Source organism: Shewanella sp. 6_MG-2023, from assembly GCF_030547195.1.
In the GTDB taxonomy this organism is placed as follows: Bacteria; Pseudomonadota; Gammaproteobacteria; order Enterobacterales; family Shewanellaceae; genus Shewanella.
Window position 1 is genome coordinate 1 of the sequence record NZ_JAUOQU010000015.1, and the last position, 108,073, is coordinate 108,073.

88 protein-coding genes and 2 pseudogenes are annotated in these 108,073 nt (G+C 41.3%); 26 read left to right on the forward strand and 64 right to left on the reverse strand.

Annotated elements, in window-relative coordinates; translation table 11 throughout:
* Positions 1 to 184: 184 nt before the first annotated feature.
* The 11 genes and pseudogenes from recR to Q4533_RS10405 form a co-directional block, all read right to left on the reverse strand.
* Positions 185 to 784 (reverse strand): recombination mediator RecR, encoded by a 600-nt coding sequence (gene recR, locus Q4533_RS10355; protein WP_076542258.1) that lies wholly within the window; start codon positions 782 to 784, stop codon positions 185 to 187.
* 219 nt (positions 785 to 1,003) lie between these two features.
* Positions 1,004 to 1,234, reverse strand: coding sequence for a helix-turn-helix transcriptional regulator (locus Q4533_RS10360; protein WP_102436328.1), 231 nt, complete (start codon positions 1,232 to 1,234; stop codon positions 1,004 to 1,006).
* Positions 1,227 to 1,724 (reverse strand): hypothetical protein, encoded by a 498-nt coding sequence (locus tag Q4533_RS10365; RefSeq protein ID WP_102476095.1) that lies wholly within the window; start codon positions 1,722 to 1,724, stop codon positions 1,227 to 1,229. The genes Q4533_RS10360 and Q4533_RS10365 overlap by 8 nt, the downstream gene beginning before the upstream one ends.
* A gap of 114 nt (positions 1,725 to 1,838) precedes the next feature.
* A pseudogene (locus Q4533_RS10370) lies at positions 1,839 to 2,233 on the reverse strand (GFA family protein).
* 121 nt (positions 2,234 to 2,354) lie between these two features.
* Positions 2,355 to 2,684 carry a YbaB/EbfC family nucleoid-associated protein gene (locus Q4533_RS10375; protein WP_076542292.1) on the reverse strand — a complete coding sequence of 110 codons (330 nt, stop codon included), beginning with the start codon at positions 2,682 to 2,684 and terminating at the stop codon, positions 2,355 to 2,357.
* A 130-nt stretch (positions 2,685 to 2,814) separates the two neighbouring features.
* Positions 2,815 to 5,529, reverse strand: coding sequence for a DNA polymerase III subunit gamma/tau (gene dnaX, locus Q4533_RS10380; protein WP_303502704.1), 2,715 nt, complete (start codon positions 5,527 to 5,529; stop codon positions 2,815 to 2,817).
* Positions 5,530 to 5,748: 219 nt separating this feature from the next.
* A complete protein-coding gene (gene apt / locus Q4533_RS10385; protein WP_198589273.1) occupies positions 5,749 to 6,300 on the reverse strand; it encodes an adenine phosphoribosyltransferase in 552 nt (183 codons plus the stop codon).
* 158 nt (positions 6,301 to 6,458) lie between these two features.
* Positions 6,459 to 6,824, reverse strand: coding sequence for a YbaN family protein (locus tag Q4533_RS10390; RefSeq protein ID WP_102436336.1), 366 nt, complete (start codon positions 6,822 to 6,824; stop codon positions 6,459 to 6,461).
* 349 nt (positions 6,825 to 7,173) lie between these two features.
* Entirely contained in the window at positions 7,174 to 7,923 is a 750-nt protein-coding gene (locus tag Q4533_RS10395; RefSeq protein WP_102436340.1) for a DUF2063 domain-containing protein, read from the reverse strand.
* On the reverse strand, positions 7,923 to 8,756 hold the full coding sequence (locus tag Q4533_RS10400) for a DUF692 domain-containing protein (protein WP_303502705.1): 834 nt from the start codon (positions 8,754 to 8,756) through the stop codon (positions 7,923 to 7,925). Before Q4533_RS10400 ends, Q4533_RS10395 begins: the two co-directional genes overlap by 1 nt.
* 155 nt (positions 8,757 to 8,911) lie before the next feature.
* A complete protein-coding gene (locus Q4533_RS10405) occupies positions 8,912 to 9,346 on the reverse strand; it encodes a hypothetical protein (protein WP_303502706.1) in 435 nt (144 codons plus the stop codon).
* Between the two features lie 314 nt (positions 9,347 to 9,660).
* Here Q4533_RS10405 and Q4533_RS10410 point away from each other — a divergent pair, with 314 nt between their 5' ends.
* Positions 9,661 to 10,617: a tRNA-dihydrouridine synthase gene (locus Q4533_RS10410; RefSeq protein WP_102519480.1), complete on the forward strand. Its 957-nt coding sequence runs from the start codon at positions 9,661 to 9,663 to the stop codon at positions 10,615 to 10,617.
* A gap of 333 nt (positions 10,618 to 10,950) precedes the next feature.
* Entirely contained in the window at positions 10,951 to 11,313 is a 363-nt protein-coding gene (locus Q4533_RS10415; RefSeq protein ID WP_076542304.1) for a TraR/DksA C4-type zinc finger protein, read from the forward strand.
* Positions 11,314 to 11,507: 194 nt separating this feature from the next.
* Here Q4533_RS10415 and Q4533_RS10420 read toward each other — a convergent pair whose 3' ends face one another.
* The 15 genes from Q4533_RS10420 to trmJ all read right to left on the reverse strand — a co-directional run bounded on the left by Q4533_RS10420 (position 11,508) and on the right by trmJ (position 26,270).
* Complete coding sequence (locus tag Q4533_RS10420; RefSeq protein ID WP_303502707.1) at positions 11,508 to 14,138, reverse strand: TonB-dependent siderophore receptor; 2,631 nt, start codon at positions 14,136 to 14,138, stop codon at positions 11,508 to 11,510.
* A 796-nt stretch (positions 14,139 to 14,934) separates the two neighbouring features.
* Entirely contained in the window at positions 14,935 to 15,366 is a 432-nt protein-coding gene (gene ndk, locus Q4533_RS10425; protein ID WP_102440383.1) for a nucleoside-diphosphate kinase, read from the reverse strand.
* A gap of 146 nt (positions 15,367 to 15,512) precedes the next feature.
* Positions 15,513 to 16,160 (reverse strand): TetR/AcrR family transcriptional regulator, encoded by a 648-nt coding sequence (locus Q4533_RS10430; protein ID WP_102519477.1) that lies wholly within the window; start codon positions 16,158 to 16,160, stop codon positions 15,513 to 15,515.
* A 126-nt stretch (positions 16,161 to 16,286) separates the two neighbouring features.
* Entirely contained in the window at positions 16,287 to 17,690 is a 1,404-nt protein-coding gene (locus Q4533_RS10435) for an amidohydrolase family protein (RefSeq protein WP_102440385.1), read from the reverse strand.
* A 92-nt stretch (positions 17,691 to 17,782) separates the two neighbouring features.
* The gene (locus Q4533_RS10440; RefSeq protein WP_102532190.1) at positions 17,783 to 18,265 is read right to left on the reverse strand and encodes a Rid family detoxifying hydrolase; all 483 of its coding nucleotides are present in this window, start codon (positions 18,263 to 18,265) and stop codon (positions 17,783 to 17,785) included.
* A gap of 15 nt (positions 18,266 to 18,280) precedes the next feature.
* On the reverse strand, positions 18,281 to 18,688 hold the full coding sequence (locus Q4533_RS10445) for a GFA family protein (RefSeq protein WP_102440387.1): 408 nt from the start codon (positions 18,686 to 18,688) through the stop codon (positions 18,281 to 18,283).
* 287 nt (positions 18,689 to 18,975) lie between these two features.
* The gene (fdx, locus tag Q4533_RS10450; protein WP_303502708.1) at positions 18,976 to 19,311 is read right to left on the reverse strand and encodes an ISC system 2Fe-2S type ferredoxin; all 336 of its coding nucleotides are present in this window, start codon (positions 19,309 to 19,311) and stop codon (positions 18,976 to 18,978) included.
* An 8-nt stretch (positions 19,312 to 19,319) separates the two neighbouring features.
* The gene (gene hscA / locus Q4533_RS10455) at positions 19,320 to 21,182 is read right to left on the reverse strand and encodes a Fe-S protein assembly chaperone HscA (protein WP_102440389.1); all 1,863 of its coding nucleotides are present in this window, start codon (positions 21,180 to 21,182) and stop codon (positions 19,320 to 19,322) included.
* 89 nt (positions 21,183 to 21,271) lie between these two features.
* A complete protein-coding gene (gene hscB, locus Q4533_RS10460) occupies positions 21,272 to 21,796 on the reverse strand; it encodes a co-chaperone HscB (RefSeq protein ID WP_102440390.1) in 525 nt (174 codons plus the stop codon).
* Between the two features lie 60 nt (positions 21,797 to 21,856).
* Positions 21,857 to 22,180, reverse strand: a complete 324-nt coding sequence (gene iscA / locus Q4533_RS10465) for an iron-sulfur cluster assembly protein IscA (RefSeq protein ID WP_102440391.1) — start codon at positions 22,178 to 22,180, stop codon at positions 21,857 to 21,859.
* Positions 22,181 to 22,194: 14 nt separating this feature from the next.
* Entirely contained in the window at positions 22,195 to 22,578 is a 384-nt protein-coding gene (gene iscU, locus Q4533_RS10470; protein WP_076542320.1) for a Fe-S cluster assembly scaffold IscU, read from the reverse strand.
* A 39-nt stretch (positions 22,579 to 22,617) separates the two neighbouring features.
* Positions 22,618 to 23,832 carry an IscS subfamily cysteine desulfurase gene (locus Q4533_RS10475; protein WP_102440392.1) on the reverse strand — a complete coding sequence of 405 codons (1,215 nt, stop codon included), beginning with the start codon at positions 23,830 to 23,832 and terminating at the stop codon, positions 22,618 to 22,620.
* 79 nt (positions 23,833 to 23,911) lie between these two features.
* Positions 23,912 to 24,373: a Fe-S cluster assembly transcriptional regulator IscR gene (gene iscR / locus Q4533_RS10480; RefSeq protein WP_076542338.1), complete on the reverse strand. Its 462-nt coding sequence runs from the start codon at positions 24,371 to 24,373 to the stop codon at positions 23,912 to 23,914.
* Positions 24,374 to 24,686: 313 nt separating this feature from the next.
* A complete protein-coding gene (gene cysE, locus Q4533_RS10485) occupies positions 24,687 to 25,508 on the reverse strand; it encodes a serine O-acetyltransferase (RefSeq protein WP_102476087.1) in 822 nt (273 codons plus the stop codon).
* A 24-nt stretch (positions 25,509 to 25,532) separates the two neighbouring features.
* Positions 25,533 to 26,270 (reverse strand): tRNA (cytosine(32)/uridine(32)-2'-O)-methyltransferase TrmJ, encoded by a 738-nt coding sequence (gene trmJ, locus Q4533_RS10490; RefSeq protein WP_102440394.1) that lies wholly within the window; start codon positions 26,268 to 26,270, stop codon positions 25,533 to 25,535.
* 149 nt (positions 26,271 to 26,419) lie between these two features.
* On the opposite strand from trmJ, the gene suhB reads away from it, so the two are divergent.
* The 5 genes from suhB to Q4533_RS10515 all read left to right on the forward strand — a co-directional run bounded on the left by suhB (position 26,420) and on the right by Q4533_RS10515 (position 29,448).
* A complete protein-coding gene (suhB, locus tag Q4533_RS10495; RefSeq protein ID WP_076542340.1) occupies positions 26,420 to 27,223 on the forward strand; it encodes an inositol-1-monophosphatase in 804 nt (267 codons plus the stop codon).
* A 194-nt stretch (positions 27,224 to 27,417) separates the two neighbouring features.
* Complete coding sequence (locus Q4533_RS10500; protein WP_076540074.1) at positions 27,418 to 27,825, forward strand: phosphate-starvation-inducible protein PsiE; 408 nt, start codon at positions 27,418 to 27,420, stop codon at positions 27,823 to 27,825.
* Positions 27,826 to 27,972: 147 nt separating this feature from the next.
* On the forward strand, positions 27,973 to 28,275 hold the full coding sequence (locus Q4533_RS10505; RefSeq protein WP_102440396.1) for a PilZ domain-containing protein: 303 nt from the start codon (positions 27,973 to 27,975) through the stop codon (positions 28,273 to 28,275).
* Positions 28,276 to 28,317: 42 nt separating this feature from the next.
* Positions 28,318 to 28,983: an AAA family ATPase gene (locus Q4533_RS10510; protein ID WP_102440397.1), complete on the forward strand. Its 666-nt coding sequence runs from the start codon at positions 28,318 to 28,320 to the stop codon at positions 28,981 to 28,983.
* Positions 28,984 to 29,097: 114 nt separating this feature from the next.
* Positions 29,098 to 29,448, forward strand: a complete 351-nt coding sequence (locus Q4533_RS10515; RefSeq protein ID WP_102476086.1) for a VF530 family DNA-binding protein — start codon at positions 29,098 to 29,100, stop codon at positions 29,446 to 29,448.
* 118 nt (positions 29,449 to 29,566) lie between these two features.
* Here the strand turns inward: Q4533_RS10515 and Q4533_RS10520 are convergent, their stop codons facing one another.
* The 6 genes from Q4533_RS10520 to rssA all read right to left on the reverse strand — a co-directional run bounded on the left by Q4533_RS10520 (position 29,567) and on the right by rssA (position 35,780).
* Positions 29,567 to 30,433 carry a hypothetical protein gene (locus Q4533_RS10520; protein ID WP_102476085.1) on the reverse strand — a complete coding sequence of 289 codons (867 nt, stop codon included), beginning with the start codon at positions 30,431 to 30,433 and terminating at the stop codon, positions 29,567 to 29,569.
* A 28-nt stretch (positions 30,434 to 30,461) separates the two neighbouring features.
* Complete coding sequence (ribA, locus tag Q4533_RS10525; RefSeq protein WP_076540064.1) at positions 30,462 to 31,076, reverse strand: GTP cyclohydrolase II; 615 nt, start codon at positions 31,074 to 31,076, stop codon at positions 30,462 to 30,464.
* Positions 31,077 to 31,162: 86 nt separating this feature from the next.
* Positions 31,163 to 31,519 carry a YibL family ribosome-associated protein gene (locus Q4533_RS10530; protein WP_076540062.1) on the reverse strand — a complete coding sequence of 119 codons (357 nt, stop codon included), beginning with the start codon at positions 31,517 to 31,519 and terminating at the stop codon, positions 31,163 to 31,165.
* A gap of 139 nt (positions 31,520 to 31,658) precedes the next feature.
* Entirely contained in the window at positions 31,659 to 32,132 is a 474-nt protein-coding gene (nrdG, locus tag Q4533_RS10535; protein ID WP_102440400.1) for an anaerobic ribonucleoside-triphosphate reductase-activating protein, read from the reverse strand.
* A gap of 146 nt (positions 32,133 to 32,278) precedes the next feature.
* Positions 32,279 to 34,399, reverse strand: a complete 2,121-nt coding sequence (nrdD, locus tag Q4533_RS10540; RefSeq protein WP_102440401.1) for an anaerobic ribonucleoside-triphosphate reductase — start codon at positions 34,397 to 34,399, stop codon at positions 32,279 to 32,281.
* A 406-nt stretch (positions 34,400 to 34,805) separates the two neighbouring features.
* Positions 34,806 to 35,780, reverse strand: coding sequence for a patatin-like phospholipase RssA (gene rssA / locus Q4533_RS10545; RefSeq protein ID WP_102476082.1), 975 nt, complete (start codon positions 35,778 to 35,780; stop codon positions 34,806 to 34,808).
* Between the two features lie 118 nt (positions 35,781 to 35,898).
* Here rssA and Q4533_RS10550 point away from each other — a divergent pair, with 118 nt between their 5' ends.
* The 4 genes from Q4533_RS10550 (at position 35,899) to Q4533_RS10565 (ending at position 39,044) form a co-directional block, all read left to right on the forward strand.
* On the forward strand, positions 35,899 to 37,266 hold the full coding sequence (locus Q4533_RS10550; protein WP_102532118.1) for a DEAD/DEAH box helicase: 1,368 nt from the start codon (positions 35,899 to 35,901) through the stop codon (positions 37,264 to 37,266).
* 79 nt (positions 37,267 to 37,345) lie between these two features.
* On the forward strand, positions 37,346 to 37,783 hold the full coding sequence (locus Q4533_RS10555; RefSeq protein ID WP_102440404.1) for a DUF3010 family protein: 438 nt from the start codon (positions 37,346 to 37,348) through the stop codon (positions 37,781 to 37,783).
* 101 nt (positions 37,784 to 37,884) lie between these two features.
* Positions 37,885 to 38,568, forward strand: coding sequence for a M48 family metallopeptidase (locus tag Q4533_RS10560; protein WP_368389878.1), 684 nt, complete (start codon positions 37,885 to 37,887; stop codon positions 38,566 to 38,568).
* A 41-nt stretch (positions 38,569 to 38,609) separates the two neighbouring features.
* Entirely contained in the window at positions 38,610 to 39,044 is a 435-nt protein-coding gene (locus Q4533_RS10565) for an HNH endonuclease (protein WP_102440406.1), read from the forward strand.
* 60 nt (positions 39,045 to 39,104) lie between these two features.
* Here the strand turns inward: Q4533_RS10565 and Q4533_RS10570 are convergent, their stop codons facing one another.
* The 16 genes and pseudogenes from Q4533_RS10570 to Q4533_RS10645 form a co-directional block, all read right to left on the reverse strand.
* Positions 39,105 to 40,379 carry a peptidoglycan DD-metalloendopeptidase family protein gene (locus tag Q4533_RS10570; protein ID WP_303502726.1) on the reverse strand — a complete coding sequence of 425 codons (1,275 nt, stop codon included), beginning with the start codon at positions 40,377 to 40,379 and terminating at the stop codon, positions 39,105 to 39,107.
* Between the two features lie 437 nt (positions 40,380 to 40,816).
* On the reverse strand, positions 40,817 to 44,614 hold the full coding sequence (locus Q4533_RS10575) for an AAA family ATPase (RefSeq protein WP_303502709.1): 3,798 nt from the start codon (positions 44,612 to 44,614) through the stop codon (positions 40,817 to 40,819).
* Positions 44,614 to 45,873 carry an exonuclease subunit SbcD gene (gene sbcD, locus Q4533_RS10580; protein ID WP_303502710.1) on the reverse strand — a complete coding sequence of 420 codons (1,260 nt, stop codon included), beginning with the start codon at positions 45,871 to 45,873 and terminating at the stop codon, positions 44,614 to 44,616. Before sbcD ends, Q4533_RS10575 begins: the two co-directional genes overlap by 1 nt.
* A gap of 76 nt (positions 45,874 to 45,949) precedes the next feature.
* The gene (locus tag Q4533_RS10585) at positions 45,950 to 46,711 is read right to left on the reverse strand and encodes a TSUP family transporter (protein WP_102440410.1); all 762 of its coding nucleotides are present in this window, start codon (positions 46,709 to 46,711) and stop codon (positions 45,950 to 45,952) included.
* A gap of 249 nt (positions 46,712 to 46,960) precedes the next feature.
* Positions 46,961 to 48,340: a DASS family sodium-coupled anion symporter gene (locus tag Q4533_RS10590; protein ID WP_102440411.1), complete on the reverse strand. Its 1,380-nt coding sequence runs from the start codon at positions 48,338 to 48,340 to the stop codon at positions 46,961 to 46,963.
* A gap of 544 nt (positions 48,341 to 48,884) precedes the next feature.
* A complete protein-coding gene (locus Q4533_RS10595) occupies positions 48,885 to 49,238 on the reverse strand; it encodes a hypothetical protein (protein ID WP_102440412.1) in 354 nt (117 codons plus the stop codon).
* 277 nt (positions 49,239 to 49,515) lie between these two features.
* Positions 49,516 to 49,983 (reverse strand): N-acetyltransferase, encoded by a 468-nt coding sequence (locus Q4533_RS10600; RefSeq protein ID WP_102532116.1) that lies wholly within the window; start codon positions 49,981 to 49,983, stop codon positions 49,516 to 49,518.
* 107 nt (positions 49,984 to 50,090) lie between these two features.
* A complete protein-coding gene (locus Q4533_RS10605; protein WP_102476078.1) occupies positions 50,091 to 52,076 on the reverse strand; it encodes an NERD domain-containing protein kinase family protein in 1,986 nt (661 codons plus the stop codon).
* A 131-nt stretch (positions 52,077 to 52,207) separates the two neighbouring features.
* On the reverse strand, positions 52,208 to 52,600 hold the full coding sequence (locus Q4533_RS10610; RefSeq protein WP_102440415.1) for a ribonuclease E inhibitor RraB: 393 nt from the start codon (positions 52,598 to 52,600) through the stop codon (positions 52,208 to 52,210).
* 10 nt (positions 52,601 to 52,610) lie between these two features.
* A complete protein-coding gene (locus Q4533_RS10615) occupies positions 52,611 to 52,844 on the reverse strand; it encodes an RNA-binding S4 domain-containing protein (protein WP_102440416.1) in 234 nt (77 codons plus the stop codon).
* An 88-nt stretch (positions 52,845 to 52,932) separates the two neighbouring features.
* Positions 52,933 to 53,754 (reverse strand): SDR family oxidoreductase, encoded by an 822-nt coding sequence (locus tag Q4533_RS10620; protein ID WP_303445933.1) that lies wholly within the window; start codon positions 53,752 to 53,754, stop codon positions 52,933 to 52,935.
* A gap of 30 nt (positions 53,755 to 53,784) precedes the next feature.
* Entirely contained in the window at positions 53,785 to 54,990 is a 1,206-nt protein-coding gene (locus Q4533_RS10625) for an HD-GYP domain-containing protein (RefSeq protein ID WP_198589271.1), read from the reverse strand.
* Between the two features lie 282 nt (positions 54,991 to 55,272).
* Positions 55,273 to 55,725: pseudogene (locus Q4533_RS10630) on the reverse strand (DUF2919 domain-containing protein); the annotation flags it as partial.
* Between the two features lie 149 nt (positions 55,726 to 55,874).
* Positions 55,875 to 57,881, reverse strand: coding sequence for an NAD-dependent DNA ligase LigA (ligA, locus tag Q4533_RS10635; protein WP_303502711.1), 2,007 nt, complete (start codon positions 57,879 to 57,881; stop codon positions 55,875 to 55,877).
* Between the two features lie 65 nt (positions 57,882 to 57,946).
* Complete coding sequence (zipA, locus tag Q4533_RS10640) at positions 57,947 to 59,011, reverse strand: cell division protein ZipA (protein ID WP_303502712.1); 1,065 nt, start codon at positions 59,009 to 59,011, stop codon at positions 57,947 to 57,949.
* Positions 59,012 to 59,040: 29 nt separating this feature from the next.
* Positions 59,041 to 62,466, reverse strand: a complete 3,426-nt coding sequence (locus Q4533_RS10645) for a chromosome segregation protein SMC (RefSeq protein ID WP_303502713.1) — start codon at positions 62,464 to 62,466, stop codon at positions 59,041 to 59,043.
* A gap of 204 nt (positions 62,467 to 62,670) precedes the next feature.
* On the opposite strand from Q4533_RS10645, the gene cysZ reads away from it, so the two are divergent.
* On the forward strand, positions 62,671 to 63,435 hold the full coding sequence (gene cysZ, locus Q4533_RS10650; protein WP_076540003.1) for a sulfate transporter CysZ: 765 nt from the start codon (positions 62,671 to 62,673) through the stop codon (positions 63,433 to 63,435).
* Positions 63,436 to 63,777: 342 nt separating this feature from the next.
* A complete protein-coding gene (locus Q4533_RS10655; RefSeq protein ID WP_102532111.1) occupies positions 63,778 to 66,174 on the forward strand; it encodes a carbohydrate binding family 9 domain-containing protein in 2,397 nt (798 codons plus the stop codon).
* Between the two features lie 97 nt (positions 66,175 to 66,271).
* Here Q4533_RS10655 and Q4533_RS10660 read toward each other — a convergent pair whose 3' ends face one another.
* Positions 66,272 to 67,393: a beta-ketoacyl-ACP synthase III gene (locus tag Q4533_RS10660; protein WP_303502714.1), complete on the reverse strand. Its 1,122-nt coding sequence runs from the start codon at positions 67,391 to 67,393 to the stop codon at positions 66,272 to 66,274.
* Between the two features lie 357 nt (positions 67,394 to 67,750).
* On the opposite strand from Q4533_RS10660, the gene cysK reads away from it, so the two are divergent.
* Positions 67,751 to 68,716 carry a cysteine synthase A gene (gene cysK, locus Q4533_RS10665; protein ID WP_303502715.1) on the forward strand — a complete coding sequence of 322 codons (966 nt, stop codon included), beginning with the start codon at positions 67,751 to 67,753 and terminating at the stop codon, positions 68,714 to 68,716.
* 277 nt (positions 68,717 to 68,993) lie between these two features.
* The gene (locus tag Q4533_RS10670) at positions 68,994 to 70,070 is read left to right on the forward strand and encodes a methyltransferase (protein ID WP_102519461.1); all 1,077 of its coding nucleotides are present in this window, start codon (positions 68,994 to 68,996) and stop codon (positions 70,068 to 70,070) included.
* Positions 70,071 to 70,184: 114 nt separating this feature from the next.
* Here the strand turns inward: Q4533_RS10670 and yfcC are convergent, their stop codons facing one another.
* Together yfcC and focA are read right to left on the reverse strand one after the other, a co-directional pair.
* Positions 70,185 to 71,711, reverse strand: a complete 1,527-nt coding sequence (yfcC, locus tag Q4533_RS10675) for a putative basic amino acid antiporter YfcC (protein ID WP_102439871.1) — start codon at positions 71,709 to 71,711, stop codon at positions 70,185 to 70,187.
* Between the two features lie 352 nt (positions 71,712 to 72,063).
* Complete coding sequence (focA, locus tag Q4533_RS10680) at positions 72,064 to 72,978, reverse strand: formate transporter FocA (protein WP_102439872.1); 915 nt, start codon at positions 72,976 to 72,978, stop codon at positions 72,064 to 72,066.
* A 531-nt stretch (positions 72,979 to 73,509) separates the two neighbouring features.
* On the opposite strand from focA, the gene pflB reads away from it, so the two are divergent.
* Together pflB and pflA are read left to right on the forward strand one after the other, a co-directional pair.
* Entirely contained in the window at positions 73,510 to 75,792 is a 2,283-nt protein-coding gene (gene pflB, locus Q4533_RS10685; protein ID WP_303502716.1) for a formate C-acetyltransferase, read from the forward strand.
* Positions 75,793 to 75,880: 88 nt separating this feature from the next.
* Positions 75,881 to 76,612: a pyruvate formate lyase 1-activating protein gene (pflA, locus tag Q4533_RS10690; protein ID WP_102519459.1), complete on the forward strand. Its 732-nt coding sequence runs from the start codon at positions 75,881 to 75,883 to the stop codon at positions 76,610 to 76,612.
* 55 nt (positions 76,613 to 76,667) lie between these two features.
* Here pflA and yfbV read toward each other — a convergent pair whose 3' ends face one another.
* Positions 76,668 to 77,111: a terminus macrodomain insulation protein YfbV gene (gene yfbV / locus Q4533_RS10695; RefSeq protein ID WP_102439875.1), complete on the reverse strand. Its 444-nt coding sequence runs from the start codon at positions 77,109 to 77,111 to the stop codon at positions 76,668 to 76,670.
* A gap of 177 nt (positions 77,112 to 77,288) precedes the next feature.
* On the opposite strand from yfbV, the gene ackA reads away from it, so the two are divergent.
* The 3 genes from ackA (at position 77,289) to Q4533_RS10710 (ending at position 81,970) form a co-directional block, all read left to right on the forward strand.
* Positions 77,289 to 78,488 (forward strand): acetate kinase, encoded by a 1,200-nt coding sequence (gene ackA, locus Q4533_RS10700; RefSeq protein WP_102439876.1) that lies wholly within the window; start codon positions 77,289 to 77,291, stop codon positions 78,486 to 78,488.
* Positions 78,489 to 78,559: 71 nt separating this feature from the next.
* Positions 78,560 to 80,707 carry a phosphate acetyltransferase gene (gene pta, locus Q4533_RS10705; protein ID WP_102439877.1) on the forward strand — a complete coding sequence of 716 codons (2,148 nt, stop codon included), beginning with the start codon at positions 78,560 to 78,562 and terminating at the stop codon, positions 80,705 to 80,707.
* Positions 80,708 to 81,520: 813 nt separating this feature from the next.
* Positions 81,521 to 81,970 carry a hypothetical protein gene (locus Q4533_RS10710; protein ID WP_303502717.1) on the forward strand — a complete coding sequence of 150 codons (450 nt, stop codon included), beginning with the start codon at positions 81,521 to 81,523 and terminating at the stop codon, positions 81,968 to 81,970.
* A gap of 607 nt (positions 81,971 to 82,577) precedes the next feature.
* Here Q4533_RS10710 and hrpA read toward each other — a convergent pair.
* The 9 genes from hrpA to Q4533_RS10755 form a co-directional block, all read right to left on the reverse strand.
* Complete coding sequence (gene hrpA, locus Q4533_RS10715; RefSeq protein ID WP_102476070.1) at positions 82,578 to 86,453, reverse strand: ATP-dependent RNA helicase HrpA; 3,876 nt, start codon at positions 86,451 to 86,453, stop codon at positions 82,578 to 82,580.
* 82 nt (positions 86,454 to 86,535) lie between these two features.
* Positions 86,536 to 86,952, reverse strand: a complete 417-nt coding sequence (locus Q4533_RS10720) for a CBS domain-containing protein (protein WP_303502718.1) — start codon at positions 86,950 to 86,952, stop codon at positions 86,536 to 86,538.
* A 455-nt stretch (positions 86,953 to 87,407) separates the two neighbouring features.
* Complete coding sequence (locus tag Q4533_RS10725; RefSeq protein WP_303502719.1) at positions 87,408 to 89,738, reverse strand: bifunctional diguanylate cyclase/phosphodiesterase; 2,331 nt, start codon at positions 89,736 to 89,738, stop codon at positions 87,408 to 87,410.
* A gap of 6 nt (positions 89,739 to 89,744) precedes the next feature.
* On the reverse strand, positions 89,745 to 90,668 hold the full coding sequence (locus tag Q4533_RS10730; protein ID WP_102439883.1) for a transporter substrate-binding domain-containing protein: 924 nt from the start codon (positions 90,666 to 90,668) through the stop codon (positions 89,745 to 89,747).
* Between the two features lie 598 nt (positions 90,669 to 91,266).
* On the reverse strand, positions 91,267 to 92,511 hold the full coding sequence (locus Q4533_RS10735; RefSeq protein WP_303502720.1) for an NADH:flavin oxidoreductase/NADH oxidase family protein: 1,245 nt from the start codon (positions 92,509 to 92,511) through the stop codon (positions 91,267 to 91,269).
* Positions 92,512 to 92,799: 288 nt separating this feature from the next.
* Positions 92,800 to 93,195: an ACT domain-containing protein gene (locus tag Q4533_RS10740; RefSeq protein ID WP_303502721.1), complete on the reverse strand. Its 396-nt coding sequence runs from the start codon at positions 93,193 to 93,195 to the stop codon at positions 92,800 to 92,802.
* 80 nt (positions 93,196 to 93,275) lie between these two features.
* A complete protein-coding gene (locus Q4533_RS10745; RefSeq protein ID WP_102439886.1) occupies positions 93,276 to 93,869 on the reverse strand; it encodes a hypothetical protein in 594 nt (197 codons plus the stop codon).
* Positions 93,870 to 94,632: 763 nt separating this feature from the next.
* Positions 94,633 to 95,673, reverse strand: coding sequence for an isoaspartyl peptidase/L-asparaginase family protein (locus tag Q4533_RS10750; protein ID WP_303502722.1), 1,041 nt, complete (start codon positions 95,671 to 95,673; stop codon positions 94,633 to 94,635).
* 232 nt (positions 95,674 to 95,905) lie between these two features.
* Positions 95,906 to 96,052 (reverse strand): hypothetical protein, encoded by a 147-nt coding sequence (locus tag Q4533_RS10755; RefSeq protein WP_157936132.1) that lies wholly within the window; start codon positions 96,050 to 96,052, stop codon positions 95,906 to 95,908.
* On the opposite strand from Q4533_RS10755, the gene Q4533_RS10760 reads away from it, so the two are divergent.
* From Q4533_RS10760 to Q4533_RS10770, 4 genes are all read left to right on the forward strand, one after another.
* On the forward strand, positions 96,051 to 96,269 hold the full coding sequence (locus tag Q4533_RS10760; RefSeq protein WP_303502723.1) for a hypothetical protein: 219 nt from the start codon (positions 96,051 to 96,053) through the stop codon (positions 96,267 to 96,269). The genes Q4533_RS10755 and Q4533_RS10760 overlap by 2 nt on opposite strands.
* Before the next feature lie 11 nt (positions 96,270 to 96,280).
* Positions 96,281 to 96,400, forward strand: a complete 120-nt coding sequence (locus Q4533_RS19690) for a hypothetical protein (RefSeq protein ID WP_368389880.1) — start codon at positions 96,281 to 96,283, stop codon at positions 96,398 to 96,400.
* 352 nt (positions 96,401 to 96,752) lie between these two features.
* Positions 96,753 to 98,549 (forward strand): autotransporter assembly complex family protein, encoded by a 1,797-nt coding sequence (locus Q4533_RS10765; RefSeq protein WP_102476113.1) that lies wholly within the window; start codon positions 96,753 to 96,755, stop codon positions 98,547 to 98,549.
* Positions 98,549 to 102,493: a translocation/assembly module TamB domain-containing protein gene (locus Q4533_RS10770; protein ID WP_303502724.1), complete on the forward strand. Its 3,945-nt coding sequence runs from the start codon at positions 98,549 to 98,551 to the stop codon at positions 102,491 to 102,493. Before Q4533_RS10765 ends, Q4533_RS10770 begins: the two co-directional genes overlap by 1 nt.
* Before the next feature lie 67 nt (positions 102,494 to 102,560).
* Here Q4533_RS10770 and rplY read toward each other — a convergent pair whose 3' ends face one another.
* From rplY to Q4533_RS10785, 3 genes are all read right to left on the reverse strand, one after another.
* The gene (rplY, locus tag Q4533_RS10775; RefSeq protein ID WP_076539958.1) at positions 102,561 to 102,848 is read right to left on the reverse strand and encodes a 50S ribosomal protein L25; all 288 of its coding nucleotides are present in this window, start codon (positions 102,846 to 102,848) and stop codon (positions 102,561 to 102,563) included.
* A 187-nt stretch (positions 102,849 to 103,035) separates the two neighbouring features.
* Positions 103,036 to 103,584 carry a DUF882 domain-containing protein gene (locus tag Q4533_RS10780; RefSeq protein ID WP_102439896.1) on the reverse strand — a complete coding sequence of 183 codons (549 nt, stop codon included), beginning with the start codon at positions 103,582 to 103,584 and terminating at the stop codon, positions 103,036 to 103,038.
* Positions 103,585 to 103,734: 150 nt separating this feature from the next.
* Positions 103,735 to 105,162, reverse strand: coding sequence for a murein L,D-transpeptidase (locus Q4533_RS10785; RefSeq protein WP_102532103.1), 1,428 nt, complete (start codon positions 105,160 to 105,162; stop codon positions 103,735 to 103,737).
* A gap of 239 nt (positions 105,163 to 105,401) precedes the next feature.
* Here Q4533_RS10785 and Q4533_RS10790 point away from each other — a divergent pair, with 239 nt between their 5' ends.
* Together Q4533_RS10790 and Q4533_RS10795 are read left to right on the forward strand one after the other, a co-directional pair.
* Positions 105,402 to 105,677, forward strand: a complete 276-nt coding sequence (locus Q4533_RS10790; protein WP_076539954.1) for an HU family DNA-binding protein — start codon at positions 105,402 to 105,404, stop codon at positions 105,675 to 105,677.
* A gap of 129 nt (positions 105,678 to 105,806) precedes the next feature.
* Positions 105,807 to 107,690 (forward strand): metallophosphoesterase, encoded by a 1,884-nt coding sequence (locus Q4533_RS10795; protein ID WP_303502725.1) that lies wholly within the window; start codon positions 105,807 to 105,809, stop codon positions 107,688 to 107,690.
* Positions 107,691 to 108,073 lie beyond the last annotated feature (383 nt).

Genomic DNA, 108,073 nt, shown 5'->3' on the forward strand with positions numbered 1-108,073 from the left:
AACTATCATTTATAACTACAGTTCGTAACTATCATTTATAACTACAGTTCGTAACTATCATTTATAACTACAGTTCGTAACTATCATTTATAACTACAGTTCGTAACTATCATTTATAACTACAGTTCGCAACTATCATTTATAACTGCAGTTCGTAACTATCATTTATAACTACAGTTCGCAACTACAGCGGAATACGACCATTGAATGACAACGCTAACGTGGTGCTATCAACATACTCAAGCTCACCACCAACAGGGACTCCGTGGGCGATTCGGCTGATCACTACATTATGTCTACGGGCCATATCAGCAATAAAATGCGCCGTGGCATCACCTTCTACTGTGGGGTTGGTTGCTAAAATCAACTCTGTGACATCATCTGATGCAAGGTGTTGCTCTAATAACGCTAAGCCAAGCTCTTCAGGGCCCACACCATCAAGGGGTGATAAATGCCCAAGTAACACAAAATAGCGGCCGCTAAAATGGCCACCCGCTTCAATGGCTAACACATCAGCTGGGGTTTCAACCACACAAATTACTTCTGAATTACCCCGTTTAGGGCTACTACAGATCGGACATAGCTGCTCTTCTGTAAAGGTACGGCAGGCTTGGCAATGCCCCACTTCACTCATTGAACGTTCTAACGCACTGGCTAATTTATGGCCCTGTTTGCGGTTACGCTCTAATAATTGAAACGCCATGCGTTGGGCTGATTTTGGTCCGACACCCGGTAAGCAGCGCAAAGATTCGATAAGCTCATCAACCAGTGGACTAAATTTCATAAATACTTCATTGCCTTATTTTATTAATTAAGCGTGCTGATTTAAGTTAATAAACCATTCAATCAGCATCAATGTGCGTATGGTACTGTAATTATGATTGCGACAAAAGAATGATGTTATTGCTAATGCTACTCACAACACAGAACTCGTCAGTTCGGTTAGCGTTTCTTTGTCAGTATTAACTGTTGCCAAGGCTAGCTAGCTTGCTAACTATTAGTGCTAGGACTTAGTATCACTTTCGGGGTGATAACTGAATACCTGATCTAGCGGCAGTTCAAACACTTCAGCAATTTTAAAAGCCACTTCAAGAGTGGGTGAATACTTATTAGACTCAATGGCCATCACGGTTTGCCTAGTGACACCTATTAATTCAGCAAGCTGCTTTTGTGTCATTTCACCATTTAAAAAACGCAAGGTGCGAATAGCGTTAGAAATCGCCGGTTTACTCATAAATATCACCTGTACGCCCCTTGTATAGCTGCACCACATAAAATGCCAGCTCAGCACACAAAAAAGACACCACTAAAATATGCAGCGGCGCATGAGCAAAGCCCAATTGTGATAGACCAAGGTCATTGGCTTCAACACTGTATTGCACTATGGCCAGTATCACGCCTACATTCAAAATAATCGCTGAATACTTATAGCCAATGAGATTAATTTGTTTTTCGCGTACATCCATAGGTTGTGACAGTTCATCGTCTGTGATTAATGCCAGAGCAATGTAGCTCACCACCATTAGCACTACTGAATAAATTATAATTTCTAAAAAGATACCTGAAATCCACTGTATTGAAGCTAATTCTTCAGGGCTAGCATGAAATAAGCTGCTACCATAAAAATAGAAAATATAGCCCGTTACCAGTAAATCAACGGATAAAGTGACTTCTCGAAAGCTCGTTTCTTGCAGCCATTGCAGTAATTTATTTGCATTACTCATGTTAATTAAACCTCACTTGGTGTTAACTATTTTTGACACGCTTTTAGTTTAGGCTAACAATCAACCATGTCAAATATTTTTAACCTTGGGTTAACAAATTAATGCTTTTATCGCTTAGCTGTCTGCGGGGTGATTTATACCATCGTTAAGCACAACATCATCAATATCAAAAGGATTAACACCTTCTAAGCAGCCAATGTTATAGCCATATTCTGTAGGATTAGAGCGACGTTGATGCTGGGTATAAATACCGCAATGGCGACAAAAGTAGTGCTTAGCAGTGTGGGTATTAAATTGATATAACTTGAGAGCATCCGCGCCTTTTACGATTTGAATGCAGCTAATTCTACCGAGCCCACAATGGCGCCTTTTCTGCGACAAATTGAGCAATCACAGCGTCTTGGCTTTTCAATGCCATTGGGTAATGAAAGTGATAATACAACCGCGCCGCAATGACAACTGGCTAAGTGTTTCGACTTTATAACGGTTTCACCGACCTTGGTTAGCATCATATATCCTTATAAGACTCTGACATGGCGGTACAATTTAGCAGAAAATTTAATCTGAACGAAACGCGATCAAAAAAGCCCAAGATAAACTTGGGCTTTTGAATCTTAAAACCTTTAAGATTTAGAATGGCATTTTCATTCCTGGAGGTAATTGCATACCGCCAGTGACTTCAGCCATCTTAGTCTTTTGGTTTTCTTCGATGCGACGTGCTGCGTCATTGAATGCTGCAGCAATAAGATCTTCCAACATTTCTTTGTCGTCTTCCATCAAACTAGGGTCGATGTCAACTTTACGAATGTTGTGTGAACCCGTCATGGTCACTTTAACTAAACCTGCACCCGCTTCACCGGTCATTTCAGTGCGTGCGATTTCTTCCTGCATTTTAGCCATTTTGTCTTGCATCATTTGGGCTTGTTTCATTAAGTTGCCCATACCGCCTTTTCCAAACATAGTCTTTTCTCTTAATTAGGTTATTAGCAAGCAGCCAAAGTGGGGCTAATCTTACTGAAAAAAAATAAATTGGCAATAAATCCTCGGCTATTGCTATCAAAGTTTTGACGCCTATAACGCTTTAGCTGTTTTATTGAACAGTCAATGCTGGAATTTGTTGCCCTATCGCCTGTAGCTTTTCAACCGGATACACTAAAGTATCTGGATTTAGCTGAGCCGCTAAACGAGTAAACATCCATTGTACTTTGTCATCGTTAATTAAAGCGTAATTTGCATTAGCTAATAACTCTCGATGAAATCTTTTACGCAATTCAAGTGGGGTTTCATGTTGTGGATCAAGCCCAACCTGAATTTGCACCTTTGTGTCTTCGCCCAAAAGCTCCGATAAGGCAATTTGTAATTGCTCAATCGCCACTTCGGCGGATAAATGTTTTTGATCCGGTTTAAGTAATAACGGGATCGGATTGTCCAGTCGTTGGCATACCGAGTTAACGGCGAGCTGTCTTACCCTGCCGCCTATGCTTAACTGCGACATAATTTTGTACCAGTGCAAATCTAGGCTATCACCTGAGATTTTATGGTGACCGTTTAATGCCACTTCAGTCGATACGTGAGCGACTGCTGTCTCAGCCACTGGGGCATTATTCTCAGCTGGCACTATGGCAGTGTGTGCATGCTGACGACTTCCCGGCTCCTCATTAACAGCGCTTGTTGGCACTTCAACGGCGGCGATAGTAGTTTGTGCATTGTCAACTGCCATGTTAGTTGCTGCACTATGGCTCACCTCAGGCTCAGTTGTTGCTATTGCAGTTAAAACTGAAGCTGCAGGTAATTCAGTGGGCTTTTCCCATGGCGGTCTATCTGCTGCATCATTTGCTGCACTTGTGTTTACTTGCGTGGTTACATCAATAGTAGCATCAACTGTGGCGGTATTTTCAATCGACTGCATTTTCGCTTTGGGTGCAGGAATTTTAATACTTGGATTGGCTACCGCCTGTTGCTTTTTTGCTTGTTCACCTTCTTCGGCTAGCGAATTTAATTCCGCCTTTAATGAATCATTGGTAGCGAGCACAGCATCAAGTAAAGCATCCATGTCGCTTAAGTCAGCTTCTGTAGTATCAACGGTTGTTTGCTCAAGCTTAGCTTGCGCGGCACTAGTTTGCTGAACATTAGCTTGCGGAGTACTTGCTTCTGCCTGCTGATATTGATTGTGATCGTCGTTATCAAATTCAGCATAAGATTCGTCACTTGCCTGAGCAAACTGCTCGTAGGCATCAATGGGCATCTCATTTGACGATGTTGTTGATGTGACAGGCTGAGTTTCAATTGCTGGCGTTTCTACTCTAGGTGTTTCTACTGCAGCGGCTTTAACTGCTGGCGCTGCAATAACGCCTGAGTCAACTGCTTGCGTTTCAGTCGCTGCTTGCTGATTGAAACCTAAACTGTCAGCTTGACTAAGGATAATAGCTTGCTCTGCGGCTATCTCGGGAGCAGCATTTAGATTATCGTCCTCAGCTGCGATACTTGCAGTTTGTGGCAGCGTTATTGCCGCAGACACAGAACTGCTATCAACTGCAGTATTGCTTACTTGGGCTGGCTTAGTAGCCGTTATTGCTTCATTGTCTGCAACTGAAGCGCCTGCATTATTTGTAGCAGTGTCAGCCTTCGAGCTAACCGGCGCCGATTTAACCGTTTCTGGGGTCACGGGGTCTGGCGTCAATGAAATCGTTACTGGCTCATCGGTGTGCCAACGTTTAACGGGCTTTTCAGGTACAAATGCCACGGCTCTAAGTAACGCCATTTCAAGACCTGATTTAGGATCAGGAGCAAAGCCTAATTCTTTGCGACCCGTTAACAATAACTGATAGTAAAGCTGCACTTGCTCAAGGGTTAATTGCTGAGCAAAGGCTAAAATTTGTTCGCTGTATAACGACTGCTGCGCCGCGGCTGGCGCAAACTGCGTTAAGGTAATTTGGTGGAGTAATTCCAATAAACTGCGCAGCACCTCATCGGCATCTGCGCCAAAACTCAGCACTTGCTGAATAGTTTGCATTAAGTTAGCAATATCGGCATCACATAAGGCTTTTAGCAGCACTAAGACTTGCTGGGCATCAATACTGCCAAGCATGGTTTGCACCTGTTGGTGCATCACTTGGCCGCTACCAAAGGCAATCGCTTGATCGGTTAAGCTCAGGGCATCACGCATACTGCCGTTAGCCGCTTTTGCCAATAGTGTTAATGCTTGGGGCTCAAAGGTTAATTGCTCTTGAGTTAAGATAAAATCTAGCTGCTTAGTTATTTCATCTTGAGACAGACTTTTTAAATTAAATTGTAAACAGCGAGACAACACAGTCACCGGCAATTTTTGCGGATCTGTGGTGGCCAGTAGAAATTTCACATGCTCAGGCGGCTCTTCAAGGGTTTTCAGTAAGGCATTAAAACTACTTCGAGACAGCATATGTACTTCATCGATTAAGTAGACTTTGTAACGGCCTCTTGAAGGCTTATATTGCACGTTATCAAGTAGCTCACGGGTATCATCGACCTTAGTTCTTGAGGCCGCATCCACTTCAATAAGATCAACAAACCTGCCTTGGGCAATTTCAACACAACTTGAACACACGCCACAAGGTGTCGAAGTGACCCCTTGCTCACAGTTAAGCCCCTTAGCAAATAGGCGCGCTAAACTGGTTTTACCCACACCTCGAGTGCCAGTAAATAAATACGCATGATGTAATCGTTGCTGTGTGAGTGCATTTGTAAGTGCCAGTAGAACATGTGACTGCCCTACCATTTCTTCAAATTTGGCAGGGCGCCATTTACGGGCTAACACCTGATAAGACATGGAATTCCCCAAGCTTTAATGAAACGGGATGATCTAAATAATACCAATGGTAATTAATTGTACCCGAAAATAAAAATAACAATAGCATGCTCATCAATCACAGGCTATTGCTACTCTAAAAGGCTGGATAATTTGCTGAAGATTCAATCGATGCAGAGCAAAAATCAGGCTTTATTGAGTTAAGCTCAACAAAGCCGCTAACATATTATGCGTGCTTGGCTATTCGCCTTCAAACTCACATAAGGTCAATAACTCAACCCCTAAACCTTCAAGACGTTTTTCGCCGCCGATATCTGGCAGAGAAATAACAAATGCAGCGTGCTTAACTTCGCCGCCTAATTCACGGATTAATTTTACCGTTGCTTCAATGGTGCCGCCTGTAGCAAGTAAGTCATCAACGACCAATACTTTATCTTCAGGGGTGATCGCATCTACGTGAATTTCTAAGGTGTCTTTACCGTATTCAAGATCGTATGTTTGCGCAATCGTCTTTCTCGGCAATTTTCCCGGCTTACGTACGGGTACAAAACCAATACCAAGCTCTAATGCTAATGGCGCACCGAATAAAAATCCACGCGCTTCAGTACCGACAACTTTAGTGAAACCTTGATCTTTATAATGCTCTACAAATAAAGCGATAGTGGCTTTATAAGCTTCAGAGTCTTCTAAAAGGCTGGTGACATCGCGAAACATAATGCCTGGGATTGGGTAATCAGGAATAGCTTTAATACTGTTTTTGATAAGCGCTAAACGTTCTGAGTTCATAGTCATATTAGATAATCTATTGTAAAAGGAATGGTTTAATAGCCATCATTTTCAATATCATTAGCTTGAAATTGAAAATATAGTTTCTGGCATATCACTCAATGGCAGTGATACTAAGCATGTTTTAAGATAGTTGCAACTAACGAGCAAATTAAAGGTAACTTTTAATCTAACTCTGGGATCTGCCACAGATAAACCAGTAGGCAACATAACATGCAAGCGAGCATCACTTTCACCCAAACTAATGGCACAATTAAAATGCTCACAACAAAGCTTAAGGTGGTCATTATCATGGCTTTTTTCTTCAGCCGTTTGTTGATTGCTCGTTTATCTTGCCAATCATTTAACCCTTGAGCAAACCAAGGATGAGTCATCAACCAGTGATGCATCCGCGTACTTGAGCGGGCAAAACAATAAGCAGCCAGCAAGATAAAAGGCACTGTTGGTAATAAGGGCACCACAATACCAATGGTGCCAAGCGTTAAGCTCGTTAAACCAGTAATGAGGAACAAGCCTCGTTTTAACGCCATATGACTCCAAGCCCAAATCAAAAAAAACCATTCAATAGAATGGTTTTTGGATAACCGACTCTATGACTTAACTGAGCGGTATAATAACTGAGATTGGCAGTTAAATTAAGCCTGCAAGTCGCAAGGCAGATAGAGACGCTGGTAGCGTTGGTAACAATAAAACAAGAATAAAACCAATAAAATACATAATGTTAAATGGGTCTTTAAACGGCTGACTCATAGTTTTTACTTCCTAACAGTAATGTTGGCCGCCTTACAGCAGCGTGAACTGGATCACAAAATTTGCGCTATTGTATGTAAAAAGACTTTTAATATAAACCACAAATTAAGTAGGAGTTTTATCCACTGTTTAAGCCTGTGTTAACGAACAGATAACCCTTTTGTCGGCCAATTGTTGCAACATTTGCAAGCAGCCATTAGATAAGGTTTCCGGCGTCATCTGTGGGTAGGTCTCGCTAAGCCATGTCAATACATCATTAAAGTAACATTGCTCGGCTTGAGCAATATAGGCTAACACTTGGGCTGTTAATGGGTTTAACTTTAAAAAGTTAACTTCATCATGTTCATCGCGATAAACACAAAAGCTTTGCCCCTGCTCACTGGGCTCTGTGGGTTGGTAATCGACACTGATGTGTTGCACATCATATTGATATTGCGCCACAGTGGCTGTCACTGACAGCTTTAGCGGTAGCTCGGTAATCAAGTCTTTGGCAATTGGCTGCTCATTAACATCATCGAAAACAGTGGCAATATATAACTCTAGCCATTCGTAATGTGCTAGCTCCAACATAAAGGCAGGGTCGTAATCCGCAGGCTGATATTGAGTTTGCAAAAAACAGATAAACTCTTGGGATATTTCAATAAATATGGGGGTTTTACAGTCAAAACTTACAAAAAACTGTTGAATGAGTTTGGTCCATGCATCATCAGTATAAAGACTTTTCAGTACCGGAAACGCGCCTGACACAAAGCCATTGATGTTATTGAAAAATAGCTCACGGTAAACATTCATTCGCTCAAATGTCATGCCTTGTGGCAGTGGCTTGCTGGGATCGCGAATATAATCCATAAAGGCTTGTTGAGTGTTAATAAAATCCATTAAGCACTCCTTTTGATCGCTTTTGCGGCTTGTTGATAGCGATGAATTTGATTGATCTCTTGCAGTAATTCAGCGGTTTTGGGGATATTAAAGTCACGCTCTAATAATGTCGGAAACACCCCATGTTGCTGATAACTCTGTTGCAATAATTGCCAAACAGGATCAATCACATCAGCGCCGTGGGTATCGACCATTAACTGGGATGATTCTTCATAATGACCCGCGATATGCATATATTCAATCCGCTTGGTCGGCATTGAGCTGAGAAATTCAGCCGCATCATATTGGTGGTTTATTGAGTTTACATAAATATTATTAACATCGAGCAGCAGTTTACAATCTGCCTCATCCAGCACAGCATTAACAAATTGCTGCTCAGTCATTTTCGCGCCGGGCGCAGCGTAGAAAGACACATTTTCTAAAATAAACGGCCGCTCTAAAATATCTTCAACTTGGTTAATACGCTTTGCAACATAAGTTACCGCTTCTTCGGTAAAGGGGATCGGCATTAAGTCATACATTTGGCCGCTACCAGAGCAATAACTTAAGTGCTCAGAGTAGATATTGATTTGATGGCTATCTAAAAAGCGTTTTACTTGCTTAACGAACTCAGTATCTAACGCATGTGGGCTGCCGATAGATAAAGATAAACCATGGCAAAAAAATTCATGTTGCTCTGTAAGTTGCCTAAACTGCTTACCAAACTTACCGCCTAGGGTCATCCAGTTTTCAGGCGCCACTTCGAAAAAGTTTATTTCATCAGGCACATGCTGACAAAACTCATCAAGCATTTCTCGGCGCAAACCCAGTCCCACTGTTGCTTGTTTTGCCATTTATCACCTCAAACACACAATTAATCAGTTAAATTAATGAAAGTTACCAACTAAAAAGGCCTGTATAACAGGCCTTATATTGGCGTAGATTTAATCGGCATGAAAGCTATAAATCGATTTCTGCTGCTAAATCAGCCTGCTAATCATCAGATTGATTATTTAGCACCACCACACTTACCTTCACCACATTTGCCTTCTTTGGCTTTACCTTCAGCCGCTTTTTTCATATCGCCGCCGCATTTACCTTCACCGCATTTGCCTTCTTTGGCTTTTTTCATGTCACCGCCACACTTGCCTTCGCCACATTTGCCTTCTGCGGCTTTACCTGCAGCATTTTTCATATCACCGCCGCATTTACCTTCACCACATTTACCTTCAGCGGCTTTACCTGCAGCTTTTTTCATATCGCCGCCGCATTTACCTTCACCACACTTGCCTTCTTTAGCTTTTTTATCGCCGCCATCTAACTGATAACCTGAATTCATTTGCTCAAAACCAAATGGATTAGCCTCTACAGACGTAGATACGCCAGCGGTTAATACGACTGCACCTAATGCCAATGCGACTGTTGTTTGCTTTACTGAGTTCATAATAATTTCCTTAAATTCAAACTTAATAATGATGACCAACAACAAACAGTGCTGGCTTACAGATGAATAGACCTACAACCTGCTACTTTTATTTCACATTAATTGATCTAAATCATCATTTTTTATTAAAAATATTGCTAGAGAAGTTCTCTAATGATTAAGGATAGGACAAAATATTCATCTATCAACTTGATATAAAAGATTAAATATTCAGTTGCAGCAGATAACAGTGAATTCAAATACTTGAAATGAATTTGTATAAAAAATTAAACTCGCTAGAATAGCGCTCCTTTTATAGTTAACCAGGTAGTACTGTGCACGTAGTCTTAGCTCCGATGGAAGGCGTCATTGATGATTTGATGCGAGAAATTTTATCTGAAATCAACCCTTATGATTTGGTGGTAACCGAATTTGTGCGGGTGATTAATCAGTTACTTCCTGAGAAGGTTTATCATAAATTATGCCCTGAGCTGCGTAATGGCGGCTTGACCGCATCAGGCACCCCGGTAAGAATTCAATTATTAGGGCAACATCCGCAAGTGATGGCAGAAAACGCCCAGCGCGCCGTCGAGCTAGGCTCACGCGGTGTTGATGCTAACTTTGGCTGCCCTGCTAAAATGGTTAACCGCAGTAATGGCGGCGCAGTATTACTGCAATACCCGGATAAAATTCACGATATAGTCAAAGCAATGCGTGATGCAGTACCAGCAGATCAACCTGTTACTGCTAAAATCCGTCTCGGTTACGAAGATAAATCATTATTTATGGAAAACGCTATCGCTGTGTATGAAGCGGGTGCTACCGAGCTTGCTATTCATGCTCGCAGTAAAACTGACGGCTATAAACCGCCAGCTTATTGGGAATACATAACCGAGGTGCGTGAGCGTTTACCTATCCCTATTATTGCTAACGGTGAGATTTGGAATAGTGATGATGCTAAGCGCTGTATGGCAGTTACAGGCTGTGACAGCATAATGCTGGGGCGCGGGGCAATGTCTCTGCCAAACCTTGCTGCCACCATAAAAGGCGTTGAAGCGCCTTACACTTGGTCACAAACGCTAAATTTGTTACTGAACTACACCCAAAAGCAGTTGGTTAACAAGAAAATTGATTATTACCCTGCCCGAGTAAAGCAATGGTTTACTTATTTGAATAAACAGTACCCTGAAGCTGATGTGTTATTCAGAGAGCTCAGAGTGCTTAAAACGGCTGAAGGTATCATTGCCATTTTAGAAAAAGCCCATGAACAACAGTTAGCGACTAACGGCTAACTTAAGCAGTCTTTTTAGCATTAACAGCTTTCATTAACTGAGAACTCATTTCTGTGATGGGTTTTCGGTTAAACAAACTGCATTATTCTTTTTGAGTCAGCAATTTGCCCCGATACAGACCATCATTGAGCTATCCCCTTCGCTATCTTGCTTAATTTACAACACAAAATATAAGATTTTGCGCGTTTAGTTACCTACTTAGTTCACACTATATAAATAAAGCCTAATACTGAAATCCCAAATTAACTCTCAATTGATCTCCATCATAGTAAGCATATTGATTAACGGTAGACTGGATAACCAGTGAAATGAACAAACTAATTAGGTGATCTTGTGAACACTCAAGACGTACAACAAATATTATTGCAACGAGAAGCACAGTTAAAATATGAACTTGTACATCAATTAAACCAACAAACTCAGCCTTCTGCTCAAGTTCAATTTAATATGAGTTTGACCGAGTTGATTGAACTCATGAGTGAGCAGCGATTAACTGACACCCCTCTATTTGGACAACTAACCCGTCTTGATGCCGCTCTTTGCCAGCTTGAACTTGGCCTCTATGGTTTATGTTCTGACTGCGAGTCTGACATTGAAGCTGAGCGTTTGGCCGCCGATCCCACTGAGCAGCGCTGTGCTCACTGCGCTGAAAAGTACAACCAACAACATCGTCATGAGCTTAAGCTAAGTCATTAAAGCTTGATTAATGGTTTAAAGTGCTTTCTATTCTTGATAGCAATTCATCGTCATTTATGGTCCGACCCAGATTTATAGTCTAATCCAGCCACAAAGTTGTTATTCGCAAATAAAAAAAACCTCCGCAAGCGGAGGTTTTTTGGTTTCTTATACAATCCCCTCAATAATATTGAAGGCCAAAATTCTAAGTTTTTTTAGAATTTTTGCGTATAACTTGCTGTATATGTACGACCGTATAAATTATAAAGTGCTGAGTCATAAGCAAGATTTGAATCTAAAACTGGATCTTCATTGGTGATATTACGAACACCTAATCCGAACTTACCATTCCACGATGTAGAGTAACTATAACTTGCATCGAAAGTAGTTTGCGAATTCAGTTTACCAACTTGAGCATATGTTTCTGGATCTATTGTTTCAGCCTGCCCATCAATATATTGAGTTAATAATGATGCTGCGTGATCGCCGTATGACCAATCGATTACCCAAGTAAATCTGTATTCAGGTAAACCATTACGACCAATTTGATCATTTACAGGGCCATCGAAATATTCTTCATCGTTGTATGCAAGAACCCAAGTCAAGTCAAAGGTAGTCCCAAAGTCACCAACTGCAGTTTCAAGACCTGTATAAGTTATATTAAAATCAATACCAGATGTATCAAATCCATTACCATTTACTTGAGGAGTTGTTGCTTCTAAGATTTTACCGTCAGCATTATCGCCCGCTCGTATAATTTCACCGCGAGACAAGTTACCGTATCCTACACTCGCTTCTTCTTTTAACAATGAGTCTAATGAAACGAATTGAATAACATTATCAACAGATAAATGGTAGTACTCAGCTTTAGCACTTAAATCATCCGTTAGATTCCAAATTAAACCCATGTTATAGAAGTCAGATGTTTCAGCTTCTAATTCTGAGTTAGCCGTTCGAGTAACATCGTATTGAGCGGAAGGACAATCAACAGGTGCTGTGCCCGCTAATTCACAAACATGATAATCCGTCGCGTAGTCTGCACTGTATGAATCTGCGGCATATAAATCTGTTAATGCAGGAGCTCTAAAACCTTGTCCCCAAGAAGCTCTAAGTACTAAATCATCTACAATGTTATATCTTAAAGCAACTTTTGGTGTTGTCGCATTACCAAAATCAGAATAATCATCAAAACGAAGAGCAACGTTAAACTCTAAGTCATCAGTAACGGGTATAATTGACTCACCAAACACAGCAAATACATCTCTATCGCCGCCAGAACCGTTACCCGAAGAACCAATTACTTCCCCTGCCGCAGACTCAGCATCAACTTTAGAAGTATATTTATACTGAGCGAACTCTGTTCCAAAATAGAATCCAACTGTACCAGCTGGTAATTCAAATGCCTCAAAGTTTATACCGGCATTAACACTTTGAAACTCCATAATATCTTGAGCTAGAACATCGTGGCTAATTGAAGCGACAACAGCAGCGTTATTACCTTCTGGGCCAAAGTTAAAATCGCCAGACTTAACAAGCGCTTCTACTGTAGGGCGATGAACATAACCTGAACCGTAGTTACTATTTTCAGCTAAGTTATAGTGATATGTGAAATCCCAGCCAAAGTCATCGTGTGAACCTTCTAAACCAATTTGGATATCGGTACTATAGTCGATTGTGGTCGAATCACGAGTACCTACATCTGTAAAACGATAATACGTACGACCAGCATTTTCGTTCTTCGAGGTGCCTAGATAGTTCCCATTTTCGTCATAGTTTTGAATATCAATCTGTCCAGCATCGACATTAAACCAACCAGCAGCAGGAGCAAAACGACCAAAAGTTTCATTGCGAGAAAATAAACCCTGACCAATAAATGTTATTTCATCAGAAATTTCATAATCAGCATTTACATAGCCAGCAGTATAGCCTCTTGAGGCATGGTTTGCAGCTTCTGAAGTGTAGTCATAACCACAGATAAAATCGCCACCACCGTAATCATAAACATGACCACCACCTACCATTTTATCATTGTTACAAGCATCCATTGGGCTAAACTGGAAAGTTGTCATATCTAAGAAGTTTCGAGCGTAGGCTGAAACACCTGTAGTATCGCCATAGTTTGGAGCTAATACATTAGTAGAGCTTGTGAACCAACGATCTCTTTGATAAATAATATCTCGATTTTGATGCTCGAAAGAGAAAGTCATACTACCTTTATCACTATTGACACCACCAACTACGTGAGTTTTCCACTCTTCGCCGCCAGCCTGTTGAGGGTTAGTCATAGTTGCAGAAACCTCTACACCTTCATAACCTTTCTTAGTGATAATATTAACAACACCTGCAACAGCATCTGAACCATATACAGCTGATGCTCCGTCAGTTAAAACTTCAATACGCGCAATAGCTGCTGTTGGGATTGTATTTAAGTTTACTGCCGTTCCACCCATAGTTGGTGAACCTGGCATACGTTTACCATTTAATAGAACTAAAGTTCTATCAGCACCGGCACCACGTAAATTAATATTTGATTGACTCTGCCAAGTACTACCTGAAGATTCAGAAAAAGAACCAAAAGTATTTAGGTTTGAGCGACGCAATACATCGGCTACTGACATTTCACCAGTTTTTTCGATTGCGGCAGCATCAATGGTAGTAATTGGTGATGAACCTTCCATATCGGTACGTTTAATGCGAGAACCAGTAACCTCAATTCTTTCTACTTTATCAACTTGAGCTTCTTCTGCAGCGCTAACAGAAAAAGTTGAAGTTGTTGCAACTGCTGTTGCAGCTACAGTTAATAAACCACGGCGAATAGCCTTAGCTGTCAAAGATAATGAACTCATTATTATACTCCCTTCGTTATGTTCTAAATAAAGCCACAACGTTATATTTTTATTTTTTAGGTTAATAGATCCTATTAACTAAGGTCAATACTGTTAAATAAAGATGAATTAGTCAACATCTTTCACAAATAAATAACTAGCCACTTAAACATCTATATACAAAATAAGTAAGTAATAATTACATAATAAGTAAACCTTTCACTTACAACGTCTTACGATTAGAAAAACAAACAATGTTACCGCCAACCGATACTAATGTTACCAAACTGTAACCAATAACATTAAAACAGATCGATAAACAATCAACTCAACTTAAATAAATGGATTGATCACCAACCAAATGTAACATTGAGACCATATAAACCAACACTTATAACAAACTATTAACCCAAGTAACCTTTATTTATTATAATTTAATTTTATCTCATTATTAAATCGCTCTTTAAAATTAACATTTAGATAGCATTTTAGTTAAATCTCTTCAGTCAAAAGTGCGTTTGGTTTCAATTTTGTATTACTTTCATTTGGCGTTAGTTAAATATATCTAGCTTAATCTTGATAGTTCGAACTGGACTTTGGACTTGGAACTTCGGGCCTGGGGCTTGAGACGATGAAGTAAAAGTTAGAGTGGGGTTTTATAGAAGAGTAATTTTTTACTGAGTTGTTATGGCTGGGGTGATAATTACGAAGTAAGCAACAAGCTTGGGTAAGTCAGAAATAAGGGCATCTCTACGTTGCTGGATAGACAGGCATAAAAAAGGAGCCATAAGGCTCCTTTTTAAAATCAATGTAGAATTTAGCGTGTGCGTGCACACAACTCTTCTGCACTGAAGAAGTAAGCAACTTCACGTTCAGCAGATGCTACAGAATCAGAACCGTGAGCAGCGTTCTCATCGATGCTTTCTGCGAAATCAGCACGGATAGTGCCTTCAGCAGCTTCAGCTGGGTTAGTCGCACCTAAGATTTCACGGTGAGCTAGAACAGCGTTTTCACCTTCAAGCGTTTGAACCATGATAGGACCAGAAGTCATGAATGCAACTAAAGCACCGAAAAAAGGACGCTCGCTATGTTCAGCGTAGAAACCTTCTGCTTGCTCTTTAGTAAGGTGCACCATTTTAGAAGCGATGATCTTAAGACCAGCAGTTTCAAAACGGTTGTAGATAGCACCGATGTGGTTTTTAGCAACTGCATCTGGTTTAATAATTGAAAAAGTGCGTTCGATCGCCATTAGAAGCTTCCTTTAGATAACAAGTATTTTTAAATTCGCGCGGATTATACGTAATTTACCCCGTAATGCATAGCGTTATTGATGTCACATAACCAAATTGTAATCATGTGAGCTAGGTTATACAAAAATTGTGATTAAACTCATACTTACAACGAATGCTGTTGGAAAGATTGATTAAGATAGCCCAATAGCATTTTAGGTAACTGCTCCACAAATTTAGCACTAGACATCGAACATGCAATTGCTGGGGTCAATGTAGGATATAAGATCTTATCCAGCAAACTATTTATCAGCATATAAATAACCATATCGGCTGCTTGTTGCTCAACGTTTGATGGCGCTATGGTCACAGTGAACTTCAACAACAGCTTAGAAAGTCGATTATAGGTTTCATTCCTGCTTAAGGTAGGATTAGAAAAAATAGTGTCCGGATGCAATCGCGCATTAAGATGAATAGTTCTAAAAACACTGCGTCTGCTATCAAGAAAATCAAATGTTTGCTGACACATCAACAAAACTTGCTGTTCTAAGGTTTCACACTCTATCAATTCTAATTCATCAACCCATTGAGATAATTCGCGCCCAAAGTCATCGTATAACAAAGGCAACAAGGCTTCTTTGTTCTCAAATCGACGATAAAACGTCCCTACAGACACCCCTGCACCTTCAGCTAATTCTTTAATACTGATATGTTCAAAGTACTTAACCTTTAATGCATCTTGTAAAGACTGCAGAAATTTATCATGAGTCACTTGGCTACGTTTTTGTTTTGGGCGTAAATCTATGGCTGACATGCATTTTTCCAGTTCGAAATCAGGGAGGAAACCAAGGTAACAATCCCAGTGTATTGTTACCTTAAGCATCATACAATTTCTACTGGCTAAACTCTAATTCAACAGGTCATTTACTGCGCTGTTAAGTTAATGTAACCCTACTATCGCTTTATTATCAGCAACGATTTTTTTAGTGTCATAGCCAATGCCATTTTTAAATACTACTGGCATGTCTTGAATACGACTAATATCAACACTCAAATCGCCATTTATTAATACTAGATCAGCATTTTTACCGACCTCAACTGAGCCAATAGTTTGCTGCTTATTAAGATAGTTTGCTGCATTCAAGGTGGCGATTTTAATCACTTCTTCGACACTAAAGCCTGCTTCATAAAGTAGCTCAATCATACGTTGATTTGAAAATCCAGCGACGACCCCGCCATAACCGGTAGGATCCGTTCCGGCCATCAACAAGCCGCCAGCTGCAACAAACTTCTTTTCTAATTGCATCATTTTATTAAACACGACAGGCCAAGTAGCATCTTCTTGCTGAGAGATAGTGAGCCAACGATTTTGATACTGCTCCCTAACTTGTGGAATAAGCGCTTCTAATGCTAATGGGTAGGCTTGTGGTCGCCCTTTTGTGAACGTTTCATAAATAGTTAGCGTAGAAGTAATAGCGACTTTCTTTTCGACTAAATAGGCAATGAGATCATTGACCTCAGGTGAATCAATATCTAAATCAACTAATGACTGATGTGCCCCTTCTGGGCACATATCTTTCTGTTTGTCTTTAACAAAATCAGTTGCGGCAAAGAAACCATGTTCAAGGTTATCAATTCCCATCTCAGCGGCTTCTCGGTAAGTAATAGAGCAAAGATGTGCTGTCACTTTATGATCCCGCAAATGCGCTTGCTCTATGACTGTTTCAAGCTCTTTTGTACGAATATTAATATAGGCTTTATATGACGTTACCCCTTCAGAAACCCAGTAATCTATCATTGCCTTAGCATTTTCTGCATCCCGCAGCGCTTTGAGTTTTAGAATTGGCAGCCCAGGACCATTTAAATACGGCGCAGTAACATCCATAGCAGGCCCAATAGTGTCACCTGAGTTAATGGCATCTCTTACATTTAAATCCCCGTAAGGTGAAGTGGTGCCAGCAGTCCTTACCGTGGTTGCACCGCCAGCTAGGTAAAGTTTGGGAAAGCTGTGGAGCATTTCGGTGTAATGGGCATTTCCGGTGGGATAAAACATATGCTCATGCATCATGATCAGGCCAGGAATTAAGGTTTTTCCCTTACCATCGATGATAGTGACGTCCTCTGCAATCGTTGTCGAAGCAGAAGCCATTATCGTTTTAATTTTCCCAGCCTCAATAACAACAGTTTGCGCTTCCTTAATTTTACTGCCAGTGCCATCGATGATATTGACATTGGTAATTGCAATTTTAGGTTGATCATATGATACATAACCACTCGCCACAGCACTTAAAGAAATACTGTAAAGCAGCATACCTAATGTGCAAAACAATTTAGATTGATTCATCCTTAACCTTATTCAAATTTATTTTGAACAAGATGATATCGTGCAAACAGATTTATGTAAATCTAGATTCACATTAGGCGCGGTTTTTATTGTTATTTTGCAGCAATACATTCAATTTCAATGCTGGCACCAAGAGCGAGACCTTTGACTGCCATAGTACTTCTTGCGGGATATGGGGAACTAAAATGCTGCTTATATACCTGATTAAATGCTGAGAAATCTTCAATATCCGTAAGCATCACAGTGCACTTAACCACATCTTTCATTTCATAACCCATTCGACCTAAAGACCCTTTAATGCCTAATAATGTCGATTGAGCTTCCGCAACGATGCCACCTTTAACTAAGGTCTTAGTCTCAGGGTTAAATCCTATTTGACCAGATAAATAGACAGTCCCGCCGACTTTCACCCCTTCAGAAAATGGCAAGGTCATGTCACCTTGCTGGGTATTTAAAAAACTAACTTCACCCTCTGAATAGCTACCAAGATTTACTGGCAGCACTTTCTGTTCAGAACTCTGCACAGCATTAACATAAAAACTCGCTAAAATAGATAAACTGACGATCAATTTCATTGTCATCCCTTAATATTATGGTGTTGTTGAAAATGTGCTTATGTCATTTAAAGTATTCAACCAAGGTTGTGCTGAACGATGCCAGATTTGCATAACCGGCGTTAATTCATTTCTTTGATCCACAACCCCTAAACGAATTCCATACACCCTAGACTTATCACCAACGGAAGTGGCGTACATTGCTGAGCCACATTGCTGACAAAAACCTTGGGCTCGTTGATTACCACTTTCGGCAACTTTGATGTATTCCTTTGGCGTGCCTTTGATAAAATTCATACCGTCAACTTCTGACATCACTACCGTCCTAAAGGCGCTAGCCGATAGTAATTGGCAATCAGTGCAATGACAGATGACAACTTTTTCTGGTAAAACCTTGGCAGTAAAAACTAACTCACCACAATGGCAATGTCCGGTGATGTTCATATAGTCCTCTAGATAAAATGATGCCAACTTAGTTTGCGAATGCAAATTCACAAACAAGATAGTTACATTAATTCAACATTGCAACTTAAAATCGTGTCAATGAGTAAAGAAGTAAATTGCTTTAGAGATAATTAGCATAACGAACATAAAGAATATCGAGCGAAGGGGGATATGAATAATGACGCAAAGAAAAGTTAACTGTTTCTAAAAATTGTCCAAAAAAAAGCAACCTCTATAGATATAGACGTTGCTCAATTTATTACACCCGTTAACTGTATTTGAAGATTCTAGCCTTCACTGACCATATTAACGGTATACTTTGGTATCTCGATAACCATATCAGTATCAACAACTTTAGCTTGGCAAGATAGGCGGCTCTCAGGCTCAAGCCCCCAAGCTTTATCTAACATGTCATCTTCTAACTCATCACTTTCCTCAAGGGCATCGAAGCCTTCACGTACGATACAATGACAAGTTGTACATGCATTGGATTTTTCACAAGCATGTTCAATATGAATACCATTTTTTAATGCAACATCTAAAATGGTCTCACCGATTTCAGCTTCAACAACTGCGCCGTCTGGACACAGTTCTTCATGTGGTAAAAAAACTAACTGTGGCATGTTATCACCTATATATTATCGACAGACTGACCTTTCAGCGCTGTTCGAATTGAATTATCCATACGACGATTAGCAAACTCTTGGGTTTGTGCATCTAACGCTTCAATCGCTTTTTCAATCGCGTCAGTATCATCGCTTTGAGCGGTCACTTGTAACTGTTCAATGGCGCTATAAATAGCACTGCGCTCTTGCTCATTTAATAAGTCCGCATCTTTTGCTAATGCTGCGGTTAGTGTTTCCACTACTCGAGACGCTTCAACTTGCTGCTCAGCTAGCATACGACGGCTAATGTCATCTTTAGCATGCTTCATTGAATCTTTCAGCATAGTCGCTATTTCAGAGTCAGATAAACCAAATGAAGGTTTAACCTGAATCGTGGTCTTCACTTCGGTTGATTTTTCCATAGCGGTTACGCTAAGTAAACCATCTGCATCCACTTGGAAGGTCACGCGAATATGCGCAGCGCCGGCTGCAAGTGCTGGAATACCATTTAAGGTAAAGCGCGCTAATGAGCGACAATCGTCAACCATTTCACGCTCGCCCTGCACCACATGAAATGCCATCGCCGTTTGACCATCTTTAAAGGTGGTAAACTCTTGAGCTCGCGCCACTGGAATGGTGGTGTTACGGGTGACGACTTTTTCAATCAGCCCACCCATAGTTTCGATACCCAAAGACAATGGAATAACATCAAGTAATAATAAGTCAGATTCTGGTTTGTTACCCACCAAAATGTCAGCCTGGATCGCAGCGCCAATGGCAACCACGCGATCAGGATCGATTGAGGTTAACGGGGTTTTCTTAAAGAAATTTTCAACTTGTTCACGTACTAAAGGCACGCGAGTTGAACCACCAACCATTACAGTTTCGATAATCTCATCAGTACTGACATCGGCATCACGTAACGTGCGGCGACAACTGGCAATGGTTTTTTTCACCAGTGAACTGATCAATGTTTCAAAATCAGCTTTAGTCACTTGTGTTTCTACGCGCTCAGCATTATCTAACGTAATCGATGCTATGCAGCTCTCAGATGTGGTTAAGTGCTCTTTAACTCTTCTCGATTCAATCAATAATTGACGTGAAAGCGTGGCAGACAAATCAGTTAAACCAAAAGCTTGCTGTAGATGTGCTTGCAATAAATGGTCAAAGTCATCACCACCTAACGCAGAGTCACCACCAGTGGCTAATACTTCAAACACGCCGCGATTTAGGCGCAGTATTGAAATATCAAATGTGCCGCCCCCTAAGTCGTAAATGGCAATCACACCTTCTTGTTTTGAATCTAAACCATAGGCAATTGCTGCTGCCGTTGGCTCATTGAGTAAACGTAATACTTTAACACCTAATAGCTCTGCTGCATCTTTAGTGCCTTGACGCTGGGCATCATCAAAATAAGCCGGTACGGTAATCACCACACCTTCAAGATTGCCACCTAATGTCAACTCGGCGCGAGCAATAAGAGGCTTTAAAATTTCAGCCGAGACTTGCACGGGGTTAACAGCACCAAAAGCAGTATTAAAAATCGGTAAGCCATTGTCACTTGAGCTAAAGTCGTAGGGTAACTGTTGCTCTTTTGCTTGAATATCAGCAAGGCTTCTACCCATAAAACGTTTTACTGAAACAATGGTATTTTTAGGATCTTGGGCAGATTGTGCTTGCGCATTAACACCAACATCAATAGATTCGGCATTATAATGGACCACAGAAGGAAGAGAATGCTGTCCGTTATCATCAACTAATGTTGATGCTTCGCCACTTCTAACAGCCGCTACTAAAGAGTTTGTGGTACCTAAGTCGATACCAACAGCGAGACGATGCTGATGGGGCGCGGCGCTTTGACCGGGCTCAGCGATTTGAAAAAGGGCCATAGTAATCCAATAGTTTATTAGTGAACATTCATCGATTAAGTCAAAACAAAATGCTCTGTTAAAAACAGAGCATTAAGTTTACCAATCCATTAGTCTAGTAATGAATCTTCAATTTTAGCGAGTTCATCTTGCAATTTTGCCATAAATTTTAGCTTTCTGATCTGATCTGCCGCTAATAAATTATCATTATCGGTGTCTTTAACCAGTAAAATAGCAAGGCTTTGCGAGAGTGACTTTTCAAAATCAGCAAAAGAGTCAAATAAGTCACTGATTAAGTCGTCGGGTTGCTGGCTGTGCTCGATATCTTCTAATGCTTCACGCCATTCCATCTGCTGCATTAAAAATGCAGTGTCTTTAACTGTGGTGGTTTCATGGCTTATATCAATACCACGAAGGCTCAATATGTGTTCGGCACGTCTGAGCGGATTCTTGAGAGTCTGATAACCATCATTAACTTGTGCAGTACGCTGCACGGATAATAATTTTTGTTGCTCAGATCCATTAGCGAATTTATCGGGATGAACCGCCCGTTGCAGTTCGCGGTAGCGTTCTGCAAGTTGGGCGATATCGATATCAAAGGAAGGTGAAAATTGAAATAACTCAAAATAATTCATTGGCAGATATCATGCTCTTTGATTGGTGATTTGCGATACAAGCTTCATAGTATAGATTAACTAAACAGTGAAACTTTCACCACAACCACATTCACCTTTGGCATTAGGGTTGTTAAATTGAAAACCTTCGTTTAGGCCTTCTTTAACAAAATCTAACTCTATACCTTGCAGATAAATAAAGCTTTTGGCATCTATGATGATATTTACGCCTTCGATGTCATAAACTTCATCGTCGTCATTAATTTCATCGACAAACTCGATGACATAAGCCATACCTGAACAACCAGATGTTCTTAACCCAAGGCGTAAACCTAAACCTTTCCCACGATTTACTAGAAAAGATTTAACTCTATCAGCCGCAGCTGGGGTCATTGTAATTGCCATCTTAACTCCAGGTATTACTTATCTTGCTTTGATTTGTACTCATCCAACGCTGCTTTAATAGCATCTTCAGCTAAAATTGAGCAATGGATTTTAACTGGTGGAAGCGCTAACTCTTCTGCAATGTCTGCATTTTTAATCGTAGCGGCTTCTTCAACAGTTTTGCCTTTAACCCATTCTGTTACTAATGAGCTTGATGCAATGGCACTACCACAACCATAAGTTTTGAATTTAGCATCTTCAATGATGCCATTCTCGCCTATTTTAAGTTGTAATTTCATTACATCACCACATGCGGGTGCACCTACCATTCCGGTTACCACTGATGGATCATTTTTATCAAATGAACCAACGTTACGTGGATTTTCATAATGTTCGATTACTTTTTCGCTGTAAGCCATAACAATTCTGCTCCGTTTATCGCTATCGATAATAATGTATTAGTGATGTGCCCATTGAACTTGATCAAGGTCGATACCATCTTTGAACATCTCCCATAATGGAGACATTTCACGTAATTTACCGATAGATTCATCAATTACTTTAATTGCATGCTCGATTTCTTCATCAGTGGTAAAACGACCGATTGAGAAGCGAATTGAGCTATGTGCCATTTCATCATTTAAGCCTAGTGCACGTAATACGTAACTTGGTTCTAGGCTTGCTGAAGTACATGCAGACCCTGATGAAACCGCTAAATCTTTAAGCGCCATCATTAATGACTCGCCTTCAACAAAGTTGAAGCTGACGTTGAAAATGCCGCAATAACGTTGCTGCATGTCACCATTAATATAAGTTTCTTCAATATGTTTAATGCCATTCCATAACTTGTCACGTAGACGAAGGATACGGGCACTGTCTTCAATCATATCTTGCTTAGCAATCGCGGCTGCTTCGCCTAAACCAACAAGTTGATGTGTCGCTAATGTACCACTACGCATACCACGTTCATGTCCGCCACCATGCATTTGTGACTCTAAACGGATACGAGGCTTACGGCGCACATATAATGCACCTACGCCTTTAGGCCCATACATTTTATGGCCAGAAATTGAAATCAAATCAACTTTAATTGCTTGTACATCAATCGGTAATTTACCAGCACTTTGTGCTGCATCCATATGGAAGAAAATACCTTTTGAGCGACATAATTCGCCAATGGCTTCGATGTCTTGAATCACACCAATTTCATTGTTTACATGCATGATGCTCACTAAAATAGTGTCTTCACGCATGGCAGCTTCAATCACTGACAATGCAATTAAACCGTTTGCACTTGGTTCAAGGTAAGTGACCTCAAAGCCTTCACGTTCAAGCTGACGACATACATCTAACGTTGCTTTATGTTCTGTCTTGCTAGTGATGATGTGCTTGCCTTTCTTGTGATAGAAATGCGCAATACCTTTAATGGCAAGGTTACTTGATTCAGTCGCACCAGATGTAAATACAATTTCACGGTGATCAGCGTTGATTAAATCTGCTACTTGGTTACGAGCAATATCAACTGCTTCTTCGGCTTGCCAACCATAACGATGAGAACGAGATGCTGGGTTACCAAACACACCGTCCATTGTCATAAATTGCACCATCTTGTCGGCAACGCGTTTGTCGACAGGGGTTGTTGCGGCATAGTCTAAATAGATAGGAAGCTTCATCATACACTCCGTACTGAGTAGCCCAAAGGAGGCTACTAACAACGTACATATAAATAGTTATCAATATATGAACAGGAAATTATAAACTAACTCTATGTTCATTCTGCATTTCATCTTGCTTTAGTGAGATAAATTGAACATCTCGTTTGTGCATCAATCCAGCAAGTGTAATGCCATCTAAGAAATCTGAAATTTGTTTACTTAAGTCACCCCATAGCGAATGGGTTAGACAGCGGGTGCCACTTTGGCAGTTCCCTTTTCCCTGACAACGAGTCGCATCGACAGACTCGTCAACAGCATGGACAACCATGCCTACAGAGATATCATTGGCTTCTTGGCCTAGGCGATAACCGCCACCAGGACCACGCACGCTTGATACAAGACCATGTTTACGAAGCTTGGCGAAAAGTTGCTCAAGATAGGAAAGCGATATCCCCTGTCTCTCAGAAATATCCGCTAAGGGAACTGGCCCGGTAGCTGAGTGAATTGCAACGTCCAGCATAGCTGTCACTGCGTAGCGACCTTTTGATGTCAGTTTCATAACGTTATTTGCTCCCATAAACCATAGAGCAATTTCACCATACCCGAGTATTTTAGTCAAGTATTTAACCAAGTAATTTACTCAAGTATTATCTCTCGTTCACATCTAACAATTTAGGTCTTAAAATTTGCAGGGCTATTTAACCTTTTTATAGTGCAAGATTCAATGCCAGCGAGCCATTAAAAGCCCTAATTTGTGATAAATTCGTCCTACTTTTACAAAAATGCTTCAGTTGTTAAAATTTGCAGTACAGAAATAAAAAATCGACACCCAGATAAGTGGGTGTCGATTGTGTCATTTTCAAGTCTACTGATTATATAATCGGGTCAAACTTATCAATTTCTTGAGTACGTTTTTCAGCCGCTTCTTGTTCAGCTTCAGTAAAGTCGTCAACATTCAACTCTGGTAGCTTTTCAGTACAGACTTCACCGCCCATGGTTTGCACCGCTTGGCAAATCTCTTGTACTTTAGAGTCCATTAAATGCATATGATCAAGCATTTGCCCAATGGCACTGGCAACAGGATCTGGGTTGTCTGGCGACACTGCATAGGCATCAAAGCCGTATTTTTTCGCCATGGCGCTTCTACGCTCAGTTTGTTCTTTCGATTGCGCTGAAGGACTTGATACCACACGGCCAGGTATACCCACTACAGTAGTGTCTTTAGCAACATCTTTAACCACTACTGAATTTGAGCCAACTCTTGCGCCATCATGCATCGTAATAGGCCCCAGAATTTGTGCCCCAGCACCAACCACCACATTATTTTGCAGTGTTGGGTGACGTTTTCCCGCTTGCCATGTTGTGCCACCTAAGGTAACGCCATGATAAAGCGTACAATCATCACCAATTTCGGCTGTTTCACCAATCACAACGCCCATACCATGATCGATAAAGAATCGACGGCCAATAGTCGCACCAGGATGAATTTCGACCCCTGTTAACCAACGCGAAAAAGTAGACAAACATCGAGATAGCAGACGCCAATTTGCATTCCAAAGCTTGTTACTGATGCGATGGATCCAAATTGCCTGCATACCAGGGTAGTTCATTAATATTTCGAAACTACTGTTCGCCGCGGGATCGCGGTGATATATAGATTCAATATCTTCTTTTAGTCGCGCAATCACGCCCATATAACAATCCTTAATACGTTAACGTTATGAATCTTTGTTCTCGTCTGATTTCGCGACTTTTTTATCGATTGAAGTCAATATACCGCGCAGAATATTCATCTCCGCAGTTTCAACCCTTGCACGGGCGAATAAACGTTTAAGTTTGGTCATAATCTGCCCTGGATGATTCTTAATAATGAAGTTAGTTTTTGTTAGTGTTGACTCAAGGTGTACATAAAAACGCTGTAAGTCTTCTGCTAACGGGTATTCTTCTTCAACCGTTGCTTTTTCATCTAACGCAAGGTGGGCCATGCGGGTTTCATAACAAATGATTTGTACCGCTTGCGCCAAGTTCAATGAGCTATATTCTGGATTTGCAGGTATGGCTACATGATAATGACACTCTTGTAATTCCTCATTGCTTAACCCGTGGTTCTCACGACCAAAGACAATCGCTACAGGCCCTTTTATCCCTTCAAGAGCAAGTTTTTCACCTGCTTCTTTTGGCACTAGCATTGGCCAATCTAAAGTACGACTTCTGGCACTGGTTGCAATGACTAAGCTACAGTCTTTGATTGCATCTGTTAAAGAATCAACAATAGTGATATCTCGGATTAAATCTGCTGCGCCAGCAGCAAGTGCAATAGATTGCCCATCAGGCTCAACTCTTGGTTCAGCCAAATATAAATTTGATAACCCCATGGTTTTCATGGCTCTTGCTGTAGAACCAATATTACCAGGGTGTGATGTACCCACTAAAACAACGCGTATATTACTCAGCATGAAACTACTTTATTCTTTAAAAAACTATTTTGGAATAGTAACACAAGCAGCAATTAATTCGTTATATGAAAATCTGCATTTGATATAACTGTCAAAAAGCGTATAATATGCCGCTGATTTATTCGTTCTTTAACATCCAGGGGATTGCTATGCATCCGATGCTGACTATTGCCACGCGCGCTGCACGCGCTGCGGGCCAAACTATTATGCGCGCCTACACTGAACTCGACAATGTTGAGATTGATTCAAAAGGTCTAAATGACTTTGTTACGAGTGTAGACAAGGAAGCTGAATCTACCATTACATACCAAATTCGTAAATCTTACCCAGATCATACGATTGTTGGCGAAGAAAACGGTGAAAACCGTGGCACCAATAAAGATTATGTGTGGATAGTTGATCCTTTGGATGGTACCAACAACTTCGTTCGTGGTATCCCTCATTTCGCAGTTTCTATCGCTGTTCAATACAAAGGCAAAATTGAAGTTGCCGTTGTTTACGATCCTGTACGCGAAGAACTGTTCTCTGCCGTTCGTGGTAAAGGCGCTAAAGTTAATGACTTCCGTCTACGTGTAACTAATGTTAAAACACTTGATGGCACCATTATTGGTACTGGTTTCCCGTTCAAAGCTCGCCAACACACTGAATCTTACCTAAACATCTTAGGTGAAGTATTCCCTGTATGTGCAGACATTCGTCGCACCGGTTCAGCAGCACTTGATTTAGCCTATGTTGCCGCGGGTCGTTTTGACGGTTTCTTTGAAATCGGTCTTAAGCCTTGGGACATCGCAGCAGGCGACTTAATCTGTCGTGAAGCTGGCGGTACTGTAGCTGACTTTACCGGAAACCATAACTATATGACTTCAGGTAATATTGTTGCAGGTTCTCCTAAAGTGACTTCCGAGTTAGTTAAAATTATGCGTCCTTTATTAAATGAAGGCTTAAAACGCTAATTTCAATTAACGCCAAAAGCCGCCTTTTATGGCGGCTTTTTTGTATCTGCAGTTCTTTAGCCTTCAATGGCACTGCTAAATAGTGATGATATTGGGATAAATTTATATTATTTGAACTAGATCACTCAGTATTATTCCATTTAGCAGAATATACTGAATTATCAATCAAATTTATAATAAGAGATGTAATAATCATGCCACTCCCTATACTCCGCCAAATAGGTGTTAAAAGCCTTAAAGGCGTCGAACATATCGTTCTTTTCATTATTTCTCTTGCGACCGTCTTTGCCATTGGCGAAGAGGTGATGCATATGTTCGATATTAGAACCGTAGAACTTGCCGATTTGCTACTACTCTTCATTTATCTTGAAGTCTTAGCCATGGTGGTCAATTACCTCGAGTCAGGTAAGCTACCTATCCGCATGCCACTATATATTGCTATTGTGGCACTGGCCCGTTACTTAATTCTTGATATGAAAGATATGGATGACTGGCGCATACTGGCGATTTCTGTTTCAACGATTGTGCTAGCAGCCACGGTCATTGTCATTCGCTGGGGACAACTGAAACTGCCCTACCCTAAAAGCAAAGATTTCGACTAAGCTCACAGAGTAGACACCTTTGTTAATTTATATCAACAAATAAAGCGATAAGTGACTTACTTATCGCTTTTTTTAACGATGTTGATTACTATCACTAATAATGACTAATACTTATGATGGATTAAGCAAACAGGGAGCGATAAGGTTATGTCAAATGAGCCTATAGGGTTTGAAGAAAAAAGAGCTTCTTTAAGAGTCGATATGGAAGCCGAGCGAGTTTTATTGCATTGGATTGACGCTAATGGCCAGCCCCAGGAAGATGCTGGCATTTGTATCGATTTAGCCCGTAAAGGAATTTTAATCGACTATAAAGCGCCGTTTGCCTTAGGCGACTTAATCGCAGTCACCTTCAACCATAACACTGACAAACAAAATACCATCAAAGGCCAAGTATGTCGTTGCCTTGAGTCAAATCCACAGAGTTATCATATTGCCATGCAGTTGCTTTAAACGCTTAAAGCAGTGCAATATCTTTAACATTAAGGTGATACTATGATTATATTAGTCGGCGGCGAAAAAGGTGGTAGTGGCAAAAGTTGTTTAGCGCAAAACCTCGCTGTATATGTAACCGAAACCTTCAATGCCAGTGTATTGATGGTTGATTGTGACCCGCAAAAAACCACCTCAGATTGGATCCAAGCCAGAAATGAACACCCCAGTTTAAAACCCATTAATTGCATTCAATTATACGGCAAAATCCGTAATGACTTACTTAGTCTTAATGAGCGCTTTGAATACGTTATTGTCGATTGCGGTGGTCAAGATAACCTTGCCATGCGCGCAGCGATGTCAGTCGCCACTTACGTACTCATTCCGCTTAGGCCCAAAAGACGTGATTTAAAAACGCTTCCACACATGGAGGACATGCTAAGCACCTGTAAAATGGTCAACCCAAAAATGGTGGCTGCAATAGTCGTCAGTCAATGCCCTGCTCTGCCATCGCAATTTAAGCGTATTTTAGAGGCCAAGGAAGTAGTGCAATCATTTGGCTTAAAAGCGCTAAATGCCATTACCTTCAATCGTAATATTTATGATGACAGCGAAGAAAGTGGCTCGTCAGTGCTTGAGATTGACCCTGAAGGTAAAGCAGCAGTAGAAATTCGCGCCATAGCCGAAGAGCTTTTTGCCATTCCACCAGATAATAGCTTCGAGTTTTAGGTCTGATATGCTGAAGTTTCAGTGTGGTTAACTTAGCACTGAAACATTTCAGCACTAACGTCATCAGCAAGCCAATGTTATAATGTCGGCAAATTGGTAAATTAAGCTGCGTACATGACTCAAGCAAACAATCCTCTTCATGGAATTAAATTAGAAACTATTGTCACTGAATTAGTGGAAAAGTATGGCTGGGAAGAATTAGGCAGCCGCATTAATATTCGCTGTTTTCAAGATAATCCAAGTGTTAAATCCAGCCTCAAGTTTTTAAGAAAAACCGAATGGGCCCGTGATAAAGTTGAATACTTATGGCTAAAAACCAACAAGCTGCCTTTGCCTGCTCCTAAAGTTTATGATGCAGCAAAATCAACGACAAAGGCTCATCAAGGCTCGGGTGCCAAACCTGTGTCCAAAGCGCAAAATAATAAATGCACTGCAGGTGTTAACGCTGATATTTGGGGCAAATAAACACCATTGATAAACAAGCGGTCTGAAACAAACCTCTAACTACCTGTTTATTCGGTAAATAGTACAAAAAAGCCTGATAGTTTAATTAAACCATCAGGCTTTTTTGTAACCGATGAAACTACATAGGGAATTCAAAAATTAATCGCCACACCTGTAACTCCCCATCAGTTTGATAACTCATACCAAATCGGTCTGTACTGAACCATCCCCAACCTAACGGCTTAGACAAGGCTAATGTCACTCCCACTTCATAGGAATATTGCGTAAGCACATTTTCTTGCACTGGGGTAACAAACTTAAGTTTATCGAAATACCAGCGCCCCGCTACAAACAAGCGTGGCTCAACGGTATACTCACCCCAATCCCAGCGTTGATTTAAGCCAAAATCAATGCCAGATTGCAATACAGAATAGCCATCAGAGCTGTCATTGATACTGCTTTTATAGCCAGCATAATAAATTCGGTTAACCCACACCGGATTATATTTGGGTTGTGCCAATTCATATAACGCTGAAAAACCAGTAGAGAAAATCCCCACATTACTGGAATTTGAAAAGTTATGCCCGTAGCCCAAATCTAAATAGGTTTCTAGGGTGAGCTGCTCGTCATAAAACCATTTGTACTCAATCCCTGGGGTTATGGTCATAGTGCCGACACCATCGGGTAGTTCACCTTCTGGCAAGTCACTAAAAGAGTAATTAAAAAAGCCCAATGAAACTGGCAACCTTAGGGTCAGCAGGTGATCATCGGCCTGTTCAATATCAAATGCGAAAGGAATATTGGCCACTGCAGCGCTCTGGCCAGAAGCGCGATAAATCCCGCTGCCAATATAATTTGCAAAAGCATAATGGGAAAGATCGGGGTTGTCAGCATCAAATTGAGCCTGACAAGGTTGAACAACAAAAAGCGCTGCAATAGCTATTACAGCGCTTTTATATAATGGAAATTGATTTGCTTTAAAACCAGTAAACCAACTCAGTAACATGATTTAATCTACGCTATTTCGTCAACTGTTATTTATTGTCATCAATAAAATGGTGTTCTGTCATCATATGACCTAACTCGGTTGATTTGGTTTTTAAATATGCTTCATTGTAACGGTTTTTGCCCACTTGCAATGGAACTCTTTCGCTCACTTCAATGCCAACTGCCTGCATGGCCTTCACTTTACGTGGATTATTGGTCATTAACTTCACTTTGCTAACACCAATTTGAGCTAACATAGGTTCAATCATATCGTACTTACGCATATCAGCTTCAAAACCTAAACGTTCGTTAGCTTCAACAGTATTGGCACCTTGATCTTGCAGTTCGTAGGCTCGGATTTTATTCAGTAAACCAATGCCACGGCCTTCTTGTCTTAAATAAAGAATAAAACCTTGGCCTAATTCAGCAATATTTTGCATTGCAGTTTGCAACTGAAAACCACAATCACAACGCAAACTAAACAAGGCATCACCGGTTAAACATTCAGAGTGAATACGACCTAACATTGGCTCATTAGCATTTAGCTCACCAAACGTTAGCGCAACATGTTCTTTACCGGTTTCGGTATCTTCAAAACCATGCATTGCAAATACGCCCCAAGGCGTAGGTAACTTAGAAGTGGCGATATATTTAATCGACATTGACCAACCTTTCAGACAACGCTCAATTTATGAGTCTCATCATCCATGCAACTGACTTACGTCATAACTAATAGGGATAAACTGGATTAGAATTTTGCTGGGGCAAAACCAGTTACTGCTTTAATATTCATTTCGCGGCCAAGCGCAGTCATTGGATGTACAACAACTAATCCTTTAACTGATTTTTTTAATTTACCCATGTCTGCTTGTTCCGCTTTGGTCAGCACACGACTAAATTTTAGTTCTTTTACATCTTTACCGGCTTTGTTTAATTGACGTGATTGCTGATTTTTCAAACTTGCAATACGTTTTGTTACTGTCGCGATCTCTTTTTTAAACTGCATGATAACCGCTTTATCTTCACGGGCTTGTGCAGCAGCAAGTTTACGGCGAAACTTTTCTGCTTTATCGTTTAATGCTTGCAGTTCTTCTTTTAAATTCATTGTGTTACCTTAAATTTCAACATTGTGCCACTGACACAATAACATGCTCAAACACAGCACTTGTATCAATCCAACACGTTTACGGAGGCGAAGTATAACAGTTCGTTAGACGAAACACATTATCCACAGCAGCTTATGGTTAATCTATTTGAACTAAATCATGAATAATTTGATTACTGCTACCACGCCACTTCAAACTGGGATCCGCTAAATCTTGCTCGAACTTGCCATCCACTAACACATCTACATAGTCTAATACTTGCAGTTGTTTGAGGGACATTTGATCGAGCTTGTAGCCACTCCATAGCCAAATGTCTTTATCTGGGCATTGTTGTTTTACCCGTTTAACCAAAGACAAAATGCTGTCGAGATTAGCTGGGAATAATGGGTCGCCACCAGAAAGTGATAAACCACGGCGCTTGATACGAGTATCATTTAAATCAGCAATAATTTGATCTTCCATCATTTGGCTAAATTCATGGCCTGAACGAGGATCCCAAGTAGACTGATTATAACAACCACGGCATTGATGCTCACAACCTGAAACAAACAAGGTCGCGCGGGTACCTGGGCCGTTGATCACATCGATAGGAAAATACTGATGGTAATTCATAATCACTTCTCTTACTGCTCATTGTCGCGTAAACACTCACGCTGTAAACCTATTTGCATCACTAAGGCCAAACCAAAACAAGGCGCTTAAAGCGCCTTGTTGGGTTAATCACGGAATTAGCTTTGCTAACTTCATGAATTTGCTATTTATAAATGCTTAACGCGGCGTTTAACTTCTTCTTGCTTACCATAGTTAAATGGTCTTGCATCAGGGCTGCCTAGATAACCACATACACGACGGGTTACCGACACACGGCTTGGCTCATGGTTGCCACATTTAGGGCACACAAAACCTTTACTGGTACAGTTAAACTCACCAACGTAACCACAGTCATAACATTCATCGATTGGGGTATTGGTACCGTAATAAGGCACTCTGGTGTAACTGTAATCCCAGACGTTTTCTAATGCTTCAATATTGTGCTGCATGTTCGGGAACTCACCGTAACAAATAAAGCCACCATTGGTGATTTCTGGGTACGGTAATTCAAACTCAATTTTATCGTATGGATTGACTTTCTTTTCGACGTCTAAATGGAAACTGTTAGTGTAGTAACCTTTATCAGTAACCCCTGCAACCACACCAAACTCTTTGGCATCTAGCTGGCAAAAACGACTACATAAGTTTTCACTTGGGGTGCTGTATAGGCTAAAGCCATAACCTGTTTCTTGTTTCCACGCTTCAGTCGCGCGCTTCATCACTGAGATAATTTCAATGGCTTTAGTGCGTAACAGCTCGCTATCAAACACGTGCTCATCAGTACCATAAAGTGCATTAATGGTTTCATGTAAGCCAATGTAGCCTAATGAGATTGACGCGCGGCCATTTTTAAAGATTTCAGACACATCATCATCTGCATTTAAACGAACACCACAAGCACCTTCCATATATAGGATTGGTGCAACACGCGCTTTTACACCCACTAAGCGGGCAATACGGGTATCGAGTGCTTTACGAGCGAGTGTCATTCTCTGTTCTAATAAGGCAAAGAAAGCGGTTTCGTCGCCCTTGGCTTCAATGGCGATTCTAGGTAAGTTTAAGCTGACAACACCTAAGTTGTTACGCCCTTCATGAATTAACTCACCATTTTCTTCATAAGTTCCTAAGAATGAACGACAACCCATTGGCGTTTTAAATGAACCAGTAACGCGTTCAACTTGTTCATAATTAAGAATATCTGGATACATGCGCATGGTGGCACACTCTAATGCTAACTTCTTCACATCGTAGTTAGCATCAGCAGCTTTATGATTTAGGCCATCACGAATAGCAAAAACCAGTTTTGGGAATACCGCTGTTTTACGGTTTTTACCTAGACCTGCCATACGTACTTTAAGAATCGACTTTTGAATTAAACGCGCTTCCCAGCACGAGCCTAAGCCAAAACCAAAGGTCACAAATGGCGTTTGGCCATTGGCGGTATGAAGGGTATTTACTTCATATTCTAAAGACTGGAATGCGTCGTAACATTCTTTTTCAGTTTGCGCCATGGCAAAGGCTTCAACATCTGCTACGCCCCACTCTTTACCGATAACCAACTGCTTTTGATAGCTCTTTTGAACGAACTCAGCTAATACTTCATCAATGCGGTTAATGGTGGTGCCGCCATAGATATGGCTAGCCACTTGGGCAATAATTTGCGCAGTTACTGCAGTCGCAGTTGAAATTGATTTAGGGGTATCAATTTCAGCATTACCCATTTTAAAGCCATGGGTTAACATGCCTGCTAAATCAATTAGCATGCAGTTAAACATTGGGAAGAATGGTGCATAGTCTAAGTCGTGATAATGCAGTTGACCTGACTCATGTGCAGCAACAATATCTTTTGGCAATAGATGCGACTTGGCATAATGTTTGGCCACGATGCCAGCAAGTAAATCCCGTTGAGTTGGAATAACTTTAGCGTCTTTATTGGCATTTTCATTTAAAATCGACGCGTCGCTTTGTTCAACCAAACCACGAATTTCGCAGTTCAATTTACTTTTGGCTTCACGGCAAATATCACGGTCGTGACGATACTCAATATAATGACGCGCAACCTCTTTATGAGGACCTTCCATTAATAAGTTTTCAACTAAAGCTTGTAAATGATGGATCTCAACTTCTTCATCGTTAGCAACTTGATCTCTAATCACACAAGCGACTGTTGAAGCATAGTCTTCATCAGCACTACCTGTAGCAGTTTCCATTGCTGCAACAATGGCATCCTTGATCCGCGACTCATCAAATAGAGTACGACAACCGTCCCTTTTAATTACTACAGGCATTACTTTTACTCCTTTTATGCACAGGATATAAACACTATATATCCACACATAATTATCAACAAACACAATATATGGTGCATTAGGCAATAATAGGCACTAAAAATCCATGATCTAGATCATGTTTTGATGAAGGGGAACAAAATGAAAAAAATTACTGCCAAGCTCAACACTATTTAGAAAAGTTGAACTTGACCAGGTTATAAAAAGCAGCTACTGAGTGCTGAAACGCCTATAAATAGATTGCTATTTATTACAGATTTAAACTGGTAATTGCAGGCTTATACGAATAGTTATCGCAGATTTATACAAATAGTTATCACAGATTTATACTGGTATATTGATGCTTAAACAGGTCATTTCAACCGTTAAAAATCAGTATGATTAAAGCAAAGCGCTTTAATTGGCGTTAATCATTTGGGCTAATACCAAGGGCTGCATAAATTAAATGCGCAGATTGGCGCACAGATTGACGGCCTGCTTCTATCGCTTCATCAGCACGATGAAACTCCATGGTACCGATATCAGCAAGCTGTGGCACTAAACACACATCCGGTGGATCGCCCATTAATCTGGCGCGTTTATGGCGCTGCTCTAAAATATCCATTGATTGCGACATCACCGCAATCATCCCAGGGTGAGATTTCGTGCTTGTGGAAAACTTTTCTGAGAAACTATTTATATACTCTTTACCTTTACCTAGCAGATCCATAAACGCCGACTCTGGCTCTTTGGCCACTAATTGCTTTTCAATTTCAGTGGGCGCACAGCTGGTCATTTGTTGAGGCAACATATGCATACTATTACGGCGGTGACCATTTAAGTCCACTGCAATCACTACATCAACGTCCATGGTGCGGCACATTGACACTGGCACAGGGTTTACCACTGCGCCATCCACTAACCAGCGATCATGCAATTGTACTGGGGGTAAAAAGCCCGGCATTGAACACGAGGCTCTTACCGCATGACGTAAATCGCCTTCTTTGAACCAAATTTCTTGGCCAGAATATAAATCGGTCGCCACTGCCGCAAACGGCTTTTGCAATTGCTCTATTTTTAGATCGCCTATTCGACCAGCTAAAACATCAAATACTTTTTCACCACTGATTAAGCCACCTTTGCGCCAGCTTAAATCCATTAAGCCTAAAACATCCCAACTAGAAAACCCACTCACCCACTCATGTAACTCTTCTAAATGATCATTAGCATAAGCTGCGCCCACCAGAGCCCCAACAGAGCAGCCAGCAATCTTTTCAGGGTGGATCCCCATGGCGGCCAGCTCTTTTATCACCCCAATATGAGCCCAGCCCTTAGCCGCGCCACTACCGAGGGCGATCCCAACACGAAGTGATGATTTATTTTCTTTTGAAGCCTTAGACATTTACCAAACCCTTAACCATTTTTGCACACCTAAGTAGCTTATCTTACGCTTAAGCTGTTGGCTATCAAGTCGCTTACACGTTATAATATCTGGCTATCATTTTTTAGGGGATTTACCTTTGTTATTTACCGATTTTTCTTTAGATAAACGCTTACTAGACAGTCTAAAGCATATGGGCATTTCTGAGCCAACAGAAATTCAGCAGCAAGCCCTGCCAATTGCCCTAGCGGGTAAAGATTTAATGGCATCATCTAAAACCGGTTCAGGTAAAACCCTGGCGTTTTTATTACCTGCTTTGCAGCGGGTAATATCGACTAGGGCCCTCTCTAAAAAAGACCCTCGCGTTCTGATTTTATTGCCAACCCGTGAACTTGCTCAGCAAGTCTATGGTCAATTACGTTTACTGGTTGCCAATACCCAATATAAAGCCATTAGTATTTTAGGTGGCGAGAACTTTAACGATCAAGCAAAATCGCTATCTCGTGACCCACACTTTATTGTGGCAACACCTGGGCGTATTGCCGATCATCTTCAACAGCGCCACTTATACCTAAATGGCTTAGAGTTACTGGTACTTGATGAAGCCGATCGCATGTTAGATCTTGGTTTTGCGCCACAACTTAAAGCCATTAATGACGCTGCAGATCATAAGCGCAGACAAACCTTGATGTTTTCAGCGACATTAGATCACGATGACATCAATGATATCGCCGCAACATTATTAAAGACCCCTAGCCATGTGGCTATTGGCGCATCGCATGCAGAGCATAAAGATATTGTTCAGCGCATCTTTTTAGTTGACCACCTTGATCACAAACAAGCCCTGCTGCAGCATATTTTAAAACATGAGCAACACAAGCAAGTGATCATTTTTACTGCAACTCGCTCAGACACTGACAGACTCGCCAAACTATTGTCTGCTGAAGGGCTAGAAACCGCTGCGCTCAGTGGTGACTTAAGTCAGTCAGCACGTAATCAAATTATGGACAAATTCAGCCGTGGCCAACAAAAGATTTTAGTCACCACAGATGTTGCTTCTCGCGGGTTAGACTTATTAAATGTGTCATTAGTAATTAACTTTGACATGCCAAAGTTTGCAGAAGAATATGTTCACCGTATTGGCCGTACTGGCCGCGCAGGCGCTAAAGGCGATGCTATTTCATTAGTAGGCCCGAAAGACTGGGATAGCTTTAAGAAAGTACAGGTGTTCTTACGTAAGAACTTTGACTTCTCAACTATCGCAGGCCTTGAAGCTAAATTTAAAGGCTTAAGAGACAATCCTAAGGCATCAAGCGCCAATGCAAAATCAGCTGATGCCAATACAGGTAATGCCAAGCGTGTCGCTAGCAAGAAGCCAAAAGTGGCGCCTAAACGCGACAAGCGCTTTGCCACCGGCATTGATATTGGTGACGCACCAATGCGCCGTAAAGCAAAACCAGCAAAAATTATCGAAACTGATGATTCAATTGTCAGTGACGAAGAATAACCGTAATTTTGACAGCATGAACATATTTGAGCACAGCTCAACAACATGCCAAATAAACTCGCTCTAAGTAAGGTATAACATGAAGATTTGTGGTGTAGAATTAAAAGGTGGCGAAGCCATCATCAGCTTATTAAATTATGAGAAAGAGTCATTCAACGTACCGGAATGTCGTCAAATCTCGTTCAGCATTTCAAAATCTGTTGAAACAGAATCAATTCGTGAATTTCATTTTGCTTTCCATAAATTAATGGAAGATTACAAAGTTGATGAAATCGTGATTATTGAACGTGAACAAAAAGGCAAGTTCTCCGGCTCTGCTACTAGCTTTAAACTTGAAGCAGCAATTCAAATTACTGAATTACCAGTAGCGATTATTAGCCCAGTGACTATCAAAGAAGAGCTAAAGCGTAATCCGCCACAAGCCGATCTTGATACCCTTGAGCTTAAACGTGTGCAATTACCTGCTTTTGAAGCCGCATACGCTCAGCAAAACCGCCACATGTATGGCAAAATCTAACTCAGTTTGAATTAGATTTTCTTGTGAGTAAGCTGCTTTATGGCCTGTTTGTGGGTAAAAGCAGCTTACTGATAAGCTTAAAGTAAGCAATAAATATCCCTATGAATTCAAGAAAATCCGCCTCATTTTCCACTCCTGTTACATCAAAAAAAGTCAGACCAAGTGCGCCGCCGAAAATGACGGTAAAAGCGGTTAATCAAGCTACAGCGACTAAACTGGCGGCTAAGCAAGCCCTAGCAAGCCTGGTAACCAGTGATGAGGTAAAGGCCAAAAAACAGCAAACAGCCCAGCTTAAATACATTGCCGGTTATTCAGCCCAAACCATCGAACAGGTAAAAGGCTATATTGCCAATGACAGCTTAGCTGCCGTGCTATTAAAGCGTTACCCAAGTGTGCACGATATACGCACTGATAAAGCGCTTTATGACTACACCATGGTGTTTAAACAGCAATTCTTAAAACAGTCTGCGCCGCTTTCTAAAGTGGTTTTTGACGACAAAATCACCCTCAGTCATCAAGCCTTAGGCCTACATACCTACGCCAATCGCGTACAAGGCAGTAAGGTCAAAGCTAAGAATGAAATTCGAATTTCATCACGACTACGCCATGTGCCTGAGCCATTACTGAGAATGGTGGTGGTGCACGAATTAGCCCACCTTAAAGAAAAAGATCACAACAAAGCTTTTTATCAACTGTGCGAATATATGACCAGCGATTACCACCAGCTGGAATTCGACTTACGCTTATTACTGACCTGTATTGAGCTAGGAAAAGCCCCTTATTAAGCTTAAGATATTCATAAACCTATTTTCTTAGGAGGGTATTAATGTATGTAGCAAGCTTTAGGGGCGACAATCGTCGCACTCGAAAATACAAAACCGAAAAAGCAGCCATGAAAGCCATTCGTAATTGGCTTAAGGATAATCAACTTAAAGGGTTTTCGGTGGGTTTGATGGGACCCGATCTGGCGCCATGCGAATTTAATGATTGGGAGTTAATCCCATTTGAAGAACCCAAATCGGTATCTTTTTATTCATCTCAAAAATGGTTAAGCCTGCGTCTAAACGCTTTTGAAAAGTACGGCTCAGTTTGTCAGTGCTGCGGCACTAGCCCACAACATGGCGCAGTCATGCACGTTGACCACATCAAACCTCGCTCCAAATATCCTGAACTTGCGCTCGATATCGATAACCTACAAGTGTTATGCGATCAATGTAACCTTGGTAAATCAAATCACTCAGAAACCAAATGGCGCAAATAAAAAACCACTTTCAAACGAATTAAAAGTGGTTTTAATTTAACGATAAAAAGATTAAATGGGTTAACCTAAATCCATCATCATTTGTTTGGTTTTCACCAGTTGCTTAAAGGCGTTCATTTGCTTTTTAGGCAATACCGAGGCTTCAATGATACTCACCTTCATTGGGTTAACTGGGCGACCATTAACATGAAACTCATAATGTAAATGTGGTCCCGTCACCCGACCTGTGCTGCCTGATAAGCCAATCACCTGCCCGCGTTTAACCCGCTGGCCTTTTCTGACCAAGAACTTCGACATATGCAAATAGCGGGTTCTAACATTATTGTCGTGTTCAATCACAATATACTTGCCTGCAAAGCGATGATTAGTGACCATTGACACCACACCATCCCCTGGCGCTACCACTCTGGTGCCAGTAGGAGTGGCAAAGTCAGTACCGTTATGTGGCGAGGTTCTGCCAGTAACAGGGTGCTTACGGGTCGGATTGAAATGTGAAGATAAGCGATACTGCCTTTCCAGCGGTATTCGCTGAAAGGCACTGGCTAGACCTTGGCCTTTGTCATCATAAAAATTACCATCCACATTTTGAAAGGCGCTAATATTTCTACCTCTGGTTTCAATACGCACTGCTTCTAATTTACTGGCTCCGGTGGATACGCCTTCAATAAATTGATCATTCATTAATACTGAAAATTGATCACCTGCACGCAAATCACGGGAGAAATTTAGCTTGCTTGAAAGTAGCGTTTCTATGGTTTGAATTTGCGCTGCAGTTAAACCTGAGCGCTGGGCCGATAAATAAAATGAGCCATTGATATCCCCACTAATAATACGGTTTTGCCAAATGCCTTCTATATTGACCTCATTAACCTCGTAACTGCCATCGTCAAAACGGCTAAATACCACTTGGTAAGCTGGATTAAAATACAACTCTAGTTTGGTTAGGTTTTGCTGTTCGTCTTGCCAAAATCGAATACGATTACCCGGCGATAATGTATCTAATGCCAGTACATTTAAATCAGCTTCAAGCACTTTGTACATGGTCTGTTGACCAATACCAGCTATTTCAAATAACTGACTTAAGGTGTCACCTTGCTCAATAATACGTTCAAATGTCGGCGCAACCGGCTCACTAATCTCAACCGGAGTATGATTGGCTACCTGTGGGATCAAGGCTTCGATATCAAGGGCAACAGGGATCCGCTGCGAGGCAAATTCTTGCGGGGTTGGCCACAGTAATGCCGCCGCGACAATAAACACGCTTGCTAGCAATAATTTTCGATGTAATGTGGGTAAGTTTTGCGCTTTACCAACCAGCGTTTGTAGCTTATCCATTTGAGCTGAAAGCAATCTCGTGTCCGCCCTACTGCACGTATTAATATACGTATAAAAGAATGTATACTTAAGCACTAGTTTAATGAGTGCTTAAGTACTATATACCAAGGGGGAGTTATATCAAAAAAGACTGCAAATACAAATATAAAAACTCACCACGCCTGCATAACTTTGAACTAGGCAATTGAAAGTAACTGAGATGGGAAAAGACTGTTATCAGTCATGATGTTTTTAATTTACATCTATTACTCGCTTAATTAACCTAAAAGCGCTGCAACAATGGCAGCTTTTTACTCAGCATGGTTGATTTATCATTAGAATTTATTGACCTAAAAATAACCCTACCCCAAAGCAAATAATGAGGCTGCATTAACCTCAAGTGACGGTTTAGTTGTTAGCCTAGCCGCGAGTCTGAGCGATAAGCTTTAGAGACAAACTTAAGCCAATTCGACATCGCTATTAACTTTATATTCACTCTGCAACTTACTGACTCCAAGTCCATTCATTTTATGCACTTTAATTTGCACCCCAATGCGCTCTTTCATCGCTTCAATGTGGCTGATCACACCAATCATTTTGCCTGAAGCATTAAGGTTATCTAGCGCATCAAGGGCGGTATCTAAGGTTTGACTGTCTAAGGTGCCAAAGCCCTCATCCAAAAATAACGAGTCGATACTGGTTTTATGACTGACTAAATCCGATAACGCTAACGCTAATGCCAAACTGACTAAAAAGCTTTCACCACCTGATAAGGTGCGAGTATCTCGAATTGCATCGCCTTGCCAGGTATCCAATACTTGCAGCTCTAGATCTACCGATTGTTTGCGCTCAAGCAAATAGCGTCCTTGAAGCCTATCCAGCTGCCGATTAGCCAAAGTAACCAGATGATCTAATGTCAGCCCTTGGGCAAACTTTCTGAATTTATCGCCTTTTTGCGAACCGATGAGTGAGTGTAAATAGGCGATATCATCATAAGCTTGTTTGGCTTGGTTAAGCTCTAACAGCATTTGCTGCTGACTTAGGCGCTTTTGTTTATCGTCATCCAGTAAATGGTTCACTTGCCATAAGGTTTGTTTTATCTCACCTAACTGGGTCTCGACTTGTTGATGCTGCAAACTGACCTGTGCTAAATAGCCTTGTGCAGATTCTTGCTCTGACTTTAGCTCTGAATCTAGATCAGCCCCTTGAAGTAAGACTTTGTCTGAGCCTTGTTGCTGCTTTTCAGTCGTTAGCTGCTCATAACCAAATTGCTCTGCTTGGGTCATTAACGCTGTTAATTGCTGCTTGGCTTGTTCTACCAAGGTGCGCGCTTTTAACTGCTGCTCATTAAGTTGCTGCTGCAAGTTAATTAACTGCTCACGCTCAGCCTGAGGAATAATGGCTTGCTCAAATTCCGCTTGGCTGGCAAATGGGCTTTGGCTTAATTGCTGCTGCCACTGCTCGGTTGCCGCGGTTAACTCAGTCAATGCCACTGCAATTTGTTTATTAACGGCTTCAATATGCGCCTTAACATTATCTTGCTGCTGCTGATATTGATTCAATTGGCTTTGTAGCGCTGTTAACTGGCTTTCTGCTTGCTCAAGCATGGCTTGGCTAGCCTGCTTTTCAGTTAATGTTTGCTTATCGGCAAATAGCTGCTGCCTTTGGCTCGTCAACTTGGCTAACTCAGCTGCAACTTCAGTTAATTGCGCTTGCTGCGACTGTGATTGCTGCAACGCCTCTTCTAGTTGACTCGCCTGGGTTTGCTGTTGCTGCTGCAATAATTGTAATTGCTGCTGTGCTTCAAGTTGCTGATCGCTTGCTTGCTGCCACTGCATTATTTGTTGTTCAAGGGCGCTTAACCACGCTTTAAACCCAGCCATATCTGGCATAGACTCTGCGGTTTGCGCAATTGAATCGCTTAATTCAGTCACTAGGTTATTAAGGGTTTTATTCACCTCAATAAGCTGCAGCTCAGCGTCCTGTAAGCCATTGTTGCAGCTTGTATGCTCTTGGGCTAATAAGCTTAATTGGTGCTGTTGTTGCTCAGCGGCGTTATTCGCTTGCTGGTACTGATCGTTTTGTTGTTGCAGGTGAGTTTTAGCCTGCCTGATATCGGCTAATCGCTGGGATAAGTTTTGCTGCAACTGCGCCATTTGCGCTACATAATCACTCAGCTGGCTATCATCAATAGCAAATGCAATTCCAAGTTGCTGACAAGTTTGCTGCCAGTCCTGTTGTAATTGCTGACTCTGCGCCGTTAGCTTAGCCACCGCTTGTGAGGCTGACTCATATTGTAACTGCAAGGTTTGCAATGCCAATTTAGCTTGCTCGCCTTGGGTTTTAATCTTATCTAATTGCGCGCTAGTTTGTTGATGGCGCAGCTCTGTTTGCGACAAATCAACCGCTTGATATTCACTCACTAAAGGGTGATCCAACGAGCCACATAAGGCGCATGGCTCACCTTCTACTAACTTAGCCCGATGCTGGGTTAAATCAGCAATATGTTGCTCTTGTTTTAGCAAGCTTGTTAAGTCTTTTAATTGCTGATTTTTATCTGTCCACAAGGCTCGTATTTGGGTTAACTCAGCTTGCTTTAACTCAATATCGTGTTGGGTTTGCGCGTTTTGCTGGCGATGTTGATTAAGATCTAATTGCAATTCACTGTAACGAGTCGACAAGTGTTCAAGCTGACTGCGCTTTGGCTGCTGAGTCACTATGTCATTATATTGCTGCTCAATGAGTGCTTCTTCATCACCGGCTAACAAGGTCTGTAATTGCAGCTGGGCTTGTTGGCGGCTGAGTTGATATTGTCCAAGTAACTGTTGCTCACTGGTTACTTGCGCTGTCAGTGTGCTTTGCTGCTGTTGGAGCTGAATTTGCTGTTGCTGAAAACGGGCAATTTGTTGCGTCAACTTAGTTTGCTGAGTCACTTGCTCGGCGTAGTTAGCATATTGCTGCTGCCACACACCAAGGCGAGTTTGGATCAACTTGCCCTGGGGATATTGGTTGATGACTTGCTGCTGCTGGGCTTGTAATGCCGTAACGGTTTGAATTTGTCCGCCGATGGCCTGCTGCTTTTGCTGTAATTGCTCTAGCAGCTGGGTTTGTTGCTGCTGAGACTGTAACTGCTGAGCATGTTTAAAGCTCACTTGCTCAATTTGATTATCAAGTGGCTGCACCTGAGTATCAATTAGCGTCACTAAATCCGTATGTTGCTGCTTAGCTAAACTAAAGTGCTGAGACTGCAACTGTTGCTCAGTGGCGATTTGACTTAATTGTGCGCTGGCCTGTTCAAGCTCAGTATTGCGCTGCTGTAACTGCTTTTGCAACTGTGCATGGCTGTTTTCAAGTTTGCTCATGCCTTCAAATAACGGAATTAAGCTTTCAGCTGGCTCACTGGCAGCTAACTTAGCTAAACTCGCTTGCTGGGCTTTAAGTTCAGTCTGCGCTAGTTGTAATTGTTGCTCACTGGCAAGATGTCGCTCAGTTGCTTGCTCAAGCTGCTTAGCCCACGTGACTTGCAGCTGCAGTTGCTGCAGTTGTTGCTGGCATAAATCGGCTTGCTCAATTAACTGAGTTTGCTCTATTTGTTTAAGGCTAATACTGTCATCATCTAGTAATTCAACGCTGTTTGATTTAGCTTCAAGCAAGGCAAGCTCCTGCTTTGATTGGCTAAATTTTTGATGTACTTGCTCCGAGATAAGCCCGTATATTTCTGTGCCGGTAAGCTCTTCAAGTAACTCAGCCCGTTCATTAGCTTTGGCATTTAAAAAGGCGGCAAAATGACCTTGGGATAACATCATCGATTTAGTAAATCGCGCGAAATCTAATCCGGTAATGGCTTCGGTTAATTCGGTTTTATGCTTAATTTGGCTGGCAAGAATTTTACCATCTTCAAGTTGCGCTAACTCAACTTGGGCATCTTGTAAATTGCCATCAACTTGACCACGGGAGCGTCGTTGGCTCCAAAAGGCGCGATACGCCTTACCTTTCACTTCAAACTCAACCTCGGCCAGACAATCGCTGGTGCCACGAGTCATGAGCTCATTGGTGGTTTTTGAAATTACCCCTAAGCGCGGGGTCTGATGATACAGCGCTAAGCAGATAGCATCTAAAATGGTTGTTTTACCCGAGCCTGTAGGGCCAATAATGGCAAACAGGCCGTTTTCTTTAAATGGCGACTGGGTAAAATCAATTTTCCACTCATTTTTTAATGAGTTAATATTTTTAAAACGCAGGCTAAGGATTTTCATTATTTTGCCTCCTCAACATGTTGCGCTGTGCCATTAAGCTGCTCATTCATTTCATCAAGGATAATATCAAACTGTTGTTTTACCCGTTCAAGTCGCTGTTGCTGCTCGGGTTCTGAAAAGTCTTCTTGGGCTAAACGGCGCTCAAACACTTCTGTGACGCTTAATTCAGTTAAGGTTTCATTATCCATTTGCTGAATTTGCTGTTGGCGCTGGCTACGAGCACGCTTAAGTTGCAGTACTTCTACAGGTAAGGCGTCGGTCAATTCGGCTATTCGGCTTTGTAAGTCGGTTAAAAAGTCTTGCTCGGCCACTTCGATACTCAGCCAAGTGACTTGATCGCAGCCTTGCTCAACTAAGGTTTCAAGCTGGGATGCGATTTCGGCCAAGCTGCCTTTTACACTTGCCATGGCTTGAAACTTGGGCACTTCAAGGGCACTGACCTCGGCTAATTTAGCCTTATCAAACTCAACCAAATACACACTTTTTTGACTGTTAAGTTCATCAAAACTTAAACTGATTGGCGAGCCGCTATAGCGAATATGCTCTGTTTTGGCGATTTTTTGCGGTCGATGAATGTGGCCTAGTGCAATGTAATCCGCTGCAGGAAACAAGTTGGCATTAAATGCATCAAGGCTACCAATGTAAATGTCTCGCACCGACTCACTGGTGCTGGCACCCACTGTGGTTAAATGCCCTGTGGCAATAATGGGTAATGGCGTAGTTTGCTGGTTATTAATTGCTTGGGCATGAGCAAAACAGCGCTGATATAAATCGGCGATTTCATTAGCTAACTTTCGCTGTTTATCTTCACTGGACTCACCCGACTCACTTAATACTATATCTCTAGGGCGTAAATACGGTAGCGCACATACAATCGCGCAGGGGTGATCATGACTATCAGCCACTAACAACACATGCTCAGCTGCGTTATCAAGTGCACCTGGGATAACCGTGGCATTTAAGCACGCCAGCAACTGCTTTGACTCACCTAAGGTAGCAACAGAGTCGTGATTACCACCAAGAACGATAAGCTTACAATTTGTTGCTTGAATATCGACAATAAATTGATTGTACAAACTGCGGGCATAACTTGGCGGCGTGCCAGTATCAAAAATATCGCCAGCGACAATCAGTGCATCAACCTGATGCTGGCTAATTTGTGCTAACAACCACTGCAAAAATGCCTTGTGCTCAACAGCGCGACTTTTACCGTAAAAGTTTTGACCAAGGTGCCAATCAGATGTGTGAATAATGCGCATGAAAACCTTTTCTGTTCGATGTGTTGTTATTGAAATCTGTCATAAAACGCTTAATTAGTCTGGAGGTATAAGTCACTTACCCGTACTGCGCCCACAATAATTTAAAGCTCATTAAAAATGCCATGGTGATCACCAGCGGTTTAATAATTTTTACCCCTTTGGTCATCACTAAGCGTGAGCCAAAAGTTGCGCCGATAGCTTGCCCGACTAACATAATAAGCCCTAATAAAACCGCCACTTGGCCGCCAATCATAAAAAAGATTAACGATGACACATTAGTAGCAAAGTTAAGCACTTTGGCATGGGCGGTGGCTTTAGCCAGTCCGTAACCTGCCAGTGACACAAAGGCTAAAGCAAAGAAACTGCCGGTTCCGGGTCCAAAAAATCCATCATAAAACCCCACCCCAAGAGCGGCAGTAAAAGCAAACATGGCAGGTGTCAGCACTTGTTGTTTATCTTCTTCTGAGATTTTTTTAGAAAACAAAAAATAACAGCCAATGGCGAGGATAAGAAATGGTAATACCAGTTCTAATACGGTGACATCAATCATTTGTACAATAATGGTGCCCACTGCAGCGCCAATAAACGCGCACACAATGGATAAGCGTGCTTGTTTTAAGTCAACCATGCCTTTGCGAATAAAGTACAAGCTAGCAAAAAAGCTGCCGCCACAAGCTTGCAGCTTATTAGTACCTAAAGCCGCAGCTGGCGGTAAACCCGCCCACATCAATGCAGGAATAGTGAGTAAACCGCCACCACCGGCAATGGCATCAATAAAACCCGCCAATATGGCGACGAAAAATAATATAACAGCAATTTGTAGGGTTAACTCGAACATTAGATAGGTCTATAAATCAAAATAATACGCTATTAGACCTGCTTTAATGGCAAAATTCAAAAGCTATCTGCATTAGATTGTGCCTTAGTTTATCCAAACGTTTACGTCGCTATTTTTAATAACACAGAGCCTGTGAACATTTAATAATTGTTGACAGATATCGGCTAAAAAACGCAAAAAGGTAACCTAAGTTACCTTTTTATTAGTGAGTAAAGTGATTGCGCTTTTTAACTGCGATTAACAGTGCAATTAAAAGCCCCAGAACAAGTTGGTGATTAAAAACAGCACCAACATACTTATGAAGTTAATAATCATACCTGCACGCATCATTTCAGATTGCTTGATATAACCTGAGCCAAAGACAATGGCATTAGGCGGCGTGGCGACAGGCAACATAAAGGCGCAAGAAGCTGCAATACCAATCACCACTGAAATCATCACTGGCGATAAACCTAAGGGCTCAGCAATTGCAGCAAAAACTGGCACCAGCAATGCGGCGCTAGCCGTGTTACTGGCAAACTCAGTTAATAACACCACAAAGGTAATCACTGCAATCATAAATAGCGCCATGTGGGCATCGCCAAAAATATCTGTCACAAAGTGGGCTAAAAACACACTGGTGCCTGTGGCTTTTAACACTGCACTTAACGTGAGGCCACCGCCGAACAGGATAAGTACTCCCCAGTCCGTGGTCGATTCGATTTTTTTCCAGTCCACTAATTTAAGGCTGGCAAGCACAACTACCGCACCTAAAGCAACAATGGTATCAAACTTACTGATCCCACCAAGTGCTTGGGCTAATGGTTTACTGAATATCCAACCACAAACTGTAGCTAAAAATATAATCAGGGTTAATTTTGCACTAACGGTCATTTTTACATTTTCTGTTTTTATCTCACACACAGTCGATAAATCAGGTTTTAAAAATAGATAAAGCGCGATTAACATGCTTGGTAACATAATAGCCACAGTGATTAAACCAAACTCGAGCCAATCACTAAAGCTTAAGCCCACTTGTGCCGCAGCAATGGCATTAGGCGGACTGCCCACTAGGGTACCAATTCCACCAATGTTGGCAGAATACGCGATTCCCAGTAGCACGAACAAATAGGTTTTACGGTACTGTTTAAAATCCAGTTGATGCAAAATACCCAAGGCTAGTGGCAGCATCATTGCGGCTGTTGCCGTATTACTGATCCACATCGACAGCACTGCGGTCACTAAAAACAGTAACATACAAGCAATACTCAACTTACCTTGAGACAGCAGCAACACCTTTTGCGCAATTAAGCGGTCAATGCCCTGATGATTTAGCGCCGCCGCCAACACAAAACCACCAAAGAATAAGAAGATAATCGGGTTAGCAAAATTACTCATGGCGGTGGAAGTATCAAACACCCCCAAAAACACCGCTAATATCGGAATTAAAATGGCGGTAATACTGATATGAATCGCTTCGGTTAACCATAGAATAGCTGCAAAAATAAGTAGCGATAGACCGGTATTGACCCCTTGTTCAAAGGGTAATAAATGATATAGCAAGGCAAACAAGGCAATGTTGCCAAACAAGATGATGAAGTCAGTTTTATTGTTTTTGGTTGTCGTCGACTTTGTTGGGCAGTTTTCCATTAAAGCGTTCTCCCTTATTTTTTAATGACAACAATGTAAACAGAGTAATAGGTAAGATAAAGCATTGTTTTTGGTTGCTTGATTACATAGTCAAGCCTGCGCGGCGTGAGATGAATCCCATTACCAGCCACTGTTGTGACGCGCAACAATAGTAACACTAGATGTATTGTGGTTATTAAGTTTCAAATTGACGGAATTCGCCATTTAGTACTCTCAAACTGAATGTTTATTAGCGTTTAAATAATGTGACATAGATCTAGCTGGCCCAGGATAAACTTGTAATAAGACAAAATTAATTAGCGTTTCGTGATCTGTAATAACCATAAGTGGTTTTAAATGCCGCTTAGAGAAATGATAAAATAGTGATGGGTGATGGGTGATGGGTGACGGGCTATTAATAGTAAAACTAGCTTAGCAAAAAAGATCCTTTAGCAGCAGGAATGCTCAATAGGGGCGTTTAAAAAGTAAAATAAAAACTCAGTAAGGCACATCCGCCTTACTGAGTATTAGTCGTTATGCGATTATACGATGCAATAACGCGAGCTTAGATTTCACCCGTCACAATGCAGTAACCAGTAACGGCCTCTTCACCGTGCACTTGAACCTTGGCATATAACTTATGATCAGCTAGCGGGTAATGATTGTATAAAAGGTAAGTGGGTGTTTCGCTGATGTCCTGGCCATCAACTGCATCGATGCGATAAATATTACTTAAGATCGGCGATTTATAGCCATCAATGTTAACCACAGGTTCATTTGAACGTAAAATATCAATATTAGCCATGGTGATATCATCACCACCAGCAACAGTGCATGATAGATCACTTGCATGCGCCATACCTGTCAGCGCGGCGATGCTCAAAGTTGAAACGAGTAGTGTTTTTTTAAAAGAGCTCATCAGGTGTTACCTCAATATCGTAAGTTATAGCTATTTTAATCAACTTACAGCAATTGAATAAATCCCATATGAAGGATATGACCCTACCACAAGCTAATTTGCATGACTCAAGTGTAGTATAAGAATACTGGCGATGATTCACCCTTCAAATAGGCCGCTTAAATGGGCTTTATAGGGGCGCTGTATTTTTCGAGTTTATCAGCCAAGAAGTGCCGTTCTAGTTAAAGTAACCAACAAGAAAATTATAAAGTCACGCTAAGCTACACATCACTTGTGCCTATTCATTTAGCAAAGGATGATCTTTAACCGACAAGCTATACGAAAAAAAGCGGCTATCTTTTACAAAGCCAATTTTCTCATAGACAGATTGAGCAGGAAAATTCACTTTCGCGGTGCTTAAATCAACCCTTACGGCTTGAATACCGCGAGCCAATTCAATAGAGCATCGGATAAGTAAATTAGCGGCGCCTTGATTTCGATAGTCTGGCTCAACAAATAGATCATTTAACACTAATACTTTACCTAGCTCTGTGGATGAAAAACTTTGATAATTAAGCACGAAACCAATCGCTTTATCCGCTTCAGTGTAAGCCCCAAAAATAAACGCTTCTTGATTATTTAACCGTTCCAGCAAATAGGTAGCATACTCAGTCACGGCTTGCTCAACCCCGTAAAAATGCATATATTGGCTAAACAGAGGCAAAACATCATCAAGTCGTTCAGCAGTAATGCGTTTAATAATCATGGGATCCCTCTTACATTATCCTCGAATCATATAAGCCAATACGGCTTGTACCGGCTTTTGGGGCAAACATCCTTAACATAAGCCTGAAGGGCTATAAATCAAGATAACTACAAGCCAGAGTTTTGATACTCAACTTCATCGAGCCCTAACTGCTCGGCATAACTGCGGTTAGGAACGATACGAAATTCAAATTTCAAAATACTTAAGCAAGCCTCAAAAAAGCCTTCGCCAAGCCACTGCTTATCAAAGCTCATTAAGGCGTTAATCATGGCATCTGCGCCACTGCCTTGTTTAATCGACTCTGGAGAAATCGCATCGACAACACTTGCGACCAAGCCATATAAATCTTTTTCAGCATCGCCTTCTACAGACCACATAGTCGGATCGGCATACTGCGCAGCGTAATGGCTGGCAGCTATATCAGAACCTATACCAAAGTTTACTAAGGTAGCCTTACCGTCTCGGCAAATGATATTTTTAGGACAAATGGCCCCATGGTGAATATCTAAACTGTGCAAGTATTGTAGTGCTGTTAATAGTTGAATAAACCACAACCTGGGTTGACCCACTTGTATTGTGGCCACTTCATCTAGCGCGACTCCTTGTACCCAATCTCTGGCAATGAATAAATCATCCGACTGTGGCAATTGCCCAAATGCCAGCACACGCTCAACATGTGGATGATAAATTTTAGCCAGGCTGCGATACATGTTACTCAGGGTGTGCCATTGGTTATCCACATCTTGATAAACACTGACGCAGCATGGGAAGTTCCCTTGTAAATGCAATGCCCGCCATAGCTGGCTGCGAGGCGTTGCTGAAATAAAGTGATCGAGGCGGTAATGATGATCAACCACCGCGCCCTGCTCGATAACGATTTTGTGCGGTAAAGTGTCACACACACCTAAATCGATAACTGCAGATAAATCACAACGAATCGCGTCAAGGTCAATGGTGCTGCCTTTGGCTGCAGCGCGATACCATTGGTAAATACGTGGTTGTACGGTTTTTTCAGCTAATTCTAAAAAGGCCGTGGCATAAGCTTGTATATCTTCACTGGTATTAAGTGAATCTTTAATATCAATAAATTCAACGTCAGCGTCATCTGAGATAAATATACAATTATCTTCCCAGCCACCTATGGTGTAACCGCGGCGATGGATTTGCTGTAAGCCGGTGACACTGCGGCGCAGAATTTCTAACAGCTGATAAGTGGTTTGCTGTCCAATATCAAAAATATTCAGTGGCACACCACGGGGCATTCTGATGGGCAAGACCACCTGTTCACCATCTTGAATAAGTGGCGCGCAAAAAGGCACGCAGCTACAACCTGAAAGTGACTGAATCCGTTTAAATTCATCACGCAATTTTTGCTCGTGATAATTGGCATCAATACTGTCGTCAAACTCACTGGTCACCAGTATTTTCAGCAGCCATGGCGCGGTCCAGCCACCCGGATTATATTCTGATTGCCAAACTTCCAAGCCTTGCTGCAGGAATAAACATTTGAGCTTAATGAAATCTTGAATTTTGTTGTTACGTTGCTCAACCAGTGCCACCTGGCCTATGGTGTCTAATACCATTTCTTTTTGAGTGTCGGTCACAGGATGAATATGCGGCGCCGTTAAGCCCCACTCTTTGGTTAACGCGGCGATGATTTTTGCAGGGGTATAAATACTCAGTTTACCGGTATCTTTTTCAACCAGAATTTCTTCGCCTTTACGCCCTGTAACAAACACCATGCCCTGACACCAAGGAGCATAAACGCCCACAGGAATTTTGTTCTTTAATTTACCCGCTAATACTCGGGCGACATAATTGGCTTTTGATAAACTATTGTCCACATGACGACCATCCAGTGACCAAGCATGTAAACCAGCGTTTAAGCGACCAATGTAGCCTTTTACGTCAACCACATACACACCAAACTCACCGACAACTAAGGCGTCAACCTCCATTGCTTGGCCAGTATGAGTAGGAATTTCTACATTGGTTAAAAGGAGATAATCTTCAGGAAGTTCGTCAGATAAAAGAGAAAATGCCCAACGTTCGGCATCATTGACTGGGGTACCAAAGCTAATGTGTCTTGCCATTTAAAATGCGACTCCATAAATACTGCGGGATATTAACTTCCCTTAACTGCATATGGCTCCATCCTATAATATAAAGACACAAAAAAACCACCTAATTGGTGGTTTTTGTTTTCAATATTTTAACAGGCTAACTAGTGGGTGTGTGAGCAGTTGTCGTCACATTGATGCTCATCATCAGCAAACTCGTCATCACCTTCTTGATGTTGCATTACGCCCCATCCATCTGTCATGCCGTCAAACTCTTGGGCAAAGGTGTTTAACTCAAGTTCTTTAGCCACCAAGTCATCATAAGTTGGCACCATGTTTAAACAAACAATCAGCTCCCACTTTTCGATTTCTTCGCTAAAGTTAAGCTCTAACTCACCATTTGAGCCCATTGCTGCGAGTGCTTCTAATGCTGATTCTGCATCGCGTTGATCATCAAAAATCAAAAAGAAATCAACATCAAGTGCTACAGTTAAGTCAATACCAGACTCAGCCATTGCGGCTAACATTTTACCATTGTCATCATCAGGGAATTGCATGCTTGTATCCTTATGCTGTGGCAACAATTTGAATTTTATCGCCATTAAATTCAATGACATCACCAACGACACACTTTTTACGCTTACGTGTGTCAACTTCGTTGTTTACTGTGACTAAGCCTTCAGAGATGACATGCTTAGCTGCACCGCCACCATCGACTAAACCTTGTACTTTTAATACTTTATATAACTCAACAAACTCATCGCCACTCAAAAGTGCGAATTGTGCAACTTGGCTGCTCATTCAATTTTGGCCTTTAATCATAAATATGGGTTGCATTATACCTGATCACTGCTTAATACCAACCATCTCGCCGCTAACGAGTTATCAATTAACAAGCTGCTAGCATTTTTAGCGGATCGGGATGAATATAGTTGAAATTAAGCTGTTGGCAAATCAAATTACCATTTATTACTTTACTGGCTAATTGGGTTTGATTAAATTGCGGCGCTGCTAAGCCCAAGTCAGCAGTCGCTGCTTGGTAAAACTCAACGCGAGTAGGATGACTCGGCGCAGTTAAATTGTAATAGCTCGACACATTTTTCCCTGAGCTCGTCGCCGCCAATATGGCCTCTATTGCCTGAATGCAATCATCAAGATGAACCAAATTAACCGCGACATTTGCGCCGCTAACATCGGTTTTACCAGCAAAAAACTTACCCGGATGGCGCTTAGGGCCAATTAAGCCTGCAAAGCGCACGATACAAGCATTATCCATTGCAGCAATTAACGACTCCGCAGCCAATAATATTGCACTTTTATCATCATATGCCGCAGCATCCGCTTCGGTCATTATGCGATTTTTAGCAGGATAAACCCCTGTGGTACTGATAAAAATCACCCGCTGATATTGGCGCGGTGCAATCAAGTTGACCAAGGTTTGAATATGCTCAAGATAATGACTTTCACCTCGGCGCAGGCCCGGCGGAATATTAATGATTAACGCATCGGCTTCAAGTAAGCCATCAAGCTGTGTTGCTTCAATATTTTGCTCACTTAAATCTAGCTTATAAGCATCAATACCCAGTGAGGATAACTGCTCACAACCGGCTTGGGTTCGCTTAGTGCCGCTAACCTGATAACCTTGTTTAACTAATCTTGTCGCTAATGGCAGGCCAAACCAACCACAGCCGATAATTGCAATACAGTTCATGAAAATCCTACGGGTTAAAAAACGCTAAAATTAATCATTAATATGGCAAACATAAAAACATACAGGGGCGTGAACTTCTAGCAAGTTAGCTAGTTTTTTTGATAAATCTTCTAGTTTTACCGTCTCAACAATCGTTACCCCTTCATCAATTAAGCATCTAAAACTGGCCTGAGTACCATGAGCTGAACAACTAACTACATGGGGCTGCTTAGATGCGGTTGATGTCATCATTACCTTGGCGATACTACCATCGGACAATTTAACAATGGAGCCCGGAGGAAAAACGCCTAACGTTTTCACTAGTATGCTAATCAAGGCTTTATCATGTTTATCAGCACGGCTTTTAAATAAGGTGCCTAATGCCAATTGTGCTGAGCCTGTGCTTTCTAACAATACCGTATAGTCATTCGCTAGAATCACGATTTGGGTCAATAAAGGAATGTGATTTTTGGTGAGTTTATTGGGGTAACCACTACCATCGATATACTCATGATGATGTAGCACAATATCCAACATGGCTTTAGGGAATAAACCACTTCTATCTAGCATTTCATAGCCGATATTGGGATGGGTCTTTATATAGTTTCGCTCGTGACTAGTTAAATCAATGCGTTTGCGACGTATGGCATCAGGTATTTTTAATTTGCCAATATCATGAAACACACAGCCTAACGCAAGATCTCGCATTTGCGCAGGGGCTAACTCAAGGCTGTGCCCCATTAAAATGGATAACACAGCAACCGAGATCCCATGCTGAGCCATGTTTATTTCTTTATCAGCACAGTTAACTAATCCAATTTGTGGCTGTTTGGTTTCATGTAAATGGGTTAATAGTAACTCCACGACTGTCACTGCTTCTCGATGTGATACCGGCGGATCACTAATGACTTTACTATATGCGGGGCGAAGATTACTGCAGGCTTTACTGAAGCGAACTCGACTTGTATTTACTGACTTTTTGATTATGGCGTTAATATCAAACGCGGGGGCCACTTCCGCAGCAACCACAGGTTGACTGATAACGGGCTCAACAAATAAATGCTGACCGTCAATCACAGTCACATAGTTAATGCCTAAGCTATTAATCAGTTCAATTTCTGCTTGGGAGCTAATCAGTACTTTATTACGAAAAAACGGATTATTAAACCACGATAACGGCAGTTTTACCGTCATACCGACCACCAGTTGTGATAACGGTATATTGATAGGCTCAGTTTTAGCCACTACTTTAGCCAAGATAAGATCCTTTTTAACCGCCATAGCAGCCGCTGGTATTGGTTTTTATTTCTGTCAGCTACTATGACTTAACATGTTTTACTTATTCACCTTTATCGAGTCGGTTATTTCTGTTGCAATAACTTTATTAGACACGCCTCGATTATGTTTGGCTGACTCGACAATCTTTTGAGTATGCTGCGCGGCTTGTGACTGTTCATCTGGCTCATAAAGTTGAGCATCTTGTTGTTCTTTCGCCATGGCAAGTTCAGCTTCTACTGCCATATAATCGGCTTCATTTTGCCAATCTTTAAAATAATGCTGCAATCGTTTTGATTTTAATAAATAAATAGCTGACCAAAAGATAAATAATGCATCAAGTGCAAAGCTGACTTTGAAAACAAAATGATCGTGAACCAGGCGTTGGCTAAGTAATAAAGCATCAACAATCAGTAGTAGCCATAGAATGTACTTAATCTGATTAAATAGCGGCCTTAATACCTGTGGGCTGCGTTTTCGCTCCGCAATCACTAATCCATAAATAATTACCGCACCAACCCCGCTCGCTAATGCCAGTAAAAAATCGCTTTTTTCAGGATAAAATAGTCTCACGAGCCCAGTGCGATCGTTAAATTGGGTTAACGATGAAATAAAGACACACCAACCACGGGCGAGAAAGATCAGCATTAAATACAAAAATATCGGCGGTTTTATATGGCCCTTGTCATCAAGCCAAGTGATATTGCTAAAATTCACAGGGTATCCAGTTTATTAGGTAAAGGCTTACTTGCTTAGTTCGAAGCTAGGTAAGCCTTAACTTATGCTATTAATAAATTGCCAGTAGCTACTTTTTAAGATTATTTAAAGCGACTAATTGTTAGTGATTAGTGTTTATTAATTAATAATTAGTGACTTAGCAAATCTAATAAGCCTTGTTCATCAATCACTTTCACGCCTAAGTCTTGGGCTTTGGTTAACTTAGAACCTGCAGCCTCCCCCGCGACTAAACAGTCGGTGTTTTTAGAAACACTGCCGGCCACTTTTGCCCCCAGCGCTTGTAACTGCGCTTTAGCATCGTTGCGATTTAACTGAGTTAAGGTACCTGTTAATACCCAGGTTTGGCCTTTAAGGCTTAAGGCTGACTCATCAACGGCTTCAAGAGCAGGCCAATTTACACCCGCAGCGACTAACTTATCAATCACTTCAAGGTTATGGGGCTGAGCAAAAAAATGCGCTATATGTTTGGCAACAATCACGCCGACATCATCCACTTCAATTAACTCATCAATGCTGGCCGCTTTAATGGCATCAAGGGTTTTATAATGGCTGGCTAAGTTGGCTGCGGTGGCTTCACCAACTTCACGAATACCTAAGCCATAAATAAATCTTGATAAGGTAGTGGTTTTGGCATCATCAATGGCGGCAACCAGCTTAGTCGCCGACTTCATTGCCATACGTTCTAGCATGGTGATCATCGATGCTGTAAGGGTAAACAGCTCAGCAGGGCTTTGTACTAATTCTTTATCAATCAGTTGCTCAACCACTTTGTCGCCCATGCCATCGATGTTTAATGCTTTGCGAGAGGCAAAATGTTTAATGGCTTCTTTACGCTGGGCTTCACAAAATAAGCCACCACTGCAACGTGCTACCGCTTCACCTTCAAGCCGCTCGACTAAACTGTCACACACTGGGCATACTGTCGGGAAGGTAATCTCTTTAGCATCATCAGGGCGCTTTTCAGCCACAATGGCAACAATTTGCGGGATAACATCACCCGCGCGGCGAATAATCACCGTATCGCCGACTTTTACGCCTAAACGCGCAATTTCATCAGCATTGTGAAGCGTGGCATTTGATACGGTAACACCGCCAACAAACACCGGTTTTAAACGCGCAACCGGCGTCACCGCACCGGTGCGGCCAACTTGAAAATCAACCTCTTCAAGTAGCGTCATCTCTTCTTGCGCGGGAAACTTATAGGCTATTGCCCAGCGCGGCGCTCTAGCGACAAAGCCTAAGGTTGTTTGTTTGGCAATATCATTTACTTTAATTACCACTCCGTCTATCTCGTAAGATAAACTGCTGCGGCGCGTCATAATATCGCTATAGTAAGCAAACACTTCAGGTAAGCTGTCACAGACTTTAACTTCTTGACTAATAGGTAAGCCCCATTGTCTTAATTGGGTAAGCTGCCCAAAGTGACTCTGTGCCATTGGCGAGCTTTCACCTTCGACCACACCTAGAGCATAAGCGTAAAAGCCTAATGCGCGCGTGGCGGTGATTTTGCTGTCTAATTGACGAATACTGCCAGCGGCGGCATTACGTGGGTTAACAAAAGTCTTCTCGCCTTTGGCCTGTTGACGCTGATTAAGCGCATCAAATGCTGCTTTAGGCATGATCACTTCCCCACGCACCTCCATCAGTTCAGGGAAATCATCACCCCGAAGCTTTAACGGAATCGAGTTAATGGTGCGCACATTATCTGTGATGTCTTCACCTACGCTGCCATCGCCTCGCGTTGCTGCGCGCTCTAATACGCCATTACGATATAAAATACTCACCGCTAGACCATCAAGCTTTGGCTCACAGCAGTAACTGACCGTATCTACTTTATCACTAATACGTTTATTAAAGGCTTCAAAGTCTGCTTGCTCAAAGGCATTATCTAAACTGAGCATCGGCTTTAAATGGGTAATTTGATCAAACTTGGCCAGTGGCGCGCCGCCAACTCTTTGGGTGGGAGAATCAATGCTAATCAACTCAGGATGAGCCGTTTCAAGCGCGATAAGGCGCTGCATTAAACGGTCATACTCAGCATCAGGAATACTCGGCGCATCATCCACATAATAAAGAATATTATGACGGTGTAGTTCACTGCTAATTTGCTGTATTTCTGTTTTAATGTCTTGCATAAAATCACTCATCTAAAAAGCAAACAAGGCCGCAAGTGCGGCCTCATTGTAAAATATAATAAAATTTAAGAAACGGCTCGAATTCGGCTTAAGTATGCTTGTTTATTAGTATCAGTCCAGGCGTTACGCTTGTCGTCTAACACTTCAGCGCCTAAGTCATCAGCCAGTTGCTGGGCTGAATTAAGCATAATTGAGAAATTTCTTAACGCATCGCCATGGCAAGGCAATGTCATAAATAACACCACACCTTGAGTGGCAAACTGTTCCATATTGTCAGGGTCAAATACCCCAGGCTTTAACATGTTAGCCATGGAGAATAGCACTTTTCCATTACCGGCATTATCTTGATGACGATGGAAAATATCCATATCGCCGAATTTAAAGTTAAGCGATAACAAACAAGGTAATAGCTCGGCGCCTTGTAATTGTTCATCGTCACGGGCAACCACATGCAGTACTAATACATCTTGCGGCTCGCCAAGTGGCTCTTCTACTGGCTCAGCCTTTGGCGCAGTTTCGACAACAGGAGTGAGCGGCTCTTGTGCTAAGGTTTGATGTTCTGGCGAATGAACACTTGCAGAGCTCACATTAGATTCAGCTTTGGTTACTGAGGCTTTTTCAATAGGGTCGTCAATAAACGGTTCATTAGAGTCATCATTAAACTCTTCACCAAACAGCGCTTGCTGGGTTGGTATATGCTCTGGTTCTTTGGCAGCGGTAGTCATTACGGGATCTTTTCTACCCGGATGGTAACTTGGCGCTTGCACATTCACTGCTGATTGGTTTTGTAGGCCGATGCCCTTTTTTGAACCCGCTGCAGTAATTTCTAGCTCTGCACTATCAAGTTGACTGCTGCTTACATTAGGCTTTAAATGTGGGCTAACCTTCGACTGTCTCATAACAGGCTCAACTGAGACCTCGTCAGCTTTAACCCGTCTCACTTCACCAATACCATCAGCGTCAAACCCCTGTGAGTCACGCTGCTCTGCTTGGCCTTTATAAAACCCCGTCATTGGGTTGTCTTTTAACGTTTTAGGTTGTTGTTTACGAATAGACCAAAACCCATGTACCAATACTGCGATAATCGCTATTGCGCCTAGTATTGACAAAACCAGTTGAAAATCTTCCATTGGTGACCCTGTAATCCTATTTATTCTATTTATTCAGCGTCGGCAAGTGCCACCGCTTCTTCGATATCGACTGCGACTATACGTGAAACGCCCGGTTCATGCATAGTGACACCTATTAATTGATCAGCCATTTCCATGGTGATTTTATTATGGCTAATATAAACAAACTGCACACTCTGTGACATCTCTTTTAATAAGCGGCAAAAACGCTCAACGTTGGCATCATCTAAGGGTGCATCAACTTCATCAAGCATACAAAATGGTGCTGGATTTAGTCTAAATATGGCAAATACTAATGATAAAGCGGTTAAGGCTTTTTCTCCACCACTAAGAAGGTGAATAGTACTATTCTTCTTGCCGGGTGGTTGCGCCATAATGGTCACACCCGTTTCAAGTAAATCATCATCCGTTAAGGCTAAATAGGCTTTACCACCGCCAAAAACCTTAGGGAATAACTTTGATAAGTCCGCATTGACCGCATCATAAGTGGTTTTAAATCGAGTGCGAGTTTCCTTATCGATTTTACGAATGGCCTCTTCAAGTGTGGCTAAGCCTTTATTTAAATCATTATCTTGATTATCTAAATAAGACTTACGTTCACTTTGCTGCTCAAACTCTTCGATTGCCGCGAGGTTAATGGCCCCTAAATGACTGATTTGAGCTCTTACTTTATCAAGGTTTCGCTGCCATACAATGACTTTAGCTGTTTCAGGAATATGCGCTATCACATCTTGAATCTTTATCTGTTGTTCTTCAAGTAACTGAAATTGGCCATCGGCCTGACCTTTTAATCCTTCACGACGTAACTTTAACCCGCTGAGAGACTGAGTCAAGTTTTGCAGTGCACCAAGCTGTTGTTTTTGAATCAATACCGCACTATCGAGCCGAGTTTGTAACTCTGCCTGCTGTGTACGATTTGAATTCAGTAATTGTTGTTTAGCTTGCTGAATGTCGAGTTGCGCGTTTAATTGTGTTTGCAGCTGTTGTAATTGCTGCTCACCTAAACTGGCATTAGTTTGCTGCGAAGATTCCCGCAGCTGCTTGATTTGCGCTGTGGTGGACTCGCTCTGCTGGGTTTGCTGGCTAATATTGGCTTGTAATACTGCTACTTGAGTGTGCAATTGTTGCATTTTTTGCCGGCAACTATTGCTATCACGCTCTTGCTGACTGCGGTTAGCTTTATAATCTCGTAGCTGCTGACTGGCAGTTTGCCAATCTTGATTTACTTGCTGCTGGGTTGCCAACTGCTGTTGATGCGTTTGCTGGGATAACTCAAGCTCGGCAGTTAATCGCTCTATCGCTTGTTGACCTGCGCCAATTTGTCCTTGCAGCTGAGCCACTTGTTCATCAAGGCTTTTTTGTCGGCGTAATCTGTCTTGTTGCTGCAGCACCAAACTGTGGCTCTGAGCATCAAGCTTACTGCAATCTAATTGCAACTGGTGATGTTTAAGTTGAGATTGACTCAATTGCGCGTGAGCATCGCCAACTTGCTGAGTTTGTAAGCTCACTTGCTGCTGCAACTTCAACAATTGCTCATTTAATTGGCTAATTTGTATTTGTAATTGCTGGTACTCATTTTTAAGTGCCAGCTGTGATTGCTTAGAGTCGGCCTTTTTAAAGACAAAGCCATGACCCACTAAATAACCATCTTGGGTGGCAATAATGCCATCTGAGCTTAACTGCTTAAGCTGCGCTTTTGCCTCATCAACACTGGCGCACCAGCTTACATGGTGAAGCCAAGGGGATAAATTAACCGCAGCGCTAATTTGGTGATTCAGCGCGCTCACCTCACCTGTGGCAATAAAACCACTCACTGATGGGCCAATTGCACCACCAGCATCAATCACTTTGGTGGCTAAAATGCCTTGCAGTAATACATCAACAGCCTTTTCCCAGCCTGGCGTTACCTCAATGGTTTGCCATAAAGCTTGCTGATCATCGTCATTGCTGGTTAGCCATTGCTCAATCAGCTCACTTCTGGCGCTTAGTGACGATAACTGCTGTTTTTGCTGCTGATAATCTTCACTTGCCTGAGCTAGCTGTTGTTGCTTATCTTCAAGTTCATCAGTGAGTTGATGCTTGATTTCATCTTCTAATTCAAGTTGCTCTTTAAGGGCGGTTAACTTGAGGTCAAGTGCGGTTAATTCAGCTTGTGAGTCAGACTCAGTATTTCGCTGCTGCTCAGCACTAAGTTCGATTAACTGCTTTTGTTGCTGCGACAGCATTTGTTGTTGATGCTGCAATTTGCTCTGGGTTAGTGCCGCTGCCATTTTGGCATTCGCCGCGCCATCAGATAACACCGATAAATGCTGCTGTAAGTCTGCCGCTTTTTGCTCAACATCTTGCAGCTGAGCATCAATAACGCCCAGCGCTTGTTCTGCTGCAACAAGTTCAGGTTTGCCCTCAGCTAACTGCGCCGTTAATTGTTGCTCTTGCAGCATCAAGGTTTGCAACGCATTACTAGCAACTTGCTGCTGCGAAATGAGATCTGCTAATTGTTTTTCCAGCTGATTATCTTGTAGCTGTTGATGTTTAAGCTGTTGTTCAAGCTTAGCGATTTCTGTGCCTGCTTGATAATACTCGGCCACCAGCTGTTGCTCAGCAGCGGTTAATTCTGCAATTTGGGTTTTAAGCTGAGTAAGGGTTAATTCAGTGGTTTCACCATCAGCATTGGCAGCAGCTAAATTAACTTCAAGTTGTAAAATCTCTTGGGCAATATTGTCGCTTTGGTTTTTAAGCTCTTGATAGCGCATCACCAACAATTGCGCATGTAAGTCACGTTCTTGTTGCTTAAACTCACGATATTGCTTGGCGGCCTGCGCTTGTTGTTCAAGCTTGTCGATTTGGCTACCGAGCTCTAAGCGAATATCGCCCAATCGCTCCAAGTTTTCACGGGTATGACGAATACGGTTTTCAGTTTCACGGCGGCGTTCTTTATAACGGGAAATGCCTGCTGCTTCTTCAATAAAAACCCGCAGTTCTTGGGGTTTAGATTCAATAAGACGCGAAATCGTCCCCTGCTCGATAATGGCATAACTTCGTGGGCCCAAACCTGTGCCCATAAATAAATCGGTAATATCTTTACGGCGACACTTTTGACCATTCAAAAAGTAATTTGAGTCACCATCGCGACTGACTTGTCTTTTTACCGATATTTCTTGATAACTGGCATATTGGCCTGCTAATCGACCATCGAGATTTTCAAAGCTCAACTCAATGCTGGCAACTGACACGGGTTTTCTGGCGCTAGAGCCATTAAAAATCACATCCATCATCGAGTCGCCACGCAAATGCTTAGCAGAGCTTTCGCCTAGCACCCAGCGCACGGCATCAATGACATTGGATTTACCACATCCATTGGGGCCTATAATGGCCGTTAAAGGTTGGTTGAAGGGAATTTTGGTGGAGTCAACGAACGACTTAAAGCCAGCAAGTTTTATTTGTTTTAATCGCATTGTGCTTGTGAAGTTGTTCCAGTGAGATTGATTAAGAAGCGTCGATGAATAATCATCTCGTCTGCGTAAGACGGATAAAGTACAACTTTACCAATCGCGCTGCATTTTGTAACGATTTTTATGACTTAAACACACTTTAAGGCTTGTTTTCCGCTCAATGCATCACCACAATCATCATAACTAGTTTTTTCAAGGATGTAATCGATGCCAATTAAACCAATGAAAAGTGGTGTTAATTATTTTATGGATGGGTTTAAGCTCATAAAACAACCGGGGCTACGAACCTTTGTCTTCATTCCATTAATGGTTAACTTAGTTTTATTCTCAACGGTCATTTATTTTGCCATTGGTAAATTAGATGAAATGTTTGCTTGGATGAACGGCCAAATCCCCGAATACCTCACATGGTTAAATTTTTTCCTGTGGCCACTGGCGGTTGTGAGCTTATTAGTGGTGATGTCTTTTATCTTTAGCTCAGTGATGAACTGGATAGCTGCGCCCTTTAATGGCCTGCTGGCTGAAAAAGTTGAGATGCACCTAACGGGTAAGTCACTTAACTCTGGCACAACGGTAGATTTAATTAAAGATTTGCCACGAATAATGGGCCGAGAGTGGACTAAATTAAAATACTACCTGCCTAGAGCATTACTGTTTCTAGTGTTATTTATCGTGCCTGTTGTTGGCCAAACCGCCGCCCCCGTTTTATGGTTTTTATTCAGTGCATGGATGATGGCAATTCAGTATTGCGACTTCCCATTCGATAACCATAAAGTGCCGTTTGAGGATATGAAGTTTGCCCTCAATCAAACTAAAGGCACCAGCTACACCTTTGGCGCCACAGTAACGCTGTTTTCAATGATCCCGATAGTGAACTTTATCGTCATGCCAGTAGCTATTTGCGGCGCCACCGCCATGTGGGTTGATAAATACCGTGATGCTTATAAGCATCCAGAAATAGCACCTGAATAGTTTCGCAATGAGAATATCGTTGTTGATTCTGCGGTATTGATATCAAGAGGCCTCGACATTTTGTTGAGGCTTTTTATTGCATATCTGTCTCTTACTGAGGTTTGTGACTAATACTTTGATTATTTGCTGTTGCCTTTAAGTATGCATATGAGGCTAACGTTAGGAAGCGGCCTATTGAGCATGCGTCATCCTAGTTTTTAACAAGTAAATATTTATCAATTGTTAATTCCAAGCCCTCAAACGCAAGTAACAACTAAAAACATTTTAATCACATAAAATTAACGACTTTAGTATGACTTTCTGCGACAATCTCGCAAACTAACAATAAGTTACAGATTCATCATGAGAAGTATTGTGAAAAAATACCTGACAACACCTTTGTTTCTATCAAATTCCACCATTAGAAGCGCAGCTATTTTAAGCGTGTTTTTTAGCACTTTTCTGCTCCCTGCTTCTGTTATCGCTGGTGATGCAAGTCAATTTAATATCGCCATTCCAACCTTATCCGAGGCTGTAGAAATCGATGGCGAGTTGAATGAGCCACAGTGGCAACAAGCTGCCACTATGCAGCTTAAATATGAAACCTCACCGGGTGAAAACATTGCCGCCCCCGTTAGCACTGAAGCGAAAATATTTGCCACAGAAACCAGTTTGTTTGTTGCCTTTTTGGCTAATGACCCAAACCCTGAACAGATCCGCAGTAATTTACGTGACCGCGATAGCTCATGGGGTGATGATCAAGTGGGTATTAAGCTCGACACCTTTAATAATGCCCGCCTTGCCTATCAGTTTTTTATCAACCCTTATGGGGTTCAAAATGACTCTATTGAAAATGAGTTAACAGGTGAAGAAAGTGATGCCTGGGACGGTATTTGGTATGCTAGTGGTCAGATCACAGCCCAAGGTTATCAAGTTGAACTAGAGCTACCATTAAGACTATTTAACTTTGATGACAATAAAGACCTGCAAACTTGGGGCATTGAATTAATTCGCTTTTACCCAAGAAATGAAACCCATCGTATATCAAGCCATAAAATTGATCGTAATGTGTCATGTCAATTATGCCAACTCGGCACCGCAACAGGCCTTGAAGGCGCTAAGCAAGGTAAAGATATTCAAATTACGCCATCAGTGGTGGCAACCAGTAATAATCAACGTAATCTTAATCCTAACCAGCCTTGGGAAGATGATAATCATGTTGAAGCTGGGCTCGATTTACGTTGGGGCATCACCCCTACAACGTTATTAAATGCCACCATTAATCCTGACTTTTCCCAAGTAGAAGCCGATTCTGGTCAGCTAGATGTTAACAATACTTTTGCGTTATTTTACCCTGAAAAACGTGCTTTCTTTTTAGATAATAAAGATTATTTCGATACCCAATTAAGCCTATTACACACTCGTAATATTGCCTCACCTGACTATGGGGTAAAGCTTACCAGTAAAACTGATGATCACACTTTAGCTGTGTTGGCGGCTAATGACGAAAATACCCAGTTTTTAATCCCGGGTAACTTAAGCTCAGATATCGCCACCATTAACGAAGAAAGCTATAACCTTGCAGCAAGGTACCGCTTTGATCCCAACAAGAAGCTATCTTTTGGTGGTCTGGTTACCGCTAAAACCTCAGAGAATTACCATAACTATGTTGCCAGTGTTGATATCAAGTATCAGCCCACTGAGCAAGATACTTTTACCGGGCAATATGTATTTTCAGACACGCAATATCCTGATGATTTGTTTCAACAGTTTTGCCAAGGCGAGGATTGCAGCGCACCGCCACAAAGCTGTGAGTTGGGTAATTGTGAATACAATGAACGCGTGCTACGCACTAACAAGCAAGATAACTTTTCCGACAGTATGTACCGGGTAAGCTACGACCATATTCGTCGTAACTGGCGCGCCTTTAGCCGTTATGAATCCATTGGTGAAGACTTTAGAGCTGACTTAGGTTTTATTGACCGAATTGATGCCAGTAAGTTTGTCGTCGGCGGTAATTATGTTTGGTACCCAATGGAAAACTTTTTCAACAAAGTGGTATTTGGCGGCGATTGGGACATTACCCACAATCAAAATAATGAAAAAATTGAACAAGAAGCTGAGGTGTATATTGAGTTTAACGGCGGCTTACAAAGTTACATCTCAACCGGTTTTGTTCACAAAGACCGCGTAGGTAGACGCCATGATGGCTCATCACTGGCCATTGATGGCAATGCCACCATGTACGATATTAATTTCAATTGGTTGTACGCCAACTTTACCCCGATACAGTCACTGAAATTAGAAATTGATATGAACTACGGTGATGATATTGATTACGCCAACGACCGTGCGGCTACTGTGACTATGTTTAACCCAGCGGTGGAGTGGAAGGTGACTGAGTCAATCATCTTAGATGTGAATCATCGCTACCAAACCCTTGATGTTGATGAAGGTACTTTGTTTACCGCTAACCTGACTGATTTACGTCTCAATTGGCAAATCAGCTTAAATAGTTTTTTACGTTTAAGCAGTGTCTATACCGATATTGAGCGCGATCCAAGTTTATATCAATACCAATCGCCGAATAAGCAAAGTCAGAATTTAGGCAATGAAATTTTATATGGCTATAAGCTAAATCCACAAAGTGTATTTTATCTGGGTTATTCCGACGGCTTGGTTGCTACCGATGAAATCGATTCATTAACCCAAAAAGATAAAACCTACTTTATGAAAGTAAGTTATGCCTGGTTACTGTAGTTATTAGTCGTTAGTTGTTTAAGATTTTACCCATTGATGATCAAAAAGACTGCCTTGGCAGTCTTTTTGATTTAGTTGAAAGTACACACAGTTAAAATTAAGTCTTCTCTAAAATAATACTGCCAACAGAGTAGCCTGCTCCAAACGAGCAAAGCAGACCTAAATCACCAGTTTTAAAGTCGTGATTATATTTATTAAAAGCAATAATCGAGCCCGCTGAAGCCGTGTTTGCGTATTCATCTAATACCACTGGTGCCTGCGCTGCATCCACATTGTCACCAAGCAGTTTACGCACCACAAACTGATTCATATTGATATTGGCTTGATGTAACCACAAGCGTTTAAATTCATTAGCTTGTATCTGCTCTTGTTCGAGTTGCTTGTCTAAATGCTGATAAATCATTGGCAACAACTCTTTAAATACCTTGCGCCCTTGTTGATGAAACAACTTATCACTGCTGTTAGCATTGAGCGGATCACAGCGATTCATATGGCCAAAATTACTGCGGATATTATTAGAGTAATCAGTAACGCATTTGCTCGACAGCACATTAAAAGCAAACTCAGTCTGAGCATTGTTCGCTTTTTCAACCACAACTGCGGTTGCGACATCGCCAAAAATAAAGTGGCTATCGCGATCGCGATAATTAACCTGCGGCGAACATATTTCAGGATTAATCACCAATACCCTAGATGCTGTACCTGACTGCACGGCATTGATCGCATTGACTATGGCAAATGTAGCTGACGAACACGCCACCAACATGTCGTAGGCAAAGCCCTTTGTGCCCATGGCTTGCTGAATTTCGATAGCAATTGCAGGGTATGAGCGCTGAGTATAAGCACAGGCAACAATCACTAAGTCAATGTCACTGGCGAGCAGTTTAGCCTGTTCTAAGGCTTTATTCGCCGCCGCGATACCCATTTCAGCCTGCATAGATAATTCGGTACTTGGGCGATCTTTTATCAAAGGCATCATGATGTCAGGCTCTAAAATGCCCTCTTTGACCATCACATAACGCTGCTTAATTCCTGAGGCTTTTTCGATAAATTCAGCCGATGAGTGGGCTAATGCGTTTAATTCACCATTCGCGATTAAGCTAGCATGCTGGCTGTTATATTGGTCGACGTAACGATTAAGGCTTGTTACTAGCTCTTCATTACTAATGCTATGGGGTGGGGTGTAAAGTCCACTTCCTGAAATCACCACTTTGTTCATATTATATCTGCCATTAAGGTATTGGGGAGTAACAAGTTTCCCACCTCGACATTGCCATACTGATAACTTTTGGCCATCTGGTTAATACAGGGAAAATTTTACAATTAAAACAAGTCTATTGGGTTCTGGCATTTTCGCTAAGCACTAATTGACGATTTGCTAAAGGTCTGACCATCTAAGCGAGTAATAATGTGCTTAACTGTTGCAGCAAAAGTAAATGATTGTTAATTAAGAAGATGCTTTATTATTATAGTAGAGTTTGCTTTAATAACTAAAAGGAATAACGAATAACTAACTGTCACTGTTAAAGCCACCTAAACCGATTATCATTAGACAATGCAAACAAGGAGCTAAACCATGAGCAACATTTACGAAGACAATTCATATACGCTAGGTAATACCCCACTAGTGCGCCTTAATCGAGTAAGCAATGGTAATGTGCTAGCAAAAATAGAAGCACGCAATCCAAGTTTCAGTGTTAAGTGTCGTATCGGTGCCAACATGATTTGGGATGCCGAAAAGAAAGGTACCCTCAAAGCTGGTATCGAATTAGTTGAGCCAACCTCAGGTAATACTGGTATTGCACTAGCTTATGTTGCTGCCGCGCGCGGTTACCAGCTAACACTTACTATGCCAAACACCATGAGCCTTGAGCGCCGCAAATTATTAAAAGCATTAGGTGCTAACCTTGTGTTAACTGAAGGCGCTAAGGGCATGAAAGGCGCGATTGATAAAGCAGAAGAAATTCGTTTATCTGATCCTTCAAAGTACCTTATTCTCGGTCAATTCAGTAACCCTGCGAACCCAGAAATTCATGAAAAAACCACAGGCCCAGAAATCTGGAATGACACCGATGGTAAAGTCGATGTATTCGTAGCAGGTGTTGGTACTGGCGGTACTATTGCGGGTGTGAGCCGTTACTTAAAAAGTCAGAATAAAGATATTGTGTCAGTGGCGGTTGAGCCAGTTGATTCTCAAGTTATTGCTCAAGCTAAAGCAGGTGAGCCTCTGCAACCTGGACCGCACAAAATTCAAGGTATTGGCGCAGGTTTCATCCCTGGCAACTTAGATTTAGATTTGGTTGATCTTGTGCAAGCTGTTAGCAATGAAGATGCAATTGATATGGCGCGCCGCTTAATGAAAGAAGAAGGTATCTTAGTGGGTATTTCTTCAGGTGCAGCTGTAGTTGCAGCGAATCGTATTGCTGAACTGCCAGAGTATGCAGGCAAAAATATTGTTGTTATTTTGCCTTCAGCTGCAGAGCGTTACTTATCATCAGCACTATTTGCTGGCGAATTTAGCGATAGCGAAAACGTACAGTAACCATATTTAGTGACTGATTGCTAAAAATCGCTAAACACTTTAAAAGCTCTGCATTTGCAGAGCTTTTTATTGGTTTAAACAAACGTAACTACCTGCACATAAGTAAGTTTCAATTCAACTATCTGCAACTTCTAAGGCGTGTGTCCCAAAAATGCATTATCCCGCCCTAGCATGTCGTTAACAAGCTCAACATCTAGAGCTAGATCAAGTTCCTATTTAATAGTGTTTGCTAATATCGCAGCACTTTTTCTCCTGCTGCTAGAGCAATCTTCATTTTATGTCTTTTTATCAATCACCGAAAAAAATATCCGCCTACGATGCTAAATTCGAAGCACAAAAAATAGCCTTCGCACCTGTAAGCTTTCAAGTGGCCCGTTGCCTTAGCCAATTCGGCCTACTGGCACAAATTGATGCAGCAGGCGATCAAGGTATTAGCTTAGCGCAGTTAGTAAATGATGCTGACGTATCTGAGTATGCTATTCATGTTTTACTGGATATGGGTCTAAGTATGGGTCTGCTTTGGTGCAAAGATGAGCGTTACCGCTTAGATAAAACAGGACATTTCTTATTACATGATGATATGGCTGCAAAGAATCTGAACTTTATTCACGATGTCTGTTACCAAGGTTTGTTTGAATTAGAAGCATCTCTTCGTAATGGCAAAGCTGAAGGCTTAAAATACCTTGGCGATTGGGACACCATTTACCCGGGATTAAGCCAATTACCTGAGCAGGTTAAACGCAGCTGGTTTGAGTTTGACCATTACTATTCCGATCATGCGTTTGATAGTCTTTTACCGTTAATTTTTCGATCTAAGCCACAACATATTGTTGATGTGGGCGGCAATACAGGTAAGTGGGCGTTTGCTTGCACAGGCTATGATGACCAAGTCAACATCACCATTATGGACTTGCCGGGGCAGTTAACTGTAGCGATGGAAAATGCCAAGATAAATAAGGTTGCCGATCGAGTGCATCCACTTGAAACCGATTTGCTTGATAGTGATAAACCTTTCTATCAACATGCTGATTTATATTGGATGAGCCAATTTTTGGATTGTTTCTCAAAACAGCAAATTGTCACTATTTTAAAACGCGCCGCTGCTGCTATGCGCTCTGATAGTGAGTTGTGTATCTTAGAGACTTACTGGGACAGACAACCATACGAAGCGGGTGCCTACTGTGTTAACGCCACCTCACTATATTTTACTGCAATAGCGAATGGTAATAGCCGCATGTATCACAGTAAAGATATGCTAAAAATGATCAGTGAAGCAGGCCTTTATGTGGATGAAGATATAGATAACATTGGCATAGGTCATACTTTGTTACGCTGTAAGAAAAAGCCTTGTTAAGCTCATTTTTAAGTTAATGACTTATTTAGTGGTTATCACAATAAAAAAACGGCATAAATTCATTGATGCCGTTTTTAATAAATGCCATTTATAATAAATAATATCGCGCCTTGTTTAACTGAAGCCTAAATAATGGGCCGTAATCACTGCAATGCTCGAAAGCACCATTAGCGCTACCATAAAGCGCCAAATAAACTTAACCCAATCACCCCAATCCACTCGGCATACGCCTAAAGTCGCCATCAGCGACGCTGAAGTAGGCACTAACACATTGGTAAAGCCGTCGCCTAACTGAAACGCCAGTACTGATACTTGACGAGTCACACCCACAAGATCTGCCAGTGGCGCCATCAATGGCATGGTTAACGCCGCTTGGCCTGAGCCTGAGGTGACGAAGAAATTAAATACCGACTGGAATAACAACATAAACCAAGCAGATAAGGCATTCGGTAGCTGGCCAATCACGCTACCTGCACTGTGCAAAATACTGTTTAGCACACTCGGTTCTGTTGCCCCCCCACTGCCAATTAATAATAAAATGCCAGAAGCTAAACCCACTAATAGTGCAGGCTCGAGCATGGTGCCTGCACCTTGCTTAAAGCTTTGAGCTACTTTATTCATGGTTAAGCCGTTTAGGTTGAACAATATGCCAATAATACCGACTACAATGCCCATGGTAAAAAACTGGCTGGCAATTTCAGGAATAAACCACGCATGAGCAATCACGCCCCAGATAACCCAGCCTATGGTTGCTGCAATGGTTAGTAATACCAATATGTCACCCATATTAAAGCGACTGTCTTTTACTGTTCCTTGCTGGTTATCTCTAAAATGCTGATCACTATGAAAACTAAACGACAAGCTGGGTTGCTTTTGAATTTTACTGGCGTAGCGCATGGTAAAAATAATCCCAATTAAGGTAAAGCCAACCCAAAGCCCAAAGCGTACCCCTGCCCCAGATAATACCGGCACCCCTGAAATGCCTTGAGCAATCGCCACACTAAATGGGTTCATCCACGAACTGGCAAAACCAATTTGTGTCGCAACGTAAGTCACCATCACGGTACATATGCCGTCGTAACCAAGGCGGATCATTAACGGGCAAATGATAATTGCAAAGGCGATTGCCTCTTCGCCCATACCAAAAACCGCCCCGCCTAAAGAAAATAAACTAAAGATAACCGGAATAAATAACTGCTCGTTGCCCTTGGTTTTATCGATTAAGCGTAAAATACCGTTATCAATGGTGCCAGTGGCCATCACCACTCCAAATGAGCCGCCGATCACTAACATGAACATAATCACGCCAATGGCACTGCCCCACTTAGAACCAGAAACTAAGCCTTCAAAGGCGAAGTTAAAAAAGCCCATGCCACCATCACCTTTAAATAGCCCCATTGGGCTAAGTAGTGGCTCACCTTGTTCATCTGTTGCATAGCTAAACGAATTAGGGTCGACAACACTGCGTGTCTTTTCCACACCATCGACAACATAATGTGCCTCTTGGGTAGTAAAGGAGCCAATGGGCACCACATAGGTCAACAGTGCTGCAGCAAAGGCAACAAAGAATATGATCACTAAGGTATCAGGCATTACTTTGGTTGTTTGGGGGGGATTACTGGCTATTTGTTGCTCTAACATTTCATTACCACTGTTATTGTTATTATCAGGTAGGTTTTATTTATAAAATACTAGCATTTAAATAGTCTTAAATATTGCAGACTTTTAGTTAAAATATCTAAAAATGGCAGGTTAACAATATATTAGCGCCTAAAAAGTAGCCTTAACGCATATTCGTTTGTTATTGAAAAAGTTTAATCGAATAAAAACCAGTCAACAATAAAAGCCTGATGATATTAGTACTTGATATCAAATGCTGCTGAGTTTGAAATTGCTTTGGTAAAAAAGGCTAGCTACAAAAATGCCCAGCAAAGGCTGGGCATTCAAATTAAGACTGACAGTAGTTCTATGCAGACTTCATACTCTAAGGTGCTTAATCGTTTTTAGGCTCAACACGGCTTGTAATAGTGCCGTGACTTGCGCCGTCAGTGCCAAGGGTTAATTTACCTTGTTCAACTAACCAAAAGCCGATGCCAACAAACACCCCACCACCCACTATATTACCTAAGGTTACAGGGATCAGGTTATGAAACACGAAGTTACTCACAGTAAGATCGGCAAATTGTTGCGGGTCTAGGTTAAGTGCTACATAAAAACTATCCGGTGCAAATGAATGGATAGCAATACCAATTGGCACCATAAACATGTTGGCAATACTATGCTCAAAACCGCTGCTCACAAACATGGCTACAGGCAGGATCATCAGTAAGGATTTCGTCAGGAGATCTTTGGTGGCAAAGGTCATCCACACAGCTAAGCACACTAACATGTTACATAAAATACCTAAGGTAAATGCTTGTGACCAAGTGTGATGAATTTTGTGCTGTGCAAGCTTCATTGCACTTAACCCCCATTGACCATCATTGAGTTCAAACATGCGCGCACTCATGATCAGAAACACCATCAATAGTGCGCCGACTAAATTGCCCGCATAAACTCTGGCCCAACAACGTAATTGGGTCGCTGTTTTGACTTTTTTCTGCGCCCAAGGGATCGAGGTTAACACTGTACTAGTAAATAACTCTGTGCCGCACACCACAACTAAAATTAATCCTAAGCTAAACGCAATACCGCCAATAAAGCGTGTCATGCCCCAGCCCATAGTACTGCCGTTAGTCACTGTAATGTAAAACACAAATGCAATCGCAATAAATGCACCGGCAAATATCGATAACATAAATGATTGCCAAGGGCTTTTAGCAACTTTAGCTAAACCAAATGCTTCAGCATTTTGGAAGGTGGTTGGCGTCGCAGCAATTTGCTGTTGATCGCCAGATGCATTTTTCATAAAAACCCCGAGTAAAACTATAAATTAAATTGGTATGACCAAGAACAAAGATTAAGAAATCTACCAGCACCATGACCCAATTAGATTAACAGCCACTAATTAAGTATCAGTTTTGCTAAAAGGTGCTATAAATCAGTATAGCAAGCAATATAGGGCTAAGCAGCCTTAGCAGCACGCTTGCAAAAGGTTAGCAAGAATAGACCCAATTGATTAAATAAAAAACTTTTTGCTCAGAAACTGTTAAGCACTTAACAGTTTCACTGTTCGCATAGCCAGATTTTATTTTTTTAAGTGAAGTTAACCCAAAGCTATGTTAATCTTTGCAGGGTAAATTGGTCTTACCAATTTAGATAAATGGGAAATTTAGCTTAATCGCTATTACGATAACGGTTAAGCCAACGGATTAGATGCCCTTGCGATCATCCATCAATAGGGATCTCAATTTTTGTTCTGCTAACTTGTTTGTAATAGACATCAACTAACATCAAGTCGCAGTTCAGCAGCAGTTAATTGACGAGAAGGTAAATTACCATGACCGATAAAACAGAGTTATTTGCAAATGCGTGGCAAGGTTTTGAAGCTGGCGACTGGAAAACAGAAGTCAACGTTCGTGACTTTATTCAGAAAAACTACAACCCATATGAAGGTGATGAATCTTTCCTAGCTGGCGCTACCGCAGCTACTGAATCACTTTGGGAAAAAGTGATGGTTGGCATCAAGCAAGAAAATGCAACCCACGCACCTGTTGATTTCGACACAGAAATGGTTTCGACCATTACTTCTCATGATGCTGGTTACATCAATAAAGATTTAGAAACTATCGTTGGTTTGCAAACTGATGCGCCGCTTAAGCGTTCAATGCTGCCAAATGGTGGTATTCGTATGGTTGAAGGCTCTTGTAAAGCTTATGGCCGCGAATTAAACGCAGACGTTAAATACACTTATTCTGAATTACGTAAAACCCATAACCAAGGTGTATTCGATATTTATACTCCTGAAATTATGGCTTGTCGTAAATCTGGTATTTTAACTGGTTTACCTGATGCATATGGCCGTGGTCGTATCATTGGTGATTACCGTCGTATCGCGCTTTACGGTATTGACTACCTAATGCAAGATAAATACGCTCAGTTCTCTTCACTTCAAGCAGGTTTTGAAGCTGGCGAAGATTTAACTTACACAATGCAACTGCGTGAAGAAATTGCAGAGCAACATCGTGCATTGGGTCAAATCAAGAAAATGGCAGCAAAATACGGCTGTGATATTTCTCTTCCTGCGACGAATGCAAAAGAAGCAATCCAATGGACTTACTTTGGTTACCTTGCAGCTGTTAAGAGCCAAAATGGCGCAGCAATGTCATTGGGCCGTACTTCTACTTTCATCGATATCTTCGTTGAACGTGACATCGCTAACGGTGTTATCACTGAAGAACAAGCACAAGAAATGGTTGACCATTTCGTAATGAAACTTCGTATGGTGCGTTTCTTACGTACTCCTGAATACGATGAATTGTTCTCAGGCGACCCAATCTGGGCAACTGAATCAATTGCTGGTATGGGTTTAGACGGTCGTACTTTGGTAACTAAATCAAGCTTCCGTTTCTTACACACGCTTTACAACATGGGCCCAAGCCCTGAGCCAAACATTACCGTATTATGGTCAAATGAGCTGCCACAAGGTTTCAAAAACTACTGTGCAAAAGTATCAATCGATACGAGTTCAATCCAGTACGAAAATGATGACTTAATGCGTCCTGATTTCGAATCAGATGATTACGCAATTGCCTGTTGTGTTAGCCCAATGATTGTGGGTAAACATATGCAGTTCTTCGGTGCCCGTGCCAACTTAGCGAAAACCATGCTTTACGCTATCAACGGCGGTGTTGATGAAAAACTAAAAATCCAAGTTGCACCTAAAGCAGATGCAATCACATCAGAAGTATTAGAATTTGATGATGTAATGGGTCGTTTAGACGGCTTAATGGATTGGTTAGCGACACAATACGTGACAGCACTTAACTCTATCCATTACATGCATGATAAGTATTCATACGAAGCTTCATTAATGGCATTACATGACCGTGATGTACGTCGCACCATGGCATGTGGTATCGCAGGTCTTTCAATTGCAGCCGATTCACTATCTGCAATTAAATACGGTACTGTTAAGCCAATCCGTGACGAAGACGGCATTGCAATTGATTTTGATATTTCTGGTGAATATCCAAAATTTGGTAACAATGACCCACGTGTAGATGACATCGCTTGTGACTTAGTTGAACGTTTCATGGCTAAGATCCGTACCATGAAAATGTACCGTAATGCGATTCCAACACAGTCTATTCTTACTATTACTTCTAACGTTGTATACGGTAAGAAAACGGGTACTACACCTGATGGTCGTCCAGCTGGCGCACCATTTGCTCCGGGTGCTAACCCAATGCATGGTCGTGATGAAAATGGCGCAATCGCTTCATTAACATCAGTAGCTAAACTGCCATTTGCTCACGCACAAGACGGTATTTCTTACACATTCTCTATCGTGCCAAATGCACTAGGTAAAGATGAAGTTGGACGTCGTGCTAACCTTGCATCATTGATGGATGGTTACTTCATGAGCAACGCTAACAGTGAAGGTGGTCAACACTTAAACGTTAACGTAATGAACCGCGAAATGCTTGAAGACGCGATTGTTAACCCTGACAAATACCCACAGTTAACCATTCGTGTGTCTGGTTATGCGGTACGTTTCAACGCGTTAACACCTGAACAGCAACAAGATGTTATTACACGTACCTTTACTAAAAGCATGTAATATCAACTAAAATCGGTTGTGCTAATATAAGTGATGTCACTATTGCTAATTAGCACAACCTTTTTTCATTTGTTTGTTCGGAGTTCTCATGACCACAGGTCGCATTCACTCAATCGAGTCTTTTGGCACAGTAGATGGCCCAGGCATTCGTTTCGTTGCCTTTATGCAAGGCTGCTTAATGAAATGCCAATACTGCCATAACCGTGACACTTGGGATTTAGATGGTGGTAAAGAGGTCAGTGTTGATGAACTCATGAGCCAAATCATCAGCTACAAACCTTTCTTAAAATCAGGTGGCGTTACAGCAACTGGTGGAGAAGCGATTCTTCAAGCTGATTTCGTAAACGAGCTCTTTAAAGCCTGTAAACAAAACGATTTGCATACCTGTCTCGATACCAATGGTTTCGTTCGAAAATACACACCGATTATCGATGAACTACTCGATAACACCGACTTAGTATTGCTTGATATCAAGCAAATGAATGATGCCAAACACATTGATTTAACCAAAGTGAGCAACCAACGCACACTGCAATTTGCACAGCACCTTGCTAAACGTCAGCAAAAAACTTGGGTTAGATATGTTGTGGTTAACGGTTTTACTGAAGATATCGACTCAGCCATTGCCTTGGCAGATTTTATCAAGCCGATGACAAACGTTGAGAAAGTTGAATTACTGCCCTACCACCAGCTTGGCACCCATAAGTGGGAAGCTTTCGGTGAAACCTATCCGTTAGAAGGTGTAGAGCCGCCAAGTAAAGAAACGATGGAAGCCATTAAAGCGGTATTCGTCGAGCGTGGAATAAGTGCCAATTATTAAGTTTCGCTAAATTATGATTGACTCAGTCATTTTTAAAGTGTGTAACCCTTGAAGACTATAGCTCTTCCCAGTAACTGCGATCTAAACGGTCAAAGGCCACTTTTAAAATCACTGCCATATCTAAGTAACACGCTTTAGGGCCCAACGGTTTATTGCTAATCCCCATTGCGGTTAGCTTTGCACTGAGTTGGTTAGCCCAATCAAATAAGGTCAGTGGCAACGGGTGTCTTGCTCGCCAGCCCAACCACAGCAAGCCTTGAACAGGTAAGCTGATAAAAAATAATAAAATGGCAATGGCTTGGGGCAAAAACGCCCATCCATTGACATACACTTGGCTCATTGCAGCCAAAATAGCAAAAAAAGGCATGAACATGATGCCTAAATGGGTTGCCCTTACAACGCGGTATTCAGGGAAATAAAACCCAAGTTGTCGGATCATTGGCCACGTTTTCATATAACGTCGACCATCGCCGATGATTTTGAATACTTTTACGTTCAACGGTATGCCCTAAATCAATTAATAGATACATGCACAATAGCACACAGCCCTATTTAGCCCCAAATTTCAGCTAAATTTATCGGCTAATTTGTAAATCATTAACTATGATTGATTGTTGAAATAACAAGGTTTCACATCAATTTAAATTTTGTTCGATTAGAATGTAAAGGTCTCAACATGTCAGAAAAACTCGTATTGGTTCTCAACTGTGGTAGCTCTTCTTTAAAATTTGCCGTTATTGATGCCGTTTCAGGTGATGATTATATCTCTGGTCTTGCGGAATGTTTCGGTTTAGAAGATTCACGTATTAAATGGAAAGTAAACGGCGCGAAAAATGAAGCTAGTTTAGGTGCATTTACTGCTCACCGTGAAGCGGTTGAATTTATTGTTAAAGATATTCTTGCTGGTCAGCCAGAACTTGCTGCTCAAATCCAAGCTATTGGTCATCGTATTGTTCATGGTGGAGAGAAATACTCTCGTTCAGTGCTTATCACTGAAGATGTGATCAAAGGTATCGAAGACTGTGCATCACTGGCACCACTTCATAACCCTGCACATTTAATTGGTATTCGCGCTGCTATTGCATCATTCCCAAAACTTCCTCAAGTTGCGGTATTTGATACAGCTTTCCACCAAACCATGCCTGAGCGTGCTTATGTTTATGCACTTCCTTACAAACTATACCGTGAACATGGTATTCGTCGTTATGGCATGCACGGTACTAGCCACTTATTTGTTAGCCGCGAAGCCGCTAAAGTATTAAACAAAGACGTTGCTGATACAAATGTTGTCGTTGCCCATCTTGGTAACGGTGCATCTGTTACTGCCATTAAAGGCGGAAAGAGCGTTGATACTTCAATGGGTCTAACACCACTTGAAGGCCTAGTAATGGGTACACGTTGTGGCGATATGGATCCTTCAATCGTGTTCCATTTAGTGAACCAATTAGGTTACACCCTTGATGAAGTTCATAACTTAATCAATAAGCAAAGTGGTTTATTAGGTATTTCAGAGCTGACTAACGACTGCCGCGGTATTGAAGACGGTTATAAAGATGGCCATAAAGGCGCAACCTTAGCATTAGAAATTTTCTGCTACCGTTTAGCTAAGTACATTGCTTCTTACACTGTGCCATTAGGTCGTTTAGATGCTGTTATCTTCACTGGTGGTATCGGTGAAAACTCAGATCTCATCCGTGAAAAAGTACTTAACATGCTGCAAATTTTCAACTTCCAAGTGAATGCAGAAAAGAACACTGCAGCGCGTTTCGGTAATGAAGGTATTATCACTGAAGAAGGCAGCACAGTTGCGATGGTTATCCCAACTAACGAAGAATGGGTTATCGCAGAAGATGCTATCAAGCTGATCACTGCTTAATCGTTAATTGCTTAATTCTTTTTAAAGCCTGTTATTAAACAGGCTTTGTTCAATTTATATTAGAGGTTTTTATGTCTCGTAATATCATGTTAATTCCAATCGGCACAGGTGTAGGTTTAACCTCATTAAGCCTTGGGATGGTACGTGCCTTAGAGCGCAAAGGTGTTAAAGTTCAATTTTTCAAGCCTATCGCGCAAATCCGTAACGGCGATACCGGCCCTGAACGTTCAACCACCATTTTAAGTCACTCTCCAACGGTTAACCCGCTTGAGCCATTTTCAATGGAACATGCTGAGAACCTGATCCGTGCAGAGCAAATTGATGTACTCATGGAGCAAATCATTGCTCGCGCGAGTGAATGTGCATCAAACACTGAGACCATCGTTATTGAAGGTTTAGTGCCAACGCGTAACCACCCTTTCTCAGATGACATTAACTTTGAAATTGCTAAAGCATTAGATGCGGATATCATTTTCATCGCGACTCCGGGTAACGATTCACCTAACGGTCTAATGAACCGCTTAGAAATCGCTTATAACTCTTGGGGCGGCGTTAAAAACAAACGTCTTATTGGTTCTATCATCAATAAAATTGGTGCACCTGTTGATGAAGAAGGCGCAACACGTCCTGACTTATCAGAGATATTTGATCACACCGACATTAACAAAGCTGATTCATCAGCGATGTTCCAACTGCCAGGTAAAAGCCCATTACGCATTTTAGGTAGCGTGCCATATAACCTGGACTTAGTGTCTCCACGTGCATCTGATTTAGCCAAGCATTTACATGCCAAAATCATCAATGCCGGTGAAATGAACACCCGTCGTTTACGTAAAGTGACCTTCTGTGCCCGTAGTATTCCAAACATGGTTACTCATATGCGCACCGACTCATTATTGGTCACCTCAGGGGATCGCTCTGACGTGATTGTCGCAGCCTGTCTTGCCGCCATGAACGGCGTGAAAATTGGTGCGTTATTACTGACTGGTGGTTACGAGCCTGAACCAGAAGTCATGGCATTGTGTGAACGTGCCTTTGATACCGGTTTACCGGTATTCCTTGTAGACAGTAACACATGGCAGACATCGCTTAATATTCAACGTTTTGACCATGAAGTACCGGTTGATGACGCTGTACGTATTGACTACGTTCAAGAATATGTTGCCAGTCATATTGATCAAAGCTGGATTGAAAGCGTTACTGAAAACTCGCCAAGAGAACATCGTTTATCGCCACCAGCATTTAGATACAAGTTAACTGAACTTGCTCGCGCTGCGAAAAAGACCATTGTCCTGCCTGAAGGTGAAGAGCCAAGAACCATTAAAGCTGCCGCTATTTGTGCTGAACGTGGCATTGCCCGTTGTGTACTTTTAGGTAATGCAGAAGAAATTCAACGTATTGCTGCATCACAAGATGTGGTTTTAGGTGAAGGCGTACAAATCATCGATCCACTGCAAGCACGTGAGCGCTATGTAGAAGGTATGCTTGATTTACGTCGTCACAAAGGCCTTACTGAAGTTGTCGCTAAAGAGCAGTTAGAAGATAACATGGTGTTAGGCACCATGATGCTGGCGCAAGATGAAGTTGACGGTATCGTTTCAGGCGCAGTAAATACCACTGCCAATACCATTCGCCCACCGCTGCAGTTAATTAAAACAGCGCCAGGCTCAAGCTTAGTGTCATCTATCTTCTTTATGTTGATGCCTGATCAAGTACTTGTTTATGGTGACTGTGCGATTAACCCAGATCCAAACCCTGATCAATTAGCAGATATTGCCATTCAATCAGCTGAATCTGCTGCTGCATTTGGTATTGAGCCACGCGTTGCGATGATCAGCTACTCAACGGGTACTTCAGGTACCGGTTCTGATGTTGATAAAGTACGTGAAGCAACCCGTATCGCGAAAGAAAAACGCCCTGACTTAGTCATTGACGGTCCATTACAATATGATGCGGCAGTGATGGAAAATGTGGCCCGCTCTAAAGCGCCTAACAGCCCTGTAGCTGGTAAAGCGACGGTATTCGTATTCCCAGACTTAAATACTGGTAATACGACTTACAAAGCGGTACAGCGTAGTGCTGATCTGATCAGTATTGGTCCAATGCTGCAAGGTATGCGCAAACCAGTAAACGATTTATCACGCGGCGCATTGGTCGATGATATTGTTTACACCATCGCATTGACTGCGATTCAAGCTAAACAAAACGAACAAGCTTAATGACTTTAAGTAGCGCGATGTAAGCTGCGCTAAGTTTTAAGCCGAAAAGCACTAACGTCTAACGCTAGTGCTTTTTTTTGGGGCCAAATTCATTTAAAACTAAGCCGTAATTACAAAAGCTGAACAATGACAGCCCTGTCATTAGGCTGTAAAACCAAAATTTAAGCTAACAAGCAGGCGACTTTACAACTTGCTACTCTCACTTCCCCTGCTTAAAATACCCTGCCATTAACCGCTACCACCTTAAAAATACCTCAGTAACCTTCTATGGTAAAAACCCTATGCCATTATCAGTAAATTGCTCATCCATGCACGTCATACGTCATACGTCATCGAGTAATAAAAATCTGTTGTGGTCTGTAAGCCACTAAATATCCCCAGCAAGAACGCCGCTATTCACACTGCATTTATGACATGAATCTGCATAGGGTTTCAGCATTAAACAAGGGTTGAATTTTCAACGACCTAAAAGGATTTATTACCCAAATGCAAGGATAAAATGATAAAAAAGCAAGTGAAAAGCAAAAAGATTCGAGGGGGAAATTATGATGTTATTTTTTAACCAGCATTGATAACTGTTAATTTTCATGATGTTACGCAGGCCGAATATAGTCTTCAACATAGTTGTCCACAGATTTTGTGGATAACATGAAGTTATACATAGCAGTCTAAGTATTGAGTTACTAAGATATGCCACGGCTGAGTTTTTCAGTCAAGATCTATTTAATATTTTCTGGAATATTTGCGTTATTCTTGTGTCTGAGCCTTTAAATAGCGATACTCAATCATCTTATTTTACCTTATCAACTCATCATGCATAAAATCGTTGTTATTATCTGTTTATTACTTTTAAGTGCCTGCAGTCCTTCTGAACAAAACCCTCAAGGCCGATTAGAAAAACCACTCTCCCCTGAAGAAGTATCATTGGGATTCTTTAATGCTATTTATGTTGATAGAGATATCAATCAAGCCATGATTTATGTCAATCAAGAATTAAAAAATATCATCTCCCATTACCATATTGCCTCAGCAGTACAGCGCCATGTGTTGGGGCTGTCCATGACAGAGGTTAATATGAGTGTTGACGATATCAATATCGACTTTTTCCGCAAATTTACCGATGAAGTTGATGTAAAAGTTAAAATGGAAGGCTTAAAAGGCGGCAACCCTTGGGTTGATGACCGTACCATTAAACTCATTAAAAACGGTAACCGTTGGACCATCACTGGCGTAATAACTGAAAAGGGCCGCATTGACCTGTAAGCGGTCTTTAGCCAACGTGAGTTAAGCTAGCTCGACTCGCCAATTTTAAGCATAAAAAAAGCAGCTGAGGCTGCTTTTTTTATGCTTGTGAAAGAGCTAATACTATTAGTTCGATCCGCTTATTCTTCTTCAGTAGGTAACGACTCTAAAACATCGTCTTTTACTTGGTAATAAGCATTATCATATTCATGAACTTCCATAATAACTCCTATCAATCTTAGGTCGTTTGTAAGGTGCATGGCATGTCTATAATTAGGGGTGACATTTACCAATACAGAGAAGCGCAACCATCGGTCTTCTTAAGGCTAATTGTAGCAAGCCAACACTTTTAATGATACCAATAATTACGAAAAACTTACCAAATCGTATGTTCAATATACAAGATATTCGTTTATATACGATTTTTACGCTCCTAAAACTGAAAGCCTTTCATAAAAGAGCACAAATTAGCATTAAATTGTTAGAATTTTAACTTCAACAACAGATTTCACTGTCAGGGCATTTAAACACTTGTCACTCGCGGCGGCGCAAAATTTACCCATAAAAAAACGCGTAAATTACGCGTTTTTATTGGTATTTAAACTTAACAAACAGGATTAGTCACCCATCATGCCTGCTTTATATGCATGACGACCCGTTTTTCAGAAATAGGATAAGCTGTACCAAGTACCTGCGCAAAGCAAGACACTCGGTATTCTTCTATCATCCAGCGGGCTTCAAGCAGTGCTTCTGGCACTGGTTGAGTTTTAGGTACCTTGGCTAATTGCGCTGAAAGTAAGTCCTGAAGTTTACTAATGCTCACCATATGTAAGCGATCACGGGTTGGGTCAACAGGCAGCTTTTCAAGGCGATTCTCTATCGCTTTAAGGTAACGGCCGACATCAGCGAGCCGTTTCCAACCGCAATGCTCAACAAAACCTCTAAACACTAACTTATCAAGCTGGTTGTTGATGTCACTCATCGCAAAGGCAATATCTAAGCTGATCTTGCCTTTTAAGCGTTTTTTGATGCGTTGATAGATAGTCAGCACTTGCTCCACTTGCAGTGAGATTTGTTCAGCATAGCCATTAAGCTCTTGTCTAACCCAATCTTTAGCTTGCTCAAATTGCTGTTCATTGCGCACATCTAATTGTTTTTCATCAAGTAGTTGCTGCACTGATGCCGAAATTATATCGTCAATTAACAACTGTACTTGTCCAAACGGATTAAAATACATCGCAAGCTTGGCTTTGTTAGGCAATGCTTTTTGTAAATGCTTAACCGGTGACGGAATGTTAATCAGCAATAAGCGTCTTAAACCTGCTCTATGATGTCGCTCTGCCTCAAATTCATCATCAAACAGTTTAATCGACACCTGACTTTTCTCGTCAATTAGCGCTGGATATGCTTTAACTTCATAGTTGCCCCTGCGTTTTTGATATTGCTTAGGTAAGTCGCCAAATGACCAAGTAGTAATATCTTTCTTTTCAATGCCATCTTCAGCGACATTACGAATGGCTTTAGCCACCACACCTTGCAGTTTATCTTTCAAGGCATCGAGATCTTTACCTTGATCTACCAAGCGATGTTTATCATCTTCAATTTTAAAATTCATTGTCAGATGCGCGCTTAACTGGCTTAAATCAAAATCATCAGCGCTAATACGGGTCCCTGTCATTCTTAATAACTGTTTGCACATAGAATCAAGCATTGGCATTGCAAACGGCTCCATCGCTTGTACACAAGCTCGGCCATAATCAGGTGCGGGGACAAAATTACGACGCAGGGTTTTAGGTAATGATTTAATCAGCGCCACTACTTTTTCTTCGCGTAACCCCGGCACTAACCAATCAAAGTCTGCAGTATCAATTTGGTTAATTAACGCCACAGGAATATGAATAGACACGCCATCATCAACCGCCGCGGGCTCAAAGTGATAACTCACTTTTAAGCCCAAGTTGGCTTTATGCCAAATCTCAGGAAAATCCAATGCTGAAACATGGTCAGCACTGCGCTGCATTAACAGCTCTTGGTTAAAATCAAGTAACTCAGGTGAGGCTTTACGGGCTTCTTTCCACCATTTAAAAAATAGTGGCGCGTTATAAATCCCTTGCGGAATTATCGGTTCGTAAAAATCCACCAGCACTTGTTCATCAACTAAAATATCGCGGCGACGTGATTTGTGCTCTAGGGATTCAATATCATTAAGTAGCTGCTGGTTTTTAACAAAAAACGGTTCTTTGGTTTGTAACTGCCCTTCTGCTAATGCGCTGCGAATAAATATCTCCCGCGCTTCCACAGGTTCTATCGGGCCATATTGCACTCGGCGGCGATTAACCACGGTTAAGCCGTAAAGCACTTGGTTTTCAAAAGCGATAACACTGGCGGGTTTGGCTTCAAAGTGCGGCTCGATATGATTTTTCTTAATCAAATGCGCAGCAAGAGGCTCTAACCATTCAGGCTGAATTTTGGCGCAGCAGCGAGCAAATAAACGCGAGGTTTCAGTTAGCTCTGCTGCCATGATCCACTTAGGGCCTTTTTTAGCCAGTGGTGACCCCGGGAACACAAAAAACTTACGGTTACGGGCACCAAGGTACTCGTTATTGGCATCTTTAAAACCAATATGACTCAACAAACCTGACAATAAGGCTTTATGCAGGTTGTCATAACTTGCAGGGGTATCATTTAAACGCCACTTTAAGTCATGCACGGCTTGTTTAAGCTGGGTGTATAAATCTTGCCATTCACGTACCCGTAAATAGGCTAAATATTCTTCACGGCACTGCTTTCTAAATTGGCTTGCCGATAACTCGTTTTTTTGATCTTTAATGTAATTCCACAAATTAACCCAACTGGCAAAGTCAGAGTCTTTATCGGTATAGCGTTTGTGACACTCGTCCGCCGCTTGCTTCTTATCTATGGGTCTTTCGCGTGGGTCTTGAATCGACAAACCAGCAGCAATAACCATCACTTCATGTAGACAATTCATATCTTTTGCTTCAAGCACCATACGGGCTAAGCGAGGATCTAACGGGATTTTAGCGAGATTTCGACCCAAGTTTGTCAGCACCAGATCTTTGCGCTGCTTTTTAACCGCCTGTAGCTCTTCAAGCAATAAGAAACCATCACGGATGTGTTTCTCTTCTGGCGGCTGAATAAACGGGAATCCAGCGATATCGCCTAAACCAATGGCTAACATCTGCAAAATAACCGATGCTAAGTTAGTACGCAGGATTTCAGGGTCGGTAAATTCCGGACGCTGCATAAAATCCATTTCATCGTATAAACGAATACAAATACCCGCCGCAACACGACCACAACGACCTTGGCGCTGATTAGCACTGGCTTGTGATATTGGTTCAATAGGTAAACGCTGCACCTTAGTGCGGTAACTGTAGCGGCTAATACGCGCTGTGCCGGGATCAATAACATAGCGAATCCCAGGTACCGTTAATGATGTTTCAGCGACATTGGTTGCCAATACAATTCTGCGGCCTACATGACTTTTAAAGACTTTTGATTGCTCGCCATAGGATAAACGCGCATATAGCGGCAGCACTTCTGTATCGCGATAGTTTTGCTTACGCAGCATTTCGGTGGTATCACGAATTTCTCGCTCACCGTTCATGAAAATCAAGATATCACCAGGGCCTTCTGCCATTAACTCATCAACAGCAGAAAAAATACCGTCACTGACATCTAGGTCTGCATCGGTATCACGGACTAATGGCCTGTAGCGAGTCTCAACCGGGAAAGTACGTCCAGATACTTCAATGACAGGGGCTTGATTGAAATGCTTCGAGAAGCGCTCAACATCAATGGTTGCTGAGGTAATAATAACTTTTAAATCAGGACGCTTTTTAAGCACTTGTTTTAAGTAGCCTAAAATGAAATCGATATTGAGGCTACGCTCATGAGCTTCATCAATGATGATGGCATCGTATTGATTCAAGAACTTATCAGAGGTCAATTCCGCTAATAAAATACCGTCGGTCATTAGCTTGATGTAACTATCTGGACTAATGGCATCAGCAAAACGGACTTTAAAGCCAACAACCTCGCCTAGCGGGCTGTTTATCTCTTCAGCGACGCGATTTGCCACACTTCTTGCTGCCAGTCGTCTTGGCTGTGTATGACCAATTAAACCACGTGTACCTAGGCCTAACTCTAAACAAATTTTCGGTAACTGAGTGGTTTTACCTGAGCCGGTTTCACCAGCAACAATCACCACCTGATTATTGGCAATGGCTGAGGCAATATCATGACGTTTTTGCGATACAGGTAGCGAGTCAGGGTAACTCACTTTAGGAATGTTATTAAGCCTATATTGGGCTTTATCAAACGCTTTAACGGCTTGCTCTGATAACTTAGCCAGGAGTTGATCTTTCTTTTCAGATTGCGGCTCTTTTTTTAACTGAAACAACCGACGACGAATTTTAGCCGCATCGGTTTGATAACATGAGTTTAGGTATGCTTTAGAGAGCGGGTGTTGATCTGAATTCAAATCTAATTCCTAGCAAGTATTTCAAAAAATGCGATCCTAGCAAGGAACTAGACTGAATGGTATTAGTTTAGACTTTTCCTGCCTATGCTGGGGTTAAATAACATTGCTGCATGTACAAATTCATCGCACTTAGTACATTGGTTCGGTTAATGGTGCCAATCACTTTACCGCCTTCTACTACCGGATAAATTTTAGGTTTCGCCCCCAGCATTTGCTCTGCAAGTTGTAAAATACTGCCATCGGGCGATGCGGTTAGTACCTCTGTTTGCATGCAATCTTTCACAGTTTCTGTCATATCGCAGTGATAACTACTTTTAAGCATTACCGACATACAATCTTGCTGAGATAAAAAGCCTACCAATGCGCCGCTATTATCAATAACGGCGGCGCCCGCTTTTTTGTTGCTTAATAAATGCTCCACAGCTGTAGCCAATGACATTTCGGCTTTTAACAGTACGGGTTGTCGATCCATATATTCAGATATTTTTATTGAATCCATATATTACCCCTTAACTCATTCATAACGCGCTGGTGATTTATTGAGCCACTGGTGCTTACCTTATTGGCTCAATAAACTAGCTTGCTGTGTCTATGACAGCTATTTTCAATGTACTCATTAAGTACTCTTATTGAGTGTAGTCAAATTTAACAACATTCGTTGATTGAATAAGTCGATTGCGGTAACAGGAATTTGTGTTTGTGAATACATGGGGGAGTTTAGTTTACGTTTTGTCCGCTTGAGAAGTTAGTTAAAACTCATATTTAGATAGACACGTTTGGTCACTTTGATTCGCTATCCCCTTTGGCCAGTTAATCGCAAATGGATAGTCGCAAATGGATAATCGCAAATGGATAATCGCTAAACCACTGAATGACGACTAGATTCAATAGGAGTTAGAAAGGGTCTAGCTGAATCATATAAAATGACTATGTAAGCCATGTATAATCCGTTGGTTAAATGACCAAGCCTAAAGGGTGTTGTTTATCTTTAAGTAATAACTGTTTAAATTCATCAGCGGTTACCGCTTTACTAAACAGATACCCTTGACCAAATTCACATTTCATATCGGCTAAATATTTCGCTTGATATGGCTCTTCTATTCCCTCAGCGATCACTTTTAAATTTAGTGCATTTGCCATTGCGAATATTGCTGTCACTAATGACCGATTAGCTGCATTCGTTTGCAAACCATCCATAAATGCTTTGTCTATTTTAAGTTTTGAAAATGGAAATTTTTGTAAGTAACTTAATGATGAATACCCCACACCAAAATCATCAATAGACAGACCGATGCCAAGTTTATCAACCTTATTAAGCATATTAAGTAAGTCTTTATTATGATCGATCAACAGACTTTCTGTAATTTCAATGGTCAATTTATCTGCAGGGAGTTGACTCTCATTTAAGGCTGTTTCAATTTTTTCGAGGAGAGCATTACAATACCTAAATTGCACACTAGAAAAATTAACCGCTATATTTATTGGGGTAATTTCTTGCCATTCTGCCGTATTATAGCAAGCTTGCAAAAGTGCCAATTCACCAAGTTGATGGATCAAACCGTTTTTTTCTGCCAACGGTATAAATATATCAGGTGCAACAAAGCCTAACTCGTTATCATGCCAGCGCATAAGAGCTTCTGCAGCAACAATGTTGCCACTTTTTAGGTCGATAATTGGTTGATAGTACATCTCAATGTCATTATTATTAATCGCCAAGCGTAAACGTTTGTCTAATAAGACACTCTGCAATAAAGACTCATTTAAACTTGAGTCATAAAAACTAAAGTCATTCCGGCCAGAGTCTTTCACACGATACAAGGCCATATCTGCATTTTTCAGCAATGTTTCAGGGTCATATCCATCCATTGGATACATAGACATGCCAATGCTCGCCGTTATAAAAAATTCAAAGTCATTTACGATAAATGGTTCATCAAAAATACTAAGAATTTTAGTTGCCAGATCTGTTGCTCTACCTATATTCATTTGAGACTGAGCAATGAGTAAAAATTCATCACCTCCCAACCGGGCAACCATATCCGTTTCATACACGGTATCAAGTAGGCGACGACTTGCCATTTTAAGGATATCGTCTCCAGCTGCATGACCTAATGTGTCATTAATTTTCTTAAAGTTATCTAAATCAATAAACATGACTAATATTTGAGTATTGTTTATTTGTGATTGCTGAATAGTTTGACTTAAGTATGTATGACTAACATTCCTATTTACCAAGCCGGTAAGTTCGTCATGGGTTGCTTGATAAGCGAGTTGGCTTTCCGACTGTTTACGCCTTTTTATTTCACGTTCTAACAAAACATTTTGCTGACTTAATTTATCTTGCTCTTCAACCGAAACATTAATTTGAGTGCGTAAAATGGTATTACTCTTATCAATTTTCAATAAGTAATAAAGACCAAATAACAAGGGGATAGCAAGAAAAGAAAGGATTAAAGTGAAATTAGAAGAAGTAAGAATATCTTGATCAAAAATAGGTTCAAACCAACTCTCTAAATACAAATCAACACCTGCAATTTCATTATCAATTGCAATGTTATTGGCTAATTCAGGCTTTAAAGTGAGATTATTTTTATTGTCAGATGAAATAGAGTCCCAGATGAGTAATGATTTACCATTAGGGGCTGTCAGCTGCAAACGACTATGACGGTCAGCAGTATTTTGTAATTTAAGTTGATTGATGACCAAGTGTAAATTAAGGTCAGCAACAAATACTCCAACAGGTTTTCTTTGATGAAAAACGGTTTTATGTAACTGTATTTTTAATCCGTTGGAACCTTCTACTACAAAAATCTCACTTTGTTGTTCTAGGCTTTTTTCCTTTGAAATGTTCGCCTTATCAAAAAATAAATCAGTATGAGTATCTGCGATTGCATTGCCAGACAAATCAATTAACACCACACGATTGAATATTTTATGCTCATCTAATTGACTATTTACAACAAAAGAACCTAACTGCCTTTGTAAATTAGTTAAACTTGAACCAAGCCCATACTCCATAGACATACCGGAATGGAGATTAGCAAAAAAAGTACTAACCGTTTTATCATCTTCTAAATCAATGACATATTGTTGACTCACTGAAAGAATAAACTCAATGGTTTTTACATATTGACTGACCTCAAGCTGCAATACGTTAACCTGAGATTTTTGGAGTTTACTCTGCCCAAAATGAGTGACAGTAAGAATTAACCCAAGATACGCAATCAGAATAGCGGCACCAATTATGATGATACTTTTAGTACTAAAAAACTTTATCACTTTCATCAGCTATTAATCTAACGTTTCAAAAAATTGAGGATAAAAATAGAAGACATCGGGATAATATTTTTTTACTAACTTTATGTAACTGCCGTCAACTAATGTTGTTTTAAAATAAGTATTAAATGCTTTTCGTAATTCAGGTGAATTTTTACGGAATGCGACAGCCATACGCTGCTCTTCAGATATTGGGCCAATGACTTTTATTTCGCCCGACCACTTTTGCAGTGCAATCAGTGTATCTGGTACATCAAGCAAGGTACTTTCAGCATCTTGATTTAGAATAGCGGGAACCATTTCATTTAGCTTGCGCGCCTTTACTGGCAAGATAATATTGGCCCCTGTTTGCGCCATATTATATAAATCTGGATCTAAGCAAGATTGCTTCATTGCCAAAACATCTCTTCCCAAAAGCTTTGATTTTACCGTTTGAATATCAGTAGTAATCGAACCACTAGGCTTAATTGGCTGTAAGCTAGAATCTGTCCGCGCGACTAGCCATACTGCCGATGGAAAATACACTTCGGAAAAATCGACAAGTTGAGTCCTCCAATCAAGAATGGTATATCCATTAGAAATAACATCGCCTTGTATTGCTTCTTTTGATCCTAACTGAATATTTTTGTCTACAAAGATTGCATTTTGGCCATTAATTTTACCAATTAGGTTGCTCCAAGATGCTTCAACAAATTGATATTCAACATCTAAATATTCTGCAAAGCCTTGCATAAGCTCCACATCGAGACCTGTTAGGACTGTTTTCTCGTTTTGTGGGTATTGAATGACAAAGTTTGCATAGGGAACGCCAATATGCCTGAGCACCCCTGATTCCTTAACCTCTTGAAGATCATACGCAAGAGACTGAGGACTAAAAATAACAATACAAAACAACCATAATGTATTTAATAAGTTTATATGGCTTCTTTTATTTAACATTTTACTTCCAACTAATTTAAACTACCCACTTAATACAAATAGATACTCACCACATCAATATAGACGATATTCATCTTGTTATCTTTGATAACAATGTCACTTCAAATGACATTATGGTTCATCAGTCAATTATTTTCTGTTCCCGGAGTAACAAAAACTTATTTTAGCTTCATGCTTTCTTGACAAAAAATATTAATTTAGGCTCATTTAAAATTAATTAAATAACTTAAAAACAGAAGGTTACTTAGGATGTATACAGACAGGAGATAAAAAGCTAATACAAGATATTCAAAATAAAATTTATCAGAGATTTGATTAGCACATCATTATAAAGGGCTTTGCTTCCCGAAATGGAAAGCTCGATGATTATGCTCGAGGCTAGCCAAAGCTGTACTTAATTGTTCTTGCTTTAATCTAATCCATTACCTATCTCAGCTAATGTTTAGAGTTTAGGGTCGATGTTTAGAATTTAACATGCCCCGCTTACATAAATGTGAGCTGAACTCATCGACGTTACAACATGTCCGAGCAACATTTTCGTTGAGGGTAGAGTCACGACATCGATGAATAAAGCCCTGTTCTTTTATGTGCTTTCTGCCTATGCCCGGCGCTTTTTAAACGCATGTAAACCAGCACTTAGAATAGTTTTGAACACCACACCAAAGGCACTTAATTTGGGGTCGGCTTTTTTACCTGCGGCGATACGCCACATTTGGTGTTCATACCACACCAGTCCAACCATGCCTATTTTGTCTAGCGCAGGTTTGCCAGTAGTTGGAACAGTTAGCGGCATGCCATAGTTTGGATTTTCAATTAACTTATTGGGAAAATCAGGGTCTACCGCCATAGTTCGTGCAATGCCAATAAAGTCTGTAGCCGAAGTATTTAGTGCTTCATTCATCGCCGGCGCACTTCGAAAGCCACCCGTTACCACCAGCGGAGTACTAACCAGCGTTCTCACTTGTACCATGTAATCCATAAAATAAGCTTCACGCTTTATTGTGCTTGCCTTTACAGGTTCAGTTTTATTTTTAGAGCCCATCATCGACGGGCTTTCGTAAGTACCACCCGATATTTCGATTAAATCGATACCCTGATCACTCAGTGTTTGCACAACCTGCATCGACTCTTCTTCGGTGAAGCCGCCTTTCATAAAGTCGGCGCTATTAAGCTTAATTCCAACAGGAAAATCATCACCCACTTCTTTACGTATTGCGCGATAGACTTCGAGTACAAATCGAAGTCGGTTTTCTAATGAGCCGCCCCATTTATCATCTCTTTGATTGTGCCTTGCTGATAAAAATTGGCTGACAAGATAACCATGAGCACCGTGAATTTGTACTCCAGTAAAACCCGCTTGTTTTGCAAGCTTGGCGCTAGTGACGAATTTATTTATGATTTGATGAATTTCGGTTTCATTGAGTGCGCGCGGCGTATTAAAGCCTTTTTCTAATCCACGCCCTAAAGATATTGCAGAAGGAGCGACGGGCTCAGCGCATAAGAATTTAGGGATTTGTTTACCTGGATGATTAAGTTGCATCCATATTTGTGAGCTATTTTGCTTTCCTGCACTAGCCCACTGACTAAATAATGCTAAGTCACTTTGCTCATCTAAAACGACATTTTTAGGTTCACCAAGTGCACTTCTATCCACCATGACATTACCGGTTATAGATAAACCAATACCACCTTCAGCCCAGCTTTGATAAAGAGTGACTAAACCAGTAGTTGGATTATGCTGCTTATCGCCGAGCTGCTCACTCATCGCCGATTTAAACAGACGATTTTTAATGACTTGGCCATTTTTGAGAGAAAAAGGTTCACTGAGATTTATCGAATTCATACTAACTCTTACTGTTATATTATTTTTATTTGATGAGTGATTATGCGCTATTTTACCAATAGTTCCGAGTATTTAGCGCCTTTATGACCCATTTAAGCGCTGTTTTTGATTCAAAAAATATTAACAGGCTGGGTGACCAGCAAAACTGGACAGATGTAGAACAGTTCAGATAGAACAAACTCGATTGGTGTTTAGATGCGCTTCAAAATGACGACTAAATTAAAGTAAGAGAGGTAAAAGTAAGCGAGGTATTAGCCCACGCAAGCAGGCTGATAAAAGAATTTATCCTTATGCATTAAACTCTTTTAAGGCTAAAAGAGCCAACTCGGCCTTAGCTGATGGAACAAAGATATGATCGTGATAATAAGCCGCAATGACGTTAGCACTAATACCATAAGCCGTTAATTTGGCAGATACCGCCGCGGTTAACCCTACAGCTTCAAGACTTGAATGCACTGTTAACGTTATTTGGCGAAATGAGCCTTCAAACCCTAAACCAGCTTGTTGGGCGGCAGTTTTATCCAACACTAGCGTTAATCCTTCTGCTTCACAAAATGTGGCGACAGGATCAAAGGAAATATAATCAACTAACGCGCCTGAAACCGTACAGAACACAAATTCTGATGGCAGCAGTTGTGGCTCCATCGACTTTAATAGTGCATTTAACTCTGTAATACCTGACATGATGACTCCTCTATTGCTGACACGCTATTATTAAACCTAAAGCTTGGCATAAATCGCTATATCACGGAGCAAGTTAATACTTACTTATTACTGCGGTTTTTAAACATGTTTTTTAGTTTTAATTTTAATGGTTTTAGCTTCATTAGATAATCACGAATAGTGTCAGTTTTTGCAAGAAAAGCATATTCTTGTTCAGTTAATTGTTGCGGCTGATAAGTTCGTATTAAACGATATAAATGGTAATGACTGACCTTTTTGGCAATCAACCAAATTGGCGACCATTCAAAGCTTCGAAATGTAATTCTTTCGAAATCAACCATGCCCAGGTTCTCATCACTGTCTGCTAATAAATCTCGCACAGGCATTGCATGGCGCGCGACACCTTGAGCGAGCATATTGGCAACCATTTCCCGTAACAGGATAATTTGTTTCACTGATAAGGTTTCTGGTGCAGTACCTTTTAAACGACTCATGGTCAGCGTGGTATTTTCATCGTCGAAATGAAGTAGTTTTGGGAAATTATCGAGCCCGATTAATCGTTGTAAGGCTATTTTTTCTCTGAAGTAGCGCTTCTTGTAATCCTTCACCTTTTTGAATGTTTTAATGACAGAGCTAGCCTCAATCACAACGTTCATTTTTGCCGTCTCGTAAACACCATCTTTAACCACTTTCATAACTAGCCTTAATAATACTTAATCTTAAAGAAATTCCTAAATACTACATATCGTCTTTGCATTACTGGCTAACAGCGCCGTTTAGGTATTTGTAGCCTTTTTACTTCAAATCACAACTTGCGTGTATTCATTCAAATTCAATGTAAAAAATGACTTTCCCATTAATCGCCTACCTTCAATATTCATTTACTTAGCTTGTGTCTCACAACCTATGTTTAGTGTTGTGCTTAGCTAGCTTGTTATTGAGGCTGGTACATAATCATAATTCAGTATAACTATACGGTTTTGTGTATCTAACTCACGGATAATTTAGAGGCTTAGCTCATATAAACTCGACTTTTATACTTATGTACAACAGCCATAAAGCAGTAACAAAACAAGCTGTAAACTTTGCAACAAAAACACAAAGCAACGACCATTTTATTTCAAAAATAGAATTATTAACTATAGTCCAACAACAGCTAACGAGTTACCATCAATCACTTTCTATTTGCACTATAGAAACTTTAATCGCTTACCGCTGACTCACGCTTATGTTATACCTATTAGCATTGATCTTGCTAATACAATTCACCACAGGCTCAACATTTGAATAACCCTATTAAGATAAAGGGAATATTTGCCCGCCTCAAGTGATTAATAATCAAGCACAATCACATTAAACAGTTTTAAACAAGGCTTAAAAGAAAAAAGGCACCAAGTGAATACTTGATGCCTTTTTAGCTAGTGCTTAATACTTGTATTAAAAAACGCACTAAAGGGCTTACTTATCTCGCCAAATCATCACTTGGGCTTGTTCACCCTTTTTACGTGTCGCACGGTACATGCCTTCGGTATTAAATGGGGTGGCGATATTGCCGCGATGATCGATGGCAATAACACCGCCCGTACCACCAGCAGTGATAAGACGCTGATTAATCACTTCATCGGCAGCTTGAATAATGGATTTACCTTGGTATTTCACTTTGGCGCAAATATCCCCAGCCACATGGTAGCGAATAAAATATTCACCATGGCCAGTTGCTGAGACTGCACATACACCGTTTTCAGCATAAGTGCCTGCGCCGATAATGGGTGCATCGCCAATACGGCCGTAACGCTTATTGGTCATGCCACCTGTTGATGTACCCGCACTAATATTGCCACTTTTATCCAGAGCTACCGCGCCCACTGTGCCCACTTTAAATTCGACATCGAGTGCATTATGGGAAGCGATATAGTCTTTATTATCTAATTTTGCTTGCTCCATTTTAGCTTTAGCCCGTTGCAATGATTCATAGCGGTGTTGAGTATTAAAAGTCTCATTGGCAACCAGCGGCACCCCTTGGGTTAAGGCAAACTCTTCAGCGCCTTCGCCATAGAGCATCACATGTACTGATTTATCCATCACCAAACGCGCCAAATCAATGGGATTTTTAACGTGCTTAACCCCCGATACAGCGCCTGCATTCATGGTTTTTCCATCCATAATAGAGGCGTCCATTTCATGCTGTTCATTGTGGGTATAAACCGCCCCTTTGCCTGCATTAAAGTATGGCGAATCCTCTAAAACATTAATAGCTTGAGTTACTGCTTCAAGGCTTGAACCGCCCTTTTCTAACACCACATAACCCGTATCAACGGCCTCTTTTAATTTAGCGCGATAGGCTTGTTCTTGCTCAGGAGTAAAACTACTGGGGTTTATCGTGCCTGCTCCGCCATGGATCGCAATGGCAAACGGCTTGTCATTGGCAACACTGCCAAAAGACGAAACCAGCAAGGTGATACATGACAACATGGTTAATTTATTCATTGTTATTCTCATATTTATCAAGGGGCTTACAGTCTAAGTTATAGCCCTAAATTATACTCTAAGTGAATTGATTCTATGGGAAAAGTAATATTAATCAAAGCTGCAACTCATCACTTTGAGATAGTGATAGTGACGAAGCCATGATAATAAGCCCTGCCAGCACAAATGCGCCATATTCCACCCTACGGGGTAATTTTGAACCCACAGAAATCCTTAAATCGTTTTAGATTAATGAAGGCATTATTTACTTTAAATTAAGCCGCTTCATTAATCGATGTAATTTACCTGCACTCAAGCCCAGCGGTTTGGCGATCGCGGTCAGTTTTTCACTATTAGCTAAATAACTTGCCAAGCTTGAGGTTAACCGCGGCATATGTGTTAACGAGTTCATGCAAACGTCTAATGCTAATATTTACGCTTTAGGGGATTGCGCTGAATTTGAAGGGCAAGTAAAAGCGTATTTACAACCGACCTTAATCAGTGCGTCTGCATTAGCAAAAACCTTATTGGGTGAAGTGACTAGCGTGAAACTGCCCAATATGATGGTCAAGGTTCCCCCCCTAATTACCCGATTCAAATTGGTGGTAAAACTGATGCAGCCTCAGTAGCACGTTGGAATATTGATGTTCAATCACAAGGGATTGTCGCTAAAGGCTATGACAGCGCCGATAACATGGTGGGATTTGTGGTGACTCGAGATTGTACTCAACAAGCATTCTCTTTGTTAAGACAACTCTAAAAACCTTAATTTAATAGCTTCACCAACACTAAACAACAAAGCAGAACAGTAATTAGTTCTGCTTTTTTATTTGGACGATTAAATCACTCCAACATTAAGGTAAAATCAAGGTAGCTTTGACCTTGCATGGCCAAAACCTATCTTAAGCCGAGCACTGGAATGACTGGTTTTTATATTAATGCTTTAATCAGACGATTCTTTCTATGCATTTCAAAGGTTAATTTCAATCCACAACTTGCCTGTTTCACATATTCTAGCGACAATACAGTATGAGTTTATGGCCTTTATAAGCATCCTATAATTGTTATTTAAATCTTTTCAATATTGCGTTGTCGCCTTTGCTGCCATTGTCATGATGGTACCTAATTTCGCTTGGGCAAAAGATAACTGGTTAACGGTCAAGGTAACGGGCGCATCAGGACGGTTAACCAAAAATATCCAAGCGCATTTAGGCAATAACCCTGATTCTGAAGTACAACGCAGAGCCTATTTATTTACTGTAGAAGACAATGTTAACGCCGCGCTGGAATCCATCGGCCATTATCACGCAAAAGTATCGATTAACGTTGAAGAAGCGACCAAGGGCCCCTGGAAACTTAACATCGATATCGATGAAGGTGCGCCTACCATTGTTCAGTGGATAGACATTAAATTCAGTGAGCAAATGATTGAAGATAACAGCTTTAATCGTTGGCTTGATCAGTTAACTATCAAACCTGGTGATGTGTTAGATCACGGCGTATACCAAGAGTTAAAAAATCAGCTGGTTACATTAGCTATGGCCAGAGGCTATTTCGATGGAAAATTCTCACGGGCTGAAGTGGTGGTTAATCGGGATGTGAATACCGCTAAAATCCACTTGCATTATGACTCAGGTAGACGCTATCAACTGGGTAACGTCGAGTTTCATGGTCATACTCTCAATGATGAGTTCATGAAAAAACTCATCCCGTTTAAACCCAATTCAAATTATTCAACCCGGCGGTTAAATCGATTGAACCGCAACCTTATCGATACTGGCTACTTTAGTAATATCAAAGTGTTACCACAAGTTGATGCCATGACCGACGTCGATGTCCCCATCAGAGTTGACTTAAGCCCAAGACCAACACACTCATTTGAATTAGGTTTGGGTGCCGATATTGGTACCAATGCCGAAAAAACCATTGAGCCAAGGGTCAGGCTCACTTGGCGGATGCCGCAAATTAACAGCTATGGCCATACTCAAGAAACTACTATGGAATGGTCACCTGACAGGCCTAAGTTTTTAACCACCTATACTATTCCGTTAAAGCACCCGTTAGATGATCAGCTACAATTTAAGATTGGATTACTGCGAGATAAATATGGCGTTACCCAAGATTATAATGAAGAAGATAGAAGCTACGATTACACTGGCCAGCTAGAGTCAGAGAAACGTTTACTCGGGGTGATCAGACAACAAACCCTAGCCGACCAATGGCTATTTGGTTATTCACTTGAATATAGCCAAGAGCTTTATAATCAATCCAATATTGATTACGATTCAAAATTCCTTCTTGCAGGCTTTGGTATTGGCAAAACCGTTCGCGGCGATAACACCTTAGACCCCAAGTCGGGCTACCGTCATATTTACAGTATGCAATATGGTGACCCTAATTTAGGCTCTGAAATTCGACTGTTAAAATTTGAAGCTAACTTTAAATGGATTGATACCTTTTTCGAGCGGCATCGTTTTGTAGCCCGACTCGACTTAGGCGCCAACATTGCTGATAGTGACGATATCGCCCAAATATCACCTTCGCTACGTTATTTTACCGGTGGCGATCAGAGTATTCGCGGTTATGGCTACCAAGAGCTAGGGCCATTCATTGAATACACCAACGAAGACGGTAGCACGTCACGTCAGGTTGTCGGCGGTCGTTATTTGATGGTGGGCAGTTTAGAGTATCAATTTTATTTAACTGACACATGGCGACTTGCCAGCTTTGTGGATGCGGGTAACGCTTTTGATACAGAAACATTTGAACCTATTGCCTCCGTCGGCGGCGGCGTTCACTGGATCTCTCCTATCGGACCCATTAGATTCGATTTAGGTGTCGGCTTGAAAGAAACAGAAACGGTCGATAGATCTTGGCGAATTCATTTAACCATGGGGACGGATTTGTAATGACAGAAAAATCCAAGCTACCCCAGCATCATAACGACCATGAAGCCCATGACGCTACACCACTAGATAAAGTGCCAGCAAAGCCGCCATTAACGCTTTGGGCGCGATTATGGAAATACTTCAAACATACCACTCGAGTGATTATCTATATTCCACTGCTGATTTTAATTTTGCTAGCAGTGCTCATTGGCACGCCTTTCGGCGCACGTATGTCAGTGATGTTAGCCAATCAATTTGTGCCCAATCTCGCATTAGACTTACGCTCTGGCACCATCAATAAGCAACTCGAATTTAACCATGCAAGCTGGTCAATGGATGGCGTAGCGGTAGAGGTTGATGACTTAAGCTTATCTTGGCTGCCAACCTGTTTGTTTAACAAGCAAATTTGTGTCGATAAGTTACACGCAAGTGGCGTGCGGGTACGAGTAGCTACTGATGAGTTTGCCGATGATGTGCCTAGTGAAAGTACCGTTGCAAACGCTCGAACAACTCAAGCTGCATTAGCAGATAATCAGCCAGCTAACACTGATAAAACTAATGAAAGTAAAGATGAAGTACCTGAACCGCTGATTTTACCTGTAGTTATTGGCCTTAACGAATTAGACTTAAACTCAGTTGAGGTCAGCGTAAATGACATGCGCTATAACGCCAGCCGCTTGCAAGGCAAAGCACTATGGAATAGCAAAGGCTTAAGAGTTAATTACCTTTATAGTGACGGTTTGCTGGTTGATATTCCTCTTGCCAGTAATGATGTTGCAGCGCCGAACAATACCACTGAGGTAAATGACGACTGGGCTATGGCAGCATTACCAGTGGTTTATATGTCATTCCCTATTTACCTTGAACAACTGATTAGTAATAACAGCGTGATGGTCTTGGGAGCAAGAACCGATGATTTCGCAAAAATAACCTTAGCAGGCAGCTATGTTGATGACTTAATTGATGTGCAGCAATTAGCCATCACTCATGATTACGGTGAGGCAACATTAGAAGGCGATATCCGTTTAAATCACGATTACCCAATGAATATTAACGCCGATTTTAGCTTTAACAATGTGGCCGAAATTCCTGAATTAACCCAGCAAAAAATCAAACTCAGTGCACACAACGGCTTTGATGATTTAGCCGTTACCCTTGCCGCTGAAGGTGACTTTACCATTAATTTTGACTCAAATATCACTTTGAGTAAGCCCGAAATGCCTTATCGAATTGATATAAGCAAAGCCCAAATTCAGTGGCCTTTGATTAAGCCTGACTATGTCACTGATATCAAAACATTATCAAGTACCGGTGACTTCAACCAACAACATGTTGTCCTTGATGGGCAATTCCTCAGCCCCTATCACCCGCAGCTTGAAGTTAATAGCGCAATGCAGCTATCACATACCAATGTGGATATTGCAGATATTGTCATTAGCTCAGATGCGGGGGATATCGCAGGTCAAGCGAGTCTTGATTGGGGCAATGATTTTAGCTGGCAAGCCAAACTCGACACCACTGATTTACAGCTAGAAAAAATCGATTATCTTTATGAACTCACCGAGCTTAGCAGCCACATCAGTGGGATATTAACCACCACAGGTAAGGTTTCTGATACTAGCTGGGAAGTAAATATTGTAGACAGTGATTTAAGCGGCAGTTTAAATCAGTACCCTCTTAGCGTTAAAGGTCAGGTACAATTTGATAATAACTTCGCCATCAATGCCAAAGACCTACAAGCACAAGCCCTCGGCACAACCCTACTTATCAATGGTCAAGCAGATACAGTATGGGATGTAGATGCATTACTTGATGTACCTGACATCAGCCAGTGGCTACCAGATAGTAAAGGGTCAATTACCGCAAAAATCGATGTCACTGGCGATGCCAAACAACCTATCGTTGATATTAACGGCCAAGTGGCCGATTTTGATTTTGCCGATATGAAGCTCGACAGACTGACATTAACGGGTCACTACTTACCGTTAAATGAGCATCAATTTAGCGTGAATCTCGCCAGTACTGCTTTTAGCTGGAGCGAACTGGACTTAACTGACGTAGAGCTAATCGCCTCAGGAGATCTTGGCCAGCAAAAATTGCAACTGTCTACGGGTGGAGAGCTAGCCATTAACACCCAATTGAGCAATATATACACGGCAGATAAACAACGCTTTGATACTGAAGTTAACGCCTTATCCTTAACCAATATGCTCGGAGATTGGCAGTTAGATAAGCCCATCACGATCGTTTGGGATCAACTCAATCAACTTGGCAGCGCCAGTCCTTTTTGCATTAATCACCCCAGCAATAGCCTGTGCCTGATTGAACCTGCAAATTTTGGTACCCAAGGGGATATTCATATTCTTGCACAAGGCACACCTGGCCGCCTACTGCAGCCAATATTACCCGAACGCTTGGTATGGATTGGTGACTCTAGCCTTGATGCCAAACTGAATTGGTCTGAGGTTGAAAAGTTACAAGCAGATGTTGATTTAACCTTATCTGAGGGCAAATTAGAATTAAAGCGCTCAGAGAATGATCGCATCGATATCATTTACGACTTAGTTAACTTACATGTCACATTAGATGAGCAGCAACTAACGGGTCAATTATCAGTGCAAGCAGATAGCATCTCAGATATCAGCAGCCAAGTTAACATCAGCACCCAGCCTTCAAGAGAGCTATCAGGGCATATCAATATTGACGAGTTAGATTTAACTGGCTTACAGGGCTTCTTCCCTGAGCTGGCGACATTACAAGGACTGTTTTCCACTGATTTAACCTTATTAGGCACTTTAAATGAGCCTGAAGTCGGTGGCAAAATGACACTATCAAAAGCAGCTATTGCCACTACAAACAACCCGACTTTGATTGAAAATATCAATTTAATAATGGAGCTCGCTGGCCAACAAGGTAATGTAACAGGCGATTTAACCATGGGGAAAGGCCAGGCAAATATCAATGGTAAGTTGGCTTGGCCAGAGGGTAACTTTAATGGTGAAATTGATATAAAAGGTAAAAAGCTCGCCTTTATTCAGCCCCCTATCGCAATATTGGATATTACTCCTGATGTAAAAATTAACTTTAGTAAAAATCAGCTGGCGATCACGGGCACTGTCGATATTCCTAGCGGGGAAATTACATTAGTTCAACTAGCTGAGGGTGGTGTAGCGATATCTAGCGATGTGGTATTTAAAGACTCGATTTCAGAACAAGAAGAAAAAGTCAGCCCTTACGCTATCGTCGCCGATCTCAATATTAATGTGGGCAAGAACCTTAACATTGATGGCATGGGCTTAAACGGCAAGTTAGAAGGAACATTATTGCTACAGCAACAAGCCTTCAAACCACCGCTGTTATTTGGTGATATTAAAGTGAATAATGGCAGTTATAAATTTATGGGGCAAACCCTAACCATCAGTACTGGTGAAGTGCAGTTTGTTGGCCCAAGCTCAGTACCCAACTTAAATATTGAAGCAGTAAAAGAAATCAAAGATGAAGATCTCACCGCAGGCGTGAGAGTCACAGGCACAGCCATGCAGCCAGTAGTGACCTTGTTTTCAAACCCTGCCAAAGAGCAAGCCGAAATTCTATCCTACATAGTCACCGGCACAGGCTTTGCGAACTCTGGTAATGATCAAAATAATGCTTTAATGATGAGCGCGGCGTTAAGCTTAGGCTCACAGTTTGGCGGCGGCGCAATGAACAACATTGGCTCAACAGCGACGGGCTTAATTGAAAAAATGGGCTTTTCTAATGTACAACTTGATGCCAACGATGAAGGACGCTTTGCCATTAGCGGTTATATTGGCGAAGACTTGATGGTGAAATACGGTATTGGTGTTTTTAACCCCGGCTATGAAATGACGGTAAGGTATTATATTTTTTCACAGCTTTACCTAGAAACCGTATCAGGCAACTTAAATCAATCCTTAGATATTTACTATAGCTTTGATATTGATTAAGCGTTATAAACCAAATTTTAGTCACAAAAAAAGCGCCTTAAGGCGCTTTTTTCATTCAAATTAGCAATTAAGCAAATTTGAAATCGATGTGTTCGATAAGCATTTTGTACGCGTGACGCTGTACAGCTTGTGCACGAACTTTAATTTCTTTGCCATCGATTACGATAGTTAACTCGCTTGTGTAGAAATCTTCATTCAACTGTTGGTTGATGATATCTTTTTGAGCGAATTTGATAGAAATAGGCTCTTTACCTGGACCGTAGATTACAGCAGGAACTAAATTCGCATGACGTAGGCGGCGGCTCGAACCTTTCCCGATTTCAGTACGGATTTCAGCATTGATAGTATAAGACATGTAATTCTCACTTATATAAAATAATTTTTGTTGTTATTTTCGACCAATAACAACTCGTGCTCGTTATAAAACTAAGCGCGCGGATTCTAACACAGCTAAATAGCGTCAACAAGCATCACGCCGGTATTTTATCCACATGAACTAACTATATAGCCTTTAAATCATGCTAAATATCAGGCCGTGGGTTTTACCAGCTTCTTACCGGGCCAGTATCAAGGTGAATAAAACCAGAACGAGGGTAATAACCAACCCCGCCCATTTTTAACGACATTGCTGCATCACGTAAGGTTTTAAGAGCAATGCCGGGTATGGCTAAATCCATTGCCATTCCCTTCATATGATAACTTTTCTTGGCAACACCATTACTGTTGGCCGCTAACATATTATTGGTGATCGGAGAGCGATAACCAGAAATCACATGAATTTCATCTGAGTTATTCAGTGTCTGTTGAAGCTTATACAGGATTTCATATAAACGCTTATCCATCGGCGCCGCTTGGTTTTGTCTATGGTCACGTAATACATTGCTAAAAAGCGTTAAGGTATCACTGCGATATTCACCATCAACCCAAAAACTGCCTTGCCCGCGCTCACCAGTATGACGGTTGTAAAAGCTCAGATCACGCTGCCCTATTGTAGATCGGCTTGCTTGAGCGGAATTAGAAAACATTGAAGCGACAGCCACCCCACTAATTCCAAGGATTAACTGCCTACGCGAAGGACAAACTAACGACATTAACTCACCACTTTTTAAAAATTCAAACTGTGCACTTTTTGCACAAACGAGGATGAATTTAAAGCTTATGGCAAACAATAGCAACTCTAAAAGAACATAAGTTATGTATAAATCATGTGCAGTTTAGCAACTTCTAATAAGGTCAGGCACTTAACGTGACGTCAACTGCAATGGGCTTGTTGCATTATTTGCCACTACTGTTTTATCTGTGTTATTTAAATGATAAATATCATTTCGATATTGGGCCAAGTTATCTTCACCAACCCAAGCATTCCAATACACTATATGCACAGGAATGGTCTGTGACAGCGAAAACCATTGAGTATTTTTTTGATTAGACTGCATACGGGCCCAAGTGCGTTTATCTATTACCACATTATCCGCGAACCACTCAGCCAATTGCTGCACTTTTTCAATGCGAATACAGCCCGATGAAAGCGCTCGATTTGCCTTATTAAAAAGCCATTTATCTGGTGTGTCATGTAAGTATATATTCAGATCATTTTTAAAATGAAATTTATAACGCCCCAACGCATTAATTTCCCCGGGTCGCTGCACCAAACGATATGGAAAGGCTGCAGTTGCGGCCATTTGCCATTCATCAGCGGTTTTATCAATTTTAATCCCAGCTCGATCAAAAACATCAAATTGTCGATCGCGAAAATAATCACCATCTTTAGCCACTTTAGGCAAGATATCCCGTCGTAACAGCTTTTTAGGTACTGTCCAAGTAGGATTAATGACCACATTGGATATTTGTCCTGACATCACAGGGGTTCTTCGATAGGCCTTGCCGACAATTACTCGAGAGGTCATGGCGATTTGACTATCATTGACTAGCACCATTTCAAAGGCGGGAATATTTACCAATAAATAACGCTCTGACAGTTGATGTTGATAACTGGTTTTAGCCACAAAATTACTGGCAAGTAATATGGCGCGCTGTTTAGGTGTTTGGTTTAACCAATGTAAGGTATTGGGACCAATAACAGCATCGGCTTTTAAGCCATGACGCTGCTGAAATGACACCACCGCGTTCGCTATAGTGTCATCATAAATATGTTGCGCTTCTGAACGAGATGATAAGTCCCCAAGTAACCATAAACGCTGTGAAATAGCACTGATAGTCTGATGGCTATCGCCAGGCCGTAAAAAACCGCCGGGGACAATTGGCTGCCATTCATGGCGGTTATCAAGCCACATTAATCGTCTAATATGGTTAAGAACTCTCAAGTAATCATCTACCGGAGGCTCTAAAGAAAAAACTTTGTTTTGAAGTGAAGCGTTGGAAGCCAGATTGTGATACTGCAGTTCAACAGACTTATCAGCCCAAAACCTATCAACTTCATTTTGTATTGTGTCGATATATTCAAGCTTTTCAGCCTCTGTACCCTGGCGCAGAATCGTTAAATATGCTTGCCATTGAACACTGGAGTCAGTCAACGAAATCAATAATACATGTTGCGCAAGGGTGTTATAAACCGCATCCGAAGCCGCAATCTTAGTCATTGGCGTAAAATACAAGAATAATATCACTGCAAAAGATAACGCAACTCGATGAAAACAGCATCTCACCATGAATTATCCTCCTAAATACTGTCTACGAGCTTTTGAGTATGGCAAAGAAATACCATCCTTGTGTTACATAAAATATGACACTGTTAAAAGATAATACGAAAGTTGGAGATAGATAGCGGATTTAGCGCAGCAATTCGACAGTGGTAGAGCTGTGATAAGTCGAGTTCTGTTAAACGATGGGCATAACTGCTATAAACAAACTCCGCAATACTTATTACGTTAATTTCACAGCAGTTAATATGAATAAAAAACAACTCATGCAAGTGATGGCCTCGGACATCGGTATCTCACAATCTCAAGCGAAAATTCAAATCGATCAAATTGTTTCTCAGATCCATAAAGCACTTACCGAAGGTGAAAAAGTTTACATTCCGCAATTTGGCACATTTGAATTACGCTACCATTTAGCGAAAAATGGCTACAACCCACAAACCGGTGAAGCAATGGAAATTCCAGGATTTAACCAACCAAGCTTTAAAGCTGCGCCTGGATTGAAAAAACTCATCAATCAGTAATAAAGCCATAATCCCATTTCAAAGGCCTTGTTTTACTAGTAATAGCAGCAAGGCTTTTACCAATAACTACACCATTTCATAATCATCTTCTAAACTTAAAGTCAAAGTCACCTTACCCAGCGCTCAACCATGAACCTTAACCATGCTGTGATAAGTGTTGTTCTACTGCTATGCACTTTTATTCCATTACAGGAAACCTCAGCCTCCTACGAGAGCTTTGAGCTATCAACAACAGCAAAAATTATTGTTGTTGGTGACATCCATGGCGACTATGGTGAATTTGAAACATTAATTCGTGCAGCAGGCATTATCGATGACCAACTGAACTGGCAAGCTGGCGACACTCAGCTAGTCAGTGTCGGCGATCTGCTGGATAGAGGCCCTGACTCCCGCAAAGTAATGGACTTGTTTATGCGTTTAGAGCAACAGGCCACCGCAGCAGGAGGCACAGTACATCTTGTGTTGGGTAATCATGAATTGATGAACCTTATCCGTGAACTTAACTACGTACCCACTGATGAATATAAACACTACCTGGATGATGAATCTGCGGACGTACGCGAAAATTACTGGCAGCAATACCTTTCATATGCAACTGAAACCAGTGCCGGAATGAGTCAGCAATCGCTATTATCGACCTTTAACACTGAATACCCTCCCGGCTACTTTGGCCATATGCAGCTCTTTTCTACCAAGGGTAAATATGGCCGTTGGCTGTTGAGCAAGCCCAGTATATTAAAGATCAATGAGGTGCTATTTCTCCATGGTGGACTTTCTGCCAAGTTCCCTCTGTCAACCTTAGCCGAAGTAAACAACGAATCAGCAAAAGTAATACATGATTACATGGAAGCTTTTGAGCAATTAAAACTCCAAGGCGCATTAAGTCACCTTGATGATTTCTTTAGTCGCCAAGAAAAAATAGCACGGCGGTTACTATCTGCAGGCTCTGACGAACATAAATCCTTGTACCAAAGCTTTGTTAATCTCAGCCAGTCTTTTTACCTCGATGGAGAAAGTCAATTCTGGTATAGAGGCTCAGCTCTTTGCCATCCAATCTTTGAGGAAGAGATACTTGATCGCGTTTTGCAACACTATAAGGCCAAACAATTGGTGATTGGTCACACAACCACGAGTAGCCGCGTTTTTGAAAGCAGAATGAAGGGCAAGGTGATCAATACTGACACTGGACTGTACCGAAAATATTATCAGGGCAATCCAATGTTATTAGCCATTAACAAAGATGAACTTCAACAATTTGATGGTAATCAATGGCGTCCTTTTGAGGTTGACGATGGTCAATACCGTGAGATTTACCAAGGCCACAGCTATCAGGACTGGGAACAGTTATTAACACAGGCAATTATCACTAAACTTGAGCCTATAGGGACTGGTGTGACACAGTCGAAAAAAGCTTATTTGGAACATAACGGACTGCGTTTCAAAGCTATTTTTAAAACTGAAAATATCATCCCCAGAAATGCCTCTAAAGATAAATATCGCAATACCGACAGTTATAAATACGAAATAGCAGCGTACAGGATAGCCCGTCACCTTGGATTGAATATGATCCCGCCAACGGTACTTCGAACCATCAAAAATAAACAGGGCTCGCTACAATTGTGGATAGATGACACTTTTAACGAAAAAAATCGCATCGAGGATGAACGTTATCCAAGCGAGTATTGCGTTCTGTCATACCAAGCCAGCCTGATGAATATGTTTGATATTTTAATTTTCAATGTAGATAGAACCCAAAGCAATATTCTCTATACAGAAGCGGATTGGATGATGTGGATGATAGACCACTCTCGAAGCTTTAGAACTGGCAAACACGCACCAAAATATTTAAAGGCGGCACGTTTGCGTCACTCGCTAAAAATTGAACATCAATTAAAAAACTTAGACTATCAAAGCCTAGATACACTCACTAATGGCCTACTCAAGAGAAAACAAATCAAGGCGTTACTCAAACGTCGTGATCTGTTATTAAAAAAGCTGGCAGAACATGAGTAAAAATCCTCATTAACTACGCTCGCTACCTTAAGCCGCTTAAGTGATTTATGCCATACCTGTCAGTAATTCCGTGTTTATTTTCAATATAAGAGCTTAAGCAAAAGCGCTGTACTAGCCCATAAACGCCAAATACTCTAATTAAGATAAAGAGTTAACCAAACTCATAGAGAGGATAACAGGCAAGATACTGATATTGACTTAAATGATTGTAGATTTACTGAGGCTGTAACCAAGAGATTGTAAGCCCCTGATAAATAGCGCTATATTACAGCGGGTTTGACATGTCATCTTTTAAGCCGTCTTCGAAGAGACTGTAACTAATTTTGTGTAACTGCTTATCAACACGTACTCTATAGAGAGTCAAGGATAGGCAGATACTCATG

What these genes read in the sequence shown, in the direction of transcription:
- recR (WP_076542258.1), bottom strand. Translation starts at nt 784, where the DNA reads ATGAAATTTAGTCCACTGGTTGATGAGCTTATCGAATCTTTGCGCTGC.
- Q4533_RS10360 (WP_102436328.1), bottom strand. Translation starts at nt 1,234, where the DNA reads ATGAGTAAACCGGCGATTTCTAACGCTATTCGCACCTTGCGTTTTTTA.
- Q4533_RS10365 (WP_102476095.1), bottom strand. Translation starts at nt 1,724, where the DNA reads ATGAGTAATGCAAATAAATTACTGCAATGGCTGCAAGAAACGAGCTTT.
- Q4533_RS10375 (WP_076542292.1), bottom strand. Translation starts at nt 2,684, where the DNA reads ATGTTTGGAAAAGGCGGTATGGGCAACTTAATGAAACAAGCCCAAATG.
- dnaX (WP_303502704.1), bottom strand. Translation starts at nt 5,529, where the DNA reads ATGTCTTATCAGGTGTTAGCCCGTAAATGGCGCCCTGCCAAATTTGAA.
- apt (WP_198589273.1), bottom strand. Translation starts at nt 6,300, where the DNA reads ATGACTATGAACTCAGAACGTTTAGCGCTTATCAAAAACAGTATTAAA.
- Q4533_RS10390 (WP_102436336.1), bottom strand. Translation starts at nt 6,824, where the DNA reads ATGGCGTTAAAACGAGGCTTGTTCCTCATTACTGGTTTAACGAGCTTA.
- Q4533_RS10395 (WP_102436340.1), bottom strand. Translation starts at nt 7,923, where the DNA reads ATGGATTTTATTAACACTCAACAAGCCTTTATGGATTATATTCGCGAT.
- Q4533_RS10400 (WP_303502705.1), bottom strand. Translation starts at nt 8,756, where the DNA reads ATGGCAAAACAAGCAACAGTGGGACTGGGTTTGCGCCGAGAAATGCTT.
- Q4533_RS10405 (WP_303502706.1), bottom strand. Translation starts at nt 9,346, where the DNA reads ATGAACTCAGTAAAGCAAACAACAGTCGCATTGGCATTAGGTGCAGTC.
- Q4533_RS10420 (WP_303502707.1), bottom strand. Translation starts at nt 14,138, where the DNA reads ATGAGTTCATTATCTTTGACAGCTAAGGCTATTCGCCGTGGTTTATTA.
- ndk (WP_102440383.1), bottom strand. Translation starts at nt 15,366, where the DNA reads ATGGCGATCGAACGCACTTTTTCAATTATTAAACCAGATGCAGTTGCT.
- Q4533_RS10430 (WP_102519477.1), bottom strand. Translation starts at nt 16,160, where the DNA reads ATGTCAGCCATAGATTTACGCCCAAAACAAAAACGTAGCCAAGTGACT.
- Q4533_RS10435 (WP_102440385.1), bottom strand. Translation starts at nt 17,690, where the DNA reads ATGAATCAATCTAAATTGTTTTGCACATTAGGTATGCTGCTTTACAGT.
- Q4533_RS10440 (WP_102532190.1), bottom strand. Translation starts at nt 18,265, where the DNA reads ATGAAATTGATCGTCAGTTTATCTATTTTAGCGAGTTTTTATGTTAAT.
- Q4533_RS10445 (WP_102440387.1), bottom strand. Translation starts at nt 18,688, where the DNA reads ATGAACATCACCGGACATTGCCATTGTGGTGAGTTAGTTTTTACTGCC.
- fdx (WP_303502708.1), bottom strand. Translation starts at nt 19,311, where the DNA reads ATGCCACAGTTAGTTTTTTTACCACATGAAGAACTGTGTCCAGACGGC.
- hscA (WP_102440389.1), bottom strand. Translation starts at nt 21,182, where the DNA reads ATGGCCCTTTTTCAAATCGCTGAGCCCGGTCAAAGCGCCGCGCCCCAT.
- hscB (WP_102440390.1), bottom strand. Translation starts at nt 21,796, where the DNA reads ATGAATTATTTTGAGTTATTTCAATTTTCACCTTCCTTTGATATCGAT.
- iscA (WP_102440391.1), bottom strand. Translation starts at nt 22,180, where the DNA reads ATGGCAATTACAATGACCCCAGCTGCGGCTGATAGAGTTAAATCTTTT.
- iscU (WP_076542320.1), bottom strand. Translation starts at nt 22,578, where the DNA reads ATGGCTTACAGCGAAAAAGTAATCGAACATTATGAAAATCCACGTAAC.
- Q4533_RS10475 (WP_102440392.1), bottom strand. Translation starts at nt 23,832, where the DNA reads ATGAAGCTTCCTATCTATTTAGACTATGCCGCAACAACCCCTGTCGAC.
- iscR (WP_076542338.1), bottom strand. Translation starts at nt 24,373, where the DNA reads ATGAAACTGACATCAAAAGGTCGCTACGCAGTGACAGCTATGCTGGAC.
- cysE (WP_102476087.1), bottom strand. Translation starts at nt 25,508, where the DNA reads ATGGGCGTGATTGCGCGACTAAAAGAAGATATTGAATCTATATATCAC.
- trmJ (WP_102440394.1), bottom strand. Translation starts at nt 26,270, where the DNA reads ATGCTGAGTAATATACGCGTTGTTTTAGTGGGTACATCACACCCTGGT.
- suhB (WP_076542340.1), top strand. Translation starts at nt 26,420, where the DNA reads ATGCATCCGATGCTGACTATTGCCACGCGCGCTGCACGCGCTGCGGGC.
- Q4533_RS10500 (WP_076540074.1), top strand. Translation starts at nt 27,418, where the DNA reads ATGCCACTCCCTATACTCCGCCAAATAGGTGTTAAAAGCCTTAAAGGC.
- Q4533_RS10505 (WP_102440396.1), top strand. Translation starts at nt 27,973, where the DNA reads ATGTCAAATGAGCCTATAGGGTTTGAAGAAAAAAGAGCTTCTTTAAGA.
- Q4533_RS10510 (WP_102440397.1), top strand. Translation starts at nt 28,318, where the DNA reads ATGATTATATTAGTCGGCGGCGAAAAAGGTGGTAGTGGCAAAAGTTGT.
- Q4533_RS10515 (WP_102476086.1), top strand. Translation starts at nt 29,098, where the DNA reads ATGACTCAAGCAAACAATCCTCTTCATGGAATTAAATTAGAAACTATT.
- Q4533_RS10520 (WP_102476085.1), bottom strand. Translation starts at nt 30,433, where the DNA reads ATGTTACTGAGTTGGTTTACTGGTTTTAAAGCAAATCAATTTCCATTA.
- ribA (WP_076540064.1), bottom strand. Translation starts at nt 31,076, where the DNA reads ATGTCGATTAAATATATCGCCACTTCTAAGTTACCTACGCCTTGGGGC.
- Q4533_RS10530 (WP_076540062.1), bottom strand. Translation starts at nt 31,519, where the DNA reads ATGAATTTAAAAGAAGAACTGCAAGCATTAAACGATAAAGCAGAAAAG.
- nrdG (WP_102440400.1), bottom strand. Translation starts at nt 32,132, where the DNA reads ATGAATTACCATCAGTATTTTCCTATCGATGTGATCAACGGCCCAGGT.
- nrdD (WP_102440401.1), bottom strand. Translation starts at nt 34,399, where the DNA reads ATGCCTGTAGTAATTAAAAGGGACGGTTGTCGTACTCTATTTGATGAG.
- rssA (WP_102476082.1), bottom strand. Translation starts at nt 35,780, where the DNA reads ATGTCTAAGGCTTCAAAAGAAAATAAATCATCACTTCGTGTTGGGATC.
- Q4533_RS10555 (WP_102440404.1), top strand. Translation starts at nt 37,346, where the DNA reads ATGAAGATTTGTGGTGTAGAATTAAAAGGTGGCGAAGCCATCATCAGC.
- Q4533_RS10560 (WP_368389878.1), top strand. Translation starts at nt 37,885, where the DNA reads ATGAATTCAAGAAAATCCGCCTCATTTTCCACTCCTGTTACATCAAAA.
- Q4533_RS10565 (WP_102440406.1), top strand. Translation starts at nt 38,610, where the DNA reads ATGTATGTAGCAAGCTTTAGGGGCGACAATCGTCGCACTCGAAAATAC.
- Q4533_RS10570 (WP_303502726.1), bottom strand. Translation starts at nt 40,379, where the DNA reads ATGGATAAGCTACAAACGCTGGTTGGTAAAGCGCAAAACTTACCCACA.
- Q4533_RS10575 (WP_303502709.1), bottom strand. Translation starts at nt 44,614, where the DNA reads ATGAAAATCCTTAGCCTGCGTTTTAAAAATATTAACTCATTAAAAAAT.
- sbcD (WP_303502710.1), bottom strand. Translation starts at nt 45,873, where the DNA reads ATGCGCATTATTCACACATCTGATTGGCACCTTGGTCAAAACTTTTAC.
- Q4533_RS10585 (WP_102440410.1), bottom strand. Translation starts at nt 46,711, where the DNA reads ATGTTCGAGTTAACCCTACAAATTGCTGTTATATTATTTTTCGTCGCC.
- Q4533_RS10590 (WP_102440411.1), bottom strand. Translation starts at nt 48,340, where the DNA reads ATGGAAAACTGCCCAACAAAGTCGACGACAACCAAAAACAATAAAACT.
- Q4533_RS10595 (WP_102440412.1), bottom strand. Translation starts at nt 49,238, where the DNA reads ATGAGCTCTTTTAAAAAAACACTACTCGTTTCAACTTTGAGCATCGCC.
- Q4533_RS10600 (WP_102532116.1), bottom strand. Translation starts at nt 49,983, where the DNA reads ATGATTATTAAACGCATTACTGCTGAACGACTTGATGATGTTTTGCCT.
- Q4533_RS10605 (WP_102476078.1), bottom strand. Translation starts at nt 52,076, where the DNA reads ATGGCAAGACACATTAGCTTTGGTACCCCAGTCAATGATGCCGAACGT.
- Q4533_RS10610 (WP_102440415.1), bottom strand. Translation starts at nt 52,600, where the DNA reads ATGCAATTCCCTGATGATGACAATGGTAAAATGTTAGCCGCAATGGCT.
- Q4533_RS10615 (WP_102440416.1), bottom strand. Translation starts at nt 52,844, where the DNA reads ATGAGCAGCCAAGTTGCACAATTCGCACTTTTGAGTGGCGATGAGTTT.
- Q4533_RS10620 (WP_303445933.1), bottom strand. Translation starts at nt 53,754, where the DNA reads ATGAACTGTATTGCAATTATCGGCTGTGGTTGGTTTGGCCTGCCATTA.
- ligA (WP_303502711.1), bottom strand. Translation starts at nt 57,881, where the DNA reads ATGCAAGACATTAAAACAGAAATACAGCAAATTAGCAGTGAACTACAC.
- zipA (WP_303502712.1), bottom strand. Translation starts at nt 59,011, where the DNA reads ATGGAAGATTTTCAACTGGTTTTGTCAATACTAGGCGCAATAGCGATT.
- Q4533_RS10645 (WP_303502713.1), bottom strand. Translation starts at nt 62,466, where the DNA reads ATGCGATTAAAACAAATAAAACTTGCTGGCTTTAAGTCGTTCGTTGAC.
- cysZ (WP_076540003.1), top strand. Translation starts at nt 62,671, where the DNA reads ATGCCAATTAAACCAATGAAAAGTGGTGTTAATTATTTTATGGATGGG.
- Q4533_RS10655 (WP_102532111.1), top strand. Translation starts at nt 63,778, where the DNA reads ATGAGAAGTATTGTGAAAAAATACCTGACAACACCTTTGTTTCTATCA.
- Q4533_RS10660 (WP_303502714.1), bottom strand. Translation starts at nt 67,393, where the DNA reads ATGAACAAAGTGGTGATTTCAGGAAGTGGACTTTACACCCCACCCCAT.
- cysK (WP_303502715.1), top strand. Translation starts at nt 67,751, where the DNA reads ATGAGCAACATTTACGAAGACAATTCATATACGCTAGGTAATACCCCA.
- Q4533_RS10670 (WP_102519461.1), top strand. Translation starts at nt 68,994, where the DNA reads ATGTCTTTTTATCAATCACCGAAAAAAATATCCGCCTACGATGCTAAA.
- yfcC (WP_102439871.1), bottom strand. Translation starts at nt 71,711, where the DNA reads ATGTTAGAGCAACAAATAGCCAGTAATCCCCCCCAAACAACCAAAGTA.
- focA (WP_102439872.1), bottom strand. Translation starts at nt 72,978, where the DNA reads ATGAAAAATGCATCTGGCGATCAACAGCAAATTGCTGCGACGCCAACC.
- pflB (WP_303502716.1), top strand. Translation starts at nt 73,510, where the DNA reads ATGACCGATAAAACAGAGTTATTTGCAAATGCGTGGCAAGGTTTTGAA.
- pflA (WP_102519459.1), top strand. Translation starts at nt 75,881, where the DNA reads ATGACCACAGGTCGCATTCACTCAATCGAGTCTTTTGGCACAGTAGAT.
- ackA (WP_102439876.1), top strand. Translation starts at nt 77,289, where the DNA reads ATGTCAGAAAAACTCGTATTGGTTCTCAACTGTGGTAGCTCTTCTTTA.
- pta (WP_102439877.1), top strand. Translation starts at nt 78,560, where the DNA reads ATGTCTCGTAATATCATGTTAATTCCAATCGGCACAGGTGTAGGTTTA.
- Q4533_RS10710 (WP_303502717.1), top strand. Translation starts at nt 81,521, where the DNA reads ATGCATAAAATCGTTGTTATTATCTGTTTATTACTTTTAAGTGCCTGC.
- Q4533_RS10720 (WP_303502718.1), bottom strand. Translation starts at nt 86,952, where the DNA reads ATGGATTCAATAAAAATATCTGAATATATGGATCGACAACCCGTACTG.
- Q4533_RS10725 (WP_303502719.1), bottom strand. Translation starts at nt 89,738, where the DNA reads ATGAAAGTGATAAAGTTTTTTAGTACTAAAAGTATCATCATAATTGGT.
- Q4533_RS10730 (WP_102439883.1), bottom strand. Translation starts at nt 90,668, where the DNA reads ATGTTAAATAAAAGAAGCCATATAAACTTATTAAATACATTATGGTTG.
- Q4533_RS10735 (WP_303502720.1), bottom strand. Translation starts at nt 92,511, where the DNA reads ATGAATTCGATAAATCTCAGTGAACCTTTTTCTCTCAAAAATGGCCAA.
- Q4533_RS10740 (WP_303502721.1), bottom strand. Translation starts at nt 93,195, where the DNA reads ATGTCAGGTATTACAGAGTTAAATGCACTATTAAAGTCGATGGAGCCA.
- Q4533_RS10745 (WP_102439886.1), bottom strand. Translation starts at nt 93,869, where the DNA reads ATGAAAGTGGTTAAAGATGGTGTTTACGAGACGGCAAAAATGAACGTT.
- Q4533_RS10750 (WP_303502722.1), bottom strand. Translation starts at nt 95,673, where the DNA reads ATGAGAATAACAATGAATAAATTAACCATGTTGTCATGTATCACCTTG.
- Q4533_RS10760 (WP_303502723.1), top strand. Translation starts at nt 96,051, where the DNA reads ATGCAAACGTCTAATGCTAATATTTACGCTTTAGGGGATTGCGCTGAA.
- Q4533_RS10755 (WP_157936132.1), bottom strand. Translation starts at nt 96,052, where the DNA reads ATGAACTCGTTAACACATATGCCGCGGTTAACCTCAAGCTTGGCAAGT.
- Q4533_RS10765 (WP_102476113.1), top strand. Translation starts at nt 96,753, where the DNA reads ATGATGGTACCTAATTTCGCTTGGGCAAAAGATAACTGGTTAACGGTC.
- Q4533_RS10770 (WP_303502724.1), top strand. Translation starts at nt 98,549, where the DNA reads ATGACAGAAAAATCCAAGCTACCCCAGCATCATAACGACCATGAAGCC.
- rplY (WP_076539958.1), bottom strand. Translation starts at nt 102,848, where the DNA reads ATGTCTTATACTATCAATGCTGAAATCCGTACTGAAATCGGGAAAGGT.
- Q4533_RS10780 (WP_102439896.1), bottom strand. Translation starts at nt 103,584, where the DNA reads ATGTCGTTAGTTTGTCCTTCGCGTAGGCAGTTAATCCTTGGAATTAGT.
- Q4533_RS10785 (WP_102532103.1), bottom strand. Translation starts at nt 105,162, where the DNA reads ATGGTGAGATGCTGTTTTCATCGAGTTGCGTTATCTTTTGCAGTGATA.
- Q4533_RS10790 (WP_076539954.1), top strand. Translation starts at nt 105,402, where the DNA reads ATGAATAAAAAACAACTCATGCAAGTGATGGCCTCGGACATCGGTATC.
- Q4533_RS10795 (WP_303502725.1), top strand. Translation starts at nt 105,807, where the DNA reads ATGAACCTTAACCATGCTGTGATAAGTGTTGTTCTACTGCTATGCACT.